At 68.7% G+C, this 113,710-nt stretch carries 95 protein-coding genes, 1 tRNA gene and 1 pseudogene (1 of these 97 cut by a window edge); 44 read left to right on the top strand and 53 right to left on the bottom strand.

The features are described from left to right. Window positions 1–175: the 5' portion of a GNAT family N-acetyltransferase gene (locus tag AC07PV_RS21215; RefSeq protein WP_494631240.1), read on the bottom strand. 113 nt of this gene lie to the left of the window's left edge; 175 of the gene's 288 nt are visible here — the first part of the coding sequence; the start codon lies at window positions 173–175; the stop codon falls past the left edge of the window. A 105-nt stretch (window positions 176–280) separates the two neighbouring features. On the opposite strand from AC07PV_RS21215, the gene AC07PV_RS21210 reads away from it, so the two are divergent. Further along, entirely contained in the window at window positions 281–1,636 is a 1,356-nt protein-coding gene (locus AC07PV_RS21210) for an MATE family efflux transporter (protein WP_492808540.1), read from the top strand. A gap of 498 nt (window positions 1,637–2,134) precedes the next feature. Beyond that, the gene (locus AC07PV_RS21205) at window positions 2,135–3,919 is read left to right on the top strand and encodes a fibronectin type III domain-containing protein (RefSeq protein WP_494631239.1); all 1,785 of its coding nucleotides are present in this window, start codon (window positions 2,135–2,137) and stop codon (window positions 3,917–3,919) included. Between the two features lie 464 nt (window positions 3,920–4,383). Here the strand turns inward: AC07PV_RS21205 and AC07PV_RS21200 are convergent. Continuing rightward, window positions 4,384–4,468 (bottom strand) — tRNA-Leu (locus AC07PV_RS21200). 40 nt (window positions 4,469–4,508) lie between these two features. Here AC07PV_RS21200 and cysM point away from each other — a divergent pair. From cysM to AC07PV_RS21185, 3 genes are all read left to right on the top strand, one after another. Beyond that, a complete protein-coding gene (gene cysM / locus AC07PV_RS21195; RefSeq protein WP_218341687.1) occupies window positions 4,509–5,411 on the top strand; it encodes a cysteine synthase CysM in 903 nt (300 codons plus the stop codon). 101 nt (window positions 5,412–5,512) lie between these two features. Beyond that, entirely contained in the window at window positions 5,513–6,079 is a 567-nt protein-coding gene (locus tag AC07PV_RS21190) for an NUDIX domain-containing protein (RefSeq protein ID WP_494631238.1), read from the top strand. 8 nt (window positions 6,080–6,087) lie between these two features. Continuing rightward, the gene (locus AC07PV_RS21185) at window positions 6,088–6,315 is read left to right on the top strand and encodes a sulfurtransferase TusA family protein (RefSeq protein WP_218293737.1); all 228 of its coding nucleotides are present in this window, start codon (window positions 6,088–6,090) and stop codon (window positions 6,313–6,315) included. A 259-nt stretch (window positions 6,316–6,574) separates the two neighbouring features. Here the strand turns inward: AC07PV_RS21185 and galU are convergent, their stop codons facing one another. Beyond that, a complete protein-coding gene (galU, locus tag AC07PV_RS21180; protein WP_218293738.1) occupies window positions 6,575–7,462 on the bottom strand; it encodes a UTP--glucose-1-phosphate uridylyltransferase GalU in 888 nt (295 codons plus the stop codon). An 89-nt stretch (window positions 7,463–7,551) separates the two neighbouring features. Further along, window positions 7,552–10,557 (bottom strand): valine--tRNA ligase, encoded by a 3,006-nt coding sequence (locus tag AC07PV_RS21175; protein WP_494631237.1) that lies wholly within the window; start codon window positions 10,555–10,557, stop codon window positions 7,552–7,554. A 386-nt stretch (window positions 10,558–10,943) separates the two neighbouring features. On the opposite strand from AC07PV_RS21175, the pseudogene AC07PV_RS21170 reads away from it, so the two are divergent. Then, window positions 10,944–12,790, top strand: a pseudogene (locus tag AC07PV_RS21170) (M48 family metallopeptidase). Between the two features lie 149 nt (window positions 12,791–12,939). On the opposite strand, the gene AC07PV_RS21165 reads toward AC07PV_RS21170, so the two are convergent. Then, window positions 12,940–13,560 carry a VOC family protein gene (locus tag AC07PV_RS21165; protein ID WP_494598006.1) on the bottom strand — a complete coding sequence of 207 codons (621 nt, stop codon included), beginning with the start codon at window positions 13,558–13,560 and terminating at the stop codon, window positions 12,940–12,942. A gap of 212 nt (window positions 13,561–13,772) precedes the next feature. On the opposite strand from AC07PV_RS21165, the gene AC07PV_RS21160 reads away from it, so the two are divergent. Next, window positions 13,773–15,542 carry an ABC-F family ATP-binding cassette domain-containing protein gene (locus AC07PV_RS21160; RefSeq protein ID WP_494631235.1) on the top strand — a complete coding sequence of 590 codons (1,770 nt, stop codon included), beginning with the start codon at window positions 13,773–13,775 and terminating at the stop codon, window positions 15,540–15,542. 125 nt (window positions 15,543–15,667) lie between these two features. On the opposite strand, the gene AC07PV_RS21155 is transcribed toward AC07PV_RS21160, so the two are convergent. From AC07PV_RS21155 to hemC, 7 genes are all read right to left on the bottom strand, one after another. Further along, a complete protein-coding gene (locus tag AC07PV_RS21155; RefSeq protein ID WP_494631234.1) occupies window positions 15,668–16,246 on the bottom strand; it encodes a YceI family protein in 579 nt (192 codons plus the stop codon). A gap of 211 nt (window positions 16,247–16,457) precedes the next feature. Then, on the bottom strand, window positions 16,458–17,033 hold the full coding sequence (locus AC07PV_RS21150) for a YceI family protein (RefSeq protein ID WP_218294427.1): 576 nt from the start codon (window positions 17,031–17,033) through the stop codon (window positions 16,458–16,460). 179 nt (window positions 17,034–17,212) lie between these two features. Then, window positions 17,213–17,794: a cytochrome b gene (locus AC07PV_RS21145; protein WP_369641832.1), complete on the bottom strand. Its 582-nt coding sequence runs from the start codon at window positions 17,792–17,794 to the stop codon at window positions 17,213–17,215. Between the two features lie 360 nt (window positions 17,795–18,154). Next, window positions 18,155–19,432 carry a heme biosynthesis HemY N-terminal domain-containing protein gene (locus tag AC07PV_RS21140; protein ID WP_218293748.1) on the bottom strand — a complete coding sequence of 426 codons (1,278 nt, stop codon included), beginning with the start codon at window positions 19,430–19,432 and terminating at the stop codon, window positions 18,155–18,157. 163 nt (window positions 19,433–19,595) lie between these two features. Further along, window positions 19,596–20,729, bottom strand: a complete 1,134-nt coding sequence (locus AC07PV_RS21135) for a uroporphyrinogen-III C-methyltransferase (protein ID WP_494631233.1) — start codon at window positions 20,727–20,729, stop codon at window positions 19,596–19,598. Further along, window positions 20,726–21,538 carry a uroporphyrinogen-III synthase gene (locus AC07PV_RS21130; RefSeq protein WP_494631232.1) on the bottom strand — a complete coding sequence of 271 codons (813 nt, stop codon included), beginning with the start codon at window positions 21,536–21,538 and terminating at the stop codon, window positions 20,726–20,728. Before AC07PV_RS21130 ends, AC07PV_RS21135 begins: the two co-directional genes overlap by 4 nt. 7 nt (window positions 21,539–21,545) lie before the next feature. Then, window positions 21,546–22,490, bottom strand: a complete 945-nt coding sequence (gene hemC, locus AC07PV_RS21125; RefSeq protein WP_218293751.1) for a hydroxymethylbilane synthase — start codon at window positions 22,488–22,490, stop codon at window positions 21,546–21,548. Between the two features lie 138 nt (window positions 22,491–22,628). On the opposite strand from hemC, the gene ppc reads away from it, so the two are divergent. Both ppc and AC07PV_RS21115 read left to right on the top strand, forming a co-directional pair. Next, entirely contained in the window at window positions 22,629–25,418 is a 2,790-nt protein-coding gene (gene ppc, locus AC07PV_RS21120; RefSeq protein ID WP_218293753.1) for a phosphoenolpyruvate carboxylase, read from the top strand. Window positions 25,419–25,684: 266 nt separating this feature from the next. Beyond that, window positions 25,685–27,736, top strand: a complete 2,052-nt coding sequence (locus tag AC07PV_RS21115; protein ID WP_494631271.1) for an EAL domain-containing protein — start codon at window positions 25,685–25,687, stop codon at window positions 27,734–27,736. Here AC07PV_RS21115 and AC07PV_RS21110 read toward each other — a convergent pair. Together AC07PV_RS21110 and AC07PV_RS21105 are read right to left on the bottom strand one after the other, a co-directional pair. Next, a complete protein-coding gene (locus AC07PV_RS21110) occupies window positions 27,675–29,018 on the bottom strand; it encodes an AI-2E family transporter (protein ID WP_494631231.1) in 1,344 nt (447 codons plus the stop codon). The two genes, AC07PV_RS21115 and AC07PV_RS21110, sit on opposite strands and share 62 nt — an antisense overlap. A 165-nt stretch (window positions 29,019–29,183) precedes the next feature. Beyond that, window positions 29,184–30,419, bottom strand: coding sequence for a spherulation-specific family 4 protein (locus AC07PV_RS21105; RefSeq protein WP_218341677.1), 1,236 nt, complete (start codon window positions 30,417–30,419; stop codon window positions 29,184–29,186). A gap of 142 nt (window positions 30,420–30,561) precedes the next feature. Between AC07PV_RS21105 and AC07PV_RS21100 the strand changes: the two genes are divergently transcribed. Both AC07PV_RS21100 and AC07PV_RS21095 read left to right on the top strand, forming a co-directional pair. Next, the gene (locus tag AC07PV_RS21100; RefSeq protein WP_228899943.1) at window positions 30,562–31,299 is read left to right on the top strand and encodes a hypothetical protein; all 738 of its coding nucleotides are present in this window, start codon (window positions 30,562–30,564) and stop codon (window positions 31,297–31,299) included. Then, window positions 31,296–31,892 carry a FlgO family outer membrane protein gene (locus AC07PV_RS21095; protein ID WP_494631230.1) on the top strand — a complete coding sequence of 199 codons (597 nt, stop codon included), beginning with the start codon at window positions 31,296–31,298 and terminating at the stop codon, window positions 31,890–31,892. Before AC07PV_RS21100 ends, AC07PV_RS21095 begins: the two co-directional genes overlap by 4 nt. Before the next feature lie 260 nt (window positions 31,893–32,152). Here AC07PV_RS21095 and flhC read toward each other — a convergent pair whose 3' ends face one another. The 5 genes from flhC to AC07PV_RS21070 form a co-directional block, all read right to left on the bottom strand. Beyond that, on the bottom strand, window positions 32,153–32,710 hold the full coding sequence (gene flhC / locus AC07PV_RS21090) for a flagellar transcriptional regulator FlhC (RefSeq protein ID WP_218293757.1): 558 nt from the start codon (window positions 32,708–32,710) through the stop codon (window positions 32,153–32,155). Between the two features lie 57 nt (window positions 32,711–32,767). Next, complete coding sequence (flhD, locus tag AC07PV_RS21085; protein ID WP_008902803.1) at window positions 32,768–33,094, bottom strand: flagellar transcriptional regulator FlhD; 327 nt, start codon at window positions 33,092–33,094, stop codon at window positions 32,768–32,770. A 319-nt stretch (window positions 33,095–33,413) separates the two neighbouring features. Further along, on the bottom strand, window positions 33,414–34,313 hold the full coding sequence (locus AC07PV_RS21080) for a sulfurtransferase (RefSeq protein ID WP_494631229.1): 900 nt from the start codon (window positions 34,311–34,313) through the stop codon (window positions 33,414–33,416). 77 nt (window positions 34,314–34,390) lie between these two features. Next, window positions 34,391–35,302, bottom strand: coding sequence for a DMT family transporter (locus tag AC07PV_RS21075; RefSeq protein ID WP_218293761.1), 912 nt, complete (start codon window positions 35,300–35,302; stop codon window positions 34,391–34,393). Window positions 35,303–35,442: 140 nt separating this feature from the next. Then, entirely contained in the window at window positions 35,443–36,597 is a 1,155-nt protein-coding gene (locus tag AC07PV_RS21070; RefSeq protein WP_218293762.1) for an aromatic ring-hydroxylating oxygenase subunit alpha, read from the bottom strand. A 309-nt stretch (window positions 36,598–36,906) separates the two neighbouring features. Between AC07PV_RS21070 and xseB the strand changes: the two genes are divergently transcribed. The 5 genes from xseB to AC07PV_RS21045 all read left to right on the top strand — a co-directional run bounded on the left by xseB (window position 36,907) and on the right by AC07PV_RS21045 (window position 42,736). Beyond that, the gene (gene xseB / locus AC07PV_RS21065) at window positions 36,907–37,149 is read left to right on the top strand and encodes an exodeoxyribonuclease VII small subunit (RefSeq protein WP_218293763.1); all 243 of its coding nucleotides are present in this window, start codon (window positions 36,907–36,909) and stop codon (window positions 37,147–37,149) included. Then, entirely contained in the window at window positions 37,146–38,084 is a 939-nt protein-coding gene (locus tag AC07PV_RS21060; RefSeq protein WP_494631270.1) for a polyprenyl synthetase family protein, read from the top strand. The genes xseB and AC07PV_RS21060 overlap by 4 nt, the downstream gene beginning before the upstream one ends. A gap of 98 nt (window positions 38,085–38,182) precedes the next feature. Then, on the top strand, window positions 38,183–40,063 hold the full coding sequence (gene dxs / locus AC07PV_RS21055) for a 1-deoxy-D-xylulose-5-phosphate synthase (RefSeq protein ID WP_218341673.1): 1,881 nt from the start codon (window positions 38,183–38,185) through the stop codon (window positions 40,061–40,063). Window positions 40,064–40,346: 283 nt separating this feature from the next. Next, entirely contained in the window at window positions 40,347–41,429 is a 1,083-nt protein-coding gene (locus tag AC07PV_RS21050) for a TRAP transporter substrate-binding protein (protein ID WP_218293766.1), read from the top strand. A gap of 224 nt (window positions 41,430–41,653) precedes the next feature. Further along, window positions 41,654–42,736 carry a TRAP transporter substrate-binding protein gene (locus AC07PV_RS21045; RefSeq protein WP_218293768.1) on the top strand — a complete coding sequence of 361 codons (1,083 nt, stop codon included), beginning with the start codon at window positions 41,654–41,656 and terminating at the stop codon, window positions 42,734–42,736. A 405-nt stretch (window positions 42,737–43,141) separates the two neighbouring features. Here the strand turns inward: AC07PV_RS21045 and AC07PV_RS21040 are convergent, their stop codons facing one another. From AC07PV_RS21040 to AC07PV_RS21025, 4 genes are all read right to left on the bottom strand, one after another. Then, window positions 43,142–43,630, bottom strand: coding sequence for a hypothetical protein (locus tag AC07PV_RS21040; protein WP_218293769.1), 489 nt, complete (start codon window positions 43,628–43,630; stop codon window positions 43,142–43,144). Between the two features lie 34 nt (window positions 43,631–43,664). Next, the gene (locus AC07PV_RS21035; protein WP_218293771.1) at window positions 43,665–45,185 is read right to left on the bottom strand and encodes a TRAP transporter large permease; all 1,521 of its coding nucleotides are present in this window, start codon (window positions 45,183–45,185) and stop codon (window positions 43,665–43,667) included. 97 nt (window positions 45,186–45,282) lie between these two features. Further along, window positions 45,283–45,822: a TRAP transporter small permease subunit gene (locus tag AC07PV_RS21030; RefSeq protein ID WP_218293772.1), complete on the bottom strand. Its 540-nt coding sequence runs from the start codon at window positions 45,820–45,822 to the stop codon at window positions 45,283–45,285. A 318-nt stretch (window positions 45,823–46,140) separates the two neighbouring features. Then, window positions 46,141–47,262: a substrate-binding domain-containing protein gene (locus AC07PV_RS21025; RefSeq protein WP_218293774.1), complete on the bottom strand. Its 1,122-nt coding sequence runs from the start codon at window positions 47,260–47,262 to the stop codon at window positions 46,141–46,143. A gap of 50 nt (window positions 47,263–47,312) precedes the next feature. Here AC07PV_RS21025 and AC07PV_RS21020 point away from each other — a divergent pair, with 50 nt between their 5' ends. From AC07PV_RS21020 to AC07PV_RS21005, 4 genes are read left to right on the top strand one after another with little or no spacing between them, the layout of a single operon-like run. Further along, window positions 47,313–48,050 carry an ABC transporter permease gene (locus tag AC07PV_RS21020; RefSeq protein ID WP_218293776.1) on the top strand — a complete coding sequence of 246 codons (738 nt, stop codon included), beginning with the start codon at window positions 47,313–47,315 and terminating at the stop codon, window positions 48,048–48,050. After that, window positions 48,047–48,775, top strand: a complete 729-nt coding sequence (locus AC07PV_RS21015; RefSeq protein ID WP_218341672.1) for an ABC transporter ATP-binding protein — start codon at window positions 48,047–48,049, stop codon at window positions 48,773–48,775. Before AC07PV_RS21020 ends, AC07PV_RS21015 begins: the two co-directional genes overlap by 4 nt. Continuing rightward, window positions 48,772–49,599, top strand: coding sequence for an ABC transporter substrate-binding protein (locus AC07PV_RS21010; RefSeq protein WP_494631228.1), 828 nt, complete (start codon window positions 48,772–48,774; stop codon window positions 49,597–49,599). The genes AC07PV_RS21015 and AC07PV_RS21010 overlap by 4 nt, the downstream gene beginning before the upstream one ends. Window positions 49,600–49,608: 9 nt before the next feature. Then, complete coding sequence (locus AC07PV_RS21005) at window positions 49,609–50,448, top strand: molybdate ABC transporter substrate-binding protein (RefSeq protein ID WP_494631226.1); 840 nt, start codon at window positions 49,609–49,611, stop codon at window positions 50,446–50,448. 115 nt (window positions 50,449–50,563) lie between these two features. On the opposite strand, the gene AC07PV_RS21000 is transcribed toward AC07PV_RS21005, so the two are convergent. The 8 genes from AC07PV_RS21000 to modA form a co-directional block, all read right to left on the bottom strand. Next, window positions 50,564–52,261 carry an ABC1 kinase family protein gene (locus AC07PV_RS21000; RefSeq protein ID WP_218293784.1) on the bottom strand — a complete coding sequence of 566 codons (1,698 nt, stop codon included), beginning with the start codon at window positions 52,259–52,261 and terminating at the stop codon, window positions 50,564–50,566. A gap of 13 nt (window positions 52,262–52,274) precedes the next feature. Beyond that, the gene (locus AC07PV_RS20995; protein ID WP_494631225.1) at window positions 52,275–52,751 is read right to left on the bottom strand and encodes a DUF2269 family protein; all 477 of its coding nucleotides are present in this window, start codon (window positions 52,749–52,751) and stop codon (window positions 52,275–52,277) included. Further along, window positions 52,748–53,146: a DoxX-like family protein gene (locus AC07PV_RS20990; protein ID WP_218294431.1), complete on the bottom strand. Its 399-nt coding sequence runs from the start codon at window positions 53,144–53,146 to the stop codon at window positions 52,748–52,750. Before AC07PV_RS20990 ends, AC07PV_RS20995 begins: the two co-directional genes overlap by 4 nt. After that, window positions 53,146–54,282 carry a saccharopine dehydrogenase family protein gene (locus tag AC07PV_RS20985; RefSeq protein WP_494631223.1) on the bottom strand — a complete coding sequence of 379 codons (1,137 nt, stop codon included), beginning with the start codon at window positions 54,280–54,282 and terminating at the stop codon, window positions 53,146–53,148. Before AC07PV_RS20985 ends, AC07PV_RS20990 begins: the two co-directional genes overlap by 1 nt. Before the next feature lie 161 nt (window positions 54,283–54,443). Continuing rightward, window positions 54,444–56,150, bottom strand: coding sequence for an EAL domain-containing protein (locus tag AC07PV_RS20980; protein WP_494631222.1), 1,707 nt, complete (start codon window positions 56,148–56,150; stop codon window positions 54,444–54,446). Window positions 56,151–56,245: 95 nt separating this feature from the next. Next, window positions 56,246–57,349 (bottom strand): molybdenum ABC transporter ATP-binding protein, encoded by a 1,104-nt coding sequence (modC, locus tag AC07PV_RS20975; protein WP_218341668.1) that lies wholly within the window; start codon window positions 57,347–57,349, stop codon window positions 56,246–56,248. A gap of 11 nt (window positions 57,350–57,360) precedes the next feature. Next, window positions 57,361–58,044, bottom strand: a complete 684-nt coding sequence (gene modB / locus AC07PV_RS20970; protein ID WP_218293791.1) for a molybdate ABC transporter permease subunit — start codon at window positions 58,042–58,044, stop codon at window positions 57,361–57,363. Between the two features lie 75 nt (window positions 58,045–58,119). Further along, window positions 58,120–58,827, bottom strand: coding sequence for a molybdate ABC transporter substrate-binding protein (modA, locus tag AC07PV_RS20965; RefSeq protein WP_255591847.1), 708 nt, complete (start codon window positions 58,825–58,827; stop codon window positions 58,120–58,122). 296 nt (window positions 58,828–59,123) lie between these two features. Between modA and AC07PV_RS20960 the strand changes: the two genes are divergently transcribed. After that, entirely contained in the window at window positions 59,124–59,939 is an 816-nt protein-coding gene (locus AC07PV_RS20960) for a TOBE domain-containing protein (protein ID WP_492808311.1), read from the top strand. A 164-nt stretch (window positions 59,940–60,103) separates the two neighbouring features. Here the strand turns inward: AC07PV_RS20960 and AC07PV_RS20955 are convergent, their stop codons facing one another. Next, window positions 60,104–61,285: a helix-turn-helix domain-containing protein gene (locus tag AC07PV_RS20955; protein ID WP_218293796.1), complete on the bottom strand. Its 1,182-nt coding sequence runs from the start codon at window positions 61,283–61,285 to the stop codon at window positions 60,104–60,106. Window positions 61,286–61,490: 205 nt separating this feature from the next. Here AC07PV_RS20955 and AC07PV_RS20950 point away from each other — a divergent pair, with 205 nt between their 5' ends. From AC07PV_RS20950 to AC07PV_RS20920, 7 genes are all read left to right on the top strand, one after another. Continuing rightward, the gene (locus AC07PV_RS20950; RefSeq protein ID WP_218293798.1) at window positions 61,491–61,961 is read left to right on the top strand and encodes a (2Fe-2S)-binding protein; all 471 of its coding nucleotides are present in this window, start codon (window positions 61,491–61,493) and stop codon (window positions 61,959–61,961) included. A 14-nt stretch (window positions 61,962–61,975) separates the two neighbouring features. After that, entirely contained in the window at window positions 61,976–64,363 is a 2,388-nt protein-coding gene (locus AC07PV_RS20945; protein ID WP_492254831.1) for a xanthine dehydrogenase family protein molybdopterin-binding subunit, read from the top strand. Window positions 64,364–64,374: 11 nt separating this feature from the next. Further along, window positions 64,375–65,166, top strand: a complete 792-nt coding sequence (locus AC07PV_RS20940; protein WP_218293801.1) for an FAD binding domain-containing protein — start codon at window positions 64,375–64,377, stop codon at window positions 65,164–65,166. Window positions 65,167–65,277: 111 nt separating this feature from the next. Continuing rightward, window positions 65,278–66,216 (top strand): AAA family ATPase, encoded by a 939-nt coding sequence (locus AC07PV_RS20935; RefSeq protein WP_369641849.1) that lies wholly within the window; start codon window positions 65,278–65,280, stop codon window positions 66,214–66,216. A gap of 11 nt (window positions 66,217–66,227) precedes the next feature. Next, window positions 66,228–67,442 carry a vWA domain-containing protein gene (locus AC07PV_RS20930; RefSeq protein WP_218293803.1) on the top strand — a complete coding sequence of 405 codons (1,215 nt, stop codon included), beginning with the start codon at window positions 66,228–66,230 and terminating at the stop codon, window positions 67,440–67,442. 58 nt (window positions 67,443–67,500) lie between these two features. Further along, window positions 67,501–68,139, top strand: a complete 639-nt coding sequence (locus AC07PV_RS20925) for an SRPBCC family protein (protein ID WP_218293804.1) — start codon at window positions 67,501–67,503, stop codon at window positions 68,137–68,139. Between the two features lie 101 nt (window positions 68,140–68,240). Beyond that, window positions 68,241–69,323, top strand: a complete 1,083-nt coding sequence (locus AC07PV_RS20920) for an XdhC family protein (protein WP_218293805.1) — start codon at window positions 68,241–68,243, stop codon at window positions 69,321–69,323. A gap of 30 nt (window positions 69,324–69,353) precedes the next feature. Here AC07PV_RS20920 and AC07PV_RS20915 read toward each other — a convergent pair whose 3' ends face one another. The 5 genes from AC07PV_RS20915 to AC07PV_RS20895 form a co-directional block, all read right to left on the bottom strand. Then, complete coding sequence (locus AC07PV_RS20915) at window positions 69,354–70,046, bottom strand: glutathione S-transferase family protein (RefSeq protein WP_494602449.1); 693 nt, start codon at window positions 70,044–70,046, stop codon at window positions 69,354–69,356. A gap of 180 nt (window positions 70,047–70,226) precedes the next feature. Next, window positions 70,227–70,397 carry a hypothetical protein gene (locus AC07PV_RS20910; protein WP_162995995.1) on the bottom strand — a complete coding sequence of 57 codons (171 nt, stop codon included), beginning with the start codon at window positions 70,395–70,397 and terminating at the stop codon, window positions 70,227–70,229. 153 nt (window positions 70,398–70,550) lie between these two features. After that, window positions 70,551–71,438: a transglutaminase-like domain-containing protein gene (locus AC07PV_RS20905; RefSeq protein ID WP_494631269.1), complete on the bottom strand. Its 888-nt coding sequence runs from the start codon at window positions 71,436–71,438 to the stop codon at window positions 70,551–70,553. Window positions 71,439–71,809: 371 nt separating this feature from the next. Continuing rightward, window positions 71,810–72,178 (bottom strand): hypothetical protein, encoded by a 369-nt coding sequence (locus AC07PV_RS20900; protein ID WP_492808298.1) that lies wholly within the window; start codon window positions 72,176–72,178, stop codon window positions 71,810–71,812. A gap of 32 nt (window positions 72,179–72,210) precedes the next feature. Further along, a complete protein-coding gene (locus AC07PV_RS20895; protein WP_218293808.1) occupies window positions 72,211–72,963 on the bottom strand; it encodes an IclR family transcriptional regulator in 753 nt (250 codons plus the stop codon). 97 nt (window positions 72,964–73,060) lie between these two features. Here AC07PV_RS20895 and AC07PV_RS20890 point away from each other — a divergent pair, with 97 nt between their 5' ends. The 7 genes from AC07PV_RS20890 to AC07PV_RS20860 all read left to right on the top strand — a co-directional run bounded on the left by AC07PV_RS20890 (window position 73,061) and on the right by AC07PV_RS20860 (window position 79,628). Next, window positions 73,061–73,885 (top strand): SDR family oxidoreductase, encoded by an 825-nt coding sequence (locus AC07PV_RS20890; protein WP_218293809.1) that lies wholly within the window; start codon window positions 73,061–73,063, stop codon window positions 73,883–73,885. Between the two features lie 54 nt (window positions 73,886–73,939). Then, complete coding sequence (locus AC07PV_RS20885) at window positions 73,940–75,274, top strand: flavin-containing monooxygenase (protein ID WP_218341658.1); 1,335 nt, start codon at window positions 73,940–73,942, stop codon at window positions 75,272–75,274. A gap of 31 nt (window positions 75,275–75,305) precedes the next feature. Further along, window positions 75,306–76,235 (top strand): bile acid:sodium symporter family protein, encoded by a 930-nt coding sequence (locus tag AC07PV_RS20880; RefSeq protein WP_218293811.1) that lies wholly within the window; start codon window positions 75,306–75,308, stop codon window positions 76,233–76,235. Further along, window positions 76,232–77,224 (top strand): SDR family oxidoreductase, encoded by a 993-nt coding sequence (locus tag AC07PV_RS20875; protein ID WP_494631220.1) that lies wholly within the window; start codon window positions 76,232–76,234, stop codon window positions 77,222–77,224. The genes AC07PV_RS20880 and AC07PV_RS20875 overlap by 4 nt, the downstream gene beginning before the upstream one ends. Then, window positions 77,221–78,141 carry an EamA family transporter gene (locus tag AC07PV_RS20870; protein WP_218293813.1) on the top strand — a complete coding sequence of 307 codons (921 nt, stop codon included), beginning with the start codon at window positions 77,221–77,223 and terminating at the stop codon, window positions 78,139–78,141. Before AC07PV_RS20875 ends, AC07PV_RS20870 begins: the two co-directional genes overlap by 4 nt. A gap of 34 nt (window positions 78,142–78,175) precedes the next feature. Further along, window positions 78,176–78,814, top strand: coding sequence for an ABC transporter ATP-binding protein (locus AC07PV_RS20865; RefSeq protein ID WP_255594526.1), 639 nt, complete (start codon window positions 78,176–78,178; stop codon window positions 78,812–78,814). Window positions 78,815–78,995: 181 nt separating this feature from the next. Further along, window positions 78,996–79,628: a LysE family translocator gene (locus tag AC07PV_RS20860; RefSeq protein ID WP_369641858.1), complete on the top strand. Its 633-nt coding sequence runs from the start codon at window positions 78,996–78,998 to the stop codon at window positions 79,626–79,628. Window positions 79,629–79,649: 21 nt separating this feature from the next. Here the strand turns inward: AC07PV_RS20860 and AC07PV_RS20855 are convergent, their stop codons facing one another. The 8 genes from AC07PV_RS20855 to AC07PV_RS20820 form a co-directional block, all read right to left on the bottom strand. Next, window positions 79,650–80,498, bottom strand: a complete 849-nt coding sequence (locus tag AC07PV_RS20855; RefSeq protein ID WP_494631219.1) for a LytR/AlgR family response regulator transcription factor — start codon at window positions 80,496–80,498, stop codon at window positions 79,650–79,652. Further along, complete coding sequence (locus tag AC07PV_RS20850; RefSeq protein WP_492245761.1) at window positions 80,495–81,565, bottom strand: sensor histidine kinase; 1,071 nt, start codon at window positions 81,563–81,565, stop codon at window positions 80,495–80,497. The genes AC07PV_RS20855 and AC07PV_RS20850 overlap by 4 nt, the downstream gene beginning before the upstream one ends. A gap of 41 nt (window positions 81,566–81,606) precedes the next feature. Further along, window positions 81,607–81,912: a 2TM domain-containing protein gene (locus tag AC07PV_RS20845; protein ID WP_218293817.1), complete on the bottom strand. Its 306-nt coding sequence runs from the start codon at window positions 81,910–81,912 to the stop codon at window positions 81,607–81,609. 36 nt (window positions 81,913–81,948) lie between these two features. Beyond that, the gene (locus AC07PV_RS20840) at window positions 81,949–82,974 is read right to left on the bottom strand and encodes an alpha/beta hydrolase (protein WP_494631217.1); all 1,026 of its coding nucleotides are present in this window, start codon (window positions 82,972–82,974) and stop codon (window positions 81,949–81,951) included. 28 nt (window positions 82,975–83,002) lie between these two features. After that, entirely contained in the window at window positions 83,003–84,076 is a 1,074-nt protein-coding gene (locus tag AC07PV_RS20835; protein WP_494631216.1) for an alpha/beta hydrolase family protein, read from the bottom strand. A gap of 10 nt (window positions 84,077–84,086) precedes the next feature. Beyond that, entirely contained in the window at window positions 84,087–84,380 is a 294-nt protein-coding gene (locus AC07PV_RS20830) for a 2TM domain-containing protein (RefSeq protein WP_218293819.1), read from the bottom strand. A gap of 67 nt (window positions 84,381–84,447) precedes the next feature. Then, the gene (locus AC07PV_RS20825; RefSeq protein WP_218293820.1) at window positions 84,448–85,020 is read right to left on the bottom strand and encodes a DUF6622 family protein; all 573 of its coding nucleotides are present in this window, start codon (window positions 85,018–85,020) and stop codon (window positions 84,448–84,450) included. 50 nt (window positions 85,021–85,070) lie between these two features. Continuing rightward, a complete protein-coding gene (locus AC07PV_RS20820; protein WP_492245757.1) occupies window positions 85,071–85,481 on the bottom strand; it encodes a DUF2306 domain-containing protein in 411 nt (136 codons plus the stop codon). Window positions 85,482–85,830: 349 nt separating this feature from the next. Here AC07PV_RS20820 and AC07PV_RS20815 point away from each other — a divergent pair, with 349 nt between their 5' ends. The 7 genes from AC07PV_RS20815 (at window position 85,831) to AC07PV_RS20785 (ending at window position 98,327) form a co-directional block, all read left to right on the top strand. Beyond that, complete coding sequence (locus AC07PV_RS20815; RefSeq protein ID WP_218293822.1) at window positions 85,831–87,165, top strand: efflux RND transporter periplasmic adaptor subunit; 1,335 nt, start codon at window positions 85,831–85,833, stop codon at window positions 87,163–87,165. 12 nt (window positions 87,166–87,177) lie between these two features. Continuing rightward, window positions 87,178–90,282 carry an efflux RND transporter permease subunit gene (locus AC07PV_RS20810; RefSeq protein ID WP_218293823.1) on the top strand — a complete coding sequence of 1,035 codons (3,105 nt, stop codon included), beginning with the start codon at window positions 87,178–87,180 and terminating at the stop codon, window positions 90,280–90,282. Continuing rightward, window positions 90,279–93,461: an efflux RND transporter permease subunit gene (locus tag AC07PV_RS20805; protein WP_218293824.1), complete on the top strand. Its 3,183-nt coding sequence runs from the start codon at window positions 90,279–90,281 to the stop codon at window positions 93,459–93,461. The genes AC07PV_RS20810 and AC07PV_RS20805 overlap by 4 nt, the downstream gene beginning before the upstream one ends. A gap of 87 nt (window positions 93,462–93,548) precedes the next feature. Next, window positions 93,549–94,991, top strand: coding sequence for an efflux transporter outer membrane subunit (locus tag AC07PV_RS20800; protein WP_494631268.1), 1,443 nt, complete (start codon window positions 93,549–93,551; stop codon window positions 94,989–94,991). A 107-nt stretch (window positions 94,992–95,098) separates the two neighbouring features. After that, window positions 95,099–95,923, top strand: a complete 825-nt coding sequence (locus AC07PV_RS20795; protein ID WP_494631214.1) for an undecaprenyl-diphosphate phosphatase — start codon at window positions 95,099–95,101, stop codon at window positions 95,921–95,923. Between the two features lie 10 nt (window positions 95,924–95,933). Beyond that, on the top strand, window positions 95,934–96,779 hold the full coding sequence (locus AC07PV_RS20790; RefSeq protein ID WP_494631213.1) for a MipA/OmpV family protein: 846 nt from the start codon (window positions 95,934–95,936) through the stop codon (window positions 96,777–96,779). 216 nt (window positions 96,780–96,995) lie between these two features. After that, window positions 96,996–98,327 carry a diguanylate cyclase domain-containing protein gene (locus tag AC07PV_RS20785; protein WP_218293826.1) on the top strand — a complete coding sequence of 444 codons (1,332 nt, stop codon included), beginning with the start codon at window positions 96,996–96,998 and terminating at the stop codon, window positions 98,325–98,327. Between the two features lie 52 nt (window positions 98,328–98,379). On the opposite strand, the gene AC07PV_RS20780 is transcribed toward AC07PV_RS20785, so the two are convergent. From AC07PV_RS20780 to AC07PV_RS20750, 7 genes are all read right to left on the bottom strand, one after another. Then, the gene (locus AC07PV_RS20780; RefSeq protein WP_218293827.1) at window positions 98,380–99,867 is read right to left on the bottom strand and encodes an FAD-binding oxidoreductase; all 1,488 of its coding nucleotides are present in this window, start codon (window positions 99,865–99,867) and stop codon (window positions 98,380–98,382) included. 93 nt (window positions 99,868–99,960) lie between these two features. Beyond that, window positions 99,961–101,751 carry a diguanylate cyclase gene (locus AC07PV_RS20775; RefSeq protein ID WP_218293828.1) on the bottom strand — a complete coding sequence of 597 codons (1,791 nt, stop codon included), beginning with the start codon at window positions 101,749–101,751 and terminating at the stop codon, window positions 99,961–99,963. Window positions 101,752–102,028: 277 nt separating this feature from the next. Next, entirely contained in the window at window positions 102,029–103,786 is a 1,758-nt protein-coding gene (locus AC07PV_RS20770; protein ID WP_494631266.1) for a diguanylate cyclase domain-containing protein, read from the bottom strand. 44 nt (window positions 103,787–103,830) lie between these two features. After that, window positions 103,831–105,306 carry an oxygenase MpaB family protein gene (locus AC07PV_RS20765; RefSeq protein WP_494631212.1) on the bottom strand — a complete coding sequence of 492 codons (1,476 nt, stop codon included), beginning with the start codon at window positions 105,304–105,306 and terminating at the stop codon, window positions 103,831–103,833. Next, entirely contained in the window at window positions 105,303–106,124 is an 822-nt protein-coding gene (locus AC07PV_RS20760; protein WP_218293830.1) for a carotenoid biosynthesis protein, read from the bottom strand. The genes AC07PV_RS20765 and AC07PV_RS20760 overlap by 4 nt, the downstream gene beginning before the upstream one ends. A gap of 129 nt (window positions 106,125–106,253) precedes the next feature. After that, a complete protein-coding gene (locus tag AC07PV_RS20755; protein ID WP_218341645.1) occupies window positions 106,254–107,066 on the bottom strand; it encodes an alpha/beta fold hydrolase in 813 nt (270 codons plus the stop codon). Between the two features lie 47 nt (window positions 107,067–107,113). Then, window positions 107,114–107,941, bottom strand: coding sequence for a proteasome-type protease (locus AC07PV_RS20750; RefSeq protein WP_218293832.1), 828 nt, complete (start codon window positions 107,939–107,941; stop codon window positions 107,114–107,116). Between the two features lie 322 nt (window positions 107,942–108,263). On the opposite strand from AC07PV_RS20750, the gene AC07PV_RS20745 reads away from it, so the two are divergent. Then, window positions 108,264–109,469 carry an alpha/beta hydrolase family protein gene (locus tag AC07PV_RS20745; protein WP_494631211.1) on the top strand — a complete coding sequence of 402 codons (1,206 nt, stop codon included), beginning with the start codon at window positions 108,264–108,266 and terminating at the stop codon, window positions 109,467–109,469. A 62-nt stretch (window positions 109,470–109,531) separates the two neighbouring features. Here the strand turns inward: AC07PV_RS20745 and mutS are convergent, their stop codons facing one another. Then, window positions 109,532–112,150: a DNA mismatch repair protein MutS gene (mutS, locus tag AC07PV_RS20740; RefSeq protein ID WP_494631210.1), complete on the bottom strand. Its 2,619-nt coding sequence runs from the start codon at window positions 112,148–112,150 to the stop codon at window positions 109,532–109,534. Between the two features lie 280 nt (window positions 112,151–112,430). On the opposite strand from mutS, the gene AC07PV_RS20735 reads away from it, so the two are divergent. Next, the coding region (locus AC07PV_RS20735) for a PAS domain-containing protein (RefSeq protein ID WP_494631209.1) at window positions 112,431–113,710 on the top strand (1,280 nt) is incomplete at its 3' end.

Raw genomic sequence — 113,710 nt, 5'->3', positions numbered from 1 at the left:
GACCTGTCGGCAACATCACCTTGTAGCAGTTCCGACGCCAAGCTTCGCTCAGAGCATGTGAAAGGACAGCCCGACCCCAGCCTTGACCACGGTGCGCAAGGTCGGTGACGACGTTCTCAATGACGCCATATGGACGGCAGGCGCGCGTGAGGTTGGGTATGACAGCGCGGCGCATTCACCAGGCCGCCGCCCGCCGTCGTGCGGGGGCTCCATTGCGGGTGTCGCTTCCCCGCGCCAGGCCATGTTCCGGCGCACGCGGGTCGCATACGATGTGTTCACCATGGACACGAACGACCCGACCACGCCGCTGCCCCGAAGGTTTCTGCGGTTTCTCGGTCCGCTCGTGGCCACGAACCTGCTTCAGGCGCTGAGCGGCACGGTCGTCACCATCTGCCTGGGCCAACTGCTGGGCGCGCAGGCGCTGGCCGCAGCGGTCAGCTTCTTCCCGTTGTTCATGTGTTGCATTGCCTTCGTGATCGGGCTCGGTGCCGGGGCCTCGGTGCTGGTGGGCCAGGCCTGGGGTGCACGCGACGCGGACAAGGTGCGCCGCGTGGCTGGGGCCGTGCTGCTCGGTGGGTTCCTGCTCGGCTGCGTGGTAGCGGCCGTGGGCGCCACAGCCATCGGCAGCCTGCTGCGTGTGCTGGGTGTCAGTGGCGAGGTGCTGCCGCAGGCCATCGCCTACGCGCGCGTGCTGTTCCTGGCCATGCCCGTGCTGTTCCTGCACCAGCTCAGTGCCGCCCTCCTGCGCGGCCTGGGCGACACGGCAACGCCGCTGCGCGCGCTCACCCTGGCCTCGGGCCTGTGGATGCTACTCACTCCTGCCTTCATGCTCGGATGGCTGGGCCTTCCCCCGCTGGGCACAGCCAGTGCGGGCTGGGCCAGCCTCATCGGCAATGCCGTGGCCCTGGCATGGCTCGCGTGGCACCTGCATGCCAGGGGCCATGTGCTGGCCTTCTCGCACCTCAGGCCCCACCTGCGCTGGAACACCCCCTTGCTTGCCACCGTGGCGAGGCTGGGCGTGCCCACCGGCCTGTTCTTCGTCACCAGCTCACTCGCCGACGTGCTGCTGCTGCGCTTGGTCAATGGCTACGGCTGGCAGGCCACGGCGGCGTGGGGCACCGTCAATCAGGCCATGGCCTTTGTGCAGCTGCCCGCCATGTCCATCGCCGTCGCGGCCTCCGTGTTCGCCGCGCAAGCCATTGGTGCCGGCAAGCCGGAGGATGTTGCGCATGTCACGCGGGTCGGCCTGTGGATGAATCTGGCGCTGACCGGCAGCCTGGCCCTGCTGGTGGCGGTGGTGTCACCGCAAGTCGCCAGCCTGTTTACCCGCGATCCCGCCGTGGTGGACCTGGCCGCCACCGTTCTGCGCGTCACGGTGTGGGGCAGCCTCGCGTTTGGGCTGGCCAGCGTGTTCACCGGCGTCATGCGCTCGGCAGGAACCGTGCGTGTGCCCACGGTGATTTCCCTGTCCTGCCTCACCTTGCTGCTTGTGCCGCTGGCCTACGCGCTGCAGCACCTGCTGGGCCTGCAAGGCATCTGGGCCAGCTACCCGCTCACGTACCTGTGTGCGCTGGCACTGCAGGCCATCTATTTCCACGCCATCTGGAAGAAGCGGCCGATCAGGCGGCTGGTGTAGCTGGGGGCATGGGGTGGTGCAGGGCCTGCGCTGGGGCCCTCTGTGATCCATCACGCATCCTCTACCTGCTTTTCTTGATGGAACGCCCGGGCCTGGGGGACGCGGGCTTTCAGCTGTAGTCCCTGGGGCCAGGCCCATGGCCGCGAGGCCTGCCAAAGCTTGGCGGGTGGATTGACGCTGCTGGGAGAGGATGGGATCTGAAGGCTTTTTGCGGGGGCGCCCCAGCGCACAACACGTGGCCGGTACGTTGCGTTCCTGTAGCGACAATGCGGCCGAACCCGGCTGAAAGTAGACATTTTTTGGCCGATTCGCTACCTTATGTCAGCTCTCTGAGTGGTGGCCGCGCTCTTTGTCTGGCGTGTATGTGGCCCCAGAAGGCGACTAACCCCCCGCGAAAAAACCGTGTAGTCTTCCGCGGCTGCCCGAGGGCGATCGTGATTTTTGAGCGCCGGTGGGACCGCCATGCACCTTTGTTTCACAAGCCCGACAGAAGGACCTATGAAGTTGATTCGACGCACTGCCCAAGCAACCCCCATTCGGCAATTGGCACGCCCGGCAACCCTTGGTCTGGTGACCCTGCTGTGGCAGTTTCATGCACTTGCCGCGGTCGGCTGGAATGTCGACGCTCCCATGGCGGATCCCCGGGCGCAACACGCGGGGGCGCTGCTGGATGACGGCTCCGTGGCTGTTTTCAACGGCGTTAACCGCCTGGGATTCGTCGCCACCGGTGAGCGATATTCGGGCGGCTCCTGGTCATCAATAGGCGGCACTGGGATTGCCGGCAATGTGACCGAAGCCGTCACGCTGGGCACGGGCCATGTGCTTGTGCGCTCTGATGGCAGCCTGAATGCCCGGCTGTACGACCCTGTGGCCAACACCTGGCTCCCGGCTGGCACACAGTCCGCATCTCGCTCGCTGCCGTCGATGACGTTGCTCGCCAATGGCAAAGTTCTGGTGGCAGGAGGAAGCAATCTCAATACGGCCGAACTGTATGACCCCGAAACGCGCACCTGGACGGCGACCGGGAGCATGTCGGTGGTTCATCGAGCCCATGGCGCCGTGTTGCTGCGGGATGGCCGTGTTCTGGTGGCTTCAGGGTTCAACGCAGGGGGCGAAGTCCCCGTCGCGGAACTCTACGACCCTGTTGCAGGCACATGGTCATTGGCGGCGGCGCCCCTCGTGCCGCGTCACTATGCGAGCCTGACGCTGCTAGCGGACGGCAGAGTATTGCTCGCAGGTGGCTTTACAGCCGGCGGCGTTACAACGCATGCAGAAATCTACGATCCTGTGGCCAATACGTGGACCGCCACCGGGGCCCTGAACTTTCCCCGCAACGGTGCAATGGGCTCGCCGCTGGCCCATGTGACAGTACTTTCCTCTGGCCTGGTGCTGATGGCGGGGGGCTCGGATATCGCAAGAAATACGCAGCCCATAGCGGAGTTGTATGACCCAGCAACGGGAAACTGGTCGCCAGCAGGTTCCATGGGAACAGCGCGCGAGAACGGGACGGCCAATCTGTTGCCCAATGGCGATGTACTGTTGACGGGCGGGTTCTCGAGCAATCCTAGCCTCACTTTCTATAGCGCGGTGGACCGTTATGTCCCAGCCGTGCCGCCTGGGCCTGCTGCGGTGACGAATGCATTGCCGCTGCTTCAGCGTGCAGGCGCGGCGTTGATTCTCAACGGAACGGGTTTTACGGGCGGCACAGGTACCAGTACGCCTCAGCTTCAGCTGCAACGCGCGGAGAACGGCGCGATCAGCTTATGGGCTCCCGCCAGCCATACCGCTACCAGTTTCACCTCGCCCCCGCTGGGCACCTTACCCGCCGGGCTCTACATGGCGCGGCTTATCGTTGACGGTGTTCCGTCCGAGGGGCGATTGGTTCGTTTCACAGACCCTGTGGGAACGCCAGCCGGTGTCCCCGGCAACGCGCAGGTCACTGTGAGCTGGGCGCCTCCTGTGGACACCGGAGGCAACCCGCCAGACAGCTACACCGTGACATCGAACGCCGGACCGGGTTGCTCCGTGGCAGCACCCGCGACGAGCTGTACTGTCACTGGATTGGTGAATGGCACTCCCTACACATTCACGGTGCGAGCGCAGCACCCAAATGGCCTGGGTCCCGTGTCGTTGACCTCGGCTGCGGTGACGCCCACGGCTATGGCGGGCCCCGGCCCTACACCAGTTCCGGGACTGTCCCCGTTTGGTGTGGCGTTGACGGCGCTGATGGCCGCAGCATTGGCGGGCCTGAGCCGAAGGGGTTGGCGAAGCGCTGGACGATGATCTGATGGCGCAAAAAGAAAAGCCCCGACATCACTGCCGGGGCTTTTTTGCTTTTTGGCGCCAGACCTGTGCCTGGCCCCTGTTCACGTGACGCTCAGGTCGTCGCAGCCGCCTCCACTCGCCGCAACTGCACCCCAGCTCCAGCGCCAATGGCCTTGAGACGCTTTCAGATGAACTTCCTGCGTCGCGGGCCCGTCCATCCTTTGCGTGCCCGCCACTGCCCGAGGGTTCCGGCCCGTGCCCCCTCAGCGCCACGGCCTGCGTGAGCGCTTTTCGAACTCCGCCAGGGCAGTGGCCCTGAGGTGCATCGGTGCCCCCATTTTTTTATAATGTGCCCCCCAATGTGCCCCCAATTTTCTCGGATGGGGGTGGACTGGTCTGGACGGGGACGGACAGCCAAGATGCTGATTTCAAAGGAAAAATAAAAAAGTCCGGAAGAGTATGGACTCTTCCGGACTAGTCGATGGTGCCCGGGGCCGGAATCGAACCGGCACGCCTTGCGGCGGGGGATTTTGAGTCCCCTGCGTCTACCAATTTCACCACCCGGGCTGGAATTCGTGAAGCCGCAAATTATGGCACAGTAGGGCGCATGAAATATCCGACGATTGAAGACGCGGTGGGCAACACGCCGCTGGTGGCGCTGCAGCGCATTGGGGCCCAGGACAACGCGGCGCGGGGCAATGTGGTGCTGGGCAAGCTGGAGGGCAACAACCCCGCAGGGTCGGTGAAGGACAGGCCCGCCCTGTCGATGATCCGGCGCGCGGAGGAGCGGGGCGACATCCGGCCTGGGGACACGCTGATCGAGGCCACGTCGGGCAACACCGGCATCGCCCTGGCGATGGCCGCCGCCATCAAGGGCTATCGCATGGTGCTGGTGATGCCGGAAGACCTCTCCATCGAGCGCGCGCAGACCATGAAGGCCTTTGGGGCGGAGCTTGTGCTCACACCCAAGAGCGGTGGCATGGAACATGCGCGCGACCTCGCCGAGGCCATGCAAAAGCGCGGCGAGGGCAAGGTGCTGGACCAGTTCGCCAACCAGGACAACCCGCGCATCCACTACGAAACCACGGGCCCCGAGATCTGGGAGCAGACCGGCGGGAGCATCACGCACTTCGTGAGCGCCATGGGCACCACGGGCACCATCACCGGGGTGTCGCGCTTCCTCAAGGAGAAGAACCCGGCCATCCAGATCATCGGCGCGCAGCCCGAGGAAGGCTCGCGCATTCCCGGCATCCGCAAGTGGCCGCAGGAGTACCTGCCCAAGATCTATGACGCGAGCACGGTGGATGAGCTGGTGTATGTGAGCCAGGACAATGCCGAGGACATGTGCCGCCGTCTGGCGCGAGAAGAGGGCATCTTCGCGGGCATCTCGGCGGCGGGGGCCTGCTGGGTGGCGCAGCAGATCGCGGCGCGCGACAGCCATGCCACCATCGTCTTCGTGGTGTGCGACCGGGGCGACCGCTACCTGTCGACGGGGGTGTTCCCCGCCTGAGGACGAAAGGCAGCGAAGGCTACCCCTTCACCTTCCTTGCAATGAAAATGGGCCGTCTGCGCTGGATAGGAAAGCGTCGATAGCTATCAAAATAAGAGCATATGCACTACGAAACCCGCTACTGCACCCACTGCGGCGCCGCGCTGCAGCCGATCACGCTGGCCGAGGACGGTGGCGACAAGGAGCGCCTGCGCTGCCCCGCCTGCGGCTGGACGCACTGGAACAATCCCACGCCCGTGCTGGCCGCGATCGTGGAGGTGAATGGCAAGGTGCTGCTGGCCCGCAACGCGGCCTGGCCCGCGAAGATGTTTGCGCTGATCACGGGCTTCATGGAGGCCGGGGAGTCGCCGCAGGAAGGCATCGCGCGCGAGGTCAAGGAGGAAACCAACCTCGACGTGCGCTCCACCACGCTGGTGGGGGCCTACGAGTTTCTGCGCATGAACCAGATCATCATTGCCTACCATGTGGTGGCCGAGGGTGAGGTGCGGCTGTCGCCCGAGCTGGTGGACCACCGGTTCTACGACCTGCACGAACTCAGGTGCTGGCCCGCCGGCACGGGCTATGCGCTGGCGGACTGGCTGCGCACGCGAGGGCATGAACCGGTGTTTTTCACGGCAGAGGAAAACGAAGAGCGCCGCCGGGGGCTCAACCTGCCGCCAAAGGATTGATGAAGACCATGGACATCCACAAAGAAATCGATACCCGGGGCTTGAACTGCCCCCTGCCCATCCTCAAGGCCAAGAAGGCACTGGCGGACATGGCCAGTGGCCAGCTGCTCAAGGTGGTGTCCACCGATGGCGGCTCGCTGCGCGACTTTCAGGCCTTTGCCAAACAGACGGGCAACGAGCTGGTGGAGCAGCAGACGATGGGCGAGGAGTACATCCACGTCCTGCGCAGAAGGTAGTTAAATAGAAGCGAAACCCTGACGAGGTGGTGCGCCTTGCCCTCTGCCGCCACTGTGCGAGGGGCGCGTGCGCAGCCTGGGCAAACCGGGCCCCCGGGCTCGGCAGGCGATGCGGCGCCGGAATTCGCCTGGTTTCTGCTGGCGCCTGGCGCAGGCCGCAGCAGTGCCTCAAGGCAAAAAATCCTCCACAGCCCTGGTGGGCTGCCGGAGGATTTTTTTTCTGGTCATGCAGCCGCGCAGATCGCGGTGCAGGCGCTGCCTACAGGCTCAGGCCCTTCAGGTATTCCCGGAACGACGCGCCCACCTGAGGGTGCTGCAGGGCCAGTTCCACCGTGGCTTCCAGAAAGCCTTCCTTGCTGCCGCAGTCATAACGCTTGCCCTGGTACTGGAAGGCGTACACGGCCTCGCTCTGCATCAGGCGCGCGATGCCGTCGGTGAGCTGGATCTCGCCACCCACGCCGCGCGGCTGGTTGCGGATCTCGTCGAACACGCCGGGGGTGAGGATGTAGCGGCCGGCCACGCCCATGCGGGAAGGTGCGACGTCGGCCTTGGGCTTCTCGACGATGCGGTCGATGCGGATCAGCGGACCGCCTGCGGGCTCGCCGGCCACGATGCCGTATTTGTGCACCTGGTCTTCCGGTACTTCCTGCACGGCGATGACCGAGCGGCCCTGCTGGCGGAAGGCGGTGGCCATCTGGGCCAGCACGGGTGGGCCGCCCTGGGGGCCCACCATCAGGTCGTCGGCCAGCAGCACGGCAAACGGCTCCTTGCCCACCAGCGGCTCGGCGCACAGCACGGCATGGCCCAGGCCCAGCGAGCGGGGTTGGCGCACGAAGGCGCAGTCCATGTCGTCGGGCTGGATGGAACGCACCAGCGCCAGCAGTTCCTTCTTGCCGGCGGCTTCCAGCTCGGCCTCCAGCTCGTAGGCGGTGTCGAAGTGGTCTTCGATGGCGCGCTTGCTGCGGCCGGTCACGAAGATCATGTGGCGGATGCCGGCGGCGTAGGCCTCTTCGACGGCGTACTGGATCAGCGGCTTGTCCACCACGGGCAGCATTTCCTTGGGGCTGGCCTTGGTGGCGGGCAGGAACCGGGTGCCCAGGCCCGCGACGGGGAATACGGCTTTGCGGACGGTGGTGGCAACAGTCATGGAATTCCTTTTGGGGATAGGTAATCGGGTCGGATGGAGCCCCGCCGCCAGGGCGGGGCCCGTTGCGCCACGCAGTATGGCGGCTGTTTTCAGCCCAGGCGTGTCAGTTGATCGCGCAATCTGCCCAGCGTGGTGCCGAAGTCCGCCACCCGCTTTTTCTCCTGGTCGATCACGGCGGGTGGCGCCTTGGCCACGAAGGCTTCGTTGGACAGCTTGCCGTTGGCCTTGGTGATCTCACCCTCGATGCGGCTGATTTCCTTGGACAGGCGGGCCTTCTCGGCGGCCACGTCGATTTCCATGTGCAGGCACATGCGCGCCTCGCCCACCATGGCCACGGGCGCGGCCTGCGCGGCGGCGGCCCAGGCGGCCTCGTCGTCGAACACCTTGACCTCGCTGAGCTTGGCCAGGGCCTGCAGCACCGGCGCCACGCCGCGCATGAAGTCCGTGTCGCCCACGGTGTACAGCGGCAGGCGGGTCGAGGGCGAGACGTTCATCTCGCCGCGCAGCGTGCGGCAGGCATCCACCAGGCCCTTGACGCGCTCCATGTGCGCAATGGCGGCCTCGTCGATCTTGCTCGGCTGCGCCTCGGGGTAGCGGGCGATGCTGATCGATTCGCCTTGGAGCCCCGCCACGGGCGCCACGGTTTGCCACAGGGCTTCGGTGATGAACGGGATGATGGGGTGGGCCAGGCGCAGGATGGCTTCCAGCGTGCGGATCAGGGTGCGGCGCGTGGCGCGCTGCTCGGCCTCGGTGCCGGTCTGGATCTGCACCTTGGCGATCTCCAGGTACCAGTCGCAGAACTCGTTCCAGACGAAGTCATAGATCGTGTTGGCCACGTTGTCCAGCCGGTACTCGGCAAATCCCTTGGCGACTTCCGCCTCGGTCTTTTGCAGCAGCGACGCTATCCAGCGGTCGGCCTGGCTGAAGGCCATGTAGCCGTGGGCGGGGCCGCCGGGCTGACATTCTTCCTTGGTGTGCTCTTTCAGGCCGCAGTCCTGGCCCTCGCAGTTCATCAGCACGAAGCGGCTGGCGTTCCAGAGCTTGTTGCAGAAGTTGCGGTAGCCCTCGCAGCGCTTGCTGTCGAAGTTGATGCTGCGCCCCAGGCTGGCCAGCGCCGCAAAGGTAAAGCGCAGCGCATCGGCGCCGTAGGCCGGAATGCCTTCGGGGAATTCCTTCTGCGTGTTCTTGCGCACGGTGGGTGCGGTCTCGGGCTTGCGCAGGCCGGTGGTGCGCTTGTCGAGCAGCGGGTCGAGCGCAATGCCGTCGATCAGATCCACCGGGTCGAGCACGTTGCCTTCGGACTTGCTCATCTTCTTGCCCTGCGCGTCGCGCACCAGGCCGTGGATGTACACGTGCTTGAACGGCACGCGGCCCGTGAAGTGTGTGGTCATCATGATCATCCGGGCGACCCAGAAGAAGATGATGTCGTAGCCCGTCACCAGTACGGTGCTGGGCAGGTACAGGTTGAAGTCGTCGGTGGGCGCGTCGCCTTGTTCAGGCCAGCCCATGGTGCTGAAGGGCACCAGCGCCGATGAGTACCAGGTGTCGAGCACGTCTTCATCGCGGCGCAGCGTCTTGCCAGGGGCCTTGGCCTGGGCCTCGGCTTCATTGCGGGCCACGATCACGTTGCCGTCTTCGTCGTACCAGGCCGGGATCTGGTGGCCCCACCACAGCTGGCGGCTGATGCACCAGTCCTGGATGTTGTTCATCCACTGGTTGTAGGTGTTCACCCAGTTCTCGGGCACGAACGTCACCTCGCCCGTGGCCACGGCGTCGATGGCCTTTTGCGCAATGCTCTTGCCGGTAGGGTCCTGGTCGCTCACCTTGCTCATGGCCACGAACCACTGGTCGGTCAGCATGGGCTCGATCACCTGGCCGGTGCGGGTGCAGATCGGCACCATGAGCTTGTGCTTCTTTGTCTCCATCAGCGCGCCAGATGCTTCAAGATCAGCCACGATAGCTTTGCGGGCCACAAAACGATCAAGGCCGCGGTACTTCTGGGGAATGGCCGCTTGTGCTTGATGTACTGCTATAGGTTGCGCGAGCAGTACTGTTCTATTGCCCTGAGCCTGTTGACGTCGAGTTTCCTGCATCGCCGCGGCATCAGCCATAGGCGCAGAAATAATGTGTGCCTGCAGATCCAGTACTGGAATCATGGGCAAGCCGTGGCGTAGACCGACTTGATAGTCGTTCTGGTCATGTGCAGGGGTGACCTTCACCACGCCCGTGCCGAACTCCTTGTCCACGTAGTCGTCGGCAATGATGGGGATTTCGCGGCCCACCAGGGGTAGCACCACGTTCTTGCCGATGAGGTGGGTGTATCGCGCATCCTCTGGGTGCACCATCAGGGCCACGTCGCCCAGCATGGTTTCTGGCCGGGTGGTGGCTACCGTGAGGCTGCCGGAGCCATCGGCCAGTGGGTAGGCGATGTGCCACAGCGAGCCGTCTTTTTCCTCGCTCTCGACTTCCAGGTCGGACACGGCGGACTGCAGCTTCGGGTCCCAGTTCACCAGGCGCTTGCCGCGATAGATCAGGCCCTGCTCGTACAGCTTCACGAAGGTGTCGGTGACCACCTTGGACAGCTTGTCGTCCATGGTGAAGTATTCGCGGCTCCAGTCCACGCTGTCGCCCATGCGGCGCATCTGCGTGGTGATGGTGTTGCCCGACTTTTCCTTCCACTCCCAGACCTTGCTCACAAAGTTCTTGCGCGCCTCGGGCGGGGTGGGGCCCATGTCGTAGCGGCTGATGCCTTGTTCTTGCAGCTGGCGCTCCACCACGATCTGCGTGGCGATGCCCGCGTGGTCGGTGCCCGGCACCCACACCGTGTTGAAGCCACGCATGCGGTGGTAGCGCGTGAGGCTGTCCATGATCGTCTGGTTGAACGCATGGCCCATGTGCAGCGTGCCCGTGACGTTGGGGGGCGGCAGCTGGATGGAAAACGCTGGCTCGCCCGCCTGGGCGCCGCCGGTGCCCCGGAACCCCGCGACGCCGTAGCCACGGCGTTCCCATTCGGGGCCCCAGTGGGCTTCCAGGGCGGCAGGTTCAAAAGACTTGGACAGGCTGTCGAGGCCGGGTTGTGCTTGGGGCGTGCTCATGGGGTTTGGCAGAAGGTGGAGGCAGGCACGGGGCGCGCCTCAACGGTCAAGAGGGTGGACCGGGCATTTTACGGGAGTGCCGACCGGCGTTAGACGTTCTTCCCCTCGCGCTCGCATCCCACCCACATCCCGCCTGTCGGGCATTTCTCGCCAATTGTTACCTTGTCGCTGGACCGGCCCGCTGTGGCGTCTTGATAATCCCGCCCGGTGGAGCGAGAGAGAGCCCCTGGAGAGGAGGGGCGTGGCTCTATGCGTTTATCCGGGTCAAAAAACACAGGACTTCCGCAAATCGGGATGCAACAACAGCCACCTCGCCTTGGGGTGATCCGCTTGCCTGAGCCTTGTTTTGCGCAAGTCATGAAACATACAACCAATCGGTCCCATTCATGAATCTTCAATCCGCACTCCGCGTGGGCCTGGCCAAGGTCTTTGTCTATGCGCTGCTGGCGCTTTTCCTCATCCCTGCGGTGACCTATGGGTTCACCCTCTACGCCCAGCACGACCAGGACGCGAGCTTTGTGGCCGGTATCAGCCAGCGCATCGATGCCGAAAAGGGCATGGCGCCCGCCGAAAAGCAGGCCCGCAAGGACTACTACCGCAGCAACCCGCCATCCACCATCTGCGGCAGCGCCGACCCCGAGGCGCAGGACTACCGCGAAGCCCTGTGCGAACGCTTCTCGGATGTCTGGCAGTTCGACATGGCCCGCAAGGTGGCGTTCTGGACCCTGGTGGCCGGCGCGGTGCTGATGGTGGCGGTGCTGGGGCTGGGGGCCCTGGCCTTCGCCGACCGCACGCTGCAGTACACGAGTTTCGTCACGGGCTGGCGCCTGACCACCGTTGCCAGCGCCGCGGCACTGCTGGTGCAGGGCGCGATGGCGGTGTGGCTGTCATTCTGGGTCACTGCACAAGTATTCGCCCAAGCTGGTGCTGTTCGTGGGTTTTGTGGTGCTGGCGGGCGTGCTGGTGGCGGTGAGGGGCATCTTCAAGCGCGTGCAGTCCAGCAACCAGGCCGTGGGCGAGCTGGTGTCCGAAGACGATGCGCCCCTGCTGTGGAAGCGCATCCGCCACATGGCGCAGCGCCTCAAGACCGATCCGCCCCGGCACATCGTGGCGGGCATCGACGCCAATTTTTTCGTGACCGAGGCCCCGCTCACGGTGGGCCGACAGACGCTCACGGGCCGCACGCTGTTCGTGAGCCTGCCGCTGCTGCGCATCCTGGACCAGGCCGAGGCCGATGCCGTGTTCGGCCACGAACTGGCCCACCTGCGCGGCGGCGACACCCACAGCAGCGCCCGGCTGGGCCCCAAGCTCGTGCAGTACGACCACTACCGGCACGCCATGCGCACCGGAGGGCTCACGGCGATGGCTTCGCCCCTGCTGGACCTGTACCGCACCATCTTCGAGATCGCTCTGGCGCGCGACAGCCGCGAGCGCGAGTTCAAGGCCGACCGCGTGGCTGCCAAGCTCACGTCGCCAGCGGCGATCGCGCAGTCGCTGGTCAAGATCGCGGCCTATGCACAGTACCGCTACAAGATCGAGGCCGAACTGTTTGGCCGCAATGAGCGGCACGACGACACCACGCTGGGCATTGCCCGCTTCGTGGCCCAGGGGCTGGCACCCTATGCAGCCTCCGGCGATTTTCTGGACGCCATGAAGACGGCAAACGTGCCGCACCCCTTCGACTCGCACCCGGCCATGCCCGAGCGCCTGCGCAACGTGGGCATGGCGCTCAAGGAGCGGGACTACGCCGCCATCGCCGTGCGTACGCCCTTGGCGACCTGGGCGCAGGAGATACTGACGGCCGATGCGATCGAGCAGCGCCTGTGGAGCGACTACGAGCAGCAGTTCGCACAAGACCACGAACGCAGCCTGGCCTACCGCTACGAACCCGCCACCGATGAAGAGCGCGCACTGGTGCTGCGGTACTTCCCCCCCCGTGGTGTTTGCGCTCAAGGGGGGCCACACGGTGGAGGTCAGCATCGAGGGCATCCGCACGAGTGCGGACGGGACCACCGTGGCCTGGGATGCGGTGAAGGCGCTCGAATACAAGGAGAGCAGCTTTGGGAACGCGTTGATCGTTACCCACCCCGAGAAGAACGCCCTGGGCCTGGGTGCCAAGACCAGCAAGATCAAATTGGCCGGCCTGAAGAAGGAGAAAGACCCGTTCAACGCCACGGTGGGCCACTACTGGCAACGCCACCAGGTGATGCGGGCGCAGCAGCAGGGCGGCTGACGGCGGCGCGCCGTGGTGCTCCGCGCTTAGCGACGGCAAAGTGCTTGCTATAGTTTGTATAGCTATCAGCGCTTGAATATCAAGCGCTGCGGCCGTTTTTTATTGATATGGGCGCCGCACGGCGCCACGCTGCGGCCTGGGCCTGCGCTTCAGCCGCGCACGTACTCGGGCCGGTCGTTCTGCTGGGGCTTGAGCGGAGCGGCCACCTTGCCCTCGGCGCGCTCCTTGCGCCACTGCTCCTTGCGGGCCGTCCACTCGTTGAGCCGCGCATGGGCCACGGTGCTGTCCTTGGCCATCTGCTCCTCGTTGGCCAGCTGGGCCGACAGCTCCAGGCGGATGCCGTTGGGATCGAAGAAGTAGATGCTGTGGAAGATGTGGTGGTCGGTCACGCCCAGCACCTCGATGCCATGGGCTTCCAGGCGCTTCTTGGTGTTCTCCAGTTCCTCGACCGTGTTCACGCGGAAGGCGATGTGGTTGACCCACAGCGGCGTGTTGGGCGAGGGCTCGGCCTTCACGTCGTCGCCCAGGTCGAAGAAGGCGATGAACGAGCCGTCCCGCAGGCGGAAGAAGAAGTGCGTGTAGGGGCAGTACTCGCCCGTGCTGGGCACGTAGTCGCTCTGGATGATGTGGTAGAGCGGCAGGCCCAGGATGTCTTCGTAGAAGTGGCGCGTCTCTTCCGCGTCGCGGGCCTTGTAGGCGTAGTGGTGCAGCTGCTGGATGGCGGCAGGCGCGGGCAGGGTGGCCAGATCGGGCGTCGGGGCGGCATTCATGCGGTGTCTCCTCAAATGGATGGCTGCAATTCTACTATCCGTAATTGATTTACGTTAAGTTAATTTTTATGTGGGTGATTTGCGGTACATTCCGCAGTCACACCCATTCGTGCCGAGGTATTACTCCCATGCGCCTTTGAGCCTCTTCAAGCCGTTCCCCTGCCGCCCTTTGCGGGCCAGGTGGTTGCATGTCTTGTTTGGAGTGCTTTTGCATGGCGACACCTTCACGGGGCGAATCCGCCCATGGCAGCCGCAGCGCTGCCGCAGCCTCGGCTGCTGATTTCCCATCATCATCTTCTTCTGCTCGTTCATCGCAGGCCCCTGCCGGGCAGGGCAATGCGGCGCCCGGCGCGGGCCAGGCCGTGCTGCAGTTCGCCGGGGTTGGCTGGAGCCCGCCTGGCGGCCAGGCCCTGTGGGGCCGTCCGCTGACGGTGTCCCTGGGCCCGGGCGTGACGGGCATCGTGGGTGCCAACGGTTGCGGCAAGAGCGTCTTCCTGCGGCTCGCGGCGCGCGCGCTGCAGCCCGCCAGCGGCGCCGTGCTGGGCGATCCTTCGCTGCATGTGGTGGCGCAGGAGGTGGCTGCTGCGCCCGGTGCCACGGTGGCTGACGTCGCAGGGCTGGGGCCGGCGCTGGGCGCCCTGGCGCGGCTGGAGGCGGGCGAAGGCACGCCCGATGACCTGCTCGTGGCCGATGGGCGGTGGGACCTGCCCGCGCGCTGGCGGCAGGCGCTGCACGCCCTGGGGCTGGGCCACCTGCCGCCGGCACACGCCGCGCAGCGGCTCAGCGGGGGCGAGCGCATGCGCGTGGCGCTGGCGGGGGCTTTCCTGTCCGATGCCGAGCTGCTGGTGCTCGATGAGCCCACCAACCACCTTGACCGCGCGGGCCGGCGATGGCTGATGGAATCGCTGGCGCAGTGGCGGGGCGGCGTGCTGGTGGCCAGCCACGACCGCGAATTGCTGGGCGCGGTGGGCAGCATCGTGGAGCTGTCGCCCGCCGGGCTGCAGCGCTATGGCGGCCACTGGGGGCTGTACCAGGCCCAGCGCCAGGCCGAGGCCGCCGCCGCCCAGGCCGCGCTGGACCACGCGCGCACCGAGCGCGAGCAGGGCCTGCGGGCGCTGCAGCGCGAGCATGACGCCCAGCAGCGCCGCGCGGCACGCGGGCGCGCGGAGGGGCGCACCACCAACCAGGCGTCCATCCTGCTCGACCGCCGGAAGAACAGCGCACAGGCCCACGCTGGCCGCGAGCACGAGCGGCAGCAGCAAGAGCGCCAGCGGCTGAACGAGGCCGTGCGCGAGGCTGCCCTGCGCGTGCCCGCGCAGGCACCCGCGGCGCTGGTGCTGCCGCAAAGCGCCGTGCCGGCGGGCAGGCAGGTGCTGGCGTTCGAGCAGGTGCAGGTGCCGCATGCCCCACCGGGCTTGCCTGCGCTGAACGGCGTGTGGAGTGGCCCCGTGCGCATAGCGATCACCGGGCCCAATGGGTGTGGCAAGAGCAGCCTGCTGCGGCTGGTCGCGGCGCCGGATGGCGTGCCTGGAGGCGGTGTGCGGCGCGGCGTGCGGGCCGCCTGGCTGGACCAGCACAACACCGCCGCGCTGCCCCCGCAATGCAGCGTGCTGGATCGGCTGCGGGCACTGGGCTCGCCGCTGCCCGAAGCCGCGCTGCGCACGCACCTGGCACAACTCGGGCTGGATGCGGACAAGGTGCATCGCCCGGCCGGTGTGCTCAGTGGCGGCGAGCGCATCAAGGCCGCGCTGGCCTGCGCCCTGTGGTCGTGCGAGCCCGCGCAGATGCTGCTGCTCGACGAGCCCACGAACCACCTGGATGTGGATGCCGTGGACGCCTTGCAGGCCGCGCTGGGGGCCTTCACGGGCGCGCTGGCCGTGGTGTCGCACGACACCGCCTTCCTGCGCGCGCTGCGGCCGGACGTGGTGTGGGCCTGGCGGCCGCAGGGCTGGGACCTGGACGCCTCGCTGGACGCTGCCTGACGCGGAAGGGGGCCTGGTGGGGCCGCGCCAAGGAAAAAGCCACCCGCTGCGCGGGCGCGGCGGGTGGCCTGTGGGCACGGCGTGGACGCCGCCCTGCGCGCTGGCGCGTGGCCAGCGTGGCTGGATTACTGCTTCACGGCTTCGATCTGCACCACCAGGCGCACGTTCTTGGGGAAGCCCCATTCAACGCCATAGTTCATGCCCCACTGGGTGCGGTCGATGGTCGTTTCAAAGTCGCCACCGCACACTTCGCGCTTGAGCATGGGGCTGTCATAGCAGTTGAACTGCGTGGCCTTGAGCGTGACGGGCGCGGTCTTGCCCAGCAGCGTGAGCTGGCCGGCCACTTCGCTGACCTTGTCGCCGTTGAAGCTGAACTTGTCGGACACGAACTTGATGGTGGGGTGCTTGGCGGCATCGAACAGGTCGGCGCTTTGCAGGTGCTTGTCGAACGGGGGCGTGCCCGAGTTCACCGAGGTGGTGTCGATGGTGATGTCCACCTTGCCGGACTTGGCCGCGCGGTCGAACTCCACGGTGCCTTGCTTCTTGTCGAAGCGGGCGCGGTTCGTGGTCGTGCCGAAGTGGCCGATCTCGAACGTCACGAAGGTGTGCGTGGGGTCGATGGCGTAGTTGGCGGCCTGCGCGGCGCCGGCGGTCATTGCGGTGGCAGCGGCCACGGCGAGCAGGGAGAACAGGGACTTGCGCATGGGTAGATACTCCTGGAGCAGTGGTGGAAAGAAAAGGAAGGAAAAAAGGAAAGAAATCAGCGATTCAATGCCGTGCGACGCGGGGATCGGGCACGTTCAAGCCAGCGCTCCCGCTCAAGGGCCGCCCCGCCGCGCTGGGAGCGTCCCCCTCCCGCGTTGCGTAGCAATGCGAGAGAGGGGAAGGCGCGAAGCGACTCCGGGGGAGCTTCATTCAAATCTTGCCCACGCCGGTGAGCGCGAGCTTGAATTTCACGGTCACGTCGTCGGCCACCATCGAGGTGTCGGCCCACTCGTTCTCACCGATCTTGAACGCCAGGCGCTTGATGGGCAGCGTGCCTGTGGCGGTGGTGCTGGCCCCGCTTTGGGTCAGCGTGACGGGCACCACCACGTTCTGCGCAGTGCCCTTGATGGTGAGCTTGCCCGCCACCTCGAACTTGCCGCCACCCAGCGCCTTGATGGCGGTGGATTCGAACTGCGCCTGCGGGAACTTCCCCACGTTGAACCACGTGGGCTTGGGCAGCTCGGCATCGGTCTCGCGCGATCCGAGCGTGGCGCTGCCGGTATCGACCGTGAACGCGATCTTGCTGGTGGCCGGCTTGGCCGGGTCGAACGCCACCTGGGCGCTGAACTTCTTGAAATGGCCGTCCAGCGGCACGCCCATCTGGCGGGCGGTGAACTGCACTTCGCTTTGGGCGGGCACCAGTTGTTGCTGGGCCAGGGCGGCCTGGGCGCCCACGGCCAGGGCGGCGCCCAGCACGATGTGGGACAGGGTGGAAGAAGAAGACAGATTCATTCGAAAACTCCGTTCAAAAGACAGAAAAGAGAAGAGAAGGTGGGGCGGTCGGCTGGTGTATGTCAGGGGCGCGCATCCGCCAGTGCACCCGTGGAGCCGGCTCTGCCGGGCCTGCGGATGCGTTCCCCTCCCCGCCGGAGAGGGAGACGGCGCGAAGCGGCTCGGGGCCTGCCTCATCCACCAGGCAGCATGCGGGCGAGCAGGCCGTCGCGGTCCACGATCTGGTGCTTGAGCGCGCCCGCGATGTGCAGCACCACGAGGCCTGCCATTGCAAATGCGGTGTACTGGTGCCAGGGCTTGATGGCCTCGGCCAGCTCCTTGCTCACGGGCACGAAGTCGGGCAGCTGCCACAGGCCCAGGAACACGATGGGGAAACCGGCGGCCGAGCTGTAGGCCCAGCCGATCAGCGGCACGGCGAAGAACAGCGCATAGAGCAGCCCGTGCGTGGCGTGGTGCGCCAGCTTCTGCCAGCCCGGCATGGCCTGCTCGATCGCTGGCGGCAGTGCGGGGGGGCGGTGCGTGGCGCGCCACAGCAGGCGCAGCACCGACAGCACGAGGAGGGTGACACCCGCCCACTTGTGCCAGTTGTAGAGCTTGAGCCGCTGCGGCGAGAACGGCAGGCCCGTCATGTAGATGCCCACGCCAAACAGGCCGATCAGCGCCAGGCCCAGCACCCAGTGCAAGAGCATGGCGGTGCGCGTGTAGCGGCGGGGCGTTGCGGCGGCCGGGAAGGCGGTGGTGGCAGGGGCAGTCATCTGGGAGCAAAAAGCAAAGCGGGTGGTCAGGTGGAGGCGCCGGGCCAGCGCCTCTCGGCCAAGGCTGACATTCGTCAAGCAATGGGGCAGTGTAGAAAGCCGTCACCGCATTCGGTTTCAGGCAGATTGATGCTTCAATTCAAAAAAAATGAATTGAGAGGGCCTGAGCGCTCAAAGTTCCCCAATGCTGTGCGGCTTGTGCATGGCCCGGGGCGGGGGAGGGCCCTGGGCATGGGGAATGCCCCATCAGGGTGCATGCCGAGGGACTGAAACCGCCGCGGGGCGCGTGGTGGCGGTTACCGCAAGCGCGCACGGCGCGGTGCGGCGGCCTGCCTTGAGAAAAGGGAGAGGCCGGGGCGCTTACTGGCCGAGCGCGGCCTTCTTCCAGGCCTCGGCGGCAGCGGCCTCGTCCCCGCGCTTTTCGGCCAGTTCCGCCAGATGGCGCCAGGCGCTCGCCCGCAGGCTGGTGTCGGCGAGCTGCTGCGCCGCCTGGGTGAGCAGCTGCTGGGACTTGCCCCACAGCTGGCGCTTGAGGCAGGCCATGCCCGCCAGGTACTGCAGGCGCGCATCGCGCGGGTTGGCCTGGTGCGCGGATTCGATGCGGGCCAGCCAGGGCGCGTCCAGTGCGTCCAGCCCGGCTTCGAGCGCGCGTACCAGCTTCAGCGCATGGTGCTCGGCCAGTGCGTCGGGCAGGTCCACCATGCGTTCCCACACCGGCAGCAGCCAGGCGCGCACCTGGGTGGCATCGCCGCCCAGGGCGGCCAGCCGCTGGGCGGCATGGATGGCGAGTTCGGGCATGTTGCGCTCGGAGGACTCCAGCGACATCCAGATCTGCTGCAACTGCGCGGTGTCGTGCGCGCTGTTGATGAGCTCGGTGGCCAGGCCGCGCACGATGCTCTGGGCCGCGGCGGGCGAGAACGCGCGGTGCTTGCCCAGCAGGCGCGCGGTATCGAGCGCCTCCTGCGTCTGCCGTGCCAGCCGGGTCGCCTTGAGCTTGATGCGCAGCGACAGCGTGCGCCGCGCCGCGCCCTGGGGCAGGGCGGCCAGGCGGTCGAGCGCCGCGCCCGCATCGCGGTCGTCCAGCGACCAGCGGGCCGCGCGCATCTGCGTGCCTTCGCGCATTTCCTGCTCGCTCACGGTGCCGCGCGCGGGGGCTTCCTGAAGCGCGTCCTGCAGGTGGCTCTCGCGCGTGGCGCTGTCCTGCAGTGCGTGCGAGGCCTCGGCCGCGATCATGTGGGCCAGGGCGCGCAGCTGGCGGCCGTGGGGTACGGCCTCGCCGGCGGCGCCCAGCGCATGTTCCTGCGACAGCGCGGCCACCGCCGCCTTGCGCGAGCGGATGAAGCGCCCGCCGAGCATGTGGGTCAGCGCATCGAGCAAGGCCGCGTGCATGGCGCGCTCCTTTTGCTGCACGCGCCAGCGGCGGGCCTGGTGGGGCAGCTCCAGCAGGGCGGCCAGCGCGCGCAGCGCCGCGTACACGGTGACGAAACCGCCCACCAGCAACAGCACCACCATGTTCAGCGACAGGTCGATGCGGTAGGGCGGCCAGTACAGGGTGACGGTGCCCTGGTTGTTGCCCGCGAACAGCGCGGCGGCCACGGCCACGCCAAACAATGCCAAAAGCCAAAGTGCTGCGCGCATGTCGTCAGTCCGTTATTCCACCGCGCAAGGCGGCGCCCGCAGCCCGTGGCACGGGCGCGGTCCAGGCGAGCGCCACCGTGGAACTGGCTGTGCCAGGCCACCGGTGGCGTCCCCCTCCCGCAGGAGAGGGGGAAGGCGCGAAGCGACTCGGGGGGTGATTCATTTACCTTCCCGCTGCGGCAGTGGCCAGCGCGGACAGGGTTTCGTCCAGGCGCGGCTGCTCGGCCGCCTTCATGCTGGCCTGGGCCGTCTGCAGCGTGCTGGCCGCGTTCTGCGTGCGCCGCGAGGCCGGGTCGAAGTACTTGTTCAGCGCCACGGTGGCGGCGGCCAGGTCGGCCCGGGCCGAGTCGAACTGGCGCGCGAGCACGCCCAGGCGGGCGTTGAGCAGCTTGAGCTTGAGGTTCTCGCGCAGGAAGAAGGTCTGTTCGGGCGCCAGAAGGATCGCCTCGGGCTGGTCGATGCGGCTCACCCGCACCAGCCCCCGGGCCTCGTCGCGCACCACTTCCCAGCTGCGCTGCAGCGCGGCCTGCCACCAGGCCATGCCGCCGGTGGAGGCCGGCATGCCGCCCGGCGCCGGGGGCGCGGCCGACAGGCGCCGCGTGGCGGCGGCCTGGGCCACCGCATTGAGCACGGGCAGCTCGTCCACCTGGCGCACCAGGTCGTCCAGGCGGGCCAGCAGGCCGGCGGTGTCGGTGACGGTGGCGCGGGTCAGGCGGTCCAGGTCGCGGCCGATGGCGCGCTGCACGGGCGCCAGCCGGGGCTGGGCGGCGCGCTCGATGCGCAGGTTGGCGCTTTTCAGCGCGGCCACCAGCGGCTCCAGGCTGCCGGTGAGCTGAGCCTGCTGCTGCGCGAGGCGGATGGCGGATTCGATGTCCACCACCAGATTCTCGTCGCGCGAGCGCGAGAGGCTCTGCATGAGTTCTTCGAGCTGGCTGCGCTGCAGCGCCACCTCGCTCACCCGCGCCTCGGCCACCGACAGGCGGGCGGCGGTCTCACGCACCAGCTCTTCGGCCTGGCGGGCCATGGTGCGGGCCTCGATCGCCTGCGCACCCGAGTCCGCAGACTGCCGGGCGAGCTGCTCCTGGATGGAGCTGAGTTTTTGCCACAGCAGGCCGCTGCTGACCAGTGCCGCCGCCGCCACGGTGCCCAGCAGCAGCATCACGGCGCCGCCCCGGCCGGGAGCGGGTGCCGGCGCGGCGTGCGAAGGCGCGGGGCCCGCTGCGGGTGCGCCCACGGGCGCCGCCACGGGGGCTGCGGCGGGTGCAGGGGGCAGATCGTTGGGGGGCACGGAACTCATGCCGCCGATTCTATCGAGGCCACCACGTCTTCCAGGGCCGGACGGCATTCCCGCACGGCGCCAAAGCCCGCCGCACGGGCCGCCTCGGCGATGCGCGGGTGCGTGGCCAGCGCCCGCGCGGCGCCCCAGGGCTGGCCGGGCAGGGCCTCGGCCAGGTGGGCCACGGCTTCGGAACTGCTCAGCAGCCAGAGGGAACCATCGTGCGCCGCCTGTTGCGCCAGCGCCACCTCGTGCGCTGAAAAGCGGGGCGCGCCGCGTTGGTAGGCCACCACAAACTCCACCGTGCCGCCCGCTGCCTCGATCTGACGGGCCAGCCAGTCGCGGCCGCTGCCCTGGGCGGATTCAGGCACGCTGCCGGATCTTCCGCGCACGATCAGCACACGGTCGCCGGGCCGTACCTGCGCGGCCACCTGCTGCCACAGCGCTTCCGAGTCGAACTGCGGCGCATCGGACGCCGGACTGTCGATGCAGGCCGAGGGCACGCCGGCCTGCTCCAGCGCGCGCGCCGTGCCGGGGCCGGGTGACCATGCTCTTGTTTTGATAGCTGCCAGCGCTTGTCCATCCAGCGCTGGAGGCCTACTGGATCCAAAAAAATGGGCCACGGCATTGCCACTGACAAACATCAGGGCGCGGTACTGCGCAAGGTGGGCCCTGGCCCGGGCGAGCGCCTGCTGCGCAGCGGGGTCGCGGCAGGGGCCGATGGCGATGAGCGGCAGCGCCACGGCGCCGATGCCGTGCGCGCCCAGCATCTCCACCCAGTGCGCGGCCTCGCGGGCGGGCCGCGTGACGATCACCCGGGGCGAGGGCATGGGCGCCTCAGGGTTGTGGGAGGCTGGCGGGGTCCGCGCCCCGTGCGCCGCCCGCGCGCAGGCGCTGGGCAATCGCGTCGCCCAGCGCTTCGGCCTGCGCCAGTGTGCCGACGGGGGCGCTGGCCTGCGCGCGCACCAGCGGGGCCTGGCCGTCCGGGTCGCCCCAGGCGGCATCGAGCTGCAGCACGCCGGCGGCCAGCGTGCCGTGCGCCGCCAGCGGCATCGAGCAGCTGCCGCCCATGGCGCGGCTCACGGCGCGCTCGGCGGCCACGGTCAGCCAGGTGGGCTGGTGGGCCAGCGGCGCCAGCGCGTCGATCAGGTCTTGCCGGTCGCTGCGCACCTCGATGCCCAGCGCGCCCTGGCCCGCCGCGGGCAGCATGGCCGTGGGCTCGAACGTGGCGCGGATGCGGGAGGCGAGCCCCAGGCGTTTCAGGCCCGCCGCCGCCAGCACGATGGCGTCGTACTGGCCTTCGTCCAGCTTGCGCAGGCGCGTGTCCAGGTTGCCGCGCAGCGGCTCGATCCTCAGGTCGGGCCGCAGGGCCTGCAGCAGCACCTGGCGGCGCAGGCTGGAGGTGCCCACCACCGCGCCCTGGGGCAGGGCATCAATGTTCGGGTAGTTGGGCGAGACAAACGCATCGCGCGGGTCTTCGCGCTCCATCACGCAGGCCAGGGCAAAACCCTCGGGCAGCTCCATGGGCACATCCTTGAGCGAGTGCACGGCGATGTGCGCGCGGCCTTCTTCCAGCGCCACCTCCAGCTCTTTCACGAACAGACCCTTGCCGCCCACCTTGCTCAGCGACCGGTCCAGGATCTGGTCGCCCTTGGTCGTCATGCCCAGCAGCTCCACCGTGTGGCCTCGTGCGCGCAAAAGGGCCTGTACATGCTCGGCCTGCCACAGGGCGAGACGGCTTTCGCGCGTGGCAATGACGATGGTGAGGGGTGTCTGGGGCATGCTCAAGTTCGTAACCTGTTTGTAATCATTCAGGGGCGGGCGATGCTAGCATGCGCCCGCACTGGGGCTGGTGCGGCCCGGGGGCATGCCGGGCGGACGGCGCCGGCGATCCCCCCATCCCATTCCGGAGACCACCGCATGAAACGATCCGACAAGGACCAGCCCCTGATTGACGACATCCGCCTGCTCGGCCGCATTCTGGGCGACGTGATCCGGGAGCAGGAGGGCGTGGCCGCGTATGAGCTGGTGGAGCAGGTGCGCAAGCTGTCGGTGGCGTTCCGCCGCGATGCCGATCAGGAGGCCGACCGCGCGCTCAAGAAGCTGCTCAAGTCGCTCTCGGGCGACCAGACGGTGAGCGTGATCCGCGCCTTCACCTACTTCAGCCACCTGGCCAACCTGGCCGAAGACCGCCACCACATCCGCCGCCGCGCCGTGCACGAGCGCGCGGGGGACACGCAGGAGGGCAGCATCGAGGTGGCCCTGTCGCGCCTGCGCTGGGCGGGTATCGCTCCCAAGACGATTTCGCAGACGCTGGCGGGCAGCTACGTGGCCCCGGTGCTCACGGCCCACCCTACCGAAGTGCAGCGCAAGAGCATTCTGGATGCCGAGCGCGACATTGCCCAGCTGCTGGCCGTGCGCGACGACATCCAGGTGCGTGCCCAGCTGTACAACAGCGCCAAGGACGCGCTCACCCCGCGCGAACTGGCCGCCAACGAAGCCCTGCTGCGCGCCCGTGTGGCCCAGCTGTGGCAGACGCGCCTCTTGCGCTACAGCAAGCTCACCGTGGCCGACGAGATCGAAAACGCGCTCTCTTATTACGAGGCCACCTTCCTGCGCGAGATCCCCAAGATCTACGCCGACCTGGAGAACGAGCTGGGCCAGTACCCCGTGCACAGCTTTCTGCGCATGGGCCAGTGGATCGGCGGCGACCGCGACGGCAATCCCAACGTCACCGCGCAGACCCTGCAATACGCACTGGGCCGGCAGGCCGAGGTGGCCCTGCGCCACTACCTGACCGAGGTGCACTACCTGGGCGGCGAGCTGTCGCTGTCGGCGCGCCTGGTGCAGGTGTCCGCCGAGATGGAGGCCCTGGCCCTGCGCTCGCCCGACACCAACGAACACCGCCAGGACGAGCCCTACCGCCGCGCGCTCACGGGCATCTACGCCCGCCTGGCGGCCTCGCTCAAGGAACTGACCGGCGGCGAAGCCGCGCGCCATGCGGTGGTGCCGCAGAACCCCTACGGCAGCGCCGAGGAGTTCCTGGCCGACCTGCGGGTGATCGAAGCCTCGCTGCAATCGCACCATGGCGAGGCCCTGGCGGGCGAACGCCTGCACCCCCTGATCCGCGCCGTGCAGGTGTTCGGCTTCCACCTGGCCACGGTGGACCTGCGCCAAAGCTCCGACAAGCACGAGGAGGTGGTGGCCGAACTGCTGGCCAAGGCGCGCATCGAGCCCCACTACGCGGGCTTGCAGGAAGCCGCCAAGCGCGCGCTGCTCATCAAGCTGCTGAACGACGCGCGCCCGCTGCGCGTGGTGGGCGCTGAGTATTCCGCACACGCAAAGGGCGAACTGGCCATCTTCGAAACCGCCCGCGTGATGCGCGAGCGCTTCGGCCACGAGGCCATCCGCCACTACATCATCAGCCACACCGAAACGGTGAGCGATTTGCTCGAAGTGCTGCTCTTGCAGAAGGAAGTGGGCCTGATGAACGGCACGCTCGATGCCGAGTCGCGCAACCACCTCATCGTGGTGCCCCTGTTCGAAACCATCGAAGACCTGCGCAATGCCGCGCCCATCATGCGCGAGTTCTATGCGCTGCCCGGCGTGGCCGCCCTGGTGCAGCGCAGTGGCGGCGAGCAGGACATCATGCTGGGCTACAGCGACAGCAACAAGGACGGCGGCATCTTCACCAGCAACTGGGAGCTGTACCGCGCCGAGATCGCCCTCGTCGAACTCTTCGACGAACTCGCCACCAGCCATGGCATCCAGCTGCGCATGTTCCACGGCCGGGGCGGCACCGTGGGCCGGGGCGGCGGCCCGAGCTACCAGGCCATCCTGGCGCAACCCCCCGGCACCGTGCGCGGCCAGATCCGCCTTACCGAGCAGGGCGAAGTCATCGCCTCCAAATATGCCAACCCCGAGATCGGCCGACGCAACCTGGAAACCCTGGTGGCTGCCACGCTCGAAGCCACGCTGCTGCAGCCCACCAAGCCCGCCACCAAGGCGTTCTTGGACGCCGCCGCGCAGCTCTCGCTGGCCAGCATGGGCAGCTACCGCGCGCTGGTGTACGACACCCCGGGCTTCACCGAATACTTCTTCAACTCCACGCCGATCCGCGAGATCGCCGAACTGAACATCGGCTCGCGCCCCGCCAGCCGCAAGGCCAGCCAGAAGATCGAAGACCTGCGCGCCATCCCCTGGGGCTTCAGCTGGGGCCAGTGCCGTTTGACGCTGCCCGGCTGGTACGGCTTTGGCTCGGCGGTCGATGCGTTCGTGAACCTGGAAGGCAAGGACCCCAAGACCCAGCTGGCCCTGCTGCAAAAGATGTACCGCCAATGGCCGTTCTTCCGCACGCTGCTGTCCAACATGGACATGGTGCTGGCCAAGAGCGACCTGGCGCTGGCCTCGCGCTACAGCGAACTCGTGACAGACGCGCGCCTGCGCAAGAAGGTGTTCACCAGCATCGAGGCCGAATGGCACCGCACGGCCGAGGCGCTCACGCGCATCACGGGCGACAAGCAGCGCCTCACGCACAACGCGGCGCTGGCCCGCTCCATCAAGCATCGCTTTCCGTACATCGACCCGCTGCACCACCTGCAGGTGGAACTGGTGCGCCGCTGGCGCGCGGGGCAGGGGGATGAGCGGGTGCAGACGGGGATTCACATCTCGATCAACGGGATCGCTGCGGGGCTGCGCAACACGGGCTGAGGTCGTCGGCTTCCCTGGGGGCCGCGGTGGCGCCCTTTGCAAGATGCGGGCAGGCCCGATAGCATGGGCCCAGGGGGGAGAGGACACGCGGGCAGATCGCCGGCCGCCTCTTCGGACGGGTGCGGGGAATCTGGGGGCTGCCGGGCAGGCTCCAGGCGGCATCCTCGCGGTCGCTTCAGGGTGGGAGGCATGGCTTGGGCATTGATCTTGCGTTCTGGCGGCTGTTACTGTCCCGGCGGCTGGAGGCCGTGGCGAGGGCCGACGCGATGCGTGCCATTCGCGAAGGGCTGCTCTGGGTCCTGCCGTGCCTGATGGTGTCGGCCGTCCTGCTGGTGCTGTCGGTGCTGGCGCGCATGCTGGGCCTGCCGGCCTCCGTGGCCGACTTGCTGGCGGACCTGCACGGGGAGATCAGCCGCATCCTGCCGCTGCTGATCACCGCCTCCATCGGCTACATGCTGGCCATCCGCCACCGGTTGCCACGCTTGCCGGTGGCCTTTCTGTGTTTCGTCCATGCCGCGCTCGCCGCCTACCTGCTGCGCGGTCATCCGCGGGCGGCGGCCACGCTGGTGCTGTTCATCGCGATTGCCGCCCCGCTTGTCACCGTGCCGCTGATGGCCTGGCTGATGCGGGTGCGCGGGCTGCGGGTCGCGCGCATGGCCCAGGTCAGCGAGAACGTGGAGGACGCCATGAACATGGTGGTTCCCGGCATCGCCACCACCGCGCTGCTGGTGGTCGTTCTGGCCTTGCTGCAGCAGTGGGAGGGGCTGGTGCACTGGCGCCTGCCCATCGATGTGGCCAACCCCGATCAGTCCTATCTCAACGCCGTATTGCTCACGGGCCTGAATTCGCTGCTGTGGTTTTTTGGCATCCATGGCTACCACGCGCTGCAGCCGCTGTTCCAGTCCCTGGACCAGGCCGTGGGCTGGAACGCCCAGGCCCTGTTGGCCGATCAGGTGCCGCAGCATCCCCTGAACGCGGGCCTGCTGGGGGCATTTGCCTTCATCGGCGGCTCAGGCGGAACCTTGTCGCTGGTGCTGGCCGTGCTGTGGCGCGCCCGCAGCCCCGGCCTGCGCCTGCTCGCGCTGGCGAGCCTGCCGATGGCGATGCTGAACGTGAACGAGCTGCTGCTCTTCGGCATCCCGCTGATCCTGAACCTGCGCATGCTGCTGCCGTTCCTGGCCGTCCCCGCCCTCAATGCCTGCCTGGCGCTGGCGGCCGTGCAGGCGGGCTGGGTGGCCGTGGCCAGCATGCCCATGCCGCTCAATGCGCCGGTCGTCTTCAATGCCTATGTCAGCACCCAGGGCGACTGGGGCGCGGTGGCCCTGCAGCTGGCGCTGGTGCTGCTCGGCGCCTGCCTGTATGGGCCTGCGGTGCGCTCGCTGGAGCGCCACAACGAAACCACCGTGCACCTGCCCGGGCTGGACACCACCTTCACCCGCCTGCAGGAGGAGGGCAGCCTCTATGCGCGCGATCCCGTGGTGGTCGCGCAACAAGGCCAGGCACGCCGCGAGGAACTGCTGGCCCAGGTGCGCCGCATGGGGGACTACGAATTCTTCCTGGAGTACCAGCCCCAGGTGTCGCTGCGCACCGGCCGGTGCACGGGCTGCGAGGCCTTGCTGCGGGCCCGCGATTCCCGGGGCCGCGTCCAGCCTCCCGGGGCGTTCCTGGCCTGGCTGTCCGAGGCGGGCCTGATGAAGGACGTGGACCTGTGGGTGGCGGCTGCGGCGCTGCGGCAGTACCGGCGCTGGCGCAACGCGGGCTTCGAGCTGCCCATTTCCATCAACATCACGGGCCCCACGCTCATGTCGCAGGAGCACTGCATCCGTCTGGTGGACTTGATCGCGCCAGCGGCCGGCTGCATCAGCATCGAGCTGACCGAGGATGCCCTGGCCGCGGATGTCTTCGGAATGCGCAACGCCATCGCCCGTGTGCACGCGGTGGGCGCGAAGGTCTCCATCGACGATTTTGGCACCGGCTACTCATCCCTGAGCTACCTGCATGCCTTCGAGGTCGATACGATCAAGATCGACCGCAGCTTCGTGCTCGCCAGCGCGCAGGCGCAGGGAGGGCGGGTGCTGGAAGGCCTGCTCAACTTCTGCCAGGGGCTGGGCTGCGGCATCGTGGTGGAAGGGGTCGAGACCGCCGAGCAGCTGCAACGGCTGCCCCGGACCATGGACCTGGAGGTGCAGGGCTGGTATTTCAGCCGGGCGGTGCCTGCAGACGAGCTTCCCGCGTTCGTGCAGCAGCGCCTGGACCTCAGTCCCCCAGCAACTCCCCCACCGCCTTCAGATCCTCCACCCGGTCGCACACCGCCTTGACGGCCATCATCACCGGGATGCCCAGCAGCAGGCCCCACAGGCCCCACAGCCAGCCCCAGGCCAGCACGCTGACGAACACGGCCACGGGGCTCATGCTGCTGGTGCGGCTGGTGAGCCAGGGCGTGAGCAGGTTGCCCACCAGGGTATGGATGACCAGCGACGCGCCGCCGATGGCCAGCGCCATGTCCAGGGTGCCGAACTGCAGGAAGGCCACCAGGGCCGATGCGCCGGTGACCAGGGCCGAGCCGATGTAGGGCGCGAGGTTGAGCACCCCGGCCACCACGCCCCACACGGCCGCGTTCTCCAGGCCCAGGGCCCAGTAGGCCAGGCCCGTGGCCACGCCCACCAGGGCGCTGGTGAGCACCTGCACCAGCAGGTAGCGCTGGATCTGGTTGGTGATGTCTTCCAGCACGTGGATGGTGACCTTGCGCCGTTCCAGGCTGGTGCCCGCGATGCGCAGCAGCTTGTTGCGAAACAGGTTGCCGGAGGCCAGCGCGAAGAAGGTGAGGAAGACCACCACGGTGAGCTGGCCCAGGGCCGACATCAGCCCCATGGTGCCGCTCCACAGGTAGTCGCGGATGTTGAACGGAGGGCGTTCCACCACCACGCGCTGCACGCCCCGCCGGGTGGGGCTGGCGGCGCTGTTTTCGTTGGCGGCCTGCTCGATCTGCGTGGCGGCCTTCTGCACGGTGTCGAGCGGGCTGCTGGTGCCTGCGCGCGCCTTGATGCTGTCGCGCACCTTCTTGGCGGCCACGGGCAGCGAGTCGACGAGCTGCGCGGCCCCGTCGCTCAGCGACCAGGCGGCGCTCGCCAGCCCGAAGACGATGGCGATGAGCAGCACGCCCGCGCCCAGCCAGCGCGGCACGTGGCAGCGCCGCAGGAGCTCGACGGCGGGCCGCAGCGCCGTGGTGAGCAGCAGGCTGAGCATGATGGGGATGAACACGGCGCTGGCCCAGTGCAGCAGCGCCACGCCGGCAAACAGGGCCAGCAGCGCGAGCGAGAGGTTGCGCACGTCCACGGGCATGTGGAGCATGAGCGGGCCGGTGAGGGGTGCGGTGGCTGCGGGCGCGCCGCTTGGCAGCTGCGCAGGCGGTGGGGGGCTGTCTTGGGTTGACCTGGCTTTGGCGGGTGGGGCCGCTTCGGCCACTTGGGCCACTGGTGCGGGGCCGTCCGCCGCAGGCGCGTGGGGGGGCAAGGTCGGGGCTGCGTCAGCGGCGGGGCTGTCTGGCTGTGGCGGCTCGGCAGCGGGTGCGGGCGGGGATGCAGGGGTGGGCTCGGTCATCATGCGCGGATTGTGATGGGACTCGGGCCTGCTGGGTTGTAGGTCGGGCTGACATGCAGCGTGTCGGCGGCGGGATGCTGCGGTTCGCACGCTCTGGCAGGTGGTTTGCCCGGCGACCCGCCAGCGGTGCCTGTGTGGCAGGGTTCGGCGCCCTGCCCGGTGGCATCAGCACAGCGGCAGCGGGCGCTTCTTGTTGAGTGCATCCACCGTGCCCAGCAGCTGCTGCCAGTAGGTGGGCAGTGACGACCACGAGGCGCCGATGGCCAGGTTGGTGGCATAGACCATGCCGGTGTTCAGGCGGGGCCGGTGGGCGTGCTTCACGGCGGCCTGCATGTCGGTGCAGGTGCTGGCGGTGTGAACCAGCATGGCCTGGGCGGTGTTGTCCTTGGCGTAGACCCAGGTGCTGGCGGGCTGGGGGTCTGTGGCCTGGTAGGCGGCGGCATTGCCTGCGTAGGTGACCAACGTGTCGGCCACACCCGCATAGGCCGCTACGGGGTAGGTGCCTGGGTTGCCGATCACGGTGGGCGCGTTGGGCGGCGTGGCGCCTTTGCTCATGCCCGAGGCCCGGGCCTTGGCGTAGTTGTAGACGTCCTGAAAGTACGCCAGCCGTGCGCTGTCGGTGGCCATGCCGTCCAGGAAGAAGCCGTCGAGCTGGTCGGGGTAGAGGCGGATGTAGTTGTCGATGGTGGCCTTCACGTCGGCCACCGAGCGCGACCCGCCGCTGCCCGAGGTGGCCACGTAGGCGACGACTTTGTTGGTAGTGCCCGCCACGGCCTTGAAGTCTTTGATGGCCGTAAGCAGGTCGTCGTCAACCTCGGAGTCCGCAGTCAGCACGCCGTCGCTGGCGCTGGCCACGGCGGTGATCTGCACGTCCGGGTAGCTGGCTGCGCCGCTGGTGAGGGTGGCCCAGGGCGACGAGGTGCCGCTGGCGCTGAAATACGCGGGCACCAGCACCTGCAGGTTTTTGTGGGTGGGGCGCACGTAGTACGTGAGGCTGTCGCCCGCCGTGTTGGCGCTGCTGGTGGCCGTGGCGCTGACCTGGAAGGTGGCGCTGGGCGGCAGGCTGCTCACGGTGAGCGTGGTGCTGGCCACGCTGGCCACGGTGGTGGGCGCCACGGGGGAGAAGGTGGCGGCTGCGGAGGGGCTGACAGTAAAGGTGACCACCGTGCCGTTGGGGGCTGCGCCGCCGTTGACGGTAACGTCGGCCGCCAGCGGCTCGGATGCGCCGGGTTCGAGCACGTTCTCGGCGGGCTGCACGAAATGCAGCGTGACGGGCGCGCTCGCGGGCGGCGGCGGGGCGGCCGTGTTGTTGTCCTTGTCCGTGGCGCCGCCGCAGCCCGCCAGAGCCGCAGTGAGGGCCATCAAGGACGCGAGGCGGTGGGTGCGGGTTGTGGTGAGCATGGTCGTGACGGAGTGTTGGTATGAATGGGCTGATTGTGAAGGTTCGTGCGGGCGGCTCCAAGGGCTGAAACGGCCGCTTTGACCGGGAAAAACGGCCTTGTTGCGCCGATTGCAGCAGGCGGGCGCCAGTACCATGGCCCACATGCCATCCTTCCTTCACCGCATTCCGGCCGCCGCAGCAGCCTTGCTGTGCGCAGCGCTGCTGGTCGGCTGCGGCACGCTGGACGTGCCGCGTGCCGACAACTATCCCGCCACAGGCCAGAAGAAAGCCCGTGCCGTGCACCACTGGGATGTGCTGGCGGGCGATGTGGCCGGGCGCGTGGCCGAAAAGATCGCATCCTGGCCCGAGGGCGAATACCCGTTGTACGTCACGGTGGCGGACAACTCCAGTTTCAACCAGAGCTTTCTCAAGCTGCTCAAGGTGCACCTGCTGAACCGGGGCGTGGCGGTGTCCACGGTGCCCACGGCGGTGGAGCTGGAGGTGCAGACGCAACTGGTGCAGCACGGGTCTGGCTCGCCGCGCGGCCTGCCCGTGCCCATGGCCGGCACCATCATCGGCACTGGCGTGGGCGTGTGGCGCGACTGGGCGGTGCACTATTCCGACCGCACCCTGTTGCCGGGTGTGGCCACGGCCCTGGGCGTGGGGGCGGGGGTGGCGCTGGACATGGCCCAGCTCTACACCCAGGGCGCCGCTGCGGGCGGCCCCACGCGCACGGAGGTGCTGATCACGTCCACGCTCAAATCGCGCGACCGGTACCTGGCCGGCACGGCCGATCTGTACTACATCGAGGGGGCCGACGCGGTGCTGTATCAGCCCGAGCGGCCGCCCGCGCCTGCACCGATGACGCCCGTCAAGACCTGGCGGGTGGTGGCGCCATGAAGGGGCTGTGGACGCCGCAACAAGCTCCCCGGGGCGCACGCGCCGCCAGCTGGTGGGCGGCCGCCGCTTTTGCGCTGGCGGGCCTGCAAGGCTGCGCGACCACCAACCCCATGCACAGCTACTACTACGGCGACCGGGCGGGCGGAGTATCGCGCAGCAACCTCATCGAGCTGAATGAACGCGCCACCGATGCGCTGCTGCAGACCGCACCGCTGGACGCCAACCAGCCCGTGCTGGTGGCCACGCTGGTCAGTGTGGACCGGCTCACCGAATCGTCGCGGCTGGGCCGCATCTTCTCCGAGCAGATCGCGGGCCGCATGGTGCACCGGGGCCTGAAGGTGACCGAGGTGAAACTGCGCGAGAACCTGCTGCTGCAGCGCGACCAGGGCGAGCTGCTGCTGTCGCGCGAGGTGCGCGAGGTGAGCCAGGCCCAGGACGCGCAGGCGGTGGTGGTGGGCACGTACGCGGTGTCCACGTCGGTGGTGTACATCAGCCTCAAGCTGGTGAACCCAGTGGGCAACACCGTGGTGGCGGCGCACAACTATGCGGTGCCCATGGATGAAAACGTGCGGGCGCTGCTGGCCGGGAGGTAGCAGGGCGCTCGCAGGCCTCAGCCGGATTTGATATTAATTTGATAGCTGCTCGCGCTTGTTTTATAAGCGCAAAGTGCCAATTTGACTTGGATTCTTGAACGCTCGACCCGACCGGGCGAGCCTTACGAACTGGCGCTGCCTTCCCCCTGCCAGGGATGCCAAGCAAGGGCCGCCCCGCAGCGAGGGCATCGTCCCCTTTCCCGAATCGCGTAGCGATTCGAGAGAAGGGGGAGGCGGCAAAGCCGCTCAGGGGGATGTACTTAATGCAGCATCAGTGCACCGGCCGTCTTGCTCTTGCCAGCGCGGGCGGGTGGGTTGCACAGGCCGCAGGTGAAATGGCGGTTCTCGTACAGCTCGGTCACGAACTGGCCGCTGCACTGGGCGCACTTGGTGCGGGTGAGCATGCCGGCATCCACGAATTTCACCAGACGCCAGGCGCGGGTGAACGACAGCAGGGGTTCGATCTCGGCCGTGGCCACCTGTTCGTTGTACAGGCGGTAGGCCTTGGTCAGCAGCTCCACCGAATCCAGGTCCACGCCCTTGGACAGGTATTCGTAGATGTTCAAAAACAGCGAGCTGTGGATGTTCTCCTGCCAGGTCAGGAACCAGTCGGTGGAGAAGGGCAGCTGGCCCTTCGATGGCGACTTGCCCGCGATTTCCTTGTACAGGCGGATCAGGCGCTCGTACGACAGCGTGGTTTCCGACTCCAGCACCTGCATGCGGGCGCCCATCTGGATCAGCATGGCGGCGCGTTCGATCTGCTTGGATTCGTTCAGAACGCTCTTGGCTGGGGCTTTGGCGGCGGTGGTGGAGGACATGGCGGGCTTTCGGCGAGAGAGATGGAGGGCGTTCGGTGCAAAGGTCTGGCGGTGGGCTCAGAGCACTTCGGACACGCGGCTGGCCATCAGGATGTTGGCGTGCAGCGTGTTGGTGGCCTCGTTGCCCACCTTCTTGGCCGAGTGGTTGGTGAGCAGGCTCCACACCAGGTTGTCGTCCACGCGGAAGCTGCAAAGAAGCGTGTTTCTGGAGGCCAGTTTCATCACTTGCGCCGCCGACAGCGATGCGAGAATATCGGCAGACTCCTCGTTCATGCCCAAGCGGAACACGGCCTCTGCCTTGTCCTGGCGAATCAGGGTCTGGGCCAGCATCAGGTAAGTGAGGTTGGCTTCGCGGATTTCAGCGAGGAGTTGTTCGTTGGTCATGGCGGCTTCCTTTGTTCCAGTTCCGGGTCTTGCGTGGTGGCCTGCTGTTTGCAGGTTTTCGCGATCCGTTGAAATGGATTGTGAAACCGCCCCAATCAAAAATTAAGTCGGGGTTTGGCTGTGCCGCGTGTCTGGTTCTGCGGTGGGCTGCGTAGGAATTTGCCCTACACGCACATCAGGTGCAGGCTGGCATTTCAGGCGGTGGTCGCTGCTGTGGCAGTGGGCCCAGGCTGCCCACTTCTGTTCATGGTTTTGATAGCACCCTCAAAACCATCTTTTTTGCACTTTTACAACCTGCGCTGCGGTGCTGGACGCTGGATCAGCCTTTTTCGACCGGGCGCGTGGGGTCTGAACACCACTCGCTCCAGCTGCCAGCAAACAATGCTGTCGGGCCGAGGCCGGCTATCTCCATGCCCAGCAGATTGGGCACGGCGCTCACGCCGCTGCCGCACTGGTGCACCACGGTGGCGGGGTCACGGCCGCCTAGCAGCGCTTCAAATTCAGAGCGCAGCACGTCAGCAGGCTTGAAGCGGCCATCCGCGCCGATGTTTTCGGCAAATGGGCGGTTCAGCGCGCCTGGAATGTGGCCGGCCACGGGGTCCAGCGGCTCCACCTCGCCCCGGTAGCGGGCACCTGCACGGGCGTCGATCACGGTCTGGCCGGGCTGCCGCAGCCGGGTCAGCACGTCGGCGGCCGTGGCCAGCCGGCGCAGGGGTTCGCCCAGCTGGAAGTTGGACTGAAAGCGCGCGGGTTCCTCGCCGCTGGCCACCGGGCCGCCCGCGGCCTGCCAGGCCTGCAGGCCGCCATCGAGGACGGCCGCGGCATCGTGGCCCGCCCACTTGAGCATCCACCACAGCCGGCCGCAGTAGTTGGCACCCTGGCGGTCGTACACGACGGCCTGCATGTTGTTGGCGAAGCCCACGCTGGACAGCCACATGGCAAACCGTTCGCGGCTGGGCAGCGGGTGGCGGCCGCCGGACGCGGGCAGGTCGGCTTCCTGCGCGGTGAGCGTGCCGCCGGCGCCGGGCGCGCCGTGCCTGGCGCTCAGGTCGTTGTTGAGGTCGGCGTACACGGCGCCGGAAAGGTGGGCCTGCGCGTACTGCTGGGCGCCCGCGCTGGGATGCATCAGGTCGAAGCTGCAGTCGAACACCATCAGCGGCGCGCCGCTGGCGGCCAGGGCTTGCAGTTCGGGGGCGGAGATGAGGGTCGTGTAGGTCATGGGGTGCGGTCCGGTGCGAAGGGAAAGACGGGCTCCATTGTGTCCAGTTGGAAAGCCGATGGCATGCCCACTTCGTATCAATGTTCTTCGGCCGGCGCACCGGGCGCGGCGCGGGCCCGCAGGATGGTGGCCACGATGCCGCTGCCCACGATGAGGGCCATGCCGATCCAGCCGATGGGCGGAATCTTGTCGCCAAACAGCAGCACGCTGTAGACGGCGGCGAACACGATCCCCGAATACTGCAGATTGGCCACCACCAGCGTGCCGCGCTGGGTCTTGGCGCTGGCGTAGGCCTTGGTCATGCACAGCTGGCCGCCCGCGGCCAGCACGCCGATGGGCAGCAGCCACAGCGCCTGCCAGCCCGGCCAGGCCGAGGTGCCGGTGAACAGCATGGCCACGCCGCCCGCCACCGCCGAGCCGACGGCGAAGTAGAAGACGGTGCGCGACTCGGGCTCGCCCAAGCGCGACAGCGCCACCACCTGCATATAGGCAAACGCAGCCGTCAGGCCCGACATCAGCCCGATCAGGCCGGCAAAGGCCTGGTTCTGGTCCAGGCTGGGGCGCAGCATCAGCACCACGCCCACAAAACCGACCAGCACGGTGAGCACCAGCGGGCCTTGCAGGGCCGGGCGCGGGGTGGCTGGCGAGGGGCGCCAGGCCAGCAGCGTGCCCCCGATCAGGAAGGCGGCGATCCACACGCTGCTCATGTAGTTGAGCGTCATGGCCGTGGCCAGGGGCAGGTGGGCAATGGCGAAGAACCAGGCTCCGAGCGAGGTCACGCCCACCAGGCTGCGCCAGGCGTGCATGCCGGGGTATTGCGTCGCCAGCGTCACCTTTTGCGAGCGCGCCAGCAGCCACAGGATGAACATGCCGATCAGGCCCCGGTAGCACACCAGCTCGGCCGAGTTGAAAAAGTCCGACGCGATCTTGACGCACACGCCCATGCTGGCAAACAGGAACGCGGCCAACACCATCCAGAGGGCTTGCATCGGGTTGTGGTCTCTCGAGGCGCGCCGTGGGGCGCAGAAATGAAAATAGCTGCCAGCGCTTATTTTTTAAGCACTGGCAGCTATTGTAATGAGAGCAGACCATGGTGGGCCTGCGGATTGGCGGGGTTTTGCCGCCGTATTCAGCGTTTTGGCGTTGCCGGGTCGATGGTGTCCGAGCCCATCGCCTCGCGGTACCACTCGTGGAAGTGCTGCATGCCGTCTTCCATGGGGCTTTGGTAAGGGCCCACTTCGTTGTCGCCACGGGCCAGCAGGGCCTTGCGGCCGGCGTCCATGCGTTCGCCGATCTCGTCGTCCTCGATGCAGGTCTCCATGTAGGCGGCCTTCTGCGCCTCGACGAATTCGCGCTCGAAGGCGGCGATCTCCTCGGGGTAGTAGAACTCCACCATGTTCAGCGTCTTGGTGGGGCTGACGGGGTGCAGCGTGGACACGGTGAGCACATGCGGGTACCACTCCACCATGATGTGGGGGTACAGCGTGAGCCAGATGGCTCCGTGCTTGGGCGGCTTGCCCTCCCGGAAGGCGAGCAGGGCCTCATGCCAGCGCTCGTACACGGGGCTGCCGGCCTTGCCCAGGCGGTTGGCCACGCCCACGGTCTGCACCGAGTAGTTCTTGCCGAACTCCCAGCGCAGGTCCTCGCAGGTCACGAAGCTGCCCAGGCCCGGGTGGAAGGGCCCCACGTGGTAGTCCTCCAGATAGACCTCGATGAAGGTCTTCCAGTTGTAGTTGCACTCGTGCAGCTCCACGTGGTCGAGCACGTAGCCCTCGAAGTCCAGGTCGGCGCGCGGGCCCATCTGGGCGAGGTCGGCGGCCACGTCGTAGCCGTTGTCCTCGAACAGCAGGCCGTTCCACTCGCGCAGCTTGTAGTTGTTCAGGTTCAGGCAGGGGTCGTTCGCGAAGTGCGGGGCGCCCAGCAGCTCGCCCTGGGGGCTGTAGGTCCAGCGGTGCAGGGGGCACACGATGTTGCCGCCCGCGCTGCCCTTTTGCTGGGTGTGCAGCGAGCCCTTGCCCTTGAGCATGACGGCCTGGCGGTGGCGGCAGACGTTGGAGACGAGCTCGACCCCGCCCTGGGCGTTGCGCACCAGGGCGCGGCCCTCGCCCTCCTGGGGCAGTGCGTAGTAGTCGCCGACGTTCGGCACGGACAGTTGATGCCCCACATAGCGGGGCCCGCGCTGGAAGATGGACTCCAGCTCGCGCTGGAACAGCGCATCGTCAAAGTAGCTTGAAACTGGTAGTTGGCTTGCGGCCTGCTGCAGTTGAAGACTTAAATCAGACATGGGTGACCTGACCTAAAGACTCCCCACAGGGAGGTGCGCCTGGGCGCATCTGGAAAAAAGAAACCGGCTCAGGAGATGAGCCGGCTCGACGGGAATGGGATTATAGGCGGTGGGGTTATTCCCGCATCCCACTTACGTGTATTGAAACCCCTGTTCCGGCCATCTGCTCACGGCGCGCCGCGGCCCTGTGGCGGGCCGGACACAGGCTTCTGGCGCCGGGGGCGGAGCGCGCCGGGGGGCGTCCCGCGCCGCGCCGCGGTGGTGCGCCTAAAATGACCGGTTTTTCACCCGCGCACCGTCGCCCCCTCCATGCCCAAGGCTCCCGCAACTCCCGCGCCCCCCGCCGAACCCGCTAGCTACGAAGCGGCGCTGGAAGAGCTGGAGCAACTCGTGGCCCGCATTGAATCGGGCCAGCTGCCGCTGGACCAGATGCTGGCCGGCTACCAGCGCGGTGCGGCGCTGCTGGCGTTCTGCCGCCAGCGGCTCGATGCCGTGCAGGACCAGATCAAGGTGCTGGACGAAGGACAGCTGCAACCATGGAACCAGGAATGAGCGCGGTGCCGATGGCGTGTGCGAGCCGACCCCTTGACATGAATCTCTGGAGCCAGAACCACCTGGCACGCGTGGAGCAGGCCCTCTCGCAGTGGGTGGGCCACGGCGCGCCCGCCGGGCTGGGCGATGCCATGCGCTACGCCGTGCTCGACGGCGGCAAGCGCCTGCGGCCCCTGCTGGTGCTGGCGGCCTATGAGGCGGTGTGCAGCGGTGCCTCCGCCTCCGCGGTGTTCGACGACGCGGCGCTGCGCGCGGCCTGCGCGGTGGAGCTGATCCACGCCTACTCGCTGGTGCACGATGACATGCCCTGCATGGACAACGACGTGCTGCGCCGGGGCAAGCCCACGGTGCACGTGCAGTTTGGCGAGGCCCAGGCGCTGCTGGCGGGCGACGCCCTGCAGGCCTTTGCGTTCGAATTGCTGACGCCGGACAACACCCTCATCCCCGCGGCCACCCAGGCCGCGCTGTGCCGGCTGCTGGCCTGCGCTGCGGGGTCGGCCGGCATGGCGGGTGGGCAGGCGATCGACCTGGCCAGCGTGGGGGTTGCGCTCACGCAGGACCAGCTGCGGCAGATGCACCGCCTCAAGACGGGCGCGCTGCTGCAGGGCAGCGTGCTCATGGGCGCGGTGTGCGGCCATGCGGTGGGCGCGGCGTACCAGGCGCTGTCCGACTATGGCGCCGCCATGGGCCTTGCGTTCCAGGTGATCGACGACATCCTGGACGTGGTGGCCGATTCGGCCACGCTGGGCAAGACGGCGGGCAAGGACGCGGCGGCCGACAAGCCCACCTATGTCTCGCTGCTTGGGCTGGAGCCCGCGCGGGCCCATGCCGACGAACTCCTGGGCGAGGCGCATGCGGCGCTGGCCCGCAGCGGCCTGCCCGATACCCGCGCACTGGCGGCCCTGGCGGACATGGTGGTGCGCCGCTCGCACTGAGCAGGGCCCGGGCCGTGCCGCGTCGCGATGAAGAAACATACCAAACTGGCCACTGGCGCTTATCGGTAAAGCGCTGGAAGCTATAAAAAGAATAGTAAATGTCCACGACGTCCTTTCCCCTGCTGCAGAACATCAATGACCCGGCAGACCTGCGCAAGCTCTCGCGCGCAGACCTCAAGGCGCTGGCCACCGAACTGCGCGAGTTCGTGCTGCAGAGCGTCTCCCAGACCGGCGGCCACCTCAGCTCCAACCTGGGCACGGTGGAGCTGACCGTGGCGCTGCACCACGTCTTCAACACCCCCGAAGACCGCCTCGTGTGGGACGTGGGCCACCAGACTTACCCCCACAAGATCCTGACCGGCCGGCGCGACCGCATGCATACGCTGCGCCAGCTGGGCGGCATCTCGGGGTTTCCGCAGCGGGCGGAGAGCGTGTATGACACCTTCGGAACGGCGCACTCGAGCACCAGCATCTCGGCGGCACTGGGCATGGCGCTGGCCGCCAAGCGCAAGGGAGAAGACCGGCATGCGGTGGCCATCATCGGCGACGGCGCGATGAGCGCCGGCATGGCCTTCGAGGCGCTCAACAACGGCGGCGTGGCCGACGCCAACCTGCTTGTCGTGCTCAACGACAACGACATGAGCATCAGCCCGCCCGTCGGTGCGCTCAACCGCTACCTGGCCCAGCTCATGAGCGGCCAGTTCTACGCCGCCGCCAAGAACGTGGGCAAGACCGTGCTGCGCCCCGTGCCGCCCTTGCTGGAGCTGGCCAAGCGCTTCGAGCAGCAGGCCAAGGGCATGGTGGTGCCCGCCACGCTGTTCGAGAAGTTCGGCTTCAACTACATCGGTCCCATCGACGGCCACGACCTCGATTCGCTGATCCCCACGCTCGAGAACATCAAGAGCCTCAAGGGCCCGCAGTTCCTGCACGTGGTCACCAAGAAGGGCCAGGGCTACAAGCTGGCCGAGGCCGACCCCGTGGCCTACCACGGCCCCGGCAAGTTCGACCCGGCCGTGGGCCTGGTCAAGAGCAGCGCCGCGCCGAAGCCCACCTTCACCCAGGTGTTCGGCCAGTGGCTGTGCGACATGGCCGCGCACGACGGGCGCCTGGTGGGCATCACGCCCGCCATGCGCGAAGGCTCGGGCATGGTCGAGTTTGAAAAGCGCTTTCCGGACCGCTACTACGACGTGGGCATCGCCGAGCAGCACGCCGTGACGTTCGCCGCCGGCATGGCCTGCGAGGGCGTCAAGCCCGTGGTGGCGATCTACTCCACCTTCCTGCAGCGCGGCTACGACCAGCTGATCCACGACGTGGCGCTGCAGAACCTGCCCGTGGTGTTCGCGCTCGACCGTGCCGGGCTGGTGGGCGCGGACGGCGCCACGCATGCCGGGGCGTATGACATCCCGTTTGTGCGCTGCATCCCGAACATGAGCATGGCCTGCCCGGCCGACGAGCGCGAATGCCGCCAGTTGCTGAGCAGCGCCTTCGAGCAGGACCACCCCGTGGCCGTGCGCTACCCGCGCGGCAGCGGCGCGGGCGTGGCGCCGCTGGCGGGCCTGGACAGCCTGCCCTTTGGCAAGGGCGAGATCCGCCGCGAGCGCCAGGGCACCCGTGCCGGTGCCCCGCGCATCGCCATCCTGTCGTTTGGCACGCTGCTGTACCCCGCGCTCGAAGCGGCCGAGGCGCTGGACGCCACGGTGGTCAACATGCGCTGGGCCAAGCCCGTCGACGAGGCGCTGCTGCGTGAAGTGGCCGAGCGCCACGATGCGCTGGTCACGCTGGAAGAAGGCGCGATCATGGGCGGCGCGGGCAGCGCCGTGACCGAAGCGCTCAACGCCATGGGCATCGTGCGCCCGGTGCTGCAGCTGGGCCTGCCGGACGTGTTCATCGAGCACGGCGATCCGGCCAGGCTCCTGGCATTGCAGGGGCTCGACGCGGCGGGAATCCGCAACGCGATAGAGAAGCGGTTCCCGGGCTAGGGCGAACGGCCGCGCTGCGCGGACTGGCTTCGCCGGCGGCCGCATGCCGTGGGTGGATGCGCAGGCCGCGCCCTCTGCTTTTTTCCGGGACAGGGTGGGGCGCTGACGGCGGGGCCGCCAGCCGGTGCCGCGCATGGCCTTGCGTGCCCGGGAAAACCTAGAGGGCCAGCCGCGGACCCTCCTCCTACAATTGCGACAAAAGGCAACAGTGCCCGTCCCTCGCCAGCGCCGCAATGGCGCCATGCGCCCGCGCCTGCCAACACCCCTCTTGGAGACAAGTTCTATGGATCGCCGCTCTCTCGTCAGACACGCAGGTATCGCAGGGGTCCTGGCCACCGGCGTGGCGCCCGCGGTGTTTGCGCAGGCATCCATCCGGTGGCGCCTGGCCTCCAGTTTCCCCAAGTCGCTGGACACCATCTATGGCGGCGCGGAGGTGTTCGCCAAGGCCGTGAAAGTGATGACGAACGGCCGCTTCGAGATCTCCGTGCACGCGGGGGGCGAACTCGTGCCGGCATTTGGCGTGGTGGACGCCGTGCAGGGCGGCGCGGTCGAGATGTGCCATACCGTGCCGTATTACTTCTACGGCAAGAGCCCCGCCTTCGCGCTGGGCTCGGCCATCCCCTTCGGCTTCAACGCGCGCCAGATGAGTGCCTGGATGCTCCATGGCAATGGGCGCAAGCTCATGGACGAGTTCTACGCCGGCTTCAGCATGGTCAGTTTCGCGGGGGGAAACACCGGCACGCAGATGGGCGGGTGGTACTTGCGCGAGATCAAGAGCCCGAGCGACTTCAAGGGCATGAAGATGCGCCTGGGCGGCGGTCTGGTGGGTGAAGTGATGTCCCGGCTGGGCGCCATTCCGCAGAGCATTCCGGGGGGCGAGATCTACCAGGCCCTGCAAAAGGGCACCATCGACGCCGCCGAATGGGTGGGGCCGTATGACGACCAGAAGCTGGGGTTCAACAAGGTGGCGCCCTTTTACTATTACCCCGGCTGGTGGGAGGGCGGGCCCGAGGTGGATTTCTTCATCCACAAGAAGGCGTTCGACGGCCTCTCGGCCGACAACAAGCTCATCGTGGAGGCAGCCGCCGCCATTGCGCACGCGGACATGCTGGCCAAGTACGACGCGCTGAACCCCACCGCGCTCAAGCAGCTGGTGGCCGCCAAGACCAAGGTGCTGCCGTTCTCGCAAAGTGTCATGGATGCGGCCTTCAAGGCGTCCATGGAGGTCTTTGCGCACAACGATTCCAAAAGCCCCGAGTGGAAGAAGATCTACGGGGACATGCGCAACTTCCAGCGCGACCAGATCCTCTGGTTCCGCTTTGCCGAAGCGCGCTACGACACCTTCATGTCGGCGCAGAAGATCTGACGCCGCTTCCAGGCGATGCGGCCCGTTGCGGCCTTGCGTGCGCGGGGCGCAGCCGATGCTTGCAGAACCCTGAAGCCCTGATCGGGCGTCTGGGATTTCACGGGAAAACCCGCAAATCCGGCACTGGGCATGTTCCTACAATCGACTCCGGTAAAAAGGTTCTTGGCCCGTGGGTTACCGCCCGTTGCGCCAAGTTGTGCAATCGAGTTTTCGGAGATAACCACATGGATCGTCGTTCAATCATCAAGCATGCGGGCATCGCGGGCGTGCTGGCCGCGGGTGTTGCGCCTGCCGTTCACGCACAGGCTGCCGTGCGCTGGCGCCTTGCGTCGAGCTTCCCCAAGCCCCTTGACACCATCTACGGCGGTGCCGAGGTGTTTGCCAATGCGGTGAAGGCCATGTCGGGCGGCAAGTTCGAGATTTCGGTGCACGCTGGCGGCGAACTGATGCCCGCCATGGGCGTGGCTGACGGCGTGCAGCAAGGCTCCGTGGAAATGTGCCACACCGTGCCGTACTACTTCTACGGCAAGAACCCCGCGTTCGCGCTGGGCTCCGCGATCCCGTTCGGCATGAACTCGCGCCAGATGAACGCGTGGATGATGCACGGCAACGGCCGCAAGCTGATGGACGAGTTCTACGCAGGCTACGGCATGCTGAGCTTCGCGGGCGGCAACACGGGCACGCAGATGGGCGGCTGGTACCGCAAGGAAATCAAGTCGGTCGCTGACCTCAAGGGCCTGAAGATGCGCCTGGGCGGCGGCCTCGTCGGCGAAGTGATGCAGAAGATGGGTGTTGTTCCCCAAAGCCTGCCAGGCGGCGAAATCTACCAGGCGCTGGAAAAAGGCACCATCGATGCGGCGGAATGGGTCGGCCCCTATGACGACCAGAAGCTGGGCTTCAACAAGGTGGCGCCTCACTACTACTACCCCGGCTGGTGGGAAGGCGGTCCTGAAGTGGACTTCTTCATCAACCAGAAGGCCTTCGATGCCCTGTCGGCCGAGAACAAGGCCATCATCCAGTCCGCTTCGTCGCACGCCGCCGTGGACATGCTGGCCAAGTACGACGCCCGCAATCCCGTGGCCCTCAAGCAACTGATCGGCGCGAAGATCAAGCTGCTGCCCTTCACCAAGGACGTGTTGGACGCTTCGTTCAAGGCTTCCCAGGAGGTGTACGCCGAGAACGATGCCAAGAGCCCCGAGTGGAAGAAGATCTATGCGGACTTCCGCAACTTCCAGCGCGACCAGGTGGCATGGTTCCGCGTGGCCGAAGGCCGTTTCGACAGCTACATGCAGACCCTCAAGCTCTGACGCCCCGCCGCGCTCAGTGCAACAAGAAAACCGCGCCCTGGCGCGGTTTTTTCATGGGCGTCGTTTTTCTATTCGCTGTGCAGTCCGCTCGCCAGAGGATGGGCCCACGCAGCGGGAGCCGGGGCCGCCGCCGGGCTCCTCATCCCCGTGGCACGCAGCTCCACCCACGGCCAACCCCTGGCTCACCTTGCCCTGCGTGTGGCATGCAGCGCCCCCGGTGGCCGTGCGGAGGGTGTCCAAGAGGCCTGGGGGCAAGGCGCGGGAGGTTGCACGCGGGCGCCGGGAGCGTCCGCCAGGAGTGATCGCCGCTGCGCGTTGGCGAGTCGGGCCCGCCATTGTGTGGAGCGCATGAAAAAGGCGGGCACCCCTCTCGGAGTGCCCGCCTCTCCACGAAGCCGTGGCGGCTCAGAATTGCCGGAAGGCGCTGAGCTCTTTTCCCATGCGCTCGAACTCGCCGATCAGTGCGGGCGTGGCGCCATAGAACACCGTGAACTTGCCGGCGAGCGTGCGCACGTACAGGCGGGGAGCGATGAGCCAGCTGAACCCGCGCACGCGGATCAGCCGCACATAGGCCAGGTCGTCGTAGGGCATGGCCTTGTCCCACACCCAGCGCTGGTGCAGGCCTTTCGTGTCCATGCGCGTGGTGCTCACCATGATGCTCCACCAGGTCCAGGCCATCAGCGCCAGGCCCGCGATGAACCATCCGGTGCCCGTGCCCACCGAGTTGCCCAGCGCTCCCCGTGTCCACAGCTGGGCGAACCACAGGGCGCAACCGCCCACGATCACGGTGGCCATGAGCCGGAACGAGCGCGAGAACGCGGGGCCCACGACCGTGCCGCCCTCGGGTGTAAATCGAAAGGGCTCGGGCAGGGGCAGCGGGGTGAGGTTCAGCATGGCAATGGGAGCGCGGGGATGGGCCTGTTGTGCATCACTTTGCCGGTTCCGACGCTGCTTCAGCCGGGGCGTTGCCGAAAGGGTTCTCGCCGGCGGTTTCTCCGCCCGCATCGGGCGTGGCTTCCGAGCGCATCAGGTCATCCGTCGGCACCTCGATCTGGACCTTGTCGGTGTCGATGATCTCCTGTTTGGGCAGGAACATGGTCACCGTCTGTGGCACGAAGATCACGATGGTCACCAGCAGCAGCTGCATGATCACCCAGGGAATCGCGCCCATGTAGATGTCGCTGGACAGCACGGGCTTGGGAATGCGGCCTTCCTTGAAGAGCGTGTTGGCGATACCCCGCAGGTAGAAAAGCGCGAAACCGAAGGGCGGGTGCATGAAGCTCGTCTGCATGTTCACGCACAGCAGCACGCCGAACCAGATCAGGTCGATGCCCAGCTTGTCAGCCACGGGGCCCAGCATGGGCAGGATGATGAAGGCGATCTCGAAGAAGTCGAGGAAGAACGCCAGGAAGAAGATGAACAGGTTCACCGCGATCAGGAAGCCGATCTGGCCGCCGGGCAGGCCCGAGAGCATGTGTTCGACCCACTTGGCACCGTCCACGCCCTGGAACACCATCGAGAACACGCGTGCACCGATCAGGATGAACACCACCATGGCGGTCAGGCGCATGGTGCCCTGCATGGCTTCCCACATCAGGGCCAGCGTCAGGCGCTTGTGGATCGCGGCCAGGACCATGGCGCCCACCACGCCCATGGCGCCCGCCTCGGTCGGCGTCGCAATGGCGGTGTCGATGCCGGGCAGGCCGCCCATGGAGCCCAGCACGGCGAAGATCAGCAGGGCCGACGGGATGATGCCGCGCAGGCACTTGAGCCACAGCTTGGCGCCCGACATGGTGCGCGCTTCCTTCGGGATGCCCGGCAGGTAGTGGGGCTTGAAGACGCCCAGCATGAACGTGTAGCCCGCGAAGATCAGCACCTGCAGGATGGAGGGACCCCAGGCGCCGCGGTACATGTCACCCACCGAGCGTCCCAGCTGGTCGGCCATCACGATCAGCACGAGCGAGGGCGGCACCAGCTGCGTGATGGTGCCCGAGGCGGCCAGCACGCCGGTGGCGTAGCGCATGTTGTAGCCATAGCGGATCATGACGGGCAGCGAGATGAGCGCCATGGCGATCACCTGGCCCGCCACCGTACCGGTGATGGCCCCCAGGATGAAGCCCACGATGATCACCGAGTAGCCCAGGCCGCCGCGCACGGTGCCGAAGAGCTGGCCCATGGAGTCGAGCATGTCTTCGGCCAGGCCGCATTTCTCGAGGATGGCGCCCATGAAGGTGAAGAACGGAATGGCCAGCAAAAGCTCGTTGCTCAGGATCCCGAAGATATTGATGGGCAGGTTGGCCATGAAGACGGCGGGGAACCAGCCCATCTCGATGGCGAAGAAGCCCGAGGCCAGCCCCAGCGCGGCCAGCGAGAAGGCAACGGGGAAGCCGATCAGCATCACCACCACCAAGCCCGCGAACATGATCGGGGCAAAGTTTTCCATTTGCATTTTGTTGTTCCTGAAAATCCGGAATTGAGAGCGTGGCGCGGCGGGCTTCGCAGCTCAGCGGCACCACGGGTTCATGGTTCGGCGCTTGCGGGCCGGATTACTGAACCGGTTTCTCGTAGTGGGTGCTCATCTGGTAGATGCCGCGCAGATAGGCCACGCGCTTGATGATCTCGGCCAGGCCCTGCAGGAACATCAGTGAAAAACCGATCGGCATGAGCAGGATGGCGGGCCAGCGGATCAACCCCCCCGCATTGCCCGACATTTCGCCCGAGAAGAAGGCACGGGTGAACAGCGGCCAGCTCAGGTAGGCGATCAGCAGCATGGCGGGCAGCAGAAACACCACCAGGCCCGCGATGTCGACATACACCTGCTTGTTGCCGCGCAGCTTGCCGTAGATGATGTCGACGCGCACGTGCTCATTGAGCATGAGGACGAACGGGGCGCCCAGCATCACGGTGGCGGCGAACAGGTACCACTGGATCTCCAGCCAGGCGTTGGAGCTGAGGTCCAGGCCATAGCGGATGAAGGCGTTGCCTGCCGAGATGAGCGCCGCGGCCAGGACGGTCCACGTGGCCACCTTGCTGAGCTTGCCGGAAATCCAGTCCATGCCCAAGGCTAATTTGAGTAGTGCTGACACTTGGTGTCTCCTGAGAGTATAAAAAAGGGGCAGGCCCAATGCGCTGCTGGGCCCAGGGGCATGGCTGCGGCCTGCACGGCGCGCAGCAATATCCCAACGGGTGTCCGAAAGTAACGCGCATCCTACCCCTTCGCCGCTGAAGAAAGCCTGACGCGCGGACATGGGGTTTTCCTCAGGGGGGCGGGTGTCTGCCCCTCTTTCTCCTGCCTTTTTTCTCCGGTGTCAGCCCACCGCGCCGTCTCCCGGCGGGCGGCCTGCTGCCCATGCCTCCTGTGGCTTCGGAGTCGCTTCAGCAGATTTTCGGGCCCCTTCCGTCCCTCAGGCCGTGGCGCGTGCCCGGCGCTTGGGGCGGGCAAAGCGCCACCAGGGCAGCACGGTGCTCATGGCCAGGACTTCGCCGCAGTGCAGGGGGGTGTAGCCCGGCAGGGCCCCCAGTCGCTCAAGCCATTCGGGGGTCTGCAGCAGCGCGCGCAGCGCCTGCGTGGCGGGCTGGTCCAGGCTGGCCTTGAGGCATGCCAGGTGGTAGCGCTCGTGCACCAGCGGCACGAAGCCCAGTCCGCGCGCCCGCGCGGCCAGCTCGATGCCCATGCCCACGTCCGCGGCACCCGCGGCCACGGCCTGCGCCACCGCCGTGTGAGAGGGTTCGTTGAGCGCATAGCCCGCGATGGAAGTAGCCCCGATCCCGGCTTGCGCGAGCAGGTCGTCGAGCAGCACGCGCGTGCCGGTGCCCAGCGGCCGGTTCACGAAGCGGGCCCCGGTGCGGGCGATGTCGTCCAGGCCGTGCAGCGCCAGCGGGTTGCCGGGTGCGACGATGAGGCCCTGGGTGCGCTGGGCAAAGCCGATGATCTTGTGCAGCCCGGGCTGCAGCAGGGGCTGGTAGGTGCGTGCCGTCAGGGAGTCCGCCTTGGCGTTGTCCACGGTGTGAAAGCCCGCCAGCGTGCAGCGCCCTTCGTTCAACGCGCGGATGGCATCCACGCTGCCGGTGAAGCGGATGTCCAGATGCAGCGCGCCCGTTCCGCCGTGCGCCGCGGCATGGGCGCGCAGCGCGGCCAGAGCGTCGTCATGGCTGGCGTACAGGGTGAGCACATGGGCGTGGGGGTCGAAGGCCACGGCGAATGCGCGTTCCAGGTCGGCGTGCAGCGCGGCGATCTGCGGCGCGAGCCGTGCCTGGGCCTGCCGCTCCGCCCACAGCAGCTTGGCGCCGAACTCGCTGAGCTGCGCCGACTGGCCCTTGCCCCAGATGATGAGTTCGCCGCCCAACTGGTCCTCCCAGCGCTTGAGGGCCCCCCAGACGTGGCGGTAGGACAGGCCCAGCCCCCGCGCCGCGCCGGAGATGGACCCGTGCTCCGCCACCGCCTGCAGCAGTTCGGGCAGCGGGTTGCGGATCAGCGCGTTGCCGGCATCGCGGCTGAGTGTGTAGTGAAGTTGGACCCTATGCACGGGAGTTCATATCGCTGGATATTGGTTGGGTGCCTACGATAGCCGAACCCATGTCCACACTCTCGGAAAGCGCGAGCACAGCGCTGCAACTCACTCTCTCGTCCGACCCCGTCCTGTGGACCATCGTGGGCCGCTCCCTGTCGGTCAGCGCCACCGCATGCCTTCTTGCCTGTGGCGTGGGCCTGGTGCTGGGCGCCTGGCTGGGCGTGGCCCGCTTCGCCGGGCGCGGCGCCGCGCTGGCGGTGCTCAACACCTTGCTGGCGGTGCCGTCGGTGGTGGTGGGGCTGGTGGTGTACCTGGTGCTCTCGCGCAGCGGGCCGCTGGGCTCGCTGGGCTGGCTCTTCAGCTTCAAGGCCATGGTGCTGGCGCAGGCCATCCTGGTGTTGCCGGTGGTCACGGCGCTCACGCGCCAGGTGGTGGAGGATGCCGAGCGCGCGCATGGCGAACAGCTGCGCTCCATGGGCGCGGGCCCGCTGCTGCGCGCCCTGCTGCTGGCGTGGGACGAGCGCTACGCCCTGCTGACGGTGCTGCTGGCATCGTTTGGCCGCGCGATCTCGGAGGTGGGCGCGGTGATGATCGTGGGCGGCAACATCGACGGCTTCACGCGCGTGATGACCACCGCCATCGCCCTGGAGACCAGCAAGGGCGACCTGCCCCTGGCGCTGGCGCTGGGCATCATCCTGCTGGCCGTGGTGCTGGCGCTCAATGTGCTGATCGCCCTGGTGCGCCGCTGGCGCGAACGGGTGGACGGCTCTGCCTCCAGCACCCCCGTGGGGGTGGCGGCATGAGTGGGCCCTTGGCAAACCCCTGGGTCGACCTGCGCCAGGTGACCGTGCGCTACGGCCACGTGCAGGCGCTGGACCGTGTCACGCTGCGCATCACCCCCGGCGAGCGCGTGGCGCTGGTGGGCGCCAACGGCAGCGGCAAAAGCACGCTGCTGCGCGTGCTCAACGGCCTGGCCGATGCCAGCGGGGGCGGCCTGCAGTGCGATGCCGCGCTGCGCCAGGCCATGCTGTTCCAGCGCCCGCACATGCTGCGCACCAGCGCACGGAACAACGTGGCGCTGGCCCTGTGGCTGCGGGGCGTGCGGTGGCGCGATGCGCGAGTCACGGCGCTCACGGCGCTGCAGCGCGTGGGGCTGCGGGACATCGCCGCGCAGAACGCGCGCACCCTGTCGGGGGGGCAGCAGCAACGCGTGGCGCTGGCCCGCGCCTGGGCGCTGCGGCCCGACGTGCTGCTGCTGGACGAACCCACCGCCAGCCTCGACCCGCATGCCAAGCGCGAGGTCGAGGCCCTGATGGCCGACTTTGCCGCCAGCCACAGCGCGGCAGGCCCGGCGCACCCCGTGACCATGGTGTTCAGCAGCCACAACCTGGGCCAGGTCAAGCGCCTGGCCAGCCGCGTGATCTATATGGAGCATGGCCGCCTGGTGGCCGACCTGCCGGTGCACGATTTCTTCAACGGCCCCCTGCCGGAGGCCGCCCGTCTGTTTGTCAAAGGAGAGCTGGTATGACGAGTTTCAAGCCTTTTCGCGCTGCAGCGCTGGTACCCAAAGCGCTGGTAGCTATTGTTTTGGTAGCGTCTGGTTCCGCGTTTGCGCAGAGCATCACCATGGCGTCCACCACCTCCACGGAGCAGTCGGGCCTGTTCGGCTACCTGCTGCCCGAGTTCAAGAAGGCCACCGGGCTCGATACCAAGGTGGTGGCGCTGGGCACGGGGCAGGCGCTGGACATGGCGCGCCGGGGCGATGCCGACGTGCTGTTCGTGCACGACCAGGCGGCCGAGGAAAAGTTCGTGGCCGATGGCTGGGGCGTGAAGCGCTATCCCGTGATGTACAACGACTTCATCCTGATCGGCCCCAGGAACGACCCGGTGGGCACCAAGGGCAAGGACATCGTGCAAGCCCTGCAGAAGCTGTCCGCGGCCAACGGCGGCTTCATCTCGCGCGGCGACAAGAGCGGCACCCACGCGGCCGAGCTGCGCTACTGGAAGCTCGCGGGCGCCGACGCCACCAAGGGCAGCGGCTACAAGGAATGCGGCTGCGGCATGGGGCCCGCGCTCAACATCGCGGCATCGAGCGGCGCCTACGTGCTGGCCGACCGGGGCACCTGGCTCAACTTCAAGAACCGCGCCGACCTGGCCATCCTGGTCGAGGGCGACACCAGGCTCTTCAACCAGTACGGCGTGATGGTGGTGAACCCCGCCAAACACCCGCACGTGAAGGCGCAGGACGCGCAGAAGTTCGTGGACTGGGTGGTGTCGCCCGCGGGCCAGGCCGCCATCGCCAGCTACAAGATTGGCGGCGAGCAGCTGTTCTTCCCGAACGCAGCCCCGTGAGAACGCGCCATGGAGCACCGCGTGAGGACGGCGGCCTTGGCCGCGGCCGTGGTTTGTGTGCTGGCCCTGCCGCTGGCGGGCTGTTCCACGGTGGCTGCCGAGGCCTTGGGCGCTGAAAAGGCACCCGTGCAGGTCTATGCCGCCGGCAGCCTGCGCGAGGCCTTCACCGAGATCGCGCGCGACCATGAAGCCCGCACCGGCCAGAAGGTGGCGCTGACCTTCGGGGCCTCGGGCCTGCTGCGCGAGCGCATCGAGAAGGGCGAGGCGGCCCAGGTCTTTGCCTCGGCCGACACCGACCATCCCGAGCGCCTGGCGGCCCGGGGCGGATGGCGGGCGCCGGTGGTGTTCACGCGCAATGCGCTGTGTGCGCTGACCAGCGAGCAGATCAGCGCCACCCCCGGCACCTTGCTGGCCACCTTGCTGCGCAGTGACGTGCGCGTGGGCACGTCCACGCCCAAGGCCGACCCGTCGGGCGACTACGCCTGGGCGCTGTTCCGCCAGGCCGACAAGATTCAGCCGGGCGCCTATGCCCAGCTGGATGCCAAGGCCCTGAAGCTCACGAGGGGCGCGGACTCGCCCAAGCCGCCCGCCGGCCGGGGCACTTACGCATGGGTGATGGACCAGCGCCAGGCCGATGTGTTTCTGACCTATTGCACGAACGCGGTGGCCGCGCAGGCCGAGGTGCCGCGCTTGCGGGTGGTGCAACTGCCCCCCGCGCTGCAGGTGGGGGCCGCCTATGGCATGGCGGTGCGCGCCGATGCCCCCGCTGCGGCGCAGGCGTTTGCCACCGCGCTGCGGCAACCGGCGGCGCAGGCCGTGCTGCGGCGGCTGGGGTTCGGGCCGCCCTGACAACCGAATCCGAATGCGTCGGTCGGCGGTTGCTGTGTGCACACGCCATGCCCGCCCGCCTGGTGGGGTGGGCATGGCGTGTGTTTTTTTCCGGTGCCGCCGGGGGCCGCCGTGTTCAGTCGTCGTCGCGGTGGTGGCTGCTGCGCCAGATGGCGCGCACCAGCCACAGGCCGCAGACCACCGCGCCGAAGAATCCGAGAAACCCGAAAGCCGGCAGGCCGAACAGCGTGGGTCCGCCCTTGACGGTCATCACGATGGACGAGCCGATGATCAGCGCGGCAATCACCAGCGCCATTGCGAGCCGGTTGGCCGAACGGTCGATCTGGTCGCCCACGCGCTTGAGGTGGGCCAGCTCGATGCCCACCTGAAAATGCCCGCGCCGCGCATTGCGCAGCAGCCGCGCGACATCGTCGGGCAACTGCTCCACGGTCGATAGCGCGCGCCGCAGCGTCCACCAGGCGCGGCCCGCCAGCGCCCGGGGGTGGTAGCGGTCGCGCGCCACCTGCTGGAGCAGGGGCAGGGCCTCGGTGGCCATGTGGAAGTCCGGGTCCAGGTTGCGGCCCATGCCTTCGAGGGAGATGAAGGCCTTGATCAGCAGCGCCAGGTCCGCCGGCAGGCCCAGGTGGTGTTCGCGCAGGATGGCGGTCACGTCGGCCAGCATCTGGCCCAGGCTCAGCTGCGCCAGCGGCACGCCGTGGTACTGGTCCACGAAGGCCTCCACCTCGGTCTCCAGCTGGCCCAGGTTGACGCCGTGTTCGTCGCCCGTCCAGTCCAGCAGCACATCGGCCACCGCCTGCGGCTGGTGCTCCACCAGGCCCAGCAGCAACTGCAGCAGCTCTTCGCGCCGGCGCTGCGACAGGCGGCCCACCATGCCAAAGTCGATGAAGGCAATGCGGTTGCCCGGCAGGTAGAACACGTTGCCCGGATGCGGGTCGGCATGGAAGAGTCCATCCTCCACGATCATCTTGAGCACGGCCTGCGCGCCGCGCCGGGCGAGCACCGAGCGGTCGAATCCGGCTTCGGGTACCAGCGCCCCCAGCGCGCCGCCTGGCGTTCCGTCGATGAAGTCCTGCACATTCAGGCGCTCGCGGGTGTGCTCCCAGTACACGCGCGGGATCACGATGTGGGGCAGCTGCGCCAGGTTCAGCGCGATGCGCTCGGCCTGCCGGCATTCGCCGGCCAGGTCGAGTTCGCGGCGCAGGGAGCGCGCGAACTCGCGCACCAGTTGCTGCGGCCGGTAAGGTTTCAGCGCAGGCAGTTCGGCCTCCGCCAGCGCGGCCAGGCGCAGCAGCAGGCGCAGGTCGGCGTGGATGGTGTCGGCAATGCCGGGGCGGCGGATCTTGACGATCACCTCGGTGCCATCGCGCAGCCGCGCGCGGTGCACCTGCGCGATGGAGGCCGCGGCCAGCGGCGTGGCGTCGAACCAGGCGAACACCTCTTCCGGCTCGGCCCCCAGGTCTTCCCGCAGTTGCGGGCGCAGCACATCGAGGGGCACGGCGGGCACCTGGCTGTGCAGCTTTTCAAACTCGGCGATCCACTCGGGGCCGAAGAGGTCCGCGCGGCCCGCCAGGATCTGCCCGAACTTCACGAACGCAGGCCCCAGTTCTTCCAGTGCCAGCCGCACCTGGGCGGGTGGCTCGACGCGGGCCAGGTCGGCGGCATGCGCCCAGTGCAGGGCCTGGCCGGCGCGTTCGAGCCTGTCGGCCAGGCCGAGGCGGCGCACGGTGTCGCCAAAGCCATGGCGCACCATCACACCCAGAATTTCCTTCAGGCGCCCCAGGTCGCGCGCCGTGTCCAGGGTCTCTATGAGCATGGGGCGATGATAGTCAGAACGCCAGCGCAGGCTTGTTCACCATCAGGTAGAACACCACCGCCATGGCCGCGAAGGCGGGGTAGCCCAGCGCCTCCCACCGGCGTGCATAGCGCCAGTACCGCGCGGGCGGGGCGCTGCCGCTGCGCGCCGCCTCCGCCGCCATGTCGCGCATGCGCAATTGCAGCCACACCACCGGCACCCAGCACGCACCGGCCACCGCGTAGAGCACGAGCGATGCGGCCAGCCACGGCGTGCTCCACGGCAGGCCCGCCATCGCGGCCATCGCCAGCCCCGTGGCCGGCTGGATGAAGACCGTGGGGGTGGTGAACCACCAGTCGGCGCGCACCACGAGGTGGCTGACCACGGCCTGCGCCTGCACGTTGCCGCTGCGGTTGGTGAAGACGAGGTAGAACGCCGAGCCCAGCCCGGTGCCCACCAGCAGCACGCTGGAGACGATGTGAATCCACTTGAGGATGAGGTACAGGCTCATGGCGGGGGCGGCGAGGTGGTTGTGTCCTGCAGCAGCACCCACAGGATGGCGGCGATGGGCAGGTTCTTGGTGAGCGGCCCCAAGGGGTGCAGCCACCATGCGGGGTGGATGAGCGTGGCCAGCAGCGTCATGGCGGCCATCAGAAGCAGTGCGGCCGCATATGCGCAACGCCCGGGGCGCAACGCCAGCCACAGCCCCAGCACGAGGTCGGCAGCGGCCCCGGCCAGGATGAGGGCGGTGGGCAGCCACGGTGCACCACCGTCGGTCCACGCCCTGGGCAGGCCCGCCAGCAGCTCGCGGCTCTGGCCGTGGAGCTCCCACACGCTGGCGAAGGCGGTGGCCAGCCAGACCGCGACCAGGCTGTAGCGCAGCAGACGGTGTTGCGGCGGCGCCATCATGGTGGCGCGGGCTCCTCGACCACATCCGTCTGCATGCCCCATCGTGCGAATTCGGGGGCGAAGGCCTCCAGCGGGAGGAGTCCGGTGCTGGTATGGGCGCCGGTCGGCAGGGGATGCCCGGCGGCGAGCCGCCGGGCGAGCAGGATCGCGGCCATGCAGGGGATCTCGGGGCCGTGGTCGTGGTCTGCCGCGATGTGCCAGGCCCGGCGGCACGGCTGGCCCTGGGCACCGGTGCCCGCCGCGCGCACCACCATGCCCCCCAGCGGAGTGCCCAGGAAATCGAGCACGCCCCCGGTGTGGTGCATCAGGCCCGCCAGCATCTCGGGGCGGGGCAGGATGCCCCAGCCGCGCAGCGCGGCGATGGCGGCGAAGGTGCGCTGCGCCAGGCCGACTTCCAGCGCGGCGCGGAAGGTGACGCGGTCGGTGGCCTGGTAGTGCGCGGGAAAAATCTCGAGGTCCGGGATGTCGCATACCGCGCCCAGGCGCGGCCGCAGGCGGTGGAACTGGACGCGGCTGGGTTGCGCCCAGCCGCGCCGGGGCTGCCAGCGCCCGCCTTCCCACACGGGAATGGGCAGGCCGCAGTAGCTCAGCACCGCGGCCAGCGTGGCCTGCCCGCGCGGCGCGCGCTGCGCGGGGGCGATGCAGATGTCGATGCTGTCGATGCGCTGCCAGCCCGCGCACAGGTGGTCGATGACGGCCGAGGACAGCGCCGGCACCGTGCTGGCGCCCGTGACGGCCGTGCGCTGCGCGGCGGTGAACGGGCCGTGCATGGCGGCAGGGAAATCGCCCACGAATCGGCGGCCGTCGGCCAGGTCGACGTAGTGCGCCCCCGCCTCGGCGGCGGCCCGGGCCACGCCGTAGCCCTGCGCCTGGAACGGACCGGCCGTGTGGATGACCAGGCCCACGCCCCACTGGCGCAGCGTGGCGGCCAGGCCGGGTGCCTGGTGGTCCAGCGCCACGCCCCGGGCTCCATGCCCGAGCATGCCGGCCAGCGCCTGGGCGCGTGCCGCGTCACGGCCCGCCACCAGCAGCACCATGTGGCCCGCCGTGGCGGGGTCGCCGGCCAGCGCGCGGCAGATGCGCGCGCCGAAGTTGCCGTAGCCGCCGAGGACCAGGGTGGTGAGTGCCGTCACGGGTGGTGCATGTCCAGGAGAAGAGGGGGTGAAAGGAGAAGGGCAGGCGCCAGGCCGGGTGGCTGGCGGTGTTTCCGGCGGCGCGCGGTGCGTTTGCATTCCCCTGCTGGCGCGCTCCCGCGCGGTTGCGGTGGGGTGCGGGGGGGCCGCCTTGGGGGTGGTCATGTTCCGGGCACCCAGGGCGCCGGGCCCCGCGCGGAGGCCGTGGGCGCGCGCGCCGCCGTCGCGGTACCCTTCGCGGGCACCAGCTCCTGCAGCGCGGCACGCCGGGGCTGCATCTGCGTTTCGTGCCAGGCGGGCACGTCCGCCGCGGGCATGGGGCGGCTGTACACATAGCCCTGGATGCCGTGCAGGCCCACTGACCGCAGGATGCGCAGTTCCTCTGCGGTTTCAACGCCCTCCACCACCACGGACAGCCCAAACTCCTGCGCCAGCGTGCCGATGTGCCGCAGCAGCGACTGGCGGCGCCGGTCCTGCGGCAGCTGCTGCACGAACAGGCGATCGCATTTGATGCCGGCGATCGGCAGGTCGGCCAGCATGCCCAATGACGAGTAGCCCGTGCCAAAGTCGTCCATCACCACCGCCACGCCCAGGGTGCGCAGGCGCTGCATCGCGGCCACCATCTGCGCGCCCAGCGCGATGATGGCGTGCTCCGTCAGCTCGAGCTTGAGCGCGCGGGGAGGCAGGGCGCGCTGGGCCAGTTCGCCGCGCAGCCAGGGCACGAAGCTGTCTTCCAGCAGCGTGAGGGGCGCCACGTTCACGCTGATGGTGACGTCGTGCAGGCCCTGGGCCTGCCAGGACTTCACGCAGTCGAGCGCGTTGGCCAGGATGGTGCGGTCCACCTCGACCGTCCGGCCCTGCAGTTCGCACACCAGCAGGAACATCTCGGGGTTGATGGGGCCCAGGGTCTTGTCGGTGATGCGCAGCAGCGCCTCGAACTGCGCGCCCTGCTGCCGGAAGTCCAGGATGGGCTGGAAGTGCAGCGCCAGCCGATGCGGCCGCAGCAGGCTGGGCAGGTGGTCGGCGATGAGCGACAGCTGCATGTCGCGCTCGGGGTTCTGGGCCATGTTGGATACCCGCATCATCGACAGGCCCCTGCGCAGCAACTGCTGGCGGCCGGTGTCAAACCGCATGTTGCTCAGCTGTTCCATGGCCAGGGCGATGCCGAACACCAGCACGATGCCGAGCAGCGCATGGCTCTCGGGTTCGCCGCGTGGCGTGCGGGCGTGCAGGGCAAAGGTGTTGACCAGCAGCCAGTGCAGCAGCAGGATCGCGGCCCCGCACAGCACCTTCTCGTCCCACGACTGGCGGCGGTAGCGGGGGGTGAGCACGCTCAGCCTGGCCGAGCGGTGGCGCATGGACGTGACGGTGGCGATGCCCATGGCGATGGCGAAGGCCAGCGCGATGGCCGTCCAGTTCACCGAGGCGAAGTCCTGCACCTGGTCCCGCGTGATCGTGAAATGCGCCACCAGCATGCCGACGGCCAGGCACAGCCCCGCCACCGCGATGCGTGCCTTGCTGGCACCGGTGCTGAGCGTGGGAATCGTCAGGCGCGCGCTGACCACCATGATGATCAGCCCGCTCAGGGCGGGCACCAGGTCCAGCGCCGCGGCGTGGTGCGCCAGTTCCGCATACATGAACAGGCCGACCACATCGAGCGCCCAGACGATGCAGCCGATGCACAGGGCCGCGTGCGACGCGCTGATGCGCCGGCTGGACGGATCGACCGAAAATGCCGTGTGCTCCACCAGCCGCTGGCAGACATGCACCACCAGCGACGCGAACAGCCAGAACAGCAGGCACTGGAGCAGTGGCGGGAACCCCACCGCGAACGCCTGCGCTGCGTTGTGCCAGATTGAAACCACCATGTCCCGCCCTCGTTGTGGAGGGGCATCATACGACCGTTGGGCGGCCGGTCCGGCGCCTCGCGGCACATCCCTGGACAGTGTCGGCTGTCCGACACTCAGTTGACGATGGCGATGCCCTTGACCTGCGCGAAGACCGCCTTGCCGGGCGCCAGCGCCAGTGCCTGGGCCGAGCGCTGGGTGATGCGCGCCAGCAGCCGCGTGGGCCCCAGATCCAGCGCCACCATGAGCTGCCCGGGGCTGTCCTCGGCGACCTGGGCCACGGTGGCGGGCAGGACGTTGAGGATGCTCGTGTGTGCCGGTTCGGTGAGCGCCAGGCTCACGTCGCGTGCCTGCACGCGCAGGCGGATGGGCTCCCCGGCCGCGCGCGCCACCGGGCTCACCAGCAGCAGCCGCCGCCCCGCGAACGCCACCGTGGTGACATGGTCGTCCGGGTCGTGCCCGAGCACCTCGCCGTCGATCACCGTGGCCGCCGCATCGCCATGGGCCAGGGGCAGGTCCAGCCTGACGATGAGCTCGTGCGTGCTGCCCTGGGCCTGCACCCGGCCCGCCTGCATCAGCACCATGTGGCCCGCCAGCCGGGCCACCTCGTCGATGGAGTGGCTGACGTAGAGCACCGGGATGTCCAGCGTGCGGTGCAGGCGCTCCAGGTAAGGCAGCACCTCGGCCTTGCGCTGTGCGTCCAGCGCGGCCAGGGGTTCATCCATCAGCAGCAGGCGCGGACTGGTGGCCAGGGCGCGGGCCATCGCCACGCGCTGGCGTTCGCCGCCCGACAGCGCATGGGGCTTGCGGTCCATCAGCGGGCCGATGCCCAGCAGCTCCACGGCCTGCTCCAGCGCCACCTTGCGGCGCGCGGCGGGCGTACGCCGCAGGCCATAGCCGATGTTGCCGCGCACGCTCAGGTGGTCGAACAGGCTGGCTTCCTGGAACACATAGCCCAGCGCGCGCTCGTGCGTGGCGCGCCAGACCCGCAGCGCATCGTCCTGCCACACCTCGCCGTTGACTTCCACCCGGCCCGGCTGCGCCCGCGCCAGCCCGGCGACGGCGCGCAGGCAGGTGGTCTTGCCGCAGCCCGAGGGCCCGAACAGGGCCGTCACGCCACGCCCCGGCAGGCGCAGGTCCACGTCCAGCGTGAAGCCGGGGCGCTCCAGCTTCAGCCGGGCGGTGATCTGCGGGGGGAGCGTTTCGTCCTGGGGTGCCATCGTGCCGGCCCTCATTGCACCATGGACGCCGGCCGGTGCCGCGTGAGGTTCAGCCCCAGCAGCACGACGAACGAGAACAGCACCATGCCGCCGGCCAGCCAGTGGGCCTGCGTGTATTCCAGCGCCTCCACATGGTCGTAAATTTGCACCGACACCACGCGCGTCACGCCGGGGATGTTGCCGCCCAGCATCAGCACCACGCCAAACTCGCCCACCGTGTGGGCGAAGCTCAGGATGGCGGCGGTCACGAAGCCCGGGCGCGCGAGCGGCAGCGCCACGGTGAAAAAACGGTCCATGGGCCCGGCGCCAAGCGTGGCGGCGGCTTCCAGCGGGCGCTGGCCGATGGCCTCGAACGCGTGCTGCAGCGGCTGCACCGCGAAGGGCAGCGAGTAGATGAGCGAGCCCGCCACCAGCCCCCAGAAAGTGAAGGGCAGCGTGCCCAGCCCCAGCGACTGCGTGAACTGGCCCACCGGGCCGTGGGGGCCCATCGTGACCAGCAGGTAAAAGCCGATCACCGTGGGCGGCAGCACCAGCGGCAGCGCCACCACGGCCGACACCGGGCCCCGCCAGCGCGACGGCGTGTGCGCCAGCCACCAGGCCAGCGGCGTGCCCAGCACCAGCAGCAGTGCCATGGTGGTGCCCGCCAGGCGCAGCGTGAGGCCGATGGCCGCAAGGTCGGCGCTGGAAAAAGGCATGGATAGCTGAAAAGCGGATGGGGAGGTGGAGGGAAATCGCCGGGGCTGCGGCGCCGGCGCGTGCGGGCCGCCGGCTCAGAAACTATAGCCGTAGGACCTGATGATGGCGCGTGCCTTGTCGCCGCGCAGGTACTGGAGCAGTGCCGCGGCGGCGGCGCTGTCCTTGCCGGGGGTGAGCAGGGCCGCGTCCTGGCGGATGGGTTCGTGCAGTTCGGCCGGCACCTGCCATGCGGACCCGCCCGTGATCTTGCCATCGGCCATCACCTGCGACAGCGCCACGAAGCCCAGCTGCGCATTGCCCGTGGAGACGAACTGGTAGGTTTGGGCAATGTTCTCGCCCTGCACGAAGCGCGGCTGCAGCCGCGCGGTGACGCCCAGCTTGTCCATCACCTGCATCGCGGCCAGGCCGTAGGGGGCAAGCTTGGGGTTGGCGATGGCCAGGTGCTTGAAGTCGCCGGTCTTGAGCACGGCGCCCTGAGCGTCCACGGTGCCGGGCTGCGCGCTCCACAGCACCAGCGTGCCGATGGCATAGGTGAAGCGCGAGTTGGCGACGGCCTTGCCTTCCTTCTCCAGCCTGGCGGGGGTGGTGTCATCGGCCGCCAGCAGGATCTGGAACGGCGCACCGTTGGTGATCTGTGCATGGAACTTGCCCGTGGCGCCGAAGGACAGCTCCGCCTTGTGGCCGGTGTCGGCCTCAAACGCCGCGGCGATCTTCTGCATGGGGGCGGTGAAGTTGGCGGCCACGGCGACCGACACGCTGTCGGCATGGGCGGCCTGAAACATCGCAAGGCAGATGGCGGTGGCGGCAAGGGAGCGGGGCACAGGAATGAAGCGGAACGGCATGGCGGCGTGGCGCAGGTGCGCTATTCATTAATGGAATAGCGAGAGTATATGAAGCCACGGCGGCCCGGCGCCTGGCGGCAGAAATAATCGCACCCCGGACATGCACTGGCGAGAGATGTCCCTGCGCCAGGTCAACAGACGGGTCCGTTGCCACTGCCGCGTTGCGCCGGGGCGGGGGCGGTGCGCCGTCCGGTCAGAATCCCATGCCGGCCCTGGCCACCAATCCGATCTTCACCATGCCTTCCTCCCTTTCCATTTCTTCCGCGCTGACCCACGCCCTCACCGACAAGCGCATCGACATCCTGCGGCAGATCGGCGCCACGGGCTCGATCTCGCAGGCGGCCCGGGTGGTGGGGGTGAGCTACAAGGCGGCCTGGCAGGCGGTGGACACCCTGACCAACCTCGCGGGCAGCGCGCTGGTGGCGCGGGCCGTGGGTGGGGCGGGGGGCGGCGGGGCGCGGCTGACCGAGGCGGGGCAGCAGTTGCTCGCCGCCGCCGATGCCATGGCCCAGGCGCGCGGCGCGGTGCTGTCGCGCTGGCAGGCCACGCCCCATGCCGGGCCCGCGCTGGCGCGGCTGGCCGTGCGCACCAGCATGCGCAACCAGTGGCCGTGCGTGGTGCGGCGGCTGGAGGTGCAGGGGCAGATCGTGCGGGTGCACCTGGCGCTGGAGACCGGGGAGGGCGGGGGGGGCGCCCCGGCGGCGGCCGTGCTCATCTCGCGGATCACGCGCGAGAGCGCCGAACTGCTGGGCCTGCAGACCGGGCTGGCGGTGCAGGCACTGTGCAAGGCCACGGCGGTGCGGGTGGAACGCCTGGCGGGCCCGCGCACCGAGACCGGCACGCAGGGGACGGAGGAGCCCGCCCGCTGCCGCCTGCCGGCCAGGGCGGTGCGCGTGGTGCGCGGCGCGTCGGGCGACGAGGTGTCCGCCGAACTGGCCGCGGGGGTGCGGATGGTGGGTTTTGCCCCCGCGGGCAGCGGACTGCGCGCCGGCAGCAAGGTGGTGCTGGTCGTCGATGACAGCGCGGTGGTGCTGGCCCTGGCGGAGGTCTGAGGCGGGTGCAGGGCGGCCGCTGGGGGCCGCCGACAGGCGTGCTGGCGGGATTGCTATTGTTTGAATAGCTGCAGCCGCTTGTGTGACAAGCGCGGTGCGGCATTTTCGTGCATGACGCAGTCCTTGCGCCTGGCTGCCTGCGTGCCGGGCCCGAAGACCCGCCCTCAGTGCCCCCTGTGCGCCCCCAGCTTGCGGTACACGGTGGCGCGGCTGATGCCCAGGGCGCGGGCTGCCTCCGCCACGTTGCCGCGGGCATCCTGCACCGCCTGGAGGATGAGGGCGGTTTCCGCCTCGCGCAGCGGCGCGGGGGCCGCTGCGCCGGCAAGGCGCGGCCCATTGGCGGGCAAGGTGGCCTGCGCGCCCGGGGGCGCGGCCGCGAGGCCGTGGACACCCGCCGCGCGCGTGCCGTGGTGCGCCAGCCCCTGCAGCCGCAGGCCGGACCACAGGGGCAGATCCAGCGGCCTGGCCGCGCCGCGCTGGCGGGCGGCGTCGAACAGCAGGGTCCAGGGCAGCGCGATGAGGTCACCGCAGTGCAACGGGCTGCCGGGCGCGCGCAGGGGCTGGGGCAGCAGCTGGCGGGCCACGCTGTTGCTGCCGATCACATAGCCATCGCCATCCAGCGCCACCAGGCCGTCGCCTTCGGCGCCCAGCGGGCAGCCGGGCCAGTTCAGGCGCAGCAGCAACGCATGGGGCATGTGCAGCAGCAGCGCGTCTTCCATGGCGCGGGCCGAGCGCGCCACCAGGTGCCGCAGCTCGGGGCGCTCGGGCACGTCCACGCCGGTCAGGTCGAGCATGCCCATGCAGTGGCCGTGCGGATCGAACAGCGGCGCGCCCGCGCAGCTGTAGCTGGCGTTGTCGTCAAAGAAGTGTTCGCCCCGGTGCAGCCAGACGGGCTGCAGCTCGGCCAGCGCGGCGCCGATGGCCGTGGTGCCCACCGCGGCCTCCGAGAGGTCGATGCCCACGCGGCCGATGGCGCGGGCGCGCGGGTCGCGGCGGTCGAAGGTGCCCTGCACATCCACCACGATGCCGCGCGCATCGGTCAGGATGGCGAAGTAGCGCATGCCCGCGATGGCACGGGTGAGCTGTGCGAGCACCGGCCGCGCGGCCTGCAGCAGGGGGTGGTTCTGTTCCCGGCTGCGGCGCAGCGCGGGGGCGCTGACCATGTCGAACGCCACGTGCTGCGCGGGGCGCAGGCCCTGGGCCAGGCAGCGCTGCCACGATCGCGTGATCCAGGGCTCCACATCGGCGCGCGCGGGGGCCGCGCCATCGGCCAGCAGCGCATGGCGGGCTTGCGCGATCAGCGCGTGGCGGTCGGCGGCCGGCAACGGCGGTGCAGCGGAAAGCATCGGACAGACCCCTGGGACGTGGAAGGCGGAGCGGCGCGCGGAACGCCGTGCGCATGATGCGCCGGTGTGCGGCGCAACATGTTTCATTTTGAGAATATCCCGCGCGCGCTCCCGTGAATCTAGGGTTCTCCCTAGGGGTGGGGCCGGGGGGCAGGCAGAAGATTCAACGGCCTATCCAGCCAAAACTCTTCCAGGAGACAGCCAGATGCAAGTCCAGTTCACGGTCAACGGGCGCGCTGCCAGCGTTGACGTCCCGCCCAACACCCTGCTTGTCCATGCGCTGCGAGAGCACCTGCTGCTCACCGGCACGCACGTGGGCTGCGACACCAGCCAGTGCGGCGCGTGCACCGTGCACGTGAACGGCCGCGCCGTGAAGTCCTGCGCCATGCTGGCCGTGCAGGCCCAGGGCGCCGAGGTGCAGACCATCGAGGGCCTGGCCGCCGCGGACGGCACCATGCACCCCATGCAGGCGGCGTTCAAGGAATGCCATGGCCTGCAGTGCGGCTTCTGCACACCGGGCATGGTGATGAGCGCGGTGGACCTGTGCAAGCACCATCCCCAGGCGAACGAAGGCGAGATCCGCGAGCTGCTCGAAGGCAACATCTGCCGCTGCACCGGCTACCAGAACATCGTGCGCGCGGTGCAGGTCGGCCAAAAAGCCATGGCATCGGCATAAAAAGGAGAACGACCATGGGTGCATCCGACTTTTCCAAGCTGCCGCACATCGGCGAATCGCTCAAGCGCAAGGAAGACTACCGCTTCCTCACCGGCGCCGGCCAGTACACCGACGACGTGGTGCTGGCCGCGCAGAGCCATGCCGTGTTCGTGCGTTCGCCGCATGCGCACGCGCGCATCAACAGCATCAACGTGGACGCCGCCAAGGCCGCGCCCGGCGTGCTGGGCGTGTTCGTGGGCGCCGACGTGGCGGCCGACAACATCAACGGCCTGCCCTGCGGCTGGCTCATCACCAGCACCGACGGCCAGCCCATGAAGGAGCCGCCGCACCCCATCCTGGCGCAGGGCAAGGTGCGCTACGTGGGCGACCACGTGGCCATGGTGGTGGCCCTCACGCAGCAGCAGGCGCGCGACGCGGCCGAGCTGGTGGAGGTGGACTACGACGTGCTGCCCGCCGTGGTCAGCGTGGCAGATGCCGCCGCAGGCACGGTGGCGGGCGCGGGCCTGCATGACATCGCCGAGGACAACCACTGCTACAAGTGGGCCATCGGCGACAAGGGCGCGGTGGACTCGGTGTTCGCCAGTGCCGCGCACGTGACGAAGCTCGACCTGGTCAACAACCGCCTCATCCCCAACGCGATGGAGCCGCGCACGGCCATCGGCTCGTACAGCCGGGCCAACGACGAATACACGCTGTACGTGAGCAACCAGAACCCGCACGTCGAGCGCCTGCTCATGACGGCCTTCGTGATGGGCCTGCCCGAGCACAAGGTGCGCGTGATCGCGCCCGACGTGGGGGGCGGCTTCGGCTCCAAAATCTTTTTGTATGCCGAGGACGTGTGCCTGACCTGGGCGGCCAAGAAGCTCAACCGCAACATCAAGTGGGTGGCCGACCGCAGCGAGTCCTTCCTGTCGGACGCGCATGGCCGCGACCATGTGAGCCATGCCGAAATGGCGATGGACAAGGATGGCAAGTTCCTGGCCATGCGCGTGCACACCGACGCCAACCTGGGTGCCTACCTCTCCACCTTCGCCACGGCCGTGCCCACCATCCTCTATGCCACGCTGCTGGCGGGGCAGTACACCACGCCGCAGATCTATGTGGAGGTGGATGCCTGGTTCACCAACACCGCGCCGGTCGATGCCTACCGGGGCGCGGGCCGGCCCGAGGCCACCTACCTGCTCGAGCGCCTGGTATCGCGCTGCGGCTGGGAGATGAACCTGTCGCAGGACGAGATCCGCAAGCGCAACTTCATCACCAGCTGGCCCTACCAGACGCCGGTGGCGCTGCAGTACGACGTGGGCGACTACCACGCCTGCATGAACCAGGCGCAAGAGCTGGCCGACGTGGCGGGCTTTGCGGCGCGCAAGGCGGCCAGCGAGGCCCAGGGCCTGAAGCGCGGCATCGGCTACAGCAGCTACATCGAGGCCTGCGGCATCGCGCCGTCCAACATCGCAGGGGCGCTGGGTGCGCGCGCGGGCCTGTTCGAATGCGGGGAGGTGCGCGTGCACCCCACGGGCAGCGTGACGGTGTTCACCGGCTCGCACAGCCACGGCCAGGGGCACGAGACCACCTTTGCGCAGGTGGTGGCCGCGCGCCTGGGCATTCCGGTGGAGAACGTGGACATCGTGCACGGCGACACGGGGCGCGTGCCCTTCGGCATGGGCACCTATGGCTCGCGCTCCATCAGCGTGGGCGGCGCGGCCATCATGAAGGCGCTGGACAAGATCGAGGCCAAGGCCAAGAAAATCGCCGCGCATCTGATGGAGGCCAGCGACGCCGACATCGACTTCAGCGGCGGCGAGTTCACGGTGCGCGGCACGGACAAGAAGATCCCGTTCGGCCAGGTGGCGCTCACGGCCTATGTGCCGCACAACTACCCGCTCGACAAGCTGGAGCCGGGGCTCAACGAGACGGCGTTCTACGACCCGACCAACTTCACCTTCCCCGCAGGCACCTACATCTGCGAGGTGGAGGTGGACCCCGCCACCGGCAGCACGCGCGTGGACAGGTTCACCGCGGTGGACGACTTCGGCACCATCATCAACCCGATGATCGTGGAAGGCCAGGTGCATGGCGGCCTGGTGCAGGGCATCGGCCAGGCATTGATGGAAAACTGCGTGTACGACCGCGAGACGGGCCAGCTGCTGACGGGCAGCTTCATGGACTACGCCATGCCGCGCGCTGATGACTTCCCCGAGTTCAAGCTCGGCCATGTGTGCACGCCCTGCACGCACAACCCGCTGGGCACCAAGGGCTGCGGCGAGGCGGGGGCCATCGGCTCGCCACCGGCGGTGATCAACGCCGTGCTCGACGCGCTGCACCCGCTGGGCGTGAAGGAGTTCGACATGCCCGCGTCGCCGCACCGCGTGTGGGAAGCCATCCAACAAGCCAAGGCCTGAGGAGACACACCATGTACGCCTTCACCTTTGAAAACCCATCGTCCACCGCAGCCGCCGCGCAGCTCATCGCCCAGGGCGGCAAGCTGCTGGCGGGCGGGCAAAGCCTGCTGCCGTCGATGCGGCTGCGCCTGGCCAATCCCGAGAAGATCGTCGACCTGAACAGTATTCCCGAGCTGGCGGGCATCCGCCGCGAGGGCAACGCGCTGGTGATCGGCGCCATGACGCGCCACATGGACGTGGCCAACAGTGCAGAGGTCCAAAGCGCCATCCCCGCGCTGGCCGACCTGGCCGCGCACATCGGCGACCGGCAGGTGCGCGCGCGGGGAACGCTGGGCGGGTCGGTGGCCAACAACGACCCCGCGGCCTGCTACCCCAGCGCCGTGCTGGGCCTGGGCGCCACCATCGTCACCAACCAGCGCGAGATCGCGGCCGACGACTTCTTCGTGGGCATGTACACCACGGCGCTGGAAGAGGGGGAGATCATCACCGCCATCCGCTTCCCCATCCCCAAGCGCGCGGCGTACCTGAAGTTCAAGCAGGCGGCATCGCGCTTCTCGCTGGTGGGCGTGTTCGTGGCGCAGACCGATGGCGGCGTGCGCGTGGCGGTGACGGGTGCGGCCAGCAGCGTGTTCCGGCACGCGGGGCTCGAGGCCGCGCTGAACCAGAGCTTCACGCCCGCATCGGCGGCGGCGGTCAGGATTGACGCGGGCGATCTCAACGCGGACATCCACGCGAGCGCGGCCTACCGCGCCAACCTCATCAGCGTGCAGACCCAGCGGGCGGTGGCGCAGATGCTGGGCTGACGGGCGGGAGAGTGCCCGCTGCCGCTGTCCGGCATCCAGGAGCGGGTGTTTGAATGAAATTGGCCTCCAGCGCTTGTCTGTCAAGCGCTGGTAGCTATTAAAAATATAGTGATGAACGTTTCCCCTGCTGCGCCCGTGACCGCGCCCGCGCTGTCCTCCATCGATGCCCTGGTGCTGGCCTTGCAGGGCGTCGGGTACTTTGCCGACCGGCGGCTGGCCACGGCCGTGTTCCTGGCGCTCCAGCTGCAGCGCCCGCTGCTGCTGGAAGGGGAACCCGGCGTGGGCAAGACGGCGCTGGCCCAGGCACTTGCCAAGGTGCTCTCGCGCAGCCTGATCCGCCTGCAGTGCTACGACGGGCTGGAGCAGCGCGAGGCGCTGTACGAATGGAACTATGCGGCCCAGCTCTTGCACATGCGTGCGGCGGAAGGCCAGGGCAGTGCCGACATGGCGCAGGTGGAGCGCGAGGTGTACCAGGACCGCTACCTCATCCGCCGCCCCCTGTTGCAGGCGCTGCAGGCACCAGCCCCCGGTGCGGTGCTGCTCATCGACGAGGTCGACCGTGCCGATGAGCCCTTCGAGGCCTTCTTGCTCGAATACCTGGGCGAGTACCAGGTGAGCATTCCCGAGATCGGCACCGTGCGCGCCACGGCCACACCGGTCACCATCCTCACCAGCAACCGCACGCGCGACCTGCACGACGCCGTCAAGCGCCGCTGCCTGTACCACTGGCTGGACTACCCCGAGCGCGAACGCGAGCTGGCCATCGTGCGTGCGCAGGTGCCGGATGCCAGCGCGGCCTTGGCCACCCAGGTGGCGGATTTTGTGGGCCGCCTGCGCAGCCAGCCGTTCGCCAACGCCTTTCAGCGCGCGCCGGGCATCGCGGAGAGCGTGGAGTGGGCCAAGGCGCTGGTGGCGCTCGACACCATCGTGGTGGACCCGGAGGTGGTGTCCGACACCGCCGGCATCCTCTTCAAACAGCGCGAGGACGTGGCGGCCCTCACGCGCGACATGGCGGCGCAGCTGCTGCAGCCCGCCGAGACGGATGCGTGAAGGCTCGCGCCATGGCTGAGGGCATGACGATCTCGCAGCTGGGGGATGCCCGCACCGGCAAGCTGGCCGACAACCTCACGGGTTTTGGCCGCACGCTGCGCCGTGCCGGCGTGCCCGTGGATGCGGCCCGCATGGCCCTGGCGCAACAGGCCGTGATGCTGGTGGGCGTGGGGCGGGAGGACTTCGGCGCCGCGCTGGAGTCCGTGCTCATCAGCCGCGAGCAGGACCGGCAGGTGTTCCGCGAGCTGTTCGACGCCTATTTCAAGAACCCCGGCATCGCACAGAAGCTGCTGGCCCAGATGCTGCCCAGTGCCGAGTCCAGGGCCGAGCCCGCCAAACGCCGCCCGCGCGTGAGCGAGGCGCTGGCCCCGGTGCGCGCCGCGCGCGATGCGCCAGCGCCGCGCGAGGATGACAAGATCGACCTCGACGCCGCCATGACCGCCAGCGACCTGCAGCGCCTGCGGCACGCCGACTTCAACCAGCTTTCGGCCAGCGAATACAGGCTGGTGGAGCGGCTGGCGCGTGAAATTCCCTTGCCCCTGCCGCGCTATGCGGCCCGCCGCACCCGCCCGGGCACGCGCGGCGGGCGTCCCCACTGGCCGGGCGCCATGCAGCAGGCCGCGCGCACGGGCGGCGAGGTGCTGCGCGTGCCTTTGCTGCAGCGGCGCCGGCAGCCATTGCCGCTGTGCGTGCTGGTCGATGTGTCCGGCTCCATGGAGCGCTACGCGCGGCTTTTGCTTGCGTTTCTGCATGCCGCCACCGCGCCCCGCCACGCAGGCGCGGGCCTGCGCCGCGACGTGTTCGCGTTCGGCACCGGCCTCACCGACCTCACGCCCGCGTTCCGCCTGGCCGATACCGATGCGATGCTGGAGGCGGCCAGCCAGGCGATCCCTGACTTTGCCGGCGGCACGCGCCTGGGTGACAGCCTGGCCCGGTTGCGCGTGCAGCACGCGCGCCGGCTCGTGGGGCGGCGCACGCTGGTGCTGCTGGTCAGCGACGGGCTCGATACCGGCGCGCCCGAGGTGCTGGAGCGGGAGCTGGGCTGGCTGCGCCGGCACTGCGGCCGGCTGCTGTGGCTCAACCCCCTGCTGCGCTTCGAGGGCTATGCGCCCACGGCGCGTGGCGCCGCGGTGCTGCACCGCCAGGCCCACGGCATGGTCGCTGTGCACAACCTCAGCCGCCTGCAGGACCTGGCTGGCAGCCTGGCCGAAGTGCTGCGCCAGTGAGCGCGTGGCCCGCACGCGCACAGCCCCCCCATTGTTCAGGAACCCGGAGGACTCCACCATGGAAATGCAAGCCAGCCGAACCCTCGCCGTCAGCCAGCAGCAGGCCTGGGACGCACTCAACGATCCCGAGGTGCTCAAGCTGTGCATCCCTGGCTGCGACAAGGTCGAGCCCACGGGCGAGCACCAGTACAGCGTGGCGATGGCGCTCAAGATCGGCCCGGTGTCCGCCAAGTTCGCGGGCAAGATCACGCTCTCCGAGATCGTGCCGCCCGAAAGCTACACCATCGCCTTCGACGGATCGGGCGGCGTGGCCGGGTTTGGCAAGGGCAGCGCCCAGGTCAAGCTGGTGCCGCTGCCGGCCGATGCGGCCGGGCAGGACAGCTGCGAGCTGCACTACACCGTGCACGCCACCGTGGGCGGCAAGATCGCCCAGCTCGGCCAGCGTCTCATCGATGGCGCGGCCAAGGGCATGGCCGAGGATTTCTTCAAGCGCTTTGACACCGAGATGCAACGCCGCCATCCGCGCGCGCCCGTGGCCGACGACCCCGAGCCCGGGGCGGGGGGCGGGGGCGCCGTTGCGGCGTCGGGCGCGCTGGCGGCATCGGCGGGTGAGGACAATCCCCCCAGCGGCATTCCGGTCTGGGTGTGGGTGGTGGGCGCGGCGGCGCTGGTGCTGTTAGCGTGGTGGTGGAACTGAGCCCCTGCAGGTTTTGAGCCCCGCCCGAGGCGCCGCGCGCACCCTGTGTGGGCTGCGGGGCCGGAGGCAGGGGCCGTAGAAATGAATGGGCAACGAAGCAAATGGAAAACCTGGATGTGATGGTGCTGCGCACGCTGCAGGGCTGGCGGGCCGCGGGCCGGCGGGCGCTGCTGGCCACGGTGGTGCGGACCTGGGGCTCCTCGCCCCGGCCGGTGGGTTCGATCATGGCGCTGTGTGAAGACGGCTCGGTGGTGGGATCGGTCTCGGGCGGGTGCATCGAGGACGACCTGATCGACCGCCACACGCGGGCCTATGCGCAGGCGGCGGCGCAGGCCGGCACGGGCGATGGCGGCGATCGGCGCATTCCGAGCGGACCTCCCGCGTTTGTCAAATACGGCGTCACGGCCGACGAGGCGCACCGGTTCGGGCTGCCCTGCGGCGGCACGCTGGAGCTGCTGCTGGAATACGACCCCGACCCGGCCAGCCTCCGCGAGCTGATCCTTGCGCTGGAGGGCGGGCGGCTCATGCAGCGCACCGTGCGCCTGGCCGACGGGCTGGCCACCGTGCAGCCCGCCGCTGCCCCCGCCGAGCTGGCGGTGGACACCCGGCAGCTGACCAACACCTTCGGCCCGGAGTACCGGATGCTGCTGATCGGCGCCGGCCAGCTGGCGGAATACCTGGCCACCATGGCGCTGTTCAACGGCTTCGCGGTCACGGTGTGCGACCCGCGCGAGGAATACCGCGGCAGCTGGAACGTGCCCGCGGCCACGCTGGTGAGCGGCATGCCCGACGATGTGGTGCTGGCCTTCAGGCCCGACCGGCGCAGTTGCGTGGTGGCGCTCACGCACGACCCCAAGCTCGACGACCTGGCGCTGCTGGAGGCGCTGGACACCGAGGCGTTCTATGTGGGCGGCATCGGCTCGCGCCGCAACAACGAAGCGCGCCGTGCCCGGATGATGGAGCATTTCGGGCAGACCGCCGAGAGCCTGGCCCGCCTGCGCGGCCCGATCGGCATCTACATCGGCAGCAAGACGCCGCCCGAGATCGCGGTGAGCGTGATGGCTGAAATCCTGGCCGTGAAGAACGGCGTGGCCCTGCCGCGCGACGTGGAGGTGGCGCAGGCCAAGAACGAGCGGGAACTGGCGCGGAACGACCCCGGGCCGCTGGTGTGCGGGCTGCGCTAGCGCGGCCCGCCCCTTCCCGCCGTGGCGCCGTCAGGCGGCGCCCATCACCACCGGCCCGCCCTTGGCGATGCCGCGCTGGTACGCCGGGCGTGCCTCCATGCGCTGGCGGTAGGCCTGCAGGCGCGGGCAGTTGCCGGCCGTGCTGGCGCGCGAGAGCGCGGCTTCCACCGCGAAGCTCATCTGGAAGTCGGCCATGGTGAGGTGCTCGCCCGCGAACCAGGTGTGCCGGCCCAGGTGCTCTTCCATGAAGGCCAGCGCGGTGGCCACGTTGGGGTCGATCACCTTGTCCTGCACCTTGCCGCACAGCGCTCGGGCGATGGGCTTCACGAAAAAGGGCATGGGCTGCGTGGGAATGGTCATGAACACCAGCTTCATCACGAGCCAGTTCATGAGCGAGCCCTCGGCGTAGTGCATCCAGAACCGGCACTGGCGGTATTCGGGCGTGCCGGGAGCGGGCTGCAGGTGGGCCAGGTCCCCGCTGGCGCGGGCGCCGTAGGTTTCCACCAGGTATTCGATGATCGCGGCGGATTCGGCGATCACCTCGCCGCCGTCGGTGATCACGGGCGACTTGCCCAGTGGATGGATCTTCTTGAGCTCGGGCGGGGCCAGCCGGGTGGCCTTGTCGCGCTGGTAGATCTTGAGCTCGTAGGGCACGCCCAGTTCTTCCAGGAGCCACAGGACGCGCTGCGAGCGCGAGGTTTCGAGGTGGTGAACGGTGATCATGGGCGGATTAGAACCTGTCCACGGCGGTTCGGGGCCGGGTTGGTGTCGCCTGCACGATGTTCGCGCCCGCAAGCCTGGGGAGCCTTGCCCGCGCCGGCCCTGGCGGGGACCAGAAAGCAAAAAGCCCTCTGGCGAGGGCTTTTGCGGGGGCCGGCGCAGCCGGCCGTGGCGATCTGGCGATCAGCCGCCCTTCTTGGAGCGCTTGCCGGGGTTCTTCTTGCTGCGGGTGGCAACACCGCGCTCCAGGCTCACGCGCTGGCCGCGGCCAGGGGTGGCGAGGGTGTAGCCGGGCACCGGCGTGGGCCGGGGGGTGCGCTTGCGGTCTGCTTCGGTGACGATCTTGTTGCCCATGGTAGGTCTCTGAGATAGTGGAAAAAAGAGTGATATTAGGCCACAGCCGGGGTGGGGGGGCTTCCCGGCCACCGCCATCCGCCCCCCGGACCCAGGGGTTTGGCGGCCCATGGGGCGCGAAAAAGCACGGTGCGCAGGCGCACCGGCACCCCTTCACGGCGCGATGAAACCCGCCGCCACGCCCGCACCGTGGTCGGTGGAGAGCGCATCGGTGCAATGGCAGGGCAGCACGAAACCCCGTGCGGCGTCTTCCACGGCCTGGGTCCGTATCACCGGGGGCTGTGCCCGCACGCCGCCGAAGATGGTGGCGAACGCCACGTCCGCCGCATCGCGGCCGGTGCCAAAGCGCAGCAACCCCATGGGTATGGCGGTGCCCGAGGGGTCGAAGATGTACCACCGGTCTCCCAGGTAGGCCTCGACGTAGGCATGGAAGTCCGGCGGGCCCAGGGCCGGGTCGGCACCGTAGTCGGTGCCGGTGGTGAAGCGCGCGGGAATGTTCACGGCGCGGCACAGGGCAATCATCAGGTGTGCGAAATCGCGGCACACCCCCACCTGCTCGACAAGGGTATCGACCGCCGAGGTGTTGGAGTTGGACGTGTTCGAGGTGAACGCCACATGCCGCTGGACCCAGTCCCGGATCGCCTTCACGCGGCTGTGGCCTTGCCAGAGCCCGCCAAACTCGTTGAGGGCAAGGCGCAGCAGGCGGTCGGACTGGCAGTACCGGCTGGGGTAGATGTACCCCATGACTTCCTGTGGCAGGCGCCGCACGGGGACCTCCGCCAGCTGGGAGGGGTCGGTGCGGTAGTGGGTGATGTCCACCGTGGCGGAATACGACACTTCCAGGATGCCGGGTTCGCCATGCAGGCGCAGATAGCGGTTGCCGGTGGCCGGGTCGGTATGGATATTGTGGGGAATGTCCTGGTTGATGACGAGCCGTTCGCTGCTGACCGCCTGGCTGGGCGTCTGTGCGGCATGGATGTTGAACACGAAGTCCGCGCCGTACTGGTCGATCTCATAGCTCAGGTCGATCTGCAACTCCATGCGCACCCGGCCGTGGCCCTGGTGGATCGCCGGCGCGCGCGCCACCGGGCTGGCCGCAGCGGGCTGGGTGGAGGGCGGCAGCGAGGGAAGAGTGGCTTCACCGCCCTGCGCCAGGGTGTTTTCACGGCCCGCGCCAGTGGGCAGGGCCAGGGGTGAAGCCGTGCTGCCGCCGCAGCCTCGAAGAAAAGGCTGGGACCGGGCAGGGGCGCGGGACGGGGTGCTTTCCATGGAAATATCCTTCGTGCGCTGCGCGTCGGGGCATCCGACACGGCGGCGTGATCCGAGGATAGGGCGCGGACCCCGGGGGCGGTGTAGGCGGACGGCCCGCGCTCACGCAGGCATGCGAGGCAGCCCCGCACCGCGCCGCCGCGTCAGTCGATGGCGAACGCTTCGCGCAGGGCGCCGCAGAAGCCCGCATGCCCGCTGAGCGACAGCGTGACCGTGGTCCGGGGAGGGGCCGGGGTGCCGGGCACGGTGGCGATGCGCCCGCTCGCTGCATCGAAGTCCAGCGCCAGCGGCGTGCTCACCTCCTGCACGCCCTGCAGGTCGTATTGCCATTCGCCACTTTCCTCCGAGGGACCGCAGGCGTCGGGGTACTGCGCGTGGGCCCAGCGCAGCACCTGCGCGATCTCGGCGTGCAGGGCGGGCATCTGCGCGGGCGACACGCTGGCCATGGCATCGAAGGTGCCGGTGCCGTCCGTGTCTTCGCTGTAGTCAAAGTCCAGGTAGTGAAGTGGCATGGGGTGTAGTGTCTCGTGGTTGCGGTCCGGGTTCATGTCCAGGTGCGGGCGAGGGCCTGCGCCGCTTCGCTGAGCCGGGGCACCTGCTGCAGGGCCCGCGCCAGCGGCATGCGCACTGCCGGGGCCTGCAGCGCCACCGCGCTGTGCACGCTGCGCCGCCCCCCCGCCGGCACGGGCACCGCCACGCACACCAGCCCATCCACGAACTCCTCGGCGTCGGTGGCATAGCCCTGGCGCGCGATCTGCTCCAGTTCGGCCTCCAGGGCCTTGCGGTCGGTGAGGGTGGTGGCCGTGTGGCGCGTGAGCGGCAACCCGTCCAGGATGGCGCCGCGCCGCGCCGCCGACAGGTAGGCCAGGAAAAGCTTGCCGCTGGCCGAGCAGTGGATGGGCACGCGGGTGCCCGGCCGCAGCTCCAGGCGCAGCGGAAACGCTGATTCCACGCGGTCCAGGTAGATCACTTCGGCGCCGCTCAGGGCGGTCAGGTTGCAGCTCTCGCCGATGTCGGCCACCAGCTGGCGCAGCACCGCGTGGCGCACGCTTTGCTGCGTGCCCGCGCTCAGCGCGCTTTCGGCCAGCCGCAGCAGGCGGGGCGCCGGAGCGTAGCGGCGCCCGCCCGGTTCGCGCGCGAGCAGCCCGCCGCCCTCCAGCTGGCCCAGCATGCGGTGCACGCTGGGCTTGGGCCAGCCGCAGGCCTCCACCGCATTGGCCAGCGTGAACGGGCGGCCCTGGGCGCACAGGATCTCGAGCAACTCAAAGAGCCGCAGGCTGGGGGATGTTTCTGTCATAAATACCGGAATTCGAGACGAATTCATAAATCATTCCGAGATTATTCCGCACTGTGGCTAAGCTGCAAACCCATATCCCCTTGAACAACACATGTCCATGACAGCCTCATTCCAGAACGCGGTACTGACGGGCGCCTGTGGCGGCCTGGGCCAGGCATTGGCGCGGGAACTGATCGCACGGGGCGCCGCGGTGGCGCTGGTGGGGCTGCACCTGCCCACGCTGCAGGCGCTGGCCGCGCTCGCGCCAGAGCGCTGCGCCGTGTACACGCCCGACGTGGCGGACAGTGCCGCCATGCAGGCCATGGCGGCCGACTGGATGGCGCGCGCGGGCGCGCCCGACCTGGTGATCGCCAACGCCGGCGTGGCCGGCGGCTATGACACCGCGCAGGCGGACGACCTGGCCGTGCTGCGCCGCATGCTGGAGATCAACCTCCTGGGCGCCGCCACCACCTTCCAGCCGTTCGTGACCGCGATGCGCTCGCAGCGGCGCGGGGCCCTGGTGGGCGTGGCCAGCATCGCGGGATGGCGCGGCATGCCGGGCAACGGCGCCTATTGCGCCAGCAAGGGCGGCCTGATCCGCTACCTGGAGAGCCTGCGCGCCGAAATGCGCGGCGGGCCCGTGGCGGTGGTCACGGTGAGCCCGGGCTACCTGCGCACGGCCCTCACGGCGGGCAACCGGTTTGCCATGCCCGGCCTCATGGAGCCCGATGCCGCCGCGCGCGCCATGCTGGCTGGCATCGCGCGGGGCCGCACCCACATCGTTCTGCCCGCGCGCATTGGCTGGCTGGCGCGGCTGCTCAACCTCTTGCCCGGCGCCCTGCACGACCGCCTGCTGCTGGGCCAGCCGCGCAAGCCGCGCAGGGGCGAGGCGGGTGCCACGCCGATACCGGGCCTGGCGCCCCCCACCGACCCCCGCGCCTGACCTGCCCATGGCGGGATGGGCCCCAAAAAAATGCCGACAGAAAGCAAAAAAGACATGACACCGGAGACAACCCCCACCGTGGTGGACACCCGCACACAGATCGCGCTCATCGGCGCCGGCCCCAGCGGACTGGCGGCGGCGCGCAACCTGCAGAAGCTGGGCGTGCCATTCCAGGGCTTCGAGGCCCACACGGACGTGGGGGGGCTGTGGAACATCGAGAACCCGCGCAGCACCGTCTACGAATCCGCGCACCTGATCTCCAGCAAGACCACCACGGAGTTCACCGAATTCCCCATGCGCGCCGGCGTGGCCGACTACCCCAGCCACCGCGAGATGCGGCAGTATTTCTTTGATTTCGCGGAGCACTTCGCGCTGCGCCCGCACTACTGGTTCGGCTGCCGCGTATTGAACGTGGAGCCGGCGGGGGAAGGGGCGGCCCCCTTGTGGCGCATCACCTGGAGCCAGCACGGGGGGCCCGCGCAGACCGCGCAGTTCAAGGGCGTGGTCATTGCCAACGGCACGCTGGCCGAACCCAGCATGCCGCGTTTCGAGGGCCGGTTCGACGGCGAGCTGCTGCACACCAGCGCCTACAAGAGCGCCGAGCTGTTCAAGGGAAAACGCGTGCTGGTGGTGGGCGCGGGCAATTCGGGCTGCGACATCGCCGTGGATGCGGTGCACTACGCGCGCAGTGTGGATCTGTCGGTGCGGCGCGGCTACTACTTCGTGCCCAAGTACGTGTTTGGCAAGCCCTCCGACACGCTCGGTGGCAAGTTCAAGATGCCGCCCTGGCTCAAGCAGAAGGTCGACAGTATGGTGCTGCAGTGGTTCACGGGCGACCCGGTGCGTTTTGGCCTGCCCAGGCCCGACTACAAGATGTACGAGTCGCACCCCGTGGTGAACTCGCTGGTGCTGCACCACCTGGGCCACGGCGACATCCACGTACGGCCCGACATCGCGCGCCTGCAGGGGCACACCGTGTTTTTCAAGGACGGCAGCGCGCAGGACTATGACCTGGTGCTCTGCGCCACGGGCTACAAGCTGCACTACCCCTTCATCGACCACAGCCTGCTCAACTGGCAGGGCATGGCGCCGCAGCTGTACCTGAACATCCTTTCGCCGCGCTTCGACAACCTGGCCGTGATGGGCATGATCGAGGCCAGCGGCATCGGCTGGCAGGGCCGCTACGAGCAGGCCGAACTGGTGGCGCGCTTCTTCAGGGCGCAGGCAGAGGGATCGCCCCGCGCCGATGCGCTGCGCCAGGCCAAGGCCGGCCCGGCCCCCGACCTCTCGGGCGGCTTCAAGTACCTCAAGCTCGAACGCATGGCGTACTACGTGCACAAGGACACCTACCGCAGCGCGGTGCGCGCGGCGTCTGCCGCGCTGGCCTGAATTCCCTCCCCACTATTCCGAAGGGCCCACCATGCTGCCTGTCGACGAAATCCGGCTCAATTTCAATCCCGCATCGCTCGTGGTGCTCAACGTGGTGCTGGGCTTCCTCATGTTCGGCATCGCGCTGGACACGCGCGTGGCCGACTTCAAGCGCGTGCTGCGCATGCCGGGCGCCATGGCGGTGGGCGTGGCCGCGCAGTTCATCGTGCTGCCGGCGGTGACCTTCGTGCTCACGCTGCTGCTTTCCCCCGGCCCCAGCATCGCGCTGGGCATGATCCTCGTGGCCTGCTGCCCGCCGGGCAACGTGAGCAACATCCTCACGCACCGCGCGGGGGGCAACGTGGCGCTGTCGGTGTCGATGACGGCGATCTCCAACGCGCTGGCCATCGTGCTCATGCCGCTGAACTTCGCCTTCTGGGGCGGCATGCACCCCACGGCGGCGCCGCTGCTGCGCAGCATCGCGCTGGACCCGCTGGAGATGGCGGGCCACATCGTGGCCATCATCGGGCTGCCGTTCGTGCTGGGCATCCTGTGTGCCGAGAAGCTGCCCCGCTTCACGCGGCGGGTGCACAAGCCCGTGCGCATCCTGAGCTTCGTCTGCCTGATCGGCTTCATCATCGGTGCGGTGGCGGGCAACTGGCGCTATTTTCTCGACTACGTGGGGCTGGTGCTGCTGGCGGTGGCGCTGCACGATGCGCTGGCCTTCGGCACCGGGTATGCCTGTGCACGGCTGAGCGGCCTGTCCGACTACGACCGGCGCGCCGTGAGCATCGAAGTCGGCATCCGCAATGCCGGGCTGGGCCTGGTGCTGATCTTCAGCTTCTTCGGCGGCCTGGGCGGCATGGCCGTGGTGGCGGGCGTCTGGGGCTTCTGGGACATCATCGCGGGCCTGGCGCTGGCGGGATGGTGGGGGCGGCGGCCGCCCGTGGTGCCCCATGCCGTGCGGGAGGGCGGCGCATGATGGCGCGCATTCTCGTGACCGGGGCCGACGGTTTCCTGGGCCGCGGCGTGGTGGCGGCCCTGGCGCGCGGGGGCGCCCCCGTCATCGTCGCCGCCGACGTGCGCGAAGTGCCCGCCGAGCGCCGTCTGCCCGGCGTCACCTACGTGGTGCAGGACGTGCGCGACCCGGCGCTGGCGCAAACGCTGGCCGAGCACGCCATCGACAGCGTGGTGCACCTGGCCTCCATCGTCACGCCCGGCAAGGGCTCCAACCGCGAATTCGAATACTCCGTGGACGTGCTGGGCAGCCAGAACGTGCTCGACGCCTGCGTGGCCACGGGCGTGCGGCACCTGGTCGTCAGCTCCAGCGGCGCGGCCTATGGCTACCACGCCGACAATCCCGACTGGCTGCGCGAAACGGACGCGCTGCGGGGGAACGAAGTCTTTGCCTATGCGCACCACAAGCGCCTGGTGGAGGAGATGCTGGCGCGCTACCGCACACAGCACCCGCAACTCGCGCAGACCGTGCTGCGCATCGGCACCATCCTGGGCGAGCGGGTGGACAACCAGATCACGGCGCTGTTCGAGAAGCGGCGCCTGCTGGCCATCCGGGGCAGCGCCAGTCCGTTCGTGTTCATCTGGGACGAGGATGTCACCGGTGCCATCGTGCACGCGCTGCGCACGCGCCGCGCCGGGTGCTTCAACCTCGCGGGCGATGGCGCGCTGCCGCTGCGCGAGATCGCGGCGCGCCTGGGCAAATCGGTGCTGGACCTGCCGGCGGGCCTGCTGCGCGCCGCGCTGGCGATGGGGTCGGCCCTGGGCGTGAGCCGCTACGGGCCCGAGCAGCTCGACTTTCTGCGCTATCGCCCGGTGCTGCTCAACACGGCGCTCAAGGAGGTGCTGGGCTACGTGCCGGCCAAGACCAGCAGCGAGGCCTTCGACGCCTTCGTGGCCGCGCGCGAACGCCAGGGGCGTCCGGTGGCGGCGGGCAGCCGCGTGGTGTCCGCATGAATGCCGCCGCGCTGAGCCGGGGCGACCTGCTGCGCGCCTTGGCGGTGGTGGTCATCTGGGGGCTGAACTTCGTGGTGATGAAGCTGGGCCTGCAGGGGCTTAGCCCCATGCTGCTGGGGGCGCTGCGGTTCTCGGCCGCGTCGCTGCCCTTCCTGCTGTTCGTGCCGCGCCCGGCGCTCCCCTGGCGGTTCGTGCTGGGCTATGGGCTGGCCCAGGGCCTGGGCCAGTTCGGATTCCTGTTCCTGGGGTTGCAGCTGGGGATGACGGCGGGCATGGCGTCGGTCGTCATGCAGACGCAGGCCTTCTTCACGCTGCTGCTGGCCGCCCCGCTGCTGGGCGAGCGCGCCCGGCCCTGGCAGTGGTGGGGCCTCACGCTGGCCTTCGCGGGGCTGATGACCATCGGGCTCGCCCATGGCGAAGGCCCCGGGCAGATGACGCTCGCGGGCTTCGTGCTCACGCTGGCGGCCGCCTTCATGTGGGCGGTGTCCAATCTCGTGGCGCGCCGTGCCGCGACGGCGGGGCCGTACGGGCCGTTCCCGTTCATCGTGTGGAGCAGCACGGTGCCGATCGTGCCTTTCTTCGCGCTGGCGCTGTGGACCGATGGCGCGCAGGGCGTGCTCGCGCAGCTGCGGGCGGTGGACGGCGTGGCGCTGGCGGCCGTGCTGTACCTCGCCCTGCTGGCCACCTTGCTCGCCTACACGTTGTGGACGCAGCTGTTGCAGCGCCACCCCGCCGGGCGGGTCACTCCGTTTTCGCTGCTGGTGCCGGTGGTCGGGCTGTGGGCCGCATATGCCTTTCTGGGAGAGCAGCCCGCGCCGCTGCAGTGGGCGGGAGCGGGGGCCGTGCTCTGCGGGCTCGTGGTCAACCAGGCCGGGGGCTGGCTGCGGGCGCGGCGCGCGAGGCCGGCGGCCTCCTAGAATCCCCTCTTTTCTTCTTTTTTCGCAAGGATGCATGGTGGCCGACAGCGTGGTGTTGCAGGTGCAGGGGTTGCGGTTTGCCTACCCGGAGTGCGCGGTGCTGGAGGGCTTCAGCCTCGCATGGCCCGCGGGGCTGGCGCTGGTGCAGGGCGACGAGAGCACGGGCAAGACCACGCTGCTGCGCGTGCTGGCGGGTGAGCTGGCGCCCCAGGCGGGCGATATCACGCTGCGCGGCGTGCGCCGGGGGGCGGTGCCTGCCGCGGCCTGGCGCGCGCAGGTGTTCTGGCAGGACCCGCGCGCCACGGCGCTGGACCCGCTCACGGTGCGCCAGTGGCTGGGCAGCCTGCCTGCGCACTGCGCGCGGTGGGACGCCGCCGCCCTGGCGGCGCATGTGGAGGGGTTCTCGCTGGAACCTCATCTGGACAAGCCTTTTTTTGCCTTGTCCACCGGCAGCCGGCGCAAGGCGCTGATGGCCGCCGCGCTGGCCAGCGGGGCCGCGCTCACGCTCATCGACGAGCCGGTGGCGGGGCTCGACAAGCCTTCGGTCAGCTACCTCGGCCAGGCCCTGGCCGAAGCCGCGCGCCAGCCGGCGCGGCTGGTGGTGGTGGCGCACTACGAGGCGCTGCCGGGCGTGCCCTGGGACAGCGTGGCGACATTGGCCCGGCCTCGCTAGGGCCCGTCAACACTGTTTTCGCCAGTGCCAAGGCCGGGGCCTTGGCTAGGAACGCAACGACGAGTGGCCTGGATGGGATGCAGTGGGCGGCCTCCCCTTCGGGTTGCGATGCCAGCAAAAATAGTGCTGACAGCCCTAAACTGGGCGACCCTGCCTGCCCATTTCTCTTGAAGGACACCCCATGGACGCGCTCCTCTTCGCCCCGGTGGCCGTGGCCATTGCGCTCACGCCCGGCCCCAACAACTTCTGCGGCCTCAACAACGGCATCCGCGCGGGCATCGGCGCGGCGCTGGTGGCCACGCTGGGGCGGGTGGCGGCGTTCGCCATCTTCCTGGCCATCTCGGCCGTGGGCCTGGGGGCGATGCTGCTGGCATCCGAGATGGCGTTCACGGTCGTCAAGTGGGTGGGCGCCTGCTACCTCTTCTGGCTGGGCTGGAAGGCATGGCGCAGCCGTGAGTTCAGCGGGCTGGAGGTGGTCGAGGGCGGCGACGTGAAATCCTCCGGCGCCCCGGTGCGGCTGAAGGCGCTCATCACCCAGGAGTTCCTGCTGGGCATCACCAACCCCAAGGCCATCATCCTGTTCGCGGCGATCTTCCCGCAGTTCATCGACCCGAGCCAGCCGGCCGTGCGCCAGTTCGTGGTGCTGGGCGCCGTGTACCTGGCGGCGGAGTTCGTCTCCACGGCCGTGTATGCCGCCGGCGGGCGCCAGATCCGCCGCTTCATCCGCACTTCGCGCGGCGTGGTCCGGCTGAACAAGGCCACGGGCGGTTTCTTCATGGGGGCGGGCGGCCTGCTGCTGGCCACCAATCGCTGACACCCGGGCGCGGGCGCGCCGCTACATCGCCTTGAACAGGTGGGCGTAGAGGCGGCTCACGGGCAGCTTCTCGGGCCGTCCGGCCAGCTCCAGGTGCAGCTTGCCCGCCTCGTCGCGGGTCACGGTGGTGATGCAACTGGCGCGCACCAGCGTGCTGCGGTGGATCTGCCAGAACACCTGGGTGTCGAGCTGGCCGATCAGGTCCTTGAGCGGGGTGCGGATCAGGTACTCGCGGGCCGAGGTCAGCACCCGCACGTACTTGTCGGCCGCCTCGAAATACAGCACGTCGGCCACCGGCACCATGTGGATCTGGCTGCCGCTGCTGGCCTGGATGAGCGTGAGCGGCGTGCCCGTCGCCGGTGCAGCGGGCGCAGCTGCGGCAACGGGGGCCGCCACCCCGGGCGCCACCAGCAGGTTCCGCAACTGGGCCATGGTTGCTTCAAAATCCATAGCGGCTGGCGCTTTGCTGGCAAGCGCCAGCTGCAGTTTTTGCACCGTTTTTTGCAGCCGCGCGGCCTGCACGGGCTTGAGCAGGTAGTCCACCGCCTGCGCTTCGAACGCCTGCACCGCGTACTGGTCGTAGGCGGTCACGAACACCAGCGCCGGGAAGGGGCGGCCCGCGGGGCCTTCCGTTGGCCAGGCGTCGGCCAGTTCCACGGCCGCGTCCAGCCCGCTCTGGCCGGGCATGCGGATGTCGAAGAACAGCACGTCCGGCTGCAGCGCCAGGGCCTGGCGCACGGCGGACAGACCGTCGCCCACGGTGGCCACGACCTGCAGCCCGGGCCAGGACCGGGCCAGCTCTTGCTGCAGCGCGGCGGCGAGCAGGGGTTCGTCTTCAGCAATCAGGGCGCGCACGGCAGGCTGGGTCATGGGGTGGTGGTCGACGGGCTCGATTTCAAGGGAAAAGTGACCGTAGCGCTTGTCCCGCCAGCGCTGCCAGCTATCAATTTCAGAGTGCCCGCCGTTCCGTGCAGTGTGGCCAGCCGCTCACGCGCCTGGGCCAGGCCAAAGCTCTGCCCCGGCCCCGGGGTGGGCAGGGTGTCGGGCAGGCCCGCGCCGGTGTCGGTCACATCCAGCACCAATAGCGCCCCGCTGTCACTCTGCCGCGTGCTGGCACGCACGGTGATGTGCCCGCCCTCGACCTGCGGCTCCAACCCGTGGCGGATGGCGTTTTCCACCAGGGGCTGCAGCAGCAGCGGCGGCACGGGCACATCGCGCAGCGCGTCGGGCAGGTCCAGCGTGTAGGCCAGGCGCGGGCCCATGCGCACCGCCATCAGCTCCAGGTAGTCACGCAGGCGCTCGAACTCGTTCTCCAGCCGGTGTTGGGTGCTGCGCGAGGCGCTGAGCGTGGCGCGCAGGTAGCCGATCATGCGGTCCAGCATCTCCTGCGCGCGGGCCGGGTCGGTGCCGATCAGCATGCGCAGGTTGGCCAGGGTGTTGAACAGCATGTGGGGTTCGAGCTGCGTTTCCAGCAGCTTGAGCTGCGCTTCGCTCGCCTGGCTGCGCACCTCGTTGACCTTGGCCAGCAGCCAGGCGCTTTTGCTCTTGGTGTAGAAGTAGTAGGTGCCCAGGAACCCCGCCACCACGGTGATGCCAATGGAGATGCGCAGCTGCGCACGGCCACCCTGGTCCCACGACGAGCTGCCGCACCACCAGTCGCCCAGCAGCGTGCCGCCCAGGTAGCCCAGCACGATGCTGGCAAACGGCAGCAGGAACCCGGACAGGCCCGTGGGCCAGCCCGTCTCCTTGCTGGACGGAAACAGGTGCCGGCCGAAGTCGATCAGCGCCCAGGTCAGCGAGCCGATGGCCAGCGAGTAGCGGGCCGGGATGTCGTAGGCCTTCTCGGGCTGGAAGGCGTACTGCAGGGCCGCGATGGCCAGGCAGAAGGCCAGCACTTGCAGCAGGTGCTGCAGCTTCTCGATCCAGTCGATTTTCATGGCGGCGCGGGCGTGGTGGTCGAAGGCGCAGGCCGTGGGGCCTAGCGCTGGTTGCGCTCTTGCTGGTCGCGCAAAAGCCGCTCGCGCTCCTTTTGCACCATGCGCTCGCGCAGGCCGCTGCCGGTGCCCAGCACGAACACCGAGATGCCATGCAGCGCCAGCCCCAGGCCCCAGCCCAGCAGCGGGAACACCGACCACGGCCGGTTGCCGAAGCCGTAGCGCGACAGGCTGAACAGCACCAGGTTGACCACGACGAAGGCGGCGGCGTGCACATACCAGCCCAGCTTGGCGCCAGCGCGCCGGCGGGCCAGTTGTTCGATGTCGTCGGGGGTCATGGGTTGGGGCATGGTGAGGGGTCGATTCTAGGCGGGCGCCGCGCGGGCTCAGCCCTGGCAGGCGTGGGCGATGGTGCGCACGGCCAGCGCGTTCAGCGTGAGGCCGATGTGGTTCACGCCGGGCACCAGTGTCACGGGCACGGGCTTGCCTGCCTGGGCGAAAAGCCCGGCATAGCGCTCGGCGTGGAACAGCTCGTCCTCCTGGCCGGCCACGATGCAGATGTGGCCACGGGCGTTGCGGATGTCGCTCAGGTAGTCGCCGCGCGGGCGAAAGTTGCTGGCCACCGTGTAGGAATAGTGCGGCGTGAGCCCGGCGCGCGAGGCTTCGTCCAGTGCGAAACCCAGCACGGGCAGGTGGTTCCACCAGGCGATGCCCAACTGGTTGAGCAGTGTCAGCGCCATGAGCCGGGGGACGCCCACCGCGGCCCAGCCGCCAGTGTCCGGCCGCGCGGTGGGCGCATTCTGGTGCAGGAAGGGGGCGAGCAGCACGTAGCGGTCGAAAAGCCCCTGCAGGGGGCCGCCCGCAATGCGCAGGGCGAAGCCGCCCCCGGCGGAAAATCCCATGAGCGTCTGGGGGCCAGCGTGGGACACGGCTCGCAGGAAATCCTCTAGGTCATCGTCCATCTGGCCCACATAGGCAGCCTGCCCGCGCGGGCCGGATTCGCCGTGCCCCCGCATGTCCAGCGCTGCCACCGCATAGCCGGATGCGGCCAGCGCCTGGGCCAGCACATGGGTGGACCGAGCCCGCGAGGAAGACCCATGGATCAGCACCACGCGCCGCAGGGGCTCCGCGCCGGCTGCCGCCACGGGGGCGTAGCCGTACCAGGCCAGCGCCGTGCCGTCGCGTGCCGTGTAGCGTTGCACGGGCGGCAGCTGGCTGAAGTCCACGCCCGCAAAAGGCGTGTTCACGCTGTCCAGCGCGGCGATGTCCCGGGGCCCGCCCCAGGCAATGGCGGCCGCGAGCGCGGCGAAGCCGGCAAGGAGAAGGATGGCAGGGATGAGCATGGCGTAAAGGTGGCGGGGACTGATGGGCCAGAAGGACTGCGGCAAGGGGGATGCGGACACGGGCTTCATGGCGAAACGGGTGTGCCGCGTCATGCGGTCACGGAGCGCCACGGCGCGGCAGCGGCAGCAGGTGCTGCTCGAAGTAGCGCACGATCCGCAGGTCGACAGCGTGCATCTGGCTGCGGTCGAAGCCCGGCGGGTCGCCCAGCAGCCGCGCCGCCAGCGCGGACATCCGGTCCCGGGGCGGCGGTGGGGAGAGCAGCGCGCCGTGGCCGGCGTCGGGCAGGGCGGCCAGCAGGGTGCAGCGGTCGGCGCAGGCCTGGAGCACACGGTCGCTGTGAAAGCGGGGCACCAGCCACAGGTCGTGCCCGGAGGTGATCAGCGCCAGGGGCACGCGCGGCCTGGCCAGTGACTCCATGTCGAAATCCGCCGCGGCCGGCACCCCCGCCACCACGGCCGCGATGCGCGGTTCGCCATGGGCCTGCCAGGCGGCGTCGTCAAAACGCTGGCGGATGACGCCCAGCGCCACGGCCTTCTTCACGCCGTCAAGGAGGTTGCCCTTGAGTTCGGTGGCAAGCCCCACGCAGGTCGCGAAGTCGTCCGCGATGTGGGCTTCGCAGTGCTGCCGGAACAAGGCGGGCGACCAGCGTCCGCCAGCCAGGCTGAGGGCGGTGTGGCCGCCGGCGGACATGCCGTACATGCCCACCCGGTCCAGCGACAGCAGGGGCGCCAGGGCCGCGTCCTTGGCGATGGCGTCGATGGCGCGCGAGACCTCGGCCGGGCGCCGCTTCCAGCTTTCGGGGCCGGGGGTCGACGGGTCTTTCGCGTTGTCGCCGGCGTGCTCGGGCAGGGCCACCACGAAGCCCGCGCCCACCAGGGCGCGCGCCAGGTCCGAGTGCACCCACGGGTTGCCGCCGGAGCCGTGCGACACCACGACCAGCCGGCCGTTGCCCGCCACCGGAGCGCCTTGCCAGGCCGCCTGGAGGCTGAAGGGGCCGCGCTGCAGTGCCTCGTCGGGTGCGCTGCTGGGGTAGTACACGGTGACGGGGCCGTCGCCCTGCATGCCCGGAATCTCCATGAGGCCCGTACCCGCCTGCGCCAGGCTGGCGCACACGGCGAGCAGGCCCGCCAGGATCAGGGAAACGTGGTGGTGGATGTGCAGCTGTTTCATGGAGCCTCGCTCAGGATGGGTTGTGGTTCTGGGCAATGCGGTCGCGCTCGGCCTGCACCATGCGCTCGTGCAGGCCGGACCCACCAGCCAGCAGAAACACCACGATGCCGTGCACGGCCAGGCCGATGCCCCAGCCCAGCGCGGGGTAGACGGCCCAGTGGCGGCCGCTGCTGGCGGACAGCGTGACGAGCAGCAGGTTGACCAGAAGATAGACGCTGGCGTGCATGTACCAGCCCAGCTTGGCGCCGGCGCGTTTGCGGGCCAGTCGTTCGATGGGGTCGTTGAAGGTCGGTTCTTGGCGCATGGCGGGTTCTCCTAAACAGTCAGGCAAGGCAGGGAAGGGAAGGGCAGGCAACGGCCATGGCCGGGGTTCAGGTGCCCACCGGCGAGGCGCCGAAGACCGCGCTGTGCTGCGCCAGGCGCCACAGACGCAGTGCCCGGGCGGCGAACAGGCCGTTGAACACGCCGTAGAGGGCGGAGATCTGCAGGGCGAACGCGCCGTCCCGGGCCAGGGAGGGCTGCAGGGCCAGCTCGGCGCCCACGAAGTACTTGGTCAGGAAGATGCCGATGATCAGCGCCAGCGGCATCGCGCTGCCCGGAACGTGGAAGCTGCGCGAGGAGGCCGCGTAGAGCGTGCCGGCCGGCGCGGTGGGCTGGAACCACAGGGCCAGCGCGCCGATCAGCACCGCGGCCACGAGCCAGGCGCCGACCGCCTGCGCCGCCGTCTGGCCCGCGCCGCCAAACGCCGACACGACGCCCGCCACGGAGAAGATGGCCATGCCCACGGGCATGAGCAGGGTCCGGCGCAGGCTGGCGGTGCGGTCGCACAGCTGGCTGGCCCCCAGCCCCACGAGGGCGGCCAGCAGGCCCCAGACCCAGTAGGGAGTGTGCGTGACGATCTGGATCAGTGCCTGGGGCTGGTGAACAATCACATTGAGCAGCATGGTGTGGTTCCTTGGTGTGGAGGGGATGTGGGGGCTGGAAAGGGGCGGGGTCAGAGCAGGCCCAGCTGGCTCCAGAGCGAGTGCCCCAGAAAACGCCCGGGCAACAGGGTGAAGCCGCCTGCGACGATGCAGGCGCCGATGTAGATGCGCTGCATGACCACGCGGTGGCCGGCGATGTTGCGCCGGGCCAGGTAGATGAAGGACAGCACCAGCATCCCCAGCGTCACCGGGATCAGCAGGTGGATGAGCCCGAAGCTCCCCCAGCGGGGACCATTGCCGCCGCTGATGAAGATGGCGGAGACCGCGGTGGCCACCATGAGGGTGACCCAGGCATATCCGGCGGCGCGGTGCAGGCGGGGGCGCTGGGTGGCGCCCTTGCGCGCCCACAGGGCGAGGGGGCCGATGGCCGTGGCGGCGAGGGCGGCGGCGAGGTGGATGGCGATGACGGGGGTGAGTTGCATGGGATGCTCCTGGCGCGTTCGATGGAGCGGACTGTGCCGCCGCCCGCCCGGGGCCGCCAGCGCCTTGCGACGAAACGCGGCCTGGCTGCCGCGAAATGCAGGATGGCGGTGCGGCCTGCAGGGCCTTGGGCCCCCGATTTCATGCAAACTCCGGGGAATGTGGGGACGCCGCCCGCCCGGAACGGAAGGTGCCCTGGCGCCCGGCCTCCCAGGTTTACTTTTCTTCGCACAGCGTTCAAGGCAAAGCTTGAATTGACTCTCTACGATCAGGCATGGCGCGATCTCCGCCGCCGCCTGTTGTCATTCCCCCAGTCCGGCCCGCAGCCCAAGAACACGAATCAGGACCGCCATGAACCCGCAAGACGTCAACGCGCCCCCGCCATCGGCCATTCCGCCCGCCCCCGCGGCCCCACCGCCCCGGCGCTCGCGATGGGTGGGCAGCCTGCTGGCCCTGGTGCTGGTGGGCCTTGTCGGCGGGGCTGCCTGGTACCTCGTCCAGCGTTCCGGCGGCGAGCAGGGCGCCGGGCCCGGCCGGGGCATGCCCGGGGGCGGGCGCCCCATGGTCACCGTGGGCGACGCGGTGGCGCGCAGGGCGGAACTGCCCGTGGTCATCGACGCGCTGGGCACCGTGATCCCCGCCACCACCGTCACGCTGCGGCCCCAGGTGTCGGGCATGCTCACGCAGGTGCTTTTCACCGAGGGCCAGATGGTCAAGAAGGGGCAGGTGCTGGCGCAGATCGACCCCAGGCCCTTCGAGCAGGCGCTGATGCAGGCCCAGGGCACCCGGCAGCGGGACGAGGCCCAGCTGGAGAATGCGCGCCTCACGCTGGAGCGCTACCGCACCCTGCTGTCGCAGGACTCCATCGCCCGCCAGGACGTGGACACGCAGGCCGCGCTGGTCAAGCAGCTTGAAGGCACGGTGATGACTGACAAGGCCCAGGAAGGCACGGCGCGCCTGAACCTGGACTACACGCGCATCACCTCGCCCGCCACGGGCCGCATCGGGCTGCGCACGGTGGATGCGGGCAACTATGTGACATCGGGCGACGCGACGGGCATCGCCACCATCACCCAGGTGGCCCCGATCGACGTGCAGTTCTCGGTCCCGCAGGACCGCGTGGGCGATGTCCGGGCGGCGCAGGGCGCGGCGCCCACGCTGGCCGTGACGGCACTGGACCGCACGCGCAAGGCCGAACTCGACAAGGGCCTTTTTTCCACGCTGGACAACCAGGTGGACACCACCACAGGTACCGTCAAGGCCAAGGCGCGCTTCGAGAACGCGGCGGGGGCGCTGTTTCCCAACCAGTTCGTGAACGTGCAGCTGCTGCTGCGCAACGTGCCCGCGGTGGTGGTCCCGGTGACGGCCGTGCGCACGGGCGCCAATGGCGACTATGTCTATGTCATCAACGAAGACCGCACCGTGTCCCTGCGCAAGGTCAAGCGCGGCCAGGCGACCGTGGGGCTCATGGCCATCGCCGAAGGGCTCCGGGAGGGCGAACGCGTGGTGACCGAGGGCGGGGACCGCCTGCAGGACGGCATGGCCGTGCAGCTGCCCGGTGCCCCTGCGGCCGCGCGCGGCCCCCGCCCGGGCGCCAGCGGGCCCCGCTCGGGAGCGAGCGGGCCGCGTGGCGGTGCCTCCGGTGAAGGCCAGCAGCGCCGCCAGCGCCCCGCGCAGAACCCCTGAGCCGCCACCAGCATGAGTCCTTCACGTCCCTTCATCGAAAGGCCCGTGGCCACCGCGCTCCTGATGGTGGCCATCGTGCTCGCCGGGCTGCTGGGTTTCCGCTTCCTGCCGCTGTCCGCCCTGCCCGAGGTGGACTACCCCACCATCCAGGTCCAGACGCTGTACCCGGGCGCAAGTCCCGAAGTGATGAGCCGCACCGTGAGCGCGCCGCTGGAGCGGCAGTTCGGCCAGATGCCGGGGCTGGAGCGCATGGCCTCGACCAGCGCCTCGGGCGTGTCCATCATCACCCTGCAGTTCGGCCTGGGCCTGGCGCTGGACGTGGCCGAGCAGGAGGTGCAGGCGGCCATCAACGCCGGCAACTCGCTGCTGCCCGCCGACTTGCCCGCGCCGCCGGTGTATGCCAAGGTGAACCCCGCCGATGCGCCGGTGCTCACGCTGGCCATCAGCTCGGACACGCTGCCGCTGACCGAGGTGCAGAACCTGGTCAACACCCGCTTGGCGCAGAAGATCAGCCAGGTCAGTGGCGTGGGGCTGGTGTCGCTGGCGGGCGGGCAGCGCCCCGCGGTGCGCATCCAGGCCGACAGCAAGGCGCTGGCGTCGTACGGCATTGGCCTCGATACCCTGCGCACGGCCATCACCTCGGCCAATGCCAACAGCGCCAAGGGCAGTTTCGACGGGCCGCAGCGCTCCTACACCATCAACGCCAACGACCAGCTGCTGACGGTGGACGACTACAAGAACCTCATCGTGTCCTGGCGCAACGGCGCGCCGGTGCGCATGCTGGAGGTGGCGCGCGTGGTCGACAGCGCCGAGAACAACCGCCTGGGCGCCTGGGCCAACGAGACCCCGGCCATCATCCTGAACGTGCAGCGCCAGCCGGGCGCCAACGTGATCGCCACGGTGGACAACATCAAGAAGCTGCTGCCCGAGCTGCAGGCGGGCCTGCCCGCGTCGCTCAAGGTCCAGGTGCTGTCCGACCGCACCACGGGCATCCGCGCCTCGGTGCACCATGTGGAGATGGAGCTGGTCCTGGCCGTGCTCATGGTCGTGCTGGTGATCTTCTTCTTCCTGCACAGCCTGCGGGCCACGGTCATCGCCAGCCTGGCCGTGCCCATCTCGCTCATCGGCACCTGCGGGGTGATGTACCTGCTGGGCTACAGCCTCAACAACCTGAGCCTGATGGCGCTGACCATCGCCACCGGCTTCGTGGTGGACGATGCCATCGTGATGATCGAGAACATCGCGCGCTACCTGGAGGAGGGCGAGCCGCCGTTCCAGGCCGCGCTCAAGGGCGCCACGCAGATCGGCTTCACCATCATCTCGCTGACCGTGTCGCTGATCGCGGTGCTCATCCCGCTGCTGTTCATGAGCGATGTGGTCGGCCGCCTGTTCCGCGAATTCGCGGTCACGCTCGCCATCACCATCCTCATCTCCGGCATCGTGTCGCTCACGCTGGTGCCCATGATGGCCGCGCGCTGGCTGCGTGCCGAACCCGTGGGCGGCCCCCGGGGGATGGCGGGGCGCATCAACCGGGGGTTCGAGCGGGTGATCGCGGGCTACGACCGCTGGCTGCAGTGGGTGCTGCGCCACCAGGGCGTGACCCTGGCGGTGGCGGTGCTCACGCTGGCGCTCACGGCCCTGCTGTATGTGGTGATTCCGAAGGGCCTGTTTCCCACGCAGGACACCGGCCAGCTGCAGGCGCGCATCGAGGCCTCGCAGGACGTTTCGTACGACCGCATGAGCGAACTCCAGCAGGCGGCCGTGCGCGCCATCCTGCAGGACCCGGACGTGTTGTCGCTCAGCTCTTTCGTGGGCGTGGATGCCGCCAACAACACCATGCTCAACGCCGGGCGCATGCTGATCAACCTCCAGCCCCGGCGCGACGCGCAGGAGGCGATCATGCTGCGGCTGCGCGAGCGGGTTCAGGCGGTGGCGGGGGTCACGCTGTACCTGCAGCCCACGCAGGACCTGACGATCGACGCGGAGACGGGGCCGACCGAGTACCGCGTATCCATCGGCGGCGTGGATTCCGCGCAGGTCAACGACTGGACGCGCAAGCTGGTCGAGCGGCTGCAGAGCGAACCCAAGGTGCGCAACGCCACCACCGATGCGGGCGCGCAGGGCCTGTCGGCCTATGTGGACATCGACCGCAACACGGCGTCGCGCCTGTCGGTCACGGCCAGCACCGTGGACGACACGCTGTACAGCGCGTTTGGCCAGCGCATCGTGTCCACGATCTTCACCGAGACCAACCAGTACCGGGTGATCCTGGAGGCGCAGCAGGAGCAGCTCAATACGCCCGAGGCGCTTGGCACGCTGCAGCTGCGCACCGGCTCCGGCACCCCGACCCCGCTGGCGGCCGTGGCCACCATCCGGGAACAGCTGGCTCCGCTGCAGGTGACGCGCGTGGCCCAGTACCCGGCCGCGACGCTGGGATTTGACAAGGCCGAAGGCGTGTCCCTGGGCAGCGCGGTGGACGCGATCCGCGCCGCGGCCAAGGAAATCGGTGTGCCGCCGGGGCTGTCGATGGAGTTCCTGGGTGCCGCGGGGGCCTACGAAAAGTCGCTCTCCAGCCAGCTGTGGCTGATCCTGGCGGCGATGGTGTGCGTCTACATCGTGCTGGGCGTGCTCTACGAAAGCTACATCCACCCCGTGACGATCCTCTCCACGCTGCCATCTGCCGGGGTGGGGGCGCTGCTGGCGCTCATGGTGTCGGGCAACGACCTGGGCGTGATCGGCATCATCGGGATCATCCTGCTGATCGGCATCGTCAAGAAGAACGCGATCATGATGATCGACTTCGCCATCGACGCGGAACGCCATCAGAACATGCCGCCGCAGCAGGCCATCCACCAGGCCGCGCTGCTGCGCTTTCGGCCCATTCTCATGACGACCCTGGCGGCGCTGTTCGCGGCGCTGCCGCTGATGCTGGGCTGGGGCGAGGGCGCCGAACTGCGCCGCCCGCTCGGGCTCGCGATTTTCGGGGGGCTCATCCTGAGCCAGATGCTCACGCTGTTCACCACGCCGGTGATCTACCTGGCGTTTGACCGGCTGGGCCGCCGATGGACGGGCAGGGGCACGGCGGCGGCGCCCTTGCAGGCAGGAGAGGCGCCATGAACCTGTCGCGCCCCTTTGTCGAGCGGCCGGTCGCGACCGTGCTGCTCACCATCGGCATGGCGCTGGCGGGGATCGCGGCTTTTTTCGTGCTGCCGGTCTCGCCTTTGCCGCAGGTGGACTATCCCGCCATTTCGGTATCGGCCAGCCTGGCGGGGGCCAGCCCCGAGACCATGGCCACCAGCGTGGCCACGCCGCTGGAGCGGCGGCTGGGGGTGATCGCGGGGGTCAATGAAATGACCTCGTCCAGTTCCAATGGCTCGGCGCGGGTCAGCCTGCAGTTCGACCTGAACCGCGATATCGACGCGGCGGCGCGGGAGGTGCAGGCCGCCATCAACGCCGCCCGCGCCGACCTGCCCGCCACGCTGCGCAGCAACCCCACCTACAGAAAGCGCAACTCGGCGGCGTCGCCCGTCATCATCCTCGCGCTGACGTCCAAGACCCGCACGCCGGGCGAGATCTACGATGCCGTCTCCAACGTGGTGAGCCAGCGCCTGTCGCAGGTGGAGGGTGTGGGCGAGGTGGAGATCGGTGGCGGCTCGCTGCCCGCCGTGCGGGTGGAGCTGCTGCCGTTCGCGCTCAACCGCTACGGCATCAGCACCGAGGATGTGCGCGCGGCGATCCAGGCATCGAACGCCAACCGCCCCAAGGGCGCCATCGAGGGCGATGGCCGCCGGCTGCAGATCTACACGCCGTCGCCCGCGCGCAAGGCCGCCGAGTACGAATCGCTGATCGTCGCCTGGCGCAACAACGCCGCCGTCCGGCTCGGGGATGTGGCGCGCGTGGTGGATGGCGTGGAGAACCTGCGCACCGTGGGGCTGTTCAATGGCGAGCCCGCCATCATCGTGCTGGTCACGCGCCAGCCCGGCGCCAACATCATCGAGACCGTGGATGCCGTGCGCGCCCTGCTGCCCGATCTGCAGGCGCAGCTGCCGCAGGACATCCAGGTGGCGGTGGCGTCTGACAGCACCAATTCCATCCGTTCGTCCCTGCACGAGATCGAGCTCACCCTGATGGTGTCCATCGCCCTCGTGGTGCTGGTGGTGGGCCTCTTTCTGCGCAAGGCGCGCGCCACCGTGATTCCGGCGGTCGCCACGGTGGTGTCCCTGCTGGGCACTTTCGGCGTCATGTATTTCCTGGGCTTCAGCCTGAACAACCTGAGCCTGATGGCGCTGACGGTGGCCACCGGCTTCGTGGTGGACGATGCCATCGTGGTGCTGGAAAACACCATGCGGCACATCGAGGCCGGCATGGGCCGCATGGAGGCCGCGCTGCGCGGCGCGCGCGAAGTGGGGTTCACCGTGCTCTCGATCAGCCTGTCGCTGGTGGCGGTGTTCATTCCACTGTTGTTCATGGACGGGCAGGTGGGGCGGCTGTTCCGTGAGTTCGCGATCACGCTGTCGGCGGCGGTGATGATCTCGCTGGTGATCTCGCTCACCACCACGCCCATGATGTGCGCGTGGCTGCTGCGCGAACATGATCCTGCCAGCGACAAGCCGCCGTCGCGCCTGGCGCGATGGGCCGAGCGCGGCTACCAGGGCGTGCTGCGCGGCTACGAGCACAGCCTGGACTGGGCGCTGGCCAGCAAGGCGCTGGTGGTTCTCATCCTGCTGGCGGTGATCGGGCTCAACGTGTACCTGTTCGCCAAGATTCCCAAGGGGTACTTCCCCGAGCAGGACAACGGACAGCTCAATGCGGGGCTGCGGGCCGACCAGAGCATCTCGTCCGACGCGCTGGCGCGCAAGCTGCGCGAGGCCGTGGAGATCATCCGCAAGGATCCAGCGGTCGATACCGTGGTGGGCTTCTCGGGGGGCAGCCGCGCGGGGGGCGGCTTCATGTTCGTGAATCTCAAGCCCCTGGCGCAGCGCACGGACAGCACGCCGGCCGTCATCGCGCGCCTGCGGCCGCAGCTCAACCAGATCACGGGACTGCGCGTGTTCCTGAACCCGGTGCAGGACCTGCGGATGGGCGGGCGCTCCAGCAATTCAACCTACCAGTACACGCTCAAGAGCGACAACATGGCGGACCTCAAGCAATGGGCCGGCAAGCTGGCGGAGCGGCTCAAAGATGAACCGCTGCTCAAGGACGTGGACACGGACCAGGCGGAAAATGGCGTGGAGACCTATGTGGAGGTGGACCGCGCCAGTGCCTCGCGCCTGGGGGTGAGTTCATCGGCCGTCGACAACGCGCTGTACAACGCGTTCGGCCAGCGCTCCGTGGCCACGATCTATGGCGAACTCAACCAGTACGCCGTCATCATGGAGTGGGCGCCCGAATACACGCGGGGTCCGCCGGCGCTCAAGGACATCTACGTGGCGTCCAACCCGACCGGCGCCACGGGGACGGCGGCGAACCCGGGACAGCGCGGCGCGTCCACGGGGCAGGTGATCAGCACCACGCCCTCCACCATGGTGCCGCTCAGCGCCATCGCGCGCGTGGTGGAAAGGGCCTCGCCCACCTCCATCAGCCACCAGGACGGTGAACTGGCCACCACCATCTCGTTCAACATCGACCCCGGTACCACGCTGGGCCAGGCGCGCCAGGTGATCGAGCAGGCGGAGGCCGACATCGCCATGCCGACCAATGTGCGTGGCAGCTTCCAGGGCACGGCGCTGAGCGCGCAGCAATCCCAGGGGCAGCAGGCGTTCCTGATCATCACGGCCGTCGTGGTGATCTACATCGTGCTGGGCGTGCTGTATGAAAGCCTGATCCATCCGATCACCGTGCTCACCACCCTGCCCTCGGCGGGGGTGGGGGCCGTGCTGGCCCTGCTGCTGTTCAACATGCAGTTCACCATCATCGCGCTCATCGGGGTGTTTCTTCTCATCGGGATCGTGAAGAAGAACGCCATCATGATCATCGACTTTGCCCTGGAGGCCGAGCGTGCCCGCGGCTTGACGGCGCTGGAGGCCGTGCGCGAGGCCTGTGTGCTGCGCTTTCGCCCCATCCTGATGACCACCATGGCCGCCGCGCTGGGCGCCTTGCCGCTGGCCATCGGCTTCGGCCAGGGGTCCGAGCTGCGCCAGCCCCTGGGCGTGGCGATCATCGGCGGGCTGATCGCCAGCCAGCTGCTGACCCTGCTCACCACCCCGGTGGTCTACGTGCTGCTCGACAAGCTGCGCACGCCCGCCCCCAACGAACAACACCTGAGCCGCGCCGGAGCCCCCGGCGCGGCCACCTGATCGGTGCCCATGACACATTTCCATGCCCCGCTCACACCCGGCGCGCCCACGGCGCGCCGCGCCGCCCGCCACCCTGCGCCACGCCCCATGGCTCGCCCGGCCTCCCTGGCGCTGGTGGTGGCCATCGCGGCCCTGCTGTCCGCCTGCTCGGTCACGCCGCCTTACCAGCAACCCGACATGGCGGTGCCCACGTCGTTCAAGGAGGCGGGCGCCACCTGGGCCCCCGCGGCGCCTGCCGACGCGCTGGACCGTGGCCCCTGGTGGGAGCTGTTCCAGGATGCCGAGCTCAACCGCCTGGCCGAGCAGGTGCAGCTGTCCAACCAGAACATCGCCGCCGCCGTGGCGGCCTACGCCCAGGCGCAGGCCGTGGTGCGGCAGCAGCGCGCGGGCCTGCTGCCGTCCGTGAGCCTCTCGGGCGGCGCCACGCGCACGGGCGGCGAGGGCGCCACGCGCTCGGGCCTGTCCACCCAGGCATCGCTGGGGGTGGACTGGGCGCCGGACCTCTGGGGACGCCTGCAAAGCGGCGTGAACAGCGCCCAGGCCAGCGCGCAGGCGAGCGAGGCGGACCTGGCCTCCGCGCGCCTGTCGGCCGTGGGCACGCTGGCCTCGGCCTACTTCCAGCTGCGCGAGGCGGATGCGGAGATCGAGCTGCTGCAGGCCACGGTGGAGGGCTATGAGCGCAGCCTGCAGATCGCCCGCAACCGCTACGGCGCGGGCGTGGTGGCCCAGACCGATGTGCTGCAGGCACAGACCCAGCTGGCCAATGCGCGCGCCGACCTGGCCACCGTGCGGCAAAACCGCGCGCGCTTCGAGCATGCGCTGGCCGTGCTGACCGGGCGCGCCCCGGCCGATTTTTCGCTGCCGCGCGCGCAGTGGGTGGCGGCGGTGCCCGAGGTTCCGCTGGGCGTGCCCTCGACGCTGCTGCAGCGCCGGCCCGACATCGCGGCGGCCGAGCGCGCGGTGGCGGCCGCCAATGCGCAGATCGGCATCCAGCGCGCGGGCTACTTTCCGAACCTGAGCCTGGGCGCGTCGGTGGGCAGCGGGGGCAGCAGCGTGGCCGACCTGTTCAAGGCGTCCACGCTGGTGTGGTCGCTCGGGCTGTCGGTGGCGCAGACGATCTTCGATGCCGGGGCCACCGCGGCCCGCGTGGAAGAAGCCCAGGCCGCGCGCGAGGGCCGCGTGGCGGTCTACCGCCAGACGGTGCTGACGGCCTTCCAGACGGTGGAAGACCAGCTCACGGTGCTGCGCACGCTGCAGGAGCAGGAGCCCCTGCGCCGCGAGGCGGTGGCCGCGGCGGAGCGCACCGCGCAGCAACTGCTCAACCGCTACCGGGAAGGGCAGGTGAGCTACACGGAGGTCGTGACGGCCCAGGTCTCGGCACTCTCTGCGCAGCGCGCGCTGCTGCAGCTGCAGGTCAACCGCCAGCTCGCGGTGGTGACGCTGGTGCAGGCGCTGGGCGGCGGGTGGCAGGCACCGTGGCAGGTGCCGCAGCAGACAACTGGGCAGACGCCCCCGCGGGCACGGTCCTGAGGGGTGCCAGGTCTCGCTGCGCATATACTCCTGTTTTGATAGCTGCTAGCGCTTGTCAGATAAGCGGTAGGGGCTGATTTGACTTAAAGTTTTCTCAAGGAGCGCGCGTGGACGTTGTATTGCTGGTCAAGGCCGCCATCATGGGCGTGGTCGAAGGCCTGACCGAGTTCCTGCCCATTTCCTCCACGGGGCACCTGATCCTGGCGGGCTCGCTGCTGGGTTTCGACGACGCCAAGGCCAAGGTGTTCGACATCGCCATCCAGACGGGCGCCATCTTCGCCGTCATCCTGGTGTACTGGCAGAAGATCCGCGAGACGCTGGTGGCCCTGCCCACCGAGCGCCAGGCCCAGCGGTTCGCGCTCAACGTGTTCATCGGCTTCCTGCCCGCCGTGGTGCTGGGCCTGCTGTTCGGCAAGATGATCAAGGCGCACCTGTTCACGCCGGTGGTGGTGGCCAGCACCTTCATCCTGGGCGGCTTCATCATCCTGTGGGCCGAGCGGCGCTCGCCGGCCGCCACGCGCATCCAGACGGTGGACGAGATGACGCCGCTCGATGCGCTCAAGGTGGGCCTGGTGCAGTGCCTGGCGATGGTGCCCGGCACCAGCCGCAGCGGCGCCACCATCATCGGCGGCATGCTGCTGGGGCTGTCGCGCAAGGCGGCAACGGACTTCTCGTTCTTCCTGGCCATCCCCACGCTGATCGGTGCCGGGGTGTACAGCCTGTACAAGGAGCGCGCGCTGCTGTCGGTGGCCGACATTCCGATGTTCGCGACCGGCCTGGTGTTCTCGTTCGTCAGCGCCTGGCTCTGCGTGCGCTGGCTGCTGCGCTACATCAGCAGCCACAGCTTCGTGCCGTTTGCGTACTACCGCATCGTGTTCGGCATCGTCGTCCTGGCGACCGCATGGACGGGCTGGGTGCAATGGGCGGGCTGATAATCCGCGCATGAACCGTCCTGTTCCGTTTGCCTGTCTGTGGTCCTGTGCTGCGGCGCTGGCGTGCCTGGGCGCCACGCCGCTGGCGCGCGGGGCGCAATCGCGCGCTGCCGAGGGGCCGCCTGCCCCCCAGTTCAACTATGCGCTGGGCGCCATCATGGGCTCCAGCCCGGACTATGCGGGGGGCGATGGCCGCAAGAACAGCCTGCGGCCAGCATGGGCGATCGAGTACGGGCGCTTTCGGCTCAGCACATCGCGCGGGAGCGCCTTCATGGGCCACGGGCTCGGTCCACGCGAATCGGGCGCCAGTGCCACGCTGGCGCAGGGGGACCAATTTCACCTGGGAGCGTCGCTGCGCATCGACAAGGGGCGCGATGGATCGGATGCGCCCATCCTCGTGGGGCTGCCCTCGGTGCGCTCCACCTTGCGCGCGAGGGTGAGTGCCGGGTATGCGCTGACGCCGCAGTGGTCCGTGGGCGCGGGCTTCTCGCAGGACATTCTCGGGCGCGACGGGGGCGCGCAGATGTCCGCCAGCGTCGGGTATGCGTGGCCCGTCACCGCGCAGACCACGGTGACCTTCGGCGCGGGTGCCAGCTTTGGCGACCGCAGCTACCTGCGCGGCCATTTCGGCGTGCCGGCGGGCGGTGCCAGCCCCTTGCCGGCATTTGACCCCGGCGCCGGGCTGTACAGCGTGGATGCGGGCGTGGAGGTCATGTCCGCCATCAATCGCCACTGGGTCGTGCTGGGTGCCGCGCGCGTGTCGCAGCTCAAGGGCGACGCACGCCGCAGCCCGCTGACGGTGGAGCCCACGGGGTACTCCGTGACCGTGGGCCTGGCGTACCGCTGCTGCCGGTAGCGGCGTGGGCGGACCTGGCCGCCGGTGCGAAAGAACGCGGTGGGGGCGAGAGCACCCGCAGGCAGGCCGGGGACGGGTGCCCATTGAAAGTGATAAGCTGGGGTAGACACACTGTTACCTGTAGCAGGGCAATGCGAAACGCGTTCCGCCACGGCGGGGCCGGCGCGTGTTGCCTCATCTGTTGATGATCCTTTCCCCGCCGGGGGCTTTCGCCGCATGATGCAAGACGAGCCTGAGTTGCCGCCGCCCGCCTACGCCGCCCGCAAGGAGTCCTGGTCCAAAGCGGAATTGCTCGATCTGATCACCCGCAGCGCCGGGGCGACCATGGCTGTGGTGGACCGCAGCCTGACCATGATCTATGTCAACGATGAGTATGCCCGGTGGTTCGGCACCGTGCCCCATCACCTGATCGGAAAGTCCCTGGTGGAGGTGTACGGCGAGATCGATTGCGCGCGCTTCATGCCCTTTGTCGAGCGCGTGCTGCAGGGCGAGCGCGTGCAGTACCAGCGCCTGCTGCGCACGCCCTATGGCTTTGACGAATGGCGCACCATCTGCCTGACGCCCTGGCACAACCCGCACGGCGTGATCGATGGCTTCATTACCACAGCGCTCGACGTCCATGAGCTGCAGGTCACCATGAACGCGCTGCGCGCCGCCAACCAGCGGCTTTCCTCGCACATGGAAAACAGCCCGCTCGCGGTGCTGGAGATGGACCACAACCTCAAGCTCCTGCATTGTTCGCAGCGTGCCGTGCAGCTCATGGGCTGGCTGCATGTGGCGGGGCTGGAGGGGCGGCTGCTGACGGAGCTCGTGGACCTGTCGTCCCAGGACGATGGGCTCGAGCATGCCCTGCAGCGCCTGCAGTCCGGGCAGGAGTCCCAGAACCGCGCGGAGACCTGCTTCACGCGGGAGGACGGGACCGAGGTGCATTGCGAGTGGTTCAACTCCGCGTTGACCGATGCCCAGGGCCAGGTCACTTCGATCATGGCGCTGGTGCAGGACGTCTCGGCCAAGATCCAGATCGCACGCCAGCAGCACTACCTGGCCAACCATGATTCGCTCACGGGCCTTTTCAACCGGGCGGCCTTTCAGAACCGGCTGGAGCAATCCCTGAGCCAGGCGCGGCGCAATGCGGGCTCCGTGGCGCTGCTGTTCATCGACCTGGACGGCTTCAAGGGCGTGAACGATTCCGAAGGCCATCGCGCCGGCGACGAGGTGCTGCGCATCGTCGCCCAGCGCATTGCCAGCACGGTGCGTGCGGGCGACACCCTGGCGCGCCTGGGCGGCGACGAATTCCTTGTCATGCTGGACCGGGACGTGACGCGCGATGTGACCGACACCATCGGCCAGCGCATCATTGACGCGCTGCACCAGGCCATGACCGTGGAAGGGCGGGATCTGTTCGTCGGCGCCAGCATCGGTGTCGCGGTGCACCCCCCGCTGGAGGGCGACATCGATGCCCTGATGAACCGGGCGGACCAGGCGATGTATTCCGCCAAGCGCGCGGGCAAGGGCCGGCTGCACTACGCGGACGCCGTCTGCCCTTGAGAGCCTGCCGGACCGGGGGCCCTGGCCCCGGCGCCGGGGCCGCGCGGCTTGCTCAGCCGTTGGGCAGCCGGATGCTCTGCTGGAAGTGGAAGAAGTTCGAGGGGTCGTACCGCGCCTTGACCTGCTGAAGGCGCGGATAGGCCGGGCCCCAGTAGGCCGTGGGGAAGTCCTGCAGGCTCGCGTCCGGGTAGTTCTGGTACACATGCCCGTTCAGGAACGGCTTGACCAGGTTCATGAAGCCATCGAGCCAGGCTTCCATCTGGGTGCGCTCCTGCGCATTGGTCCAGAACACGTCCACCACCAGGTCTGCATCGACATGGCGGTGGATGAAGGCGCTGTCGGCCACCGGGTAGCGGTTGATGGCGCCGCCATAGGGCTCCAGGTATGCGAGCGACCAGGGATTGGGGGAGGTCTGGAAGTAGTCGATGATGCGCTGCCAGTCCGAGCGCGACAAAGGCGCGCTGATGTAGCCGCTGGCCTTGGTCTCCGCGACGCCGTCGGGCAGGTTGTCCGGCAAGGTGTAGGGATGGTCCTCGAGCCAGATGTTCATCTCGGGGTAGGTGCCCGTCTTGTCGACCAGCAGCTGCGCGCTCGGGATCGCCATCAGCCGTGCGATGGCCTGCATGCCCGCCTCGCGCGTGCCGCAGAACATGCCTTGCACCATATAGACCGGCACACCGTTCTGGTAGCCCAGATTCATCATGTAGCCCAGCGCATCGGGGGCACCGGTTTTCATGTAGTGGGCCTGCATCGTCGTGAGCACGTCCGCCGCGTGCGCCGCATCCCAGCTGATGGCCCAGGCCCACACCTGGTCCAGCCTCAGCATGCGGTAGGTGACCTGCAGCAGCACCCCGAAGTTGCCGCCCGTGCCGCCCCGCAGGGCCCAGTAGAGATCGGGGTTCTCCTGCGCGCTGGCGGTGACGATGGTGCCGTCGGCCAGCGCCACCCGCAACGACTCCACGAGGTCGCTCTGGATGCCGAAGGCGCGCGACGTATAGCCGTAGCCGCCCCCCTGCACGAACCCGCCCACGCAGACGCTGCCGCATGCCCCGGTGGGCACATGCCAGCCGGTGTGGTTCATGGCGCCGTTGAAATGATCGAAATCCGTACCCGGCAGCACGTAGACGCGCTCCCGGGCGGGATCGAGCACCACGCCCTGCAGTTCGCTCAGGTCCACCACCATGCCGCTGTTGACGGAATAGCCCGCCGTGCTGTGACCGCCGCAACGCACGGCCACCCAGACCTGATAGGTGCGCGCGACGGAAAGGCATTCGAGCACATCGTTCTCGCACGCGCAGTACACGATGATCTCGGGATAGGCCTGAAACGCGGGATTGGACTCCTGGCGGGCCGCGTTGTAGTCGGGGCTCGATGGCAGCACGATGCGGCCCACCAGCCTGGCCTCCAGCGCAGCGACCGCGTCCCAGGTGAGTGTCGCGCCGGGCGCGTTCTGGGCGGTGGCCTGCCGGGCGGCAAGCGACCGGAAGTGCGCGATGCGGGCGTCTTTGGCAACGCGGGCGGGACTTTTGCGATGGGCCATGGCGAACAATCCTTCGTGAAAACGCGAAGTCCCGTGTTTAACTGAAGCCAGGCTGTTTGACCAGTTCGGAATGGCCCGTGTTGCCGGCGGTGCTCAGGCGGAGGACAGTGCGAGGTCGCCGGTATTGCGCCGAAGGCAGAATTTGCCGCCCTGCTTGCCGCTGTACATGGCCGCATCCGCCAGCTTCAGAAGGCCGATGGCATCGTTGCTGTCGTCCGGGGCAATGGCATAGCCGATGGTCAGGCCCACTTCCACCCGCACGTTGCCCAGCGAGAAGGGCGAGCGGAATGCGTCCAGCAGCTTGTGCCCCAGCTCCTGCGCCTGTTGTTCGCTGCCCAGGTGGCCCGTCATCACGACGAACTCATCACCCCCCAGGCGGGCCACCACGTCGCTCTGGCGCACGTGGCCCTGCAGGCGCCGGGTCACCGCGACGAGCAATTCGTCGCCCACGTCGTGGCCGTGCTGGTCGTTCACGGGCTTGAACCCATCCAGGTCCATCACGTACACGGCCAGCAGCTTGTCGGGCCCGCAGCGCGCCAGCGCGGATGCCAGCGCGATGTTCAGGCCGCGCCGGTTGGGCAGGCCGGTCAAGGGGTCCGTGTGCGCGAGGGAGCGCATGGCGTCGCGCTCGCGGTTGGCGTCCAGCGCCTCCAGGCGCAGTGCCTTGGTGCGCAGGCCCAGCACGCGCATGAACAGCAGCATGTCCAGCGTCGCGCCGAACTCGAAGGAGTGCAGCGTCCAGAAGTTCACCGGCACCCAGCCACGGATCACGCCGATCACCGTGGCCGTGGCCGCGAAGTAGACCAGCCACGCCAGCAGCAGGCTGCTGCCCACGGGGTCGCCCTGGCGCGCGCGGCGCACGGCGCCCGGGATGCCCATGAGCGCGGGAACCAGGCCGAGGATGCTCACGATGGCGGCAACGGCCGGCGTGCTCAGGATGTCCAGCGCATGGATGAAAGCCAGCAGCACGCACAGCAGGGCGCCACCGCGCATCGTGCGCAGCAGGAGGCTCTTGGGGCGGTGCCCCACGAGGGCCTGGCTGATGAAGAGAAACGATCCGCAGGTGGCCATCAGCGCGGACAGGCCCGCCGCGTGGATTTCGAACCAGAGGCTGTCCTGCCAGAGGTACTGCGTGCCCAGGCCGAAGAGATGCAGTGAGAACAGCAGGCTGCCCGTGAGCAGCAGCGCGTACTGGATGAACAGCACGTCCCGCAGATTGATCCATTGCGCCAGGCTGTAAACCAGCAGGCACAGTGCCAGGCCCGTCAGGATGCCCTGCAGCATCTGCTCGTTCATCGCGGCGCTGTGCCATGCGGTGGGTTTGTTCAGCGTGACCGGCAGCACCATGGCGCCCCGGGTTTCCACGCGCAGCAGCAGGTCGTAGTCGTGCCCGGGCTGCATGGCGAGGGCCAGGGCGTGGGTGCGGCTGCGCAGCGGTCTTTGTGAAAAAGGCTGCAGGCTGCCCAGCGTGGCCTGCTGGCTGACATGGCCGTCTGTGGTGAGATAGACCTCGACGCGGTTGAGAACCGGGTAGTCGATGTCGGCGATCCAGATGCCGTCGGAGGTGGGCGATACCGTCAGCGGGATGCGGATCCACATGGCGTCGGACCGCACGCCCAGTGTTCCGCTGGTTCCGGGCGGCGCGGAGAAATCCGGGGCACGGGCCATCGCATCCTGCACCGACTGCAGCCGGGTGGGATCGGCCAGCACCGTGACCGCCGGCCAGACGTTGACCGAAGGCACGTCGTCGCGCAGAAGCAGCCGGTCCGTGGCGGCCTGGCAGCCCTCGCCCGCGTGCACGAGCAGCAGCAGGCATCCCAGCACCCATTGCCAGGCCGGGGCCGGCAGCCATTGCCACGGGAGCAGGGAAGGGACTGGGCGCATGGTGCTCGTCAATGCGCTGTGAGTATAGGAAGGCCCGCAACGCCTGGCACGCGGTATTTGCGCACGCCGGGGTCCCGCGCTTCCAGGGAGGATGTGATGCCCGCTCCACCGGCCCCACCGGCCCCGCCCGCCCGGACGCTGTGGGCGCGCTGCCGGATGTTCGCCACAGCGGCCAGCGTGCCACTGCGCGAGCATGGATTCACGGCGGGCGCGTCGCCATCTGTGCTTGCCATGTTGCTCCCCGGCCTGCAGGGCGACAAGGGGCTGCGGTGCTCCATCATCCCGCCAGCGCCGGTGTGGTGGTGATGCGCCGCACCGAGTGCTTGCCGCCTTGTTTGCCCGCGTACATCGCGGCGTCTGCGTGCCGCATCAGGGCCTGCGGGTCATCACTGTCCAGGGGCGCCAGTGCGTACCCGATGGTCAGCCCCACCTGGATGTGCAGGTGGCTCAATGTGAAAGGCTGCTCGAAGGCCCGCAACAGCGAGCGGCCCAGATCTTCGGCCTGCTCGGGCGTCGCCAGGTCGCGGGCCATGATGATGAATTCATCGCCGCCGAGCCGGGCCACGAGGTCGGTCTGGTGCCGCACGTTGGCCTGCAGGCGCCGGCCCACGGCCACGAGCAAATCGTCGCCCACATCGTGGCCGTGCGCGTCGTTCACGGGCTTGAATCCATCCAGGTCCATGAGGTACAGCGCCACCAGCCGCTGCGGCGAACACTGGGCCAGCGCGGCCTCCAGGGCGTGCTGCAGGTCGCGCCGGTTGCTCAGTCCCGTGAGTGGATCGGTGTGGGCCAGCGAGTGCATCACGTCGCGCTCTCGCATGGCCTCCTGGGCCTGTGCCTTGGCGGCCTGGGCGCGCAGGCCCAGCACGCGAAAGAAGAGCAGCATGTCCGCCGTGGCGCCGAACTGGAACGAGTGCAGGGTCCAGAAGTTCGCGGACACCCAGCCCTGGACCAGGCACACCATCACGGCGGCGGCCACGCCGAAGGCGATCCAGGCCACCAGCAGGGTGGCGCCGATGGGGTCTTTCTGCCGCACCCGCGCGACGGCGGCAGGCAGGCTGATGAGGGAAGGCAGGGTGCCCGCCAGGCTCATGAACGCGATGGCGATGGGCACGCTCAACCAGCCGAACACGACGCCTGCGCAGACCATGGCCGTGATTGCTGCGCCCGCCCGCATGGTGCGTGCGTACCGGCTGCCCTGCGTGTGGCCGGCCAGGGTGTGGCCCAGGAAGAGGAACGAGCCCGCGAGGGCCGCCAGCCCCGCCACCAGGCCCGAATACCGATCCATCCATGGATTGCCAGGCCACAGGTACTGCGGACCGATGCCGAAGAACTGCAGCGAAAAGCCCGCGCTGCCCAGCACCACCAGCGCATAGAAGCCGAACATGGGATCGCGCTGCGTGACCCACTGCATCAGGCTGTACATCAGCAGGCAGAGCGCCAGCCCGTTGAGCAGGCCCTGCAGCATCTGCTCGCCCAGGGCCTGGCGCATGTGAATGGGCATTTCGCTGACCGTGACGGGCAGGATCAGCGGACCGGTGGCCTGCACGCGTATCAACAGGTCGTAGGGCTGCCCGGCCCGCAGCTCGAACACCATCGCCGGCGTGCGGCTGGACCGCTGCGTCTGGTCAGACGGGCTTGTGCGGACCTGCTGAAGCACCTGGCCGCCGCTGGCCAGGTACATTTCGGCCTGCAGCGAGCTGTAGCCGATATTGACCACCCAGGGGGTGCGCGGCGCCTCGGGCGCAATGATGGGGATGTGCAGCCACATCGCTGCCTTGTGCACGCCCAGCGAGCCGCCGCGTCGCGCGGGCGCCTCGAATTCGTCCAGGCGGCCCAGCATGTCCTGCGCCGAGAGCTGGTACGTGGGGTCGGCCTTGAGCGTGATGGCCTCCCAGGCATTCACTTGCGGTCTCTCCTGCGTGAGCACCAGGGGCGTGCCCGCCTGCGCGCCCACGGGCAGGGCCAGGGGAGCGAGCAGCCACAGCAGGATGGATGCCCTGCGGCAATGCGCGCGCCAAAGCCGGGCCAGCATCAGGAGAACGCGGGGCAGCAGGTGCATCGGCGTGAGAACAACGGCTACGTGGCTTGCCGCGCCGGGCCCGCGCTGGCGGCCTTCGCCTTCCCGGCCAGGCCCAGGCTCCAGCTGCCACGGGTGGTCAGCCGGTCCTCGATGCGGTTGAGCCAGCGGGGGGCGTGGGGGTCATCGCTCCAGCTGTGCATCACTTCGTCCACCTGGTTGAGCAGCTCGGTGGGCAGCTGGAGGGGGCGGGTCTGGCTCATGAGCACCTTGCTCATGAAGTGGTAGCCCAGGATGCGGGTGAGGGCCCGCACGATGGAGAAGCGGGGGAGCACCATCCGCGCAGCCACGTCGACGGCCCGCGCCAGCAGCAGCACTCCCCAGAACAGCAGCGCCGACGGCCAGGGCACGGGCTGTGTCAGGCCCAGATCGCTCGCCGTGTCACGCCCGCACAGGTAGCGGGTCATGAGCCGGGGAAAGGGCTTCACGATGGGCCAGGGCAGGGCGTTCTCCATGGTCTGCATCAGGGCCTGGCCCAGGGCGGGACGGGGGTCTGGCGTGACGGGTTCGGCGCGGCCGCGGGCCTGCATCCGCGCCATCAGGGCCTTGCCCTGGTCCATGGTGTCCACCATCAGGGCGCGGTCGATGCCCAGGATGTGGCCCACCACGTTCCAGGCATGCAGATAGGCTTCCTCGTCGGCCGCCCGCAAACCGATGCCCAGGCGGCGCAGGCTGCGCAGGAACACATAGCCAAACGTGAGCAGGGTGTAGGCCAGTTCTTCCTGGTTGCAGGGCAGGCCGTCACCTTGGAGGTTCCAGCCACGGGCATACAGCGTCTGGAACATGGCCTGGCGTCCGCCCTGGGTCTGCAGGGCCTGCGGCGCAATACGCCCCGCGCCGCCCGCCAGCAGGTCCCTGACGGCATTCTGGGGGCTGCCATGCAGGATCAGGTTGCGGATGGTGGCGTGGATCAGGCGTACCTTGAGCACCTGCGCCACGCCGGCGCCGCGCTGGCTGAGGCCACCATGCATCATCACCGGAAAGATCATCGCGGCGGTGGAGCGGATGCGGTACTCCGCGTTCTGCTCCAGCTGGCCGGAGGTGTGCAGCACGCTCGACAGGTCGGGAATCACGTAGCACTCGGGCAGGCTGGCGCAGAACAGCAGGATGCATGACAGCGCCCCGTGTTCCATGAACAGCTTCTCGGCGCGCTCGATCTTGCGGGCATCGGCCCAGGGCGGCAGCACCTGGGCGGTCTGTACATAGTGGTCCAGGGCCTTGGACATGGCCGCATCCACGCCCTCGCCCTGGGCGGTCCAGCCCACCAGGCTTGCGTTGTCCACCCACTGGCCGAACAGGCGGTTCACGGTGTCGATGCGCGCCCATTGCGGTGCGTCCATCGCCACGTCCCCTTCGGGCCAGTCGCCCAGGATGTCGGCGATGGTCTGGTCGGCCAGCGGGTCGGCGTGGCGCTGCATGCCTGCAAGCTCCGAATCGGACAGCGGGGATGGTGAGAGGGTCTTGCCGTGGTTCATGCTGCGGTCTCCGTGGTTGCGCGCCAGCGCTGAAAGCCCGCCAGGGCGCACAGCAACGGGATGCCCATGGCGAACGGCGCGATCGAGCGGATCTCCACCGGATTGCCCAGGATCATCTGGAACACCATGCCCGATGCGTAGATGGCCAGTGGCACCAGCGCATGGCGGCGCAGGAAGGGGCTGGTCGGGCGAAGCGCGAGTTTGCGCACCGACATGCGAAAGCCAAAGATGATCACGAAGGCCACGAACACCCAGCCAAAGAAGCCCTGCACCGTTTCGCCAAACCAGGCGCCGTCGGTCTTGGCCATGATCCAGGCTTTCAGGGTGTAGACCAGGTAGGGGTCGGCGCCCAGGTCGAACGCGGTGACGATCATCGCCGCCAGGAACGACAGCATCGCGGCGTGGCCCAGCCCCGGCGCGCCGTCCACCGGCGACTGCCAGACGATGAGGTTGCTGATCACGTAGCCCGCATACGTCAGCGCGAACCACATCATGGGAATGACGATGGGAACATCCACAAACCGCGCGCCCAGTACCTCGGTGTAGGTGTAGTGCCCGAAGAACCAGCCATGCGTGGTACCCATCTGCTCGGCGAACCAGCCCAAGCCCAGGGCGATCAGCACGAACTGCAGCGCGGGCCGGGCGCCCAGCAGGTGCGTGGCGCTGGCCCAGCAGCACGCGAACATGAGCACCGAGGCCGTGACGATGGCGATGGTGGTGTCGTTGTGGGTGCGCACCGCCGTGGCCACCAGGAAGGCGGCCAGCAGGGCAAAGCTCAGCGCCGGCAGGCGCGCGGCCAGTGGGGTCCGTGCAGGCATGTGTGTATCACGCTGTAACAAACCTCCAGTGTAGAGGATGAAGCCAAAAATGGCGCGGCCTGTGTGTCCTGCGCATCAGCGCGCTTTTTCGGCGCTTTTGGCGGCTGTTCCGGTGCTATGCCGCTGGGCTCAGGGGTTCAGCGACGCCAGGTTGAGCAGGGAGGCCTCCATGGCGGCGGCCGTGGCCAGCGGCTGCTCCATGGGGAAAAGGTGGCTGCCGTCGAGCATCATCGTGCGGCCCTGGGTGATGCGCAGCGTCATGGCCATGCCCACCTGCTTCATTTCGTCCGAGTCCCGCCCGCCGATGAAGGCGGCCGGGCATTGCAGCGGATGGGTGCCGAGCAGCCGGCCCAGGTTGTGCGGCAGCGTGTTGTAGATGGCGGTTTCCACCGCACGGTCGAATCCGAGCACGCGCTTGCCATCGTGGTCCTGCAGTCCGTGGCTGATGTAGTCCTGCAACACGTCCGGATGCCACTGTGCAAAGGCCTTCTTCTTGCGGAAGTGTTCCAGCGCCTCGTCATTGCTGGCCCAGCTGAAGCGCCGCTGCCGGCTGATCTTGCCGGGCGAGATGGAGCCCACCACCTGCGTGCGCTTGGCCACGCCGACCGCGTTGGCCTTCCAGCCGCCCAGCAGGGGCGAGTCGATCAGCAGCACGCCGCGCACGAGCTCGGGGTGGCGGGCCGCTGCCATCACGCTCAGGAAACCGCCGAGCGAATGCCCTGCCAGAAACACTGGCGCACCCAGGCGCTGGACCTGCGCCGTGGCGAAGTCGGCGAGCTGCTGCACCAGGTGCGGCCAGTTGTTGGTGACGGGGTACCTGGGGTCGTGCCCATACCGATCCACCGCGCTCACTTCGAACCCGCGGGCTCGCAGGTGCTTGAAAAGGACGCGGTAGGTGCTCGCTGGGAAGCTGTTGGCGTGCGAAAAGACGATGGGAAGCATGGGGTACCCGGCAGGAGGGAAGGTCGGGCGCTGCGGCCCCGCGGCCGTCAGATCAGCTTGTCCAGATGGTTGGTGATCTTCTTGAGCGGCTTGCTGCGCGCCGGGTTCACCATGATGGGCACGGTGGTCACGCCGCCGCCCCAGGCGGGGTCTTCGATGCTGTCGAACACCTGGCGCAGCTTCTGGCCCCAGCTGTCGTGCAGCATGCGGAAGTAGGGATTGTTCTCGTCGATGCACACCACTTTCTCGGTCGAGAAACGGTCCACCTCATAGACGACGAGGTCCAGCGGCAGGCCCACCGAGAGGTTGGACTTGAGCGTGCTGTCCATGGAGACCAGCGCGCACTTGGCGGCTTCGTCCAGCGGTGTTTCGGGCGTCAGCACGCGGTCGAGCACGGGCTTGCCGTACTTGGATTCGCCGACCTGGAAGTACGGCGTCTCGGACGTCGCCTCGATGAAGTTGCCGGCCGAATACACCTGGAACAGGCGCATGCCCTCGCCCTTGATCTGGCCGCCGAACACCATGGACACATTGAAGTCCACGCCCGAGCGCTTGAGCGCCGCCCCGTCGCGCTCGTGCACGTGGCGCACGGCGGCGCCCAGCACGCGGGCCGCGTCGAACATGCTCTTGGCGTTCCAGATGGAGATCGTCTCGCCCGAGTCACCATCCTTGAGCTGCTCGGTCTGCAGGATCTCGCGCACCGACTGCGAAATGGACAGGTTGCCCGCCGACAACAGCACCATGAAGCGGTCGCCCGCCTTCTCATACACCATCATCTTGCGGAAAGAGCTGATCTGGTCCAGGCCGGCGTTGGTGCGCGAATCGGACAGGAAAACCAGCCCGGCGTTGAGTTTGATGGCGACGCAATACGTCATGGAAAAAGTGGGGTCGTTGGAAGAGAGGAACCCGCGAGTTTAGTCTGGCGTGGGAAGGCCCCCTTGGGAGGTGGTGCCGGACGGCTCTCCTGTGCTTCGTGGCGGGTATGCGAAATTGATAGCAATGGAGGGTGGATGGACAAGCGCTGCAGGCAATTTTTAATAAGAATCGGCTTGCTGCAACCCCCGCCGCCAACCCGGGGCCACAGCAGTTGGCAAGGCAAGGTCCGCCGAGGGGGCAAAGGGCTATTCCTCCCAGGCCAGGCAGCATGCGCCCGCCGCTCCTATCATCCGCCGCTTCACCTGGAGGGGCCTTGCCGTGTTGAACCCACTGATTTTGTCTGGAACCCGCCGCGCCTGCGCGCTGGCTTTGGTGGCATTGCTGGCGGCCTGTGGCGGAGGCAGCGCGCAAGACCCCGGCGATGGCGGCAACCCTCCGGAGCCACCCCCCGCACCGGCGCGTTCCGGCCAGCTCGAATCCGCCGCCTTGCTTGGCACGGTGCCGGCCGCTGGCATCGCCGCAGCCCTGGCCGCCAAGGAATCGCTGGCCCAGGACGTGGTGCCGCGCTACAGCGTCGCCTCCTACCGGCTCGAATATCTCACCACCGATGCCGACGGCAAGGAGGTGCGCGCCTCCGGCCTGGTCAGCGTGCCGCAAAAGCCAGCCGGCGCCAAGAGCCCGGTGCTCAGTTACCAGCACGGCACCATCTTCCGCGATGCCGAGGCGCCCAGCAACAACGCGGTGGCGTCCGAGGTGTCGGTGGTGCTCGCGTCGCTGGGCTATATCGTGCTGGCGCCCGACTACGTGGGTTTTGGCGCTTCCAAGGGCACGCCCCACCCCTACCTGCTGGCGGCGCCCTCGGCCGCCGCCACAGCGGATTTTCTGACCGCCGCCCGCACCTGGCGCGGCCAGGCCAACGTGGCGGACAACGGCCAGCTCTTTCTGACCGGCTACTCCGAAGGCGGCTACGTCACCATGGCCACGCACCGCGCGCTGCAGGCGGGCGGATCGCCGCACCTGCAGCAGCTGCGCATGGTGGTGCCGGGCGCGGGGCCCTACAACGTGCAGACCACCATGGATGGCCTGGTGGACCTGGTGCGGCAAGAGCAGCCGGTGATCGGCGCACTCATCAACCCTGGTTTCTTGCACCATCTGGGCAGCAGCGTGCAGCGTGAGGTGCGCCGCCTGCTGCTGCGTGCGCTCATCCCGGGCGATGCCGACGTGGCCTATGACACGCGCTTCATCGACTACTTTCTGGCCGACGACGTGTTGGCCCTCGCCAGCGCCAGCAACGTCTACGACTGGAAACCCAATGTGCCCGTGCGCCTGTACCACGGCCGCGACGACCGCACGGTGCCCTACACCAGCTCGGTCAGCACCGTGCGCGCCATGCAGAATCGCGGCGCTGGCGACCTGGCCGGCCTGACCGAGTGCCGCGCACAACCGGTGGCCGGGCACCTGCAGTGTGTGCCGCCGTTCATCACCTTCATGCTGGGGCAGCTGGCGCCGGTGGCGCAGGATCTTTAAGCCGGGCAGGTGGAGGGGTTCGCTTTGGTGGGGAGCGCTATCCGCTGGGTAGCGTGACTGCGTCAGCCCACCATTTTCTTGAGCTGGTACAGCGCATCCAGGGCCTCGCGCGGGCTGAGCGCGTCGGGGTTGATGCCTGCCAGCGCAGCTTCCAGCGGACTGGCTCCGGCGCTCTCAGGCACCTCGGGCGCGGCGAACAGGTCCACCTGCAATTCGTCTTCGCCTGCACGTTCCTCCAATGCCGCCAGTGCGTGGCGCGCGTGGTGCAGCACGGGCGAGGGCATGCCCGCCAGCTTGGCCACCTGAATGCCGTAACTGCGACTGGCCGGGCCGGGCTGGATCTCGTGCAGGAACACGATGTCGGTGCCGCTCTCGGTGGCGCTCACATGCATGTTGATCGCATGGCGCGCCTTGGCGGGCAGGTCGGTCAGCTCGAAATAGTGCGTGGCAAACAGCGTGAAGGCGCGGGTCTTGTCATGCAGGTGCGTGGCAATGCCGCTGGCCAGGGCCAGGCCGTCAAACGTGCTGGTGCCCCGGCCGATCTCGTCCATCAGCACCAGGCTGTGGGGCGTGGCGGCGTGCAATATTTGCGCAGCCTCGGTCATCTCCAGCATGAAGGTGGATTGCGCGTTGGCCAGGTCGTCGGCCGCCCCGATGCGGGTGTGGATGGCGTCAATGGGCCCCAGGCGGCAGCTGGCAGCGGGCACGTGGCTGCCGATGCTGGCCAGCAGCACGATGAGCGCCACCTGCCGCATGTACGTCGATTTACCGCCCATGTTGGGGCCGGTGATGACCTGCATGCGCGTGTTGGCGTTCAGCCGCGTGTGGTTGGCGATGAAGCTGCCGCTGGATGTCTCGGCAAGGCGGGCTTCGACCACGGGGTGGCGGCCGCCCTCGATCTCGATGCACGGCTCGGGCACAAACTGCGGCGCGCACCAGTTCAGGGTGAGCGAGCGTTCGGCCAGCGCGCACAGCACATCCAGCGTGGCCAACGCCTGGGCCAGGCGGGTGAGGCCGGGCACGTGGGGCTGGAGCTGGTCGAGGATCTGCTCGTACAGCCATTTCTCGCGGGCCAGGGCACGCTCGTTGGCCGACAGGGCCTTGTCCTCGAAGGTTTTCAGCTCGGGCGTGATGAAGCGCTCGGCGTTCTTCAGCGTCTGGCGGCGGCGGTAGTCGTCGGGTACGCGGTCGAGGTGGCTGCCGGTCACTTCAATATAGAAGCCGTGCACCTTGTTGAACTGCACACGCAGGTTGGGGATGCCGGTGCGTGCCTTCTCGCGGGTTTCCAGGTCCAGCAGAAAGGCATCGCAGTTGGTCTGGATGGCGCGCAGCTCGTCCAGCTCGGTGTCGAAGCCGCTGGCGATCACACCGCCGTCGCGCACCAGGGCGGCGGGCTCTTCGGCGATGGCGGCCTGCAGCAGGCCGGTGCAGCCCTCGGGCGGCTGCAGATGGCTAAATATTTGAATCAAATAGGGCTCTAGCGCTTGTCCATTAAGCGCTAGTAGCTCTGCTTTTTGTAGCGTTTTGCCCAGTCCCACCAATTCTCGCGGGCGCACCTGGCGCAGGGCGATGCGGGCGGTGATGCGCTCCACATCGCTCACGCCTTTGAGTTCGCCGCGCAGCAAGGCCCAGGGGCCACTGCCTCCACCGGCGCCGCCCGCACCGCGCAGGGCGGTGGTGGCCGACAGGCGCTTGCGCGCCTCGGCGCGGTCGCGGCGCGGCTCCAGCAGCCAGGTCTTGAGCAGGCGGCTGCCCATGCCGGTCATGCAGGTGTCGAGCAGCGAAAACAGCGTGGGCGCATCGTCGCCGCGCAGGGTCTTGACCAGCTCCAGGTTGCGGCGCGTGGTGGCAGGCAGGTCGATGAGGTCGTCGTTGCGCTGCACCTGCACGCTGTGCACATGGGTGAGGGTGCGGCCCTGCGTGTGTTCTGCGTAGGTCAGCAACCCGGCAGCGGCGGCGTGGGCCTCGCCCAGTTCGTGCGCACCCCAGGCCTGCAGGCTTGCGGCGCCCAGGTTTTCAAGCAGCTTGCGTTCGCCCAACGCGCTGTCAAATTGCCAGTCGGGGCGGGGGCTCATGGGGCAGGTGAAGGCGCCACCCTGGCGCAGCACCTGCAGTTGTTGCTCGAAGCGTTCGGTCACGCCCGCGCTGTAGATCAGCTCGCTGGGCGCCACGCGGGCCAACCAGGCGCCAAGTTCATCGTGCGCGCATTCGGCCAGGAAGACGCGGCCCTGTGTCACGCTCAGCCAGGCCAGGCCGCAGCGCGCGCGCGGGGCCTGGTGCACCGCCATGAGCAGCGATTCGGACTTGTCGGACAACAGCTCGGTATCGGTCAGCGTGCCGGGCGTGACCACGCGCACCACCTTGCGCTCCACCGGCCCCTTGGCCGCGCCGACCTCGCCCACTTGCTCGGCAATGGCCACCGACTCGCCCATCTTGATCAGGCGCGCCAGGTAGTTCTCCAGCGCATGGAACGGCACCCCCGCCATCAGCACGGGCTGGCCGCCCGACTGGCCACGCTGGGTGAGCGTGATGTCGAGCAGGCGCGACGCCTTTTCGGCGTCGCCATAGAACACCTCGTAGAAATCGCCCATGCGGTAGAACACAAGCGTTTCGGGATACCCGGCCTTCAGGGCCAGGTACTGCTGCATCATGGGGGTGTGGTGTTCGAGCGTGTCGGACATGCGGGGGGCCGGGAAATGAGGCGTGGACTGTAGCAGTTCGCCCGGCACGCGCCGCCGCGGGCCCCGCGCGGCGAAACCTGGCGGCGGGCCCGTGCCGGTCCCTGCGGCGTGTCCGGCGGGCCTCGGGTTTTCCCTTGGGAAAATGCCCCAGGTTTTGAACGAATGTTACGTTTAGACATACTCTTGCCTGTATGCTGGCACTTTGGCTTTTGACCGTCGGCCCCGCCCTGCGCAGGCGGGACCCATCCCAACCGCAGGCTTCAGAGGTTCCAGAGCGACCGTGATCTCGTCCGAACTGTTGACCGATCTCCTCGCCCCCGCTGGTGAGGGCCCCATAGAGCCCATGGCGCAGGCGCGCTTGCAGGCCCTGGTCGATGCCGTTCCGGTGGCATTGATGGAGTTCCGGCTGCAGCGGGGCCGCTTGCTGCTGTTGGCCGCCAACGCCGCCGCCCGCCGCATGCCCGGCCTGGGCGCCGTGCGCAACCCGGGCGCGGATGCGAGCGAGGTGTTCGACCTGCTGGAAGGCACGGCGCTGCTGGACCAGCTGCACGGCGTGGTCCGGGTGGGGGCGCCGCTCGAATGCCGCCAGGTGGTGCGCGAGCCGGGCCGGCTGCTGCTGGCCTGGGATCTTTCTGCCCGCCGCGTGACCAATGACTGCATCGTGGTCACGGTGCGCGATGCCACCGAGGCCGAAAGCCTGCGCTCGGCGCTGGCCGCTTCCGAACGCGCGCTGGAGGAGGTGCGCCGCGAGCTGCGCGAGCAGACCGAGGTCTTCAACGCCATGGAGAGCCTGGCGCGCACCGGCCACTGGCGCCGCATCGAAGACCCTGGCGAGACGGTGCTGCTGTGGTCCCCGGGGCTGTGCGAGATCGCGGGTTTCGAGCAGCAGGAATGGGTGGACCCGGAGCGCGCCGTGAGCGGCATCCTGCCCGAAGACCGCCAGGTGTTCGACAAGGTGCGCGAGCGTGGAGCCGGCGGGGATGTGGAATACCGCTGGCGCCGTCCCGATGGCGAGGTGCGGTGGATGCGTTCCCGCGTGCGGCGCACGCTCCCGCGCGACGGGGTGCAGGTGGTGATGGGCGTGGTGCAGGACGTGACGGACGAGCACCGCGCCGCCGAGCAGTTGCGCGAACAGCTGCTGTTCATCCAGCGCATCGCCAGCCGCATTCCGGGCTTCATCTACGAATACCGCCTGCACGCGGATGGCGGCACCAGCGTGCAGTACATCAGCGATGCGGTGCGCGAATTCATGGGCGTGGAGCCGCACGAGGTCACGGCCGACCACGGCGTGCTCATGCACCGCGTGCTGGCCGAGGATCTGCCCCAGGTGCAGCGCTCCGCCATCACCTCGGTGCGCAAGCTGGTGCCCTGGCAGTGCGAATACCGCGTGCGCATGCCCGACGGCAGCGTCCGCTGGCACATGACCAATGCCATTCCGCACCGCGAGCCCGATGGCTCGGTGGTATCGCACGGCTTCACGATGGACATCACGGACCGCAAGCGAGCGGAGCAGGAGATCGAGCGCCTGGCGTTCTTCGACGCGCTGACGGGCCTGCCCAA

This window comes from Acidovorax sp. GW821-FHT09A11 (genome assembly GCF_059418365.1).
The sequence above is the reverse complement of the archived record's forward strand: the minus strand, read 5'-3'. Positions and strand labels throughout refer to the sequence as shown.

Coding starts and splice junctions, on each gene's coding strand:
- cysM (WP_218341687.1), top strand. CDS start 4,509: ATGAAATATCCGACGATTGAAGACGCGGTGGGCAACACGCCGCTGGTG.
- AC07PV_RS21005 (WP_494631226.1), top strand. CDS start 49,609: ATGGAGCACCGCGTGAGGACGGCGGCCTTGGCCGCGGCCGTGGTTTGT.
- AC07PV_RS20760 (WP_218293830.1), bottom strand. CDS start 106,124: ATGCCTGCACGGACCCCACTGGCCGCGCGCCTGCCGGCGCTGAGCTTT.
- AC07PV_RS21100 (WP_228899943.1), top strand. CDS start 30,562: ATGCCATCCTTCCTTCACCGCATTCCGGCCGCCGCAGCAGCCTTGCTG.
- modB (WP_218293791.1), bottom strand. CDS start 58,044: ATGCCTTTTTCCAGCGCCGACCTTGCGGCCATCGGCCTCACGCTGCGC.
- AC07PV_RS20945 (WP_492254831.1), top strand. CDS start 61,976: ATGGGTGCATCCGACTTTTCCAAGCTGCCGCACATCGGCGAATCGCTC.
- AC07PV_RS20790 (WP_494631213.1), top strand. CDS start 95,934: ATGAACCGTCCTGTTCCGTTTGCCTGTCTGTGGTCCTGTGCTGCGGCG.
- AC07PV_RS20950 (WP_218293798.1), top strand. CDS start 61,491: ATGCAAGTCCAGTTCACGGTCAACGGGCGCGCTGCCAGCGTTGACGTC.
- AC07PV_RS20855 (WP_494631219.1), bottom strand. CDS start 80,498: ATGACCCAGCCTGCCGTGCGCGCCCTGATTGCTGAAGACGAACCCCTG.
- AC07PV_RS21135 (WP_494631233.1), bottom strand. CDS start 20,729: ATGAGTTCCGTGCCCCCCAACGATCTGCCCCCTGCACCCGCCGCAGCC.
- AC07PV_RS20780 (WP_218293827.1), bottom strand. CDS start 99,867: ATGGCCCATCGCAAAAGTCCCGCCCGCGTTGCCAAAGACGCCCGCATC.
- AC07PV_RS21130 (WP_494631232.1), bottom strand. CDS start 21,538: ATGCCCTCGCCCCGGGTGATCGTCACGCGGCCCGCCCGCGAGGCCGCG.
- hemC (WP_218293751.1), bottom strand. CDS start 22,490: ATGCCCCAGACACCCCTCACCATCGTCATTGCCACGCGCGAAAGCCGT.
- AC07PV_RS20805 (WP_218293824.1), top strand. CDS start 90,279: ATGAACCTGTCGCGCCCCTTTGTCGAGCGGCCGGTCGCGACCGTGCTG.
- AC07PV_RS20935 (WP_369641849.1), top strand. CDS start 65,278: ATGAACGTTTCCCCTGCTGCGCCCGTGACCGCGCCCGCGCTGTCCTCC.
- AC07PV_RS20785 (WP_218293826.1), top strand. CDS start 96,996: ATGATGCAAGACGAGCCTGAGTTGCCGCCGCCCGCCTACGCCGCCCGC.
- AC07PV_RS20775 (WP_218293828.1), bottom strand. CDS start 101,751: ATGCGCCCAGTCCCTTCCCTGCTCCCGTGGCAATGGCTGCCGGCCCCG.
- AC07PV_RS20835 (WP_494631216.1), bottom strand. CDS start 84,076: ATGAAACAGCTGCACATCCACCACCACGTTTCCCTGATCCTGGCGGGC.
- AC07PV_RS20865 (WP_255594526.1), top strand. CDS start 78,176: ATGGTGGCCGACAGCGTGGTGTTGCAGGTGCAGGGGTTGCGGTTTGCC.
- ppc (WP_218293753.1), top strand. CDS start 22,629: ATGAAACGATCCGACAAGGACCAGCCCCTGATTGACGACATCCGCCTG.
- AC07PV_RS21140 (WP_218293748.1), bottom strand. CDS start 19,432: ATGCGCGCAGCACTTTGGCTTTTGGCATTGTTTGGCGTGGCCGTGGCC.
- AC07PV_RS21045 (WP_218293768.1), top strand. CDS start 41,654: ATGGATCGTCGTTCAATCATCAAGCATGCGGGCATCGCGGGCGTGCTG.
- AC07PV_RS21105 (WP_218341677.1), bottom strand. CDS start 30,419: ATGCTCACCACAACCCGCACCCACCGCCTCGCGTCCTTGATGGCCCTC.
- AC07PV_RS20765 (WP_494631212.1), bottom strand. CDS start 105,306: ATGAACCACGGCAAGACCCTCTCACCATCCCCGCTGTCCGATTCGGAG.
- modA (WP_255591847.1), bottom strand. CDS start 58,827: ATGTTTCAGGCCGCCCATGCCGACAGCGTGTCGGTCGCCGTGGCCGCC.
- AC07PV_RS21075 (WP_218293761.1), bottom strand. CDS start 35,302: ATGCAAGCCCTCTGGATGGTGTTGGCCGCGTTCCTGTTTGCCAGCATG.
- AC07PV_RS20825 (WP_218293820.1), bottom strand. CDS start 85,020: ATGCTGCTCAATGTGATTGTTCACCAGCCCCAGGCACTGATCCAGATC.
- xseB (WP_218293763.1), top strand. CDS start 36,907: ATGCCCAAGGCTCCCGCAACTCCCGCGCCCCCCGCCGAACCCGCTAGC.
- AC07PV_RS20895 (WP_218293808.1), bottom strand. CDS start 72,963: ATGACAGAAACATCCCCCAGCCTGCGGCTCTTTGAGTTGCTCGAGATC.
- AC07PV_RS20800 (WP_494631268.1), top strand. CDS start 93,549: ATGGCTCGCCCGGCCTCCCTGGCGCTGGTGGTGGCCATCGCGGCCCTG.
- AC07PV_RS20820 (WP_492245757.1), bottom strand. CDS start 85,481: ATGCAACTCACCCCCGTCATCGCCATCCACCTCGCCGCCGCCCTCGCC.
- AC07PV_RS21205 (WP_494631239.1), top strand. CDS start 2,135: ATGAAGTTGATTCGACGCACTGCCCAAGCAACCCCCATTCGGCAATTG.
- AC07PV_RS20875 (WP_494631220.1), top strand. CDS start 76,232: ATGATGGCGCGCATTCTCGTGACCGGGGCCGACGGTTTCCTGGGCCGC.
- AC07PV_RS20815 (WP_218293822.1), top strand. CDS start 85,831: ATGAACCCGCAAGACGTCAACGCGCCCCCGCCATCGGCCATTCCGCCC.
- AC07PV_RS21080 (WP_494631229.1), bottom strand. CDS start 34,313: ATGACCTACACGACCCTCATCTCCGCCCCCGAACTGCAAGCCCTGGCC.
- flhC (WP_218293757.1), bottom strand. CDS start 32,710: ATGTCCTCCACCACCGCCGCCAAAGCCCCAGCCAAGAGCGTTCTGAAC.
- AC07PV_RS20890 (WP_218293809.1), top strand. CDS start 73,061: ATGACAGCCTCATTCCAGAACGCGGTACTGACGGGCGCCTGTGGCGGC.
- flhD (WP_008902803.1), bottom strand. CDS start 33,094: ATGACCAACGAACAACTCCTCGCTGAAATCCGCGAAGCCAACCTCACT.
- AC07PV_RS20860 (WP_369641858.1), top strand. CDS start 78,996: ATGGACGCGCTCCTCTTCGCCCCGGTGGCCGTGGCCATTGCGCTCACG.
- AC07PV_RS20900 (WP_492808298.1), bottom strand. CDS start 72,178: ATGCCACTTCACTACCTGGACTTTGACTACAGCGAAGACACGGACGGC.
- galU (WP_218293738.1), bottom strand. CDS start 7,462: ATGACTGTTGCCACCACCGTCCGCAAAGCCGTATTCCCCGTCGCGGGC.
- AC07PV_RS20990 (WP_218294431.1), bottom strand. CDS start 53,146: ATGGCGCCGCCGCAACACCGTCTGCTGCGCTACAGCCTGGTCGCGGTC.
- modC (WP_218341668.1), bottom strand. CDS start 57,349: ATGGCACCCCAGGACGAAACGCTCCCCCCGCAGATCACCGCCCGGCTG.
- AC07PV_RS20755 (WP_218341645.1), bottom strand. CDS start 107,066: ATGCTTCCCATCGTCTTTTCGCACGCCAACAGCTTCCCAGCGAGCACC.
- AC07PV_RS21110 (WP_494631231.1), bottom strand. CDS start 29,018: ATGACCGAGCCCACCCCTGCATCCCCGCCCGCACCCGCTGCCGAGCCG.
- AC07PV_RS21175 (WP_494631237.1), bottom strand. CDS start 10,557: ATGAGCACGCCCCAAGCACAACCCGGCCTCGACAGCCTGTCCAAGTCT.
- AC07PV_RS21020 (WP_218293776.1), top strand. CDS start 47,313: ATGTCCACACTCTCGGAAAGCGCGAGCACAGCGCTGCAACTCACTCTC.
- AC07PV_RS20940 (WP_218293801.1), top strand. CDS start 64,375: ATGTACGCCTTCACCTTTGAAAACCCATCGTCCACCGCAGCCGCCGCG.
- AC07PV_RS21070 (WP_218293762.1), bottom strand. CDS start 36,597: ATGTCTGATTTAAGTCTTCAACTGCAGCAGGCCGCAAGCCAACTACCA.
- AC07PV_RS20885 (WP_218341658.1), top strand. CDS start 73,940: ATGACACCGGAGACAACCCCCACCGTGGTGGACACCCGCACACAGATC.
- AC07PV_RS20870 (WP_218293813.1), top strand. CDS start 77,221: ATGAATGCCGCCGCGCTGAGCCGGGGCGACCTGCTGCGCGCCTTGGCG.
- AC07PV_RS21050 (WP_218293766.1), top strand. CDS start 40,347: ATGGATCGCCGCTCTCTCGTCAGACACGCAGGTATCGCAGGGGTCCTG.
- AC07PV_RS20995 (WP_494631225.1), bottom strand. CDS start 52,751: ATGAGCCTGTACCTCATCCTCAAGTGGATTCACATCGTCTCCAGCGTG.
- AC07PV_RS21115 (WP_494631271.1), top strand. CDS start 25,685: ATGCGTGCCATTCGCGAAGGGCTGCTCTGGGTCCTGCCGTGCCTGATG.
- AC07PV_RS20910 (WP_162995995.1), bottom strand. CDS start 70,397: ATGGGCAACAAGATCGTCACCGAAGCAGACCGCAAGCGCACCCCCCGG.
- AC07PV_RS21210 (WP_492808540.1), top strand. CDS start 281: ATGGACACGAACGACCCGACCACGCCGCTGCCCCGAAGGTTTCTGCGG.
- AC07PV_RS20925 (WP_218293804.1), top strand. CDS start 67,501: ATGGAAATGCAAGCCAGCCGAACCCTCGCCGTCAGCCAGCAGCAGGCC.
- AC07PV_RS21165 (WP_494598006.1), bottom strand. CDS start 13,560: ATGAATGCCGCCCCGACGCCCGATCTGGCCACCCTGCCCGCGCCTGCC.
- AC07PV_RS20750 (WP_218293832.1), bottom strand. CDS start 107,941: ATGACGTATTGCGTCGCCATCAAACTCAACGCCGGGCTGGTTTTCCTG.
- AC07PV_RS20915 (WP_494602449.1), bottom strand. CDS start 70,046: ATGATCACCGTTCACCACCTCGAAACCTCGCGCTCGCAGCGCGTCCTG.
- AC07PV_RS20770 (WP_494631266.1), bottom strand. CDS start 103,786: ATGCTGGCCCGGCTTTGGCGCGCGCATTGCCGCAGGGCATCCATCCTG.
- AC07PV_RS20810 (WP_218293823.1), top strand. CDS start 87,178: ATGAGTCCTTCACGTCCCTTCATCGAAAGGCCCGTGGCCACCGCGCTC.
- AC07PV_RS20955 (WP_218293796.1), bottom strand. CDS start 61,285: ATGCTTTCCGCTGCACCGCCGTTGCCGGCCGCCGACCGCCACGCGCTG.
- AC07PV_RS21095 (WP_494631230.1), top strand. CDS start 31,296: ATGAAGGGGCTGTGGACGCCGCAACAAGCTCCCCGGGGCGCACGCGCC.
- AC07PV_RS21000 (WP_218293784.1), bottom strand. CDS start 52,261: ATGCTCATAGAGACCCTGGACACGGCGCGCGACCTGGGGCGCCTGAAG.
- AC07PV_RS21145 (WP_369641832.1), bottom strand. CDS start 17,794: ATGACTGCCCCTGCCACCACCGCCTTCCCGGCCGCCGCAACGCCCCGC.
- AC07PV_RS21190 (WP_494631238.1), top strand. CDS start 5,513: ATGCACTACGAAACCCGCTACTGCACCCACTGCGGCGCCGCGCTGCAG.
- AC07PV_RS20905 (WP_494631269.1), bottom strand. CDS start 71,438: ATGGAGTTGCAGATCGACCTGAGCTATGAGATCGACCAGTACGGCGCG.
- AC07PV_RS20920 (WP_218293805.1), top strand. CDS start 68,241: ATGGAAAACCTGGATGTGATGGTGCTGCGCACGCTGCAGGGCTGGCGG.
- AC07PV_RS20840 (WP_494631217.1), bottom strand. CDS start 82,974: ATGAAGCCCGTGTCCGCATCCCCCTTGCCGCAGTCCTTCTGGCCCATC.
- AC07PV_RS21155 (WP_494631234.1), bottom strand. CDS start 16,246: ATGCGCAAGTCCCTGTTCTCCCTGCTCGCCGTGGCCGCTGCCACCGCA.
- mutS (WP_494631210.1), bottom strand. CDS start 112,150: ATGTCCGACACGCTCGAACACCACACCCCCATGATGCAGCAGTACCTG.
- AC07PV_RS20830 (WP_218293819.1), bottom strand. CDS start 84,380: ATGCGCCAAGAACCGACCTTCAACGACCCCATCGAACGACTGGCCCGC.
- AC07PV_RS21010 (WP_494631228.1), top strand. CDS start 48,772: ATGACGAGTTTCAAGCCTTTTCGCGCTGCAGCGCTGGTACCCAAAGCG.
- AC07PV_RS21185 (WP_218293737.1), top strand. CDS start 6,088: ATGGACATCCACAAAGAAATCGATACCCGGGGCTTGAACTGCCCCCTG.
- AC07PV_RS20930 (WP_218293803.1), top strand. CDS start 66,228: ATGGCTGAGGGCATGACGATCTCGCAGCTGGGGGATGCCCGCACCGGC.
- dxs (WP_218341673.1), top strand. CDS start 38,183: ATGTCCACGACGTCCTTTCCCCTGCTGCAGAACATCAATGACCCGGCA.
- AC07PV_RS21160 (WP_494631235.1), top strand. CDS start 13,773: ATGGCGACACCTTCACGGGGCGAATCCGCCCATGGCAGCCGCAGCGCT.
- AC07PV_RS20845 (WP_218293817.1), bottom strand. CDS start 81,912: ATGCCCCAACCCATGACCCCCGACGACATCGAACAACTGGCCCGCCGG.
- AC07PV_RS20980 (WP_494631222.1), bottom strand. CDS start 56,150: ATGGTGGTTTCAATCTGGCACAACGCAGCGCAGGCGTTCGCGGTGGGG.
- AC07PV_RS20850 (WP_492245761.1), bottom strand. CDS start 81,565: ATGAAAATCGACTGGATCGAGAAGCTGCAGCACCTGCTGCAAGTGCTG.
- AC07PV_RS20880 (WP_218293811.1), top strand. CDS start 75,306: ATGCTGCCTGTCGACGAAATCCGGCTCAATTTCAATCCCGCATCGCTC.
- AC07PV_RS21035 (WP_218293771.1), bottom strand. CDS start 45,185: ATGCAAATGGAAAACTTTGCCCCGATCATGTTCGCGGGCTTGGTGGTG.
- AC07PV_RS21015 (WP_218341672.1), top strand. CDS start 48,047: ATGAGTGGGCCCTTGGCAAACCCCTGGGTCGACCTGCGCCAGGTGACC.
- AC07PV_RS21040 (WP_218293769.1), bottom strand. CDS start 43,630: ATGCTGAACCTCACCCCGCTGCCCCTGCCCGAGCCCTTTCGATTTACA.
- AC07PV_RS21060 (WP_494631270.1), top strand. CDS start 37,146: ATGAGCGCGGTGCCGATGGCGTGTGCGAGCCGACCCCTTGACATGAAT.
- AC07PV_RS20960 (WP_492808311.1), top strand. CDS start 59,124: ATGCCTTCCTCCCTTTCCATTTCTTCCGCGCTGACCCACGCCCTCACC.